The sequence below is a fragment of the Ochrobactrum sp. S1502_03 genome (genome assembly GCF_044435015.1).
GTDB classification, from domain to species: domain Bacteria; phylum Pseudomonadota; class Alphaproteobacteria; order Rhizobiales; family Rhizobiaceae; genus Brucella; species Brucella chromiisoli.
The window spans coordinates 1-82,481 of the sequence record NZ_JAYEXN010000015.1 but is presented as its reverse complement, the minus strand read 5'-3'; the positions used below and the strand labels follow the sequence as shown (position 1 = coordinate 82,481).

Below are 82,481 nucleotides of genomic sequence, written 5' to 3'. Positions count from 1 at the left end.
TGCTGCTGCCGCCCTTATCGCTGGCGGTAGTTATGTCGCCGGAAAGCTATCAGGCAGGGCCAGCATCGAAACCAAGATCGAAAGGCAGAACAATGAAGCCACAGGCAAAGCTCTGGACGCTGCTCATTCTTATGATGAGTGCATTGACGCTGGCGGGGTGTGGACATTCAGGACCGGCAAATGTGAGTGGCGTCCGTAGCGTTCTTGGAACTGATTTGCTCGGCGCGCGCGGCGCAACTGACGCGGATCAGCGAAAGATCGATCGCACTATCGTTCGAGGCTGCGCCGGTGGCGTCTGGTCAAAAGACGAATGCGCGAAGCATGATGAGAAATAAGAGGGGCAACGGTCAGTGATGAATGATCCGTTTACTGAATACGGCCTGAAAACTTCGGTGCTTATCGCTGGCTTTGCAGGGGGCATACTTCGCGCATTATCCCGTAAGAAGGCATCTATGCGGGAAACGATAGCTTCGCCTATCTGTGGTGCATTGGCGGCGGGTTATCTCACCGGCCCGATTGTGCATTATCTCAGAGCTATGAACTTTCCACTGCCACCGGATGACGGTTCCAATGTCGGGCTTCATGCAGCTGCATTTGTTGTTGGTGTCTGCGGCATGTGGATCAGTGATGCTCTGTTCGAGATCATCACCGAGCGGTTTAAGAGGAACGAATGAGCAGGACAGAAGAATGGGAGTTGATGCCCAAAGACAGAACAAAGTCTGTAAACTAATTGTAAACTGGAAGTTTTCTGTTCAGCGGAATTTAGCGTATCTTATTGAAAAGATTGGTGGGTGATGTAGGGATCGAACCTACGACCCGCTGATTAAGAGTCAGCTGCTCTACCAACTGAGCTAATCACCCACTCGCTTCTCCGAGGCAGCGGCCCCGGTGAGGTGAGCGGTTCTATAAAGGCCGCTTTTGTCTGTGTCTAGCCTTCAATCGAAAAAAATCGAAAAAAAATTGGTTTGGTTTTAGAAAGCCCGGAAATGCGCGGTTTTGTGATCGGTTAGGCTTACACGCATTTCGCGTATAGATGATAAACAATCGCCTTGATTGCTGAAAGCGGACTTTTATGCGGAATCAATTTGGTTATGATTCTGTTTTGAAACATTTTTTTGATCGGGCGTTGTAACGTCGCTGCGGAGTTTCCATATCCACAAGGCTCAATCTGGCTATTCAAAAGCAGAACAGGCATGATTTTCGCTGCAAATGTCGCACGTATGTCATCAATTTTTGATGCTTGTCTGGATGCTTAAGGATATAAAAGACTTGATTGACTGATATGATTTTTATCATTGAGCAAAATGCCGAAAGCGTTTGTGACGCGCAGGCAGGCGAGGGGTTCATGCACCGGGTTATCCTCGTTTCAGAAAACTCGAAGTGCCCCCAAGATCGGGGCGTGCTTCAAAATCCGGTTCGCGGCATTTTGAGGACGGAATGGAAAGCATAATTAGCGATCTCGGACAGTTCATTTCCGATCATCGGGTATGGGCGGGTCCGATCGTGGGCGTGATAGCCTTCGGCGAGTCTCTCGCTATTATTGGAATGTTCATTCCGGCCACGCCAATCATGCTCGCAATTGGCGGTCTGGTTGGCGCTGGTATCGTCGAACCCTGGCCAATCATCATCGGTGCAATCATCGGTGCCGTAATTGGTGATATTGTTTCCTATTTTCTTGGCTGGTGGCTTGGTCGCAGTGTTATTCATAAGTGGCCATTGAATAAACACCGCAGCGGTGTTGCGCGTGCGCGTTTGCTGTTCCGCCGCTATGGTTTCTCTGCCGTGTTCCTTGGGCGCTTCTTTGGCCCCGTGCGTTGTACCGTTCCGATGGTGGCGGGCATGATGTCGATGGATCAGAAACGTTTTCAGACGGCGAATGTGCTTTCTGCGATGGTTTGGGCTCCGCTCATGTTTCTGCCGGGCTGGCTGGCTGGTCGTGGAATGGGTATTTTTGCCAAAATGGACCGTGACCATATGTTCTGGTTCGTTATTGGCATCACCGCCGTTACGATTGTCGCGACGGTGATCGGGATGCGATTCTTCAAGGCGCGTCCACGCCGTGAACGTAAGCGTGGCGTGCAGGTTTCTCCTGCTGAATAGATATGGTCTTGCGTGCGCGCTTTGTGTCTGCATAATACAGCGCTCATACGTTCAAATGACAACATGGCATTGAGGGGCACGCAACGTGTCCGGTTCATGTCTTTTTAAAAGGTTCATCGCGCTTTATGCCCGGCGACAGTCCTGACGATTCGTCTTCACGAAGTCCCGCTCCCATTCCGGGAGCATCGGACCTAAAAGGCTTTGAACTTATTCACGCCGTTTGCAATTTCCTCATACCGTTCTGCGTTTCAGCGGTTCGGAAGGGAAATGCATGCGGCGTTTTTTCTCTTTTTTCTTTTCGTTGATTTTATAGGAGCCGACACATCATGGACTGGTCCATGGACTGGATTGCCGACCCCAATGCCTGGATAGGTCTGGTGACATTGGTGGTGCTTGAAATTGTTCTTGGCATCGACAATCTCGTCTTTATCGCAATTCTGGCCGATAAACTTCCGCCGCATCAGCGCAATCGTGCGCGTATTGTCGGCCTCACGCTGGCGCTTGTGATGCGCCTTGTGCTGCTTGCATCCATTTCCTGGATCGTGACGCTGCGCGAGCCATTGATTACCGTAATGGAGCTTTCTTTCTCCGGTCGCGATATTATCATGCTTATTGGTGGTCTTTTCCTGCTCGCCAAGGGCACAATGGAACTGCATGAGCGGCTTGAGGGCGCGCATGGTCCGAAGAATACGCGTGTTGTGCATGCGATCTTCTGGCAGGTTATCGTTCAGATCGTCGTGCTTGATGCCGTCTTCTCGCTTGATAGCGTGATCACCGCTGTTGGTATGGTGCAGCATTTGCCGGTGATGATGATTGCCGTTGTTATCGCTATTGGTGTGATGATGCTGGCTTCGCGTCCGCTTATGGATTTCGTTAACAAGCATCCGACCGTTGTCATCCTCTGTCTCGGCTTTTTGATGATGATCGGTTTCAGCCTCGTTGTCGAAGGTTTCGGCTTCCATATTCCAAAGGGCTATCTCTATGCCGCTATTGGCTTCTCGGTGCTGATTGAGGCCGCCAACCAGATGGCACGCAAGAACCGCGAGAAGCTGGTGACAACCAACGACTTGCGTGAGAGAACCGCTGGTGCTGTGCTTCGTCTGCTCGGGGGTCAGCGCGATGACAATCCGCTCTCGGATACGGTCGATGTCATCGCCCAGCAAACGGCTGCCAGTGACGTTTTCCTGCCCGAAGAGAAGGAAATGATCCGTGGTGTTCTCGATCTTGCTGATCGTTCCGTGCGCTCGATCATGTCGCCGCGCAATGAAGTCGAATGGCTTGATCTGGATGAAGACGAAAATGAACTGCATCAGGCGATCCGTGGACTTTCGCATTCGCGTGTTGTGGTGGCGCGCCGACAGGTCGATGAATTTGTTGGTGTGGTGCTGGTGAAAGATTTGCTGCTCGACATGAGCGATCGCAAGCCAATCAATTGGGACAATGTGGTCAAGCAGCCGCTTGTTGTGCATGAAAATGCCAATGTGCTTCGGGTTATGGAGCAGCTTCGTGTTTCGCCGGTCCAGTTGGCCGTGGTGGTCGACGAGCACGGTTCGTTCGAAGGCGTGGTGACACCGACCGATGTGCTGGAAGCCATTGCGGGTGAATTCCCTGATGAGGACGAGGAAGCCGCGGTGGCGGAATCGGACGGAATGGGCGGCTATCTTGTTGATGGCTTTACCGATATTCGCCGCCTTAGCAGCATACTTCAGCGTGATCTCGTTGATGACAGCGATCGTTACACCACGCTTGCCGGCTATATTCTCTGGCACCTTGGTCATTTGCCGCTTGGCGGTGAACATTTTGTGGCAGATGGATATGAGTTCTCTATTGAAGCCATGACGGGGCGGCACATCGAGAAAGTACGGATCAGGCCGGTTGACGATTATACGCTGTAAGCCGGAATAATTTTGCGGGCATCCTCGCGATGCTTGCAAAATATTTCGTTCTGTAAACTCCGATAAAATCAGTATGATATTGACTTTAATGCGCAAGCCTTCAAAATTAACACATTGTTCATTGTTGCGGCTTGAGCGCGATTTGATCTGATTGAATCAGATCTTCGCTTCGTTCGGATAGGACGTAAGTTCCAAGTCGCTGCTTTGAATAGCTGCTCGCGAAATGGGCGCGAACTGGAGGATTTATGAAGCGCAAATTAAACTTGCTGGCTCAAAGCTTAGAAAATGCTGTGCTGGGCGTGGCGGCCGGTCTCGCACAGCCCTGGGGTAAGATGAAGTTGAATGCTGAGGAAATTGCTGAACGCCGTCGCCATCGCCTTGACCGCGGGGAGCAAAGTTTTCTGTGGTGCTGGCAGCATCGCGGTTTTTGGTGAGATTGAGAGCAGATCCCGAAAAGTGTGAAACAGTCCTTGGCTCAGATGCGCTCTCAACCAAGAAAAAATTTCGAAGGCCGGAGGCGAAAGCTTCCGGCTTCTCTATTTCTGTTTCGCCTCTTGTTGCTTTCATGGAAAATTTTTCTCATGCGTTTTTTGCATAGAGGCAAGATTTCCAAGAATGGTTTTAAAAGTAGTTTATATATTTAAATCAATGATTTAGGTTGCTTATTGCTCTTCTCCATGTAGATTTATTTCCCAATAAAGACCGAGTTATGGGTCCTTTGTGTACGCAAAGGGAGAAGGGTGCGGATTATGAAGAAAATTATTCTATATGCGGCGGTTGCGCTTGGTTTGGGTGCTGCCCCGGTTCAGGCACAAGAGCAGCCTCATGATATTCTCAATGTTTCTTATGACATTGCGCGCGAGCTTTATGAGCAGGTGAACAAGGCCTTTGTGGCTGACTGGAAAACCAAGACGGGGGAAGATCTCACCGTTAATCAGTCTCATGCCGGTTCATCCAAGCAGGCACGCTCCATTCTGGAAGGCCTTGAAGCGGACGTTGCGACCTTTAATCAGGTAACCGATGTGCAGGTTCTCCATGACAAGGGTGGTTTGATCCCCGCTGACTGGCAGAAGCGTTTGCCGAATAATTCCTCGCCTTATTATTCATTCCCGGCGTTTCTGGTGCGTGAAGGCAATCCAAAGGGCATCAAGAACTGGGACGATCTGGCTCGCGACGATGTGAAGGTAGTCTTCCCTAACCCTAAGACCTCCGGCAATGCGCGCTACACTTATCTCGCAGCCACCGCCTATGCCAATGAAGCGTTCAAGGGTGATCAGGAAAAGGTTCACGCATTCATCGGTAAAATCTTCAAGAATGTTCCAGTGTTTGATACGGGCGGTCGTGGTGCAACGACGACCTTTGCCGAACGCGGCATTGGCGATGTTTTGGTGACGTTTGAAGCGGAAACCCGCGGCACTGAGAAGGTTCTGGGTGCAGATAAATATGATGTGGTTGTGCCAGAAGTCAGCCTGCTTGCTGAGTTTCCGGTGACAGTGATTGATAAGGTCGTCGATAAGCGCGGTTCACGCAAGATTGCCGAAGCGTATCTGAATTACCTTTACTCGCCGGAAGGGCAGGAAATTCTTGCGCAGAACTTTAATCGTGTGCATGACAAGGACGTGATTGCAAAGCACAAGGATATTTATCCAGATGTGCGTCTTGTAACGGTTGAAGATGCTTTTGGCGGTTGGGAGAAGGTTCAGAAAGATCATTTCGCCGAAGGCGGTGTGCTCGATAAGCTCTTTACTGCCAAGTAAAAACAATTATCCGGCGAGAGCAGTCAGCGCTCGCCTTTCATTTGGAAAATCCAGTGTCGCTTCTGAGCATGAAACGCAATTCGGTGTTGCCGGGGTTCGGGCTGACCCTCGGCTGCGCTTTGCTGTATCTGGCGGTCATTGTCGCTTTGCCGCTTCTGGCTATGATTCTGAAAACTGCCAGCCTCGGCTGGAGCGATTTCTGGAGAATTGTTACCTCCGATCGTGCGCTGGCGACGTTTCGCATCACAATCAGTGCCGCAGCGGTGGCCACCGTGTTGAATGGTCTTTTCGGCTTGCTGCTGGCGTGGGTTTTGTCGCGTTATCAGTTTCCGGGTAAGCGGTTGATTGATGCGGCAGTTGATTTGCCTTTTGCGCTGCCAACGGCGATTGCCGGTCTGGCACTGGTGACATTGTTTGCCCCAAATGGCTGGTTTGGACGTTTTCTCGAACCCATCGGTATTAAAGTTGCTTACGCGCCGCTTGGTATCATGATTGCCATGTTTTTCACTAGTATTCCGTTTGTCATTCGTACGGTGCAGCCGGTGCTTGAGGACATGAGTGCGGATGTGGAGGAGGCGGCGCGCAGTCTTGGCGCTACACCCTGGCAGATTTTTTCGCTTATTATCTGGCCGACGATCTTTCCCGCTTTTCTGGCCGGCGCATCATTGTCCTTTGCACGTAGTCTTGGAGAATTTGGCTCTATCGTCTTCATTTCCGGCAACCTGCCTTTTGAAACGGAAGTGACGTCGCTTCTCGTTTTTATCAGGCTGGATGAATATGACTATCCGGCAGCCGCCGCACTTGCTTTTGTTATGCTGGTGATGGCGTTTTTCATGCTGCTCATAACCAACCTCATTCAGGCAAGGCAGCTTCGTTATGCAGAGCGGTAGTGCGAGTTTACAGGCGCGCAATGCGCCGGGTCCTGTGCGCAGCCTGTTGATCGGGCTTGCTGCAATTCTGTCGGCAATTTGCATTGGCGCGCCGCTGGCCGTCATCTTCTCCTATGCTTTCAGCAAGGGCGTGGATGTCTTCTTTGGAGAAATCCTCAAGCCTGATACGCTGCATGCAGTGTGGTTGACGGTCTTGACCGCAATTGTCGTTGTGCCGATCAATATGGCATTCGGCATTTGTGTTGCATGGCTGGTCACGAAATTCCGCTTTCCCGGGCGCAGGCTGCTGATTACCTTCGTCGAGATCCCGTTTTCCGTGTCGCCTATCGTTGCGGGTGTGACCTATCTGTTTTTGTATGGCTCGCAAGGGCTGCTCGGGCCGCTGCTTGAAACGTATGACATCAAGATCATGTTCACCGTTCCAGCCATCTTTCTGGTGAGCCTGTTTGTGACATCGCCCTTTGTGGCGCGCGAACTCATTCCATTGATGCAAGTGCAGGGCAGTGATGAGGAAGAAGCGGCTCTGACGCTTGGAGCCAATGCGTGGCAGACATTTTTTTATGTCACGCTTCCCAATATCAAATGGGCGCTGCTTTATGGCGCAGTCCTTTGCAATGCACGCGTGATGGGTGAATTCGGCGCTGTGTCCGTTGTATCGGGTGCCATTCGCGGTAAGACGAATACGCTGCCTTTGCAGGTTGAACTTCTGTTCAACGATTATAATGTTGCCGGGGCTTTTGCTGCGGCTTCGACATTGGCGGGCATTGCGTTGTTGACGCTCGTTCTTAAAGTCTGGCTGGAACGCAGACAGCATAGTTAAAAGAAACCGCCCGACTTATAAAAAAGCGGGCGGTTTGCGGTCACGCTGCTTGGGAGAGCGTGTGTGTTATGGGTTCACGATGCAGGGACGAGGCGAGGATCGCGCCTTCCGGCCAGCGGCTGAAGCCGCTTTCCACATTGATATGTCCGGCGTCACCCATGTCGACAAAGCCTGCACCCCAGACATTGGCGATGGCTTCCGCCTTGGCAAAGCTCATATAGTCGTCAGTGCGGCTGGCAACGACGATGGACGGGAAAGTCAGTTCATGACGCGGCAGCGGCGCAAAGCTTTCAAAGCGGCTGTCGCGGCGGGACATGGTTTCAACGTCTGCCGGGGCGACTAAAAGTGCGCCAGCAACGTGAGCTGCAGCCGGACGGCTTGCGAGATGCGAAACAAGAATGCAACCTAAACTATGGGCAACCAGAACCGCACCGGGATTCTCGGCGAGTTTGGCTTCGAGCGCGTGCATCCAGTCGGATAGCACCGGATAGTGCCAGTCGTCCTGTTCGACAAGCACTGCTGACGGATCGTCATGCAACCATTGGCGCTGCCAGTGGCCTGCTTCCGATCCCTTGTAACCGGGGATGATCAATGTCGCAGGCATGCGTAAGTTCCTCTTGGAAGTGCCTTGGGATAAGGCTGTTTCTGCTTTTGCATTGGGAGGTTATGCGAAGCAATTTCCAAGATAGGGGTGATTATGCCTATTTTTAAGAAAAATGAATTCAATTTGAGGCGGATATGTAAAAATTATACCCGCCTCGCTGTCTCACTTCTTTTGCTTTTCGTTCCACCGCAATACGAATTGTGATTTTTCGAAAATCAGAACCACAAAGAGCGAGATGGCAAAAGGGATCAGCAGATAGAGGAGACGGAAAACAATCAGTGCGGCGAGAACATCAGCCTGATTCATGTCCGGCAAGCCGGTGAGAAACACCAGTTCCAGCACACCAAGCCCACCGGGTGCATGCGAAATAAGCGCCGCCGAGAACGATACCAGAAAGATGCCAAGGATGATCAGAAAGCCGGGATTGCCCGCTTCTGGGAGTGCAAAATAGATGATGCCTGCAGCGCCGATGAGTTCGAGTGGCGCCACTATAAGCTGCTGTGTGACCACGGGAAGGCGCGGATATTCCAGACGGAATTTACCGATCTGCAATGGGCGAAGCTGGAGCCAGCTACCAAAAATATAGAGCAACACGAATGCCAGCATCAGCAAAGCAATGATGGTGGAAACGGTCGGCGTCAGGTCTTCGTTGAAACGCATGAGAATATGCGGTTCGAGCAGAAGCACGATGCTTGATGTGATGATGACGCCCAGCACGAATGTGAAAGAGCAGAAAGCGATGAGGACGGCGATTTCACTGCCGGGCATGCCCTGCGAGGAATAGGCGCGGTAGCGCACGACAGCGCCAGACACAACGGAGGCTCCGATATTGTGCGATAAGGCGTAAGTTGTGAACGAGCACAGCGCGATGAAGAGCCAGGATATTTTTCTGCGCAGATGAAGAAGTGCGATGCGGTCATAGCCAGCGAGCGAGCTATAGGCGAGGAGTGCTGCGGCGGTTGCAAGAAGCCAATGATGAGCGCGGATCGCGTAAAGGCTGTCCAGAACGTCATCAAGCGAGATACTGCGCAATTCACGATAGAGAAGCCATGCTGAAATAGCGACTGCACAAATGCCTATTATTGGCCAGATATAATCCTTAAACTTCATTAACTGGCCACCGCACCTTTATTTCGCATGTCATCCCCTTTTGGCGCATCGGTTGTACCTTTCAGGACAGTTCCGGTGCATTCCCATTCAAATCTGTCGTGGCGTCGGACTGTGTCCTAACCGATTGCTTCCGCGTGGCGCTGGCCTCGCTGCTTATCGCGCGTTCCATGGCGCTGGCAATTTCTGCAGCCCCTAGAATAACCTCATCTGCACCCAGGTCCTCCAGATATTTCGCTTCTGCTGGTGAGCAGACGTGCACAATGATACGGATGCCGGGATTCGCGGATCGGGCAAGACTTGTTATGCGTCCTGCCTCAAAGGCATTGGCTATTGCAATGACAATATGTTGAGCGAATTCCGGATTCGTCGTTTCCCATATTTCAGCATCCGAGGCATTTCCCGCAATAGCTTCAATGCCGATTTCTTTCAATTTGTAATAAATCTTGGGCGAATTTTCGACAACGAGGAAAGGTAACTGCCTTTCCTGTAAACTTGAAGCGATGTGTTTGCCGATCTGGCCATAGCCGACGATGATCGTATGCCCTTTGAGGGGGCTTATTGGCCGGGGTTCGGAGCGATCCGTATCGCCGCTGGATGGGACGCTTTCGTCATGAGCTATTTCTCCACCCAGCCGCTTTTCAAGCCATGGCCGCATACGCTCCGCAGCAATGAACATCAATGGGTTGAGAAAGATCGACAGCATTGCACCGGCAAGGATCAGGTCACGGGCATCGGGCGGCAGCAGATTGAGGCTGACACCCAATCCGGCCAGAATGAAAGAAAATTCACCGATTTGGGCCAGGCTTGCAGAAATGGTCAAGGCGGTTCCGATTGGCCTGCGAAACGCGCGTACGATAAAGAAAGCTGCAACCGATTTACCCACCAGAATGATGGCAAGAGTCGCGATCAGGGGCAGGGGATCGCGAATGAGGCTCATTGGATCAAACAGCATACCCACTGAAATGAAGAACAGAACGGCGAACGCATCGCGCAAAGGCAGGGATTCTTCGGCAGCGCGATGGCTGAGTTCGGATTCGCTCATCACCATGCCAGCGAAAAATGCGCCAAGTGCAAAAGACACACCGAACAGATGTGCCGCACCAAAAGCAACGCCGAGGGCTATTGCAAGAACACCAAGGCGAAATAATTCGCGTGATCCGGTCTGCACAATGACATTCAGCAGCCATGGAATGACCTTGCGGCCAACCACCAGCATGAGAGCGACAAACACCGCGACCTTGGCAATGGTGAAGACAATGATGCCGGTGATGCCGAGCCCCAGCCATTGGGCGATGGGATCGCTGGCGACTGCGTGACCTTGTTCACTGCTTAAGCTGGCAAGTGCTGGCAGCAGCACCAGCGCCAGAACCATGGCGAGGTCTTCAACAATCAGCCAGCCGACTGCGATGCGGCCCCGGTCTGTATCGATGAGACGCATGTCCTGCATGGCGCGTAAAAGCACCACAGTGCTGGCAGTGGAAAGGGCCAGGCCAAAAACCAGTCCGGCTTTTACATCCCAGCCAAGTGCTAAACCAAGAGCGGTCCCAAGGGCTGCGGCTGTCGCGATTTGTGCCAGCGCACCGGGCACCGCTATGGCCTTTATCGAAAGCAGATCTTTGAGGGAAAAATGCAGGCCCACGCCGAACATCAGCAGAATAACGCCGATTTCGGCCAGTTGAAGAATGAGATCCTGATCGACGACGAAGCCGGGCGTATGGGGTCCGGCAATAATACCGGCCAGCAGATAACCGACGAGAGGAGAAATTTTAAGACGCGTGGCAATCGTGCCGAAAAGAAATGCCAGACATAACCCGATGACAATTGCTGCAATCAAAGGCGTGTCATGGGGCATAGGAATGTCTTTGCGGTTTCAGTTTGATTAAGCTTTGCAAGATGCCGGGCATGATTGAGACCATGCCCGGCACGTTGTTTATTTCTGCGCTGTGGCGCTGTCTTCAATCGCCTGATGGGCGTGCTGACGATGCTGCCACCAGTTGCCGAGCAACAGCAGGATTGGTGCTGCGATGAAGATCGACGATGAAGTCGCAATAAAGATACCGAACAGCATAGGCACGGCAAAATTATGAACGGCGCTGCCGCCCCAGATTGCCATCGGGAGCATACACAGGAATGTTGTCATCGAGGTATAAACACAGCGCACCAGCACCTGATTGATACTCATGTCAACGATTTCGCGCAGAGGCTTTGACTTATAAAGACGCATGTTTTCACGCATGCGGTCATAAACCACGACCTTATCGTTTACCGAGTAACCGATCGCTGTCAGAAGCGCTGCAATGGCCGTCAGGTTGAAATCGAGCTGGAACAGCGCGAAGAAACCGACCATTTTTGTGGTGTCGAGGATAAGCGTGATGATCGCACCCATCGCAAAGAACCACTCGAAGCGCCACCAAAGATAGACGAGCATTCCAAGCGCTGACAAGATCACGGCAATAAAGCCGGAACGTGCCAGTTCACCGGAGACTTTCGGTCCGACAACCTCACTGCGTTCGATCTTTGTGCCAGGGTCCAGTTCCATCACAGCATCGCGCATTTTGTTGACTGCAACGGTTTGCGCTTCTTCGCCACCATCCTGACGCTGGATGCGGATCAGGACATCATTCGGAGTTCCCGCAGACTGAAGGGCAACTTCGCCCAGTCCGAGTGCGCTGAGCTTTTCACGCAACTGTGCCAGATTGGCTGGCTGAGAGGTTACGATTTCAGCCTGAATACCGCCCTTGAAGTCGATGCCGTAATTGAGCCCCGGCTTGAAAAACAGGCCAATGGAAGCAATCGAAAGCACGATAGAGACTGCGATGCCGATAAAACGCGCATTCATGAAGCTGATATTCGTCTTTTCAGGAACGAATTTCAGGAATGGTTCGATGACAAGGGTCTTGAGCTTACGTTTGCGAACGTACCAGGCCATCGCCATGCGAACGAGCGTCACATCGGTGAACATGGAAATCGCAATACCCAGCATCATGGTAACCGCGAAACCGCGTACCGGACCTGTGCCGAATGTAAAGAGAAGCACGGTAGAGATCAGCGAGGTGACATTCGCGTCCACAATGGTTGAGAAAGCCGCATGGAAGCCCTTGTCGAGGGCCGCCATAGCGCCAAGACCTCTGCGTGTTTCTTCTCGTATGCGTTCGTTAATCAGAATGTTCGCGTCGACCGCTATACCGATACCCAGAATGATACCTGCGATACCCGGCAGTGTCAGCGTCGCTCCGATCAGGCTCAATGCCGAGAACGTCAACAAGGTATGGAGCAGCAGTGCTACGTTGGCGATGGTGCCCCAGACGCCATAGAGGAGCTGGATGAAGACGGCTACGAGGACGAAGCCGATGATGCCCGTAACAAGCCCCATCTTGATGGCGTCGCCGCCAAGGTCAGGACCAACGGTGCGTTCTTCAATCACGGTCAGCGGAGCAGGCAAAGCACCTGCACGCAGCAGCGCCGACAGAACGACACTGTCCTGAACCGTGAAATTGCCGGTAATCTGGCCTGAACCGCCGGTGATCGGCTCATTGATACGCGGTGCGGTCAGGACCTTGTCGTCAAGAACGATGGCGAATGGACGGCCCACATTCTTGGTCGTGATGTCCGCAAACTGACGCGCGCCAAGGCTGTCGAAGCGGAACGACACGATTGGCTCATTGGTGCGCGGATCAAAGCCTGCACGCGCATCGGTCAGGCGTTCGCCAGAAAGTGCGATCTGATCTTCGATCGGGTATTTGATGTTCGGGTCTTTGGAATCCGGCAGAATGGTGACACCGGGTGGTGGCGGATCATTCGGATTGACGTCCGCGACCATATGGAAGCTCATCTTCGCAGTGCTTCCAAGAAGCTGACGAAGATGGGCCGGGTCCTGCAGGCCCGGAAGCTGAACAACGATACGGTCAGAGCCAACGCGCTGGATTGAAGGTTCGGCAACACCGACCTGATCCACACGCTGACGAATGATTTCAAGGCTCTGCTGCAATGCCGCATCAAGACGATAGGTGAAGCCGGCCTCTGTCAGCGTCAGGCGGATTTGATTGTCACTGGTGGTAACATCAATATCGTTGATCGCAGTTCCGAAGCCTGTGGTGTTGACCTGTGAAATCAGTGTTTTAAGCGCTGTATCGGCTTTTGCACGCTGATCGGCATCAGGGATTGTGACAATAACCGCATCACCAACGGCACGGATCGATTGTGGTTGAATGCGTTCAGCGCGCAGCTTGCTGCGTGCATCGTCGAGCAGCGCCCGCATACGATCTTTTTTGAGGCTGGCCGCATCCACTTCAAGGACGAGATAGGAGCCACCACTCAGATCGAGACCAAGCGTCACCTGCCGCTTTGGGAACCACGACGGCAACGCCTCAAGTTGTGGCTTTGTGAAGAAATTGGGCAAGGCGATGATGACGCCGATCAAAACGATCAGGCCATAAAGCACAGCGACCCATTTAGAAGTACGCATGAGTTGAAATTCCAGATATTGAGCACGTGTAAATTTCGTATAGAATACAAAAGCCTAGCGCGCATTTCTTCGTAAATGATTCAGGATTGGATATTGCCAATCGCCATGATGGTTTTCAGGCGCTTTGTGGTGGCGCGCGCACTTGGGAATATGTGCTTCGTGAAAGTCTTAAAAACTTGGAGGCGCTTGCAGCTTCGACGGGTTTTGCGTCAAAAAAGGCCAGCTGGTTTGGCTGAGCCGCTAGCGCTGCGCTTTTGCCGCTGGAATGGGCTGCTTTAATTTTTGCCGCGGCTGCTTGAGCAAGGACAGCGCGCATCGGCTGCGGCGCCGGCGTCGATTGCTGGCGCGTGGGTATGGCAGGTGCGTCTGCAACCTGCTGTGCTGCCATGCTTTTTGGCGTATTCTGCCCCGCGTCATCGGCGAGCGCTGAGAGGTCCACAGCAAAAATAAAGGCAGTAAATGACAGGACACACGTTACAAATAGCATGAAGCCATGCTGCTTGTAACGATCAATATGCTCAATCCTGTTCTTCATGCCCTTTATCAAAATGCCTGGACTTTCCCTTTAAGTCTTTCCGCAAAAATGACCTGGTGCCGGAGCGGCTTTACCGTAAATCTCAACCCTGAAAAGTCTGCCGACTTTTGGGGACTTCGCCCAGACAACTACAGCATCGTTTCACAAATTGGAATCCTTTTCTGTTTCTGCCCAATGCCATACTCTTTATAAGGCCCAATCCGCGCCGTATTTTATGGTGATAAGATGACACGGTTTGGCTTTTGTTTTTTGCATATCTTTGTTCCAAAACGGTTCTCACTTTGGGCATGCATGCTTGAGAGCGCGTTTGGTCGATTGAATCAAATCGGCGCTCTAAACCCTTTTATTTGATGCATAATCTTATCGATCCTTGTTTCACTTCGGTCGGATTATGCATTAGTATCGCTTCCACGATCGCACGCTTTTTGTTCCCCCGTGTTTGTAAAACAGCAGAGTTCTAAATTGGCATATTTATCGACGTTCCGTGCTTTTGCCTTTGCCGTGACTGGTGTTGCCTTTCTGCTTGGGGCGTTCGATAACGCTCTTGCTCAGGATAGCAAGCTGCAACAGCCGCAAGCGGAGCAGGCCGAAACGGCACCATCGTCCGCACCCGCATCCGCCCCTACGGTGGATAGTGGTGCACCTGTATCCAGTGTCGTTCAGCAGCAAAAGCCTGTTATCAATGATCTGAAACAGCAGACGAAGACGATCAGTGATCAGTTGCAGAAATCTGCAACCAACGATGAATCGCTTGCGAATTTTAAGCTTCAGCTCGATGCGCTTTCGAAGAAGTTGCTTGATGCCGGTGTCGCTTTTCGTCCTCGCCTGACGGAAATCAACACACGTCTTGAGCAACTGGGTGCCGCACCTTCCGGCGATCAACCGGCAGAGCCTGCAATCGTTGCTGAAGAGCGGGCGCGACTGGTTGCAGAAAAGGCCGAAATCAACGCGGTTATCGGTGAAACCGAAGATGCATCGCTGGCCGTCAATCAGATGTCGGCAAAAATCAGCAATATGCGGCGTGATCTTTTCACGCAAACATTGTCCCAGCGTGTCAACCTTGATCTTACACTCGGCTCCGAAGTGTCTTCCGCTGCCGGGAATCAGATGATTTCGCTGTGGAGCATCGTGAAATCATGGTGGCGTTTCGTTTTTACCTTCAAGCTGAATTCATTTCTGGCTGCCGCGTTCTTTGCGCTCATCGCGGCGTTGATTATTCAGCTTGGCGCGCGGCGGGCTCTGGGTTCGCTTTATGAACGTGACGTCAACAATGAAGCCCCTTCTTATCTGAGCCGCTTATCGGTTGCCTTCTGGTCCACCGCTATCCCTTCGGGGGCGGTCGCTGTTTTTCTTGCAACGACCTATTTTTGTCTCGATTATTTTAATGTGCTCAGACCTGATATTGGTGCACTCCTGCAATCGCTGTTTATCGTCTTGGGCATTGTCTTCTTTATCAGCCGGTTGGCATTTGCGTGTATCAGTCCTTATACGCCTGCATGGCGTTTGGTGCCTATCGCTCCGCGTCCGGGCCGGGCATTGGTCTGGCTGATTACCGGCATAGCACTGATCAATGGGCTGGATTCGTTTTTCAGCAAAGTTAATCAGGTGCTGTCGTCACCCTTGTCACTGACGATGGCGAAAAGCCTGCTTTCGACTGTTGTTATTGGCGTATTGATACTGGTTATTGCGTTTCTCAAGCCGATTGAGAAGATCCCCGGAGAAGCTGTTCGTCCCTGGCCTAAAGCATTCAGGATATTTCTGTTGCTTCTTGGTCTTGTACCAATTGTTGCGGCCGGACTTGGCTTTATCGGCCTGGCCCGGTTTATGGCGCAACAGATTGTGGTTACCGGCGCATTTCTTGTGACGATGTATCTTGGTTTTCTCACGGGGCGCGCCATTTCCGAAGAGCAGGCTTTCGCATCCAGCCCCATTGGGCGGATTTTGCGCGAACGGTTTCATTTTGATGAGGCAAAGCTTGACCAACTCGGTCTTGTTGTTGGTATCCTCATCAATCTCGCGGTGGCGCTGATTGGCATTCCGCTGGTGTTGATGCAGTTCGGATTCCAGTGGTCCGAGCTTAAGAACACGTTCTATCATTGGATGACGGGTTTCCAGATCGGCAGCATTTCCATATCACTTATGGGGATTTTGACCGGGATTTCCTTGTTCTTCATCGTCTATCTATTGACCCACTGGTTTCAGAACTGGCTGGATAGCAAAGTTCTCGCGCGTGGACGTGTTGACTCGGGTGTCCGTAACTCGATCCGTACTGTTGTCGGATATGTCGGGTTGGTGTTGGCGGCGCTGATTGCAGTGTCGGCTGCGGGTTTTAATCTTTCAAGCCTTGCCCTGATCGCCGGCGGTCTCTCGCTTGGTATCGGTTTTGGCCTTCAGAACATCGTGCAGAATTTTGTTTCCGGCCTTATTCTTCTTGCAGAGCGCCCTTTTAAGGTTGGTGACTGGGTCGAGGCGGGTACCGTCAGCGGTATTGTCAAGAAAATCAGCGTTCGCGCAACGGAAGTGGAAACTTTCCAGAAGCAGTCGATTGTTGTTCCAAACTCTACGCTCATCAACGGTAATGTCGGTAACTGGACGCTACGCAACAAGCTTGGTCGCATTGATATCAATGTGCAGGCCGCTTACACTGACGATCCTCGCCGTGTTCACGCACTTCTGTCTGAAATTATTCGCGGTCATCCGTCCATTTTGAAAAATCCGGAGCCGTTTGTGGCCTTTCAGAGTGTGACGGATTCATTAATGATTTTCGACGTTTATGCGCATGTCGCAGATATTACGTCTACGGGTTCCATCAAGAACGAGTTGCGATTCCAGATTGTCGAACGTTTTCATGCTGAAGGAATTCCATTTTCGTCGTCTGCAACCAATCTGGTGCTTGGCGTTTCTGAAATCGAAAGAGTTTCCGAGATTATCGAGAAGGACAGATCACGCGGCGCAAAACTGCGCAAGGACAAGCCGGGCGAGGGTGATAAGCCGCAGCATGACGACAAGGTATGAAGGTGCGTTCAGTTGCAGTTCAGCTTTGAAGTCTTATAAGTGGTCGTGAAAAGAGGCAGTTGAACTGTCTCAGAGCAAGGGGGCCGAATTTTCGGCTTATAGCGGGAGCAGCGGAAGCGCTGAAACGATATGAACAGAACTCAGGTCAATTATGCTGGCAAGGTTGCGCTTGGTGCGGTGTTCGCACTTTCGTTTTCCATGCCAGGCCTTTATGCTGCAACCGTATCGAACAATGATAGCGCCGCTCAGACCATCGTCGTCACTGAAGGCGCGTCAAAGCGTGAAATGCTGATAGCACCAGCCGAAACAGTCGATTTTTGCGATGGTGGTTGCTTTGTGACCTTCCCGAACGGTGACCGTGAGGCGCTGAAGGGCGATGAAAAGATCGTTATTTCTGGCGGCAAGGCATCGTTTCAATAAGTTCAGATTACGTTGATAAAAAGCCGGGGTTTGCCCCGGCTTTTTGCACCTTTTAAATGATTATATCAGCTTCGCGGCTTGAGATTTTCTGGATCGTAGAGTGGCTTATAGCCAATCGATACAACCTCCACCGGATACGTTTCGCCGAAATATTCGACATTCAGCTTTCGCCCTTGCTGACAATAGGACCAAGGCAGATAAGCAAGCGCGATGTTCTTGCCGATGCTCGGGCCGTAGGCGATGGACGAGGTGAAGGACCGGCGACCGAGTTCATCGATCAGCGTTTCTCCCGTTTCAGGATCAAGGACCGGTAGAATGCCGACCGGATAGCGTTTGACGCCTTTGGAATCGACATTTTCTGTCATAACCAGCGTGCAGAGCATGGCTGGTTGATGATCGCGGGCCTTATACTCCAGATGCTTTGCCTTGCCGCGGAAGTCTGCCTCCTTGACCTTTGGGCGAGCGAGATCCGCTTCAAGAAGATTATATTCGGTGAGCAGATCCGCATTTTGGAGACGCAGGCTTTTTTCCATCCGGCGGCTATTGGCATAGGTTTCAACACCAACCGCAATTGCGCCGGTTGAACGCAGCGCATCCCATATGGCGAGGCCGTCTTCATAGCGCATGTGCAATTCCCAACCCTGTTCACCGACATAGGAAATGCGGAAGGCGGTTACATCCTTGCCCGCAATACGGATCGGCTTGATGGCGGCAAAGGCAAAGTTGTCAATATCAAGACCTTCCGGATTTTCGACAACCTTCTTGAGATTATCGCGGGCGTTTGGTCCCCAGATGCCGATGGTGGCGTATTTTTCTGTAACATCGGTGATGGTGACATCAAAACCCTTATCTTCAGCAACGCGGCGCATGTAATGGAAGTCGCGGGGACCGGCATCGGCGCCGTTGATCATACGCATACTGTCAGCCATGCGCATTACGGTGAAATCGGCGCGCACCATGCCTTCATCATCGAGAAAGTGGGTGTAAATGCCCTTTCCGATATTGGCGTCACCGCCGATTTTTGCAGCACACAGCCACTCCATCAGCGCGACATGATCCGGGCCTTCTATGTCGTACATCGCAAAATGCGAGAGATTGATGATGCCGCAATCTTCACTCAATGCCAGGTGCTCGGCATTGGAAACGCGCCAGAAATGGCGGTTGTCCCACTCATTTTCCCGCACCGGAATACGGTCGCCATATTTTTCCAGCAGATGCTCATTGGCTGCATAGCCGTGCGCACGCTCCCAGCCACCCAGTTCCATGAAGTGGCCACCCAGTTCCTTTTCCCGTTCATAGAACGGTGAACGGCGAATATTGCGGCCTTTGGAAAAGGGCTCACGCGGATGCACCGCCGGATTGTAAACCTTCATTGCGGTTTCGGTGCAGCGATCCCAGATGAATTGCTCGGTCATCTGGTGCGGATAGAAGCGCGAATAGTCGATGGCGTGATGATCGATTTTTGTACGACCATCGGTCATCCAGTCGGCAATGAGTTTACCCATGCCGGGGCCGTCCTTGACCCAGATTGCAACCGCATACCAGAGGCCACGGACTTTCTGGCTTTCGCCGATTGAAGGTCCGCCATCGGTTGTTACCTGTAGGAAACCATTGAAGGAATGGCTTTCATTATAGCCCAGCTCGCCGAGAATGGGGGTTAGTTCGATGGCGCGTTCGAGTGGTTCAAGAACCTGCTCCATGTCGAGATCACGCTGTGATGGCGACAAACGGGCTTCATGTTTTTCAAGAAGGTCACGCGGGTGGCAGAGGCGCGGATTGGTTTCCTCGTAGTAGCCCCACTCAATTTGACCACCTTCGGCGGTCTTTGGGTCGCCGGTGTCACGCATATAGGCCGAATTGCCCTGATCGCGCAAAAGTGGCCAGCCAATTTCCTTGCCGGTTCCGGCAAACGCATTATAGGGGCCGAAGAAGGTCAGCGGATGATCAATGGGCATGACGGGCAGGTCTTCGCCAACCATTTCGGCAATCAGCCGGCCCCAGAGACCGGCGCAAACCACCACATAGTCGGCTTCGATTGTACCACGATGGGTGACAACGCCCTTGATGCGTCCATTTTCAACGATGAGCGACTGAGCGGGTGTGTTTGCAAAGCTTTTAAGCTTTCCCGCATTTTCCGCCTGATCAATCAATCTGCCTGCAACTGTTTGCGAGCGTGGAATAACAAGGCCTGCATCCGGGTCCCACAAACCGCCTTGAACAAGGCTTTCTTCGATCAGTGGAAATTTTTCTTTGACTTCGGATGGCTCCATCAGGCGAGCCCGCGTACCAAAGGCTTTGCCGGATGCGACCTTGCGCTTGAGCTCTTCCATTCGGGCATCGTCGCCGACGCGGGCAACTTCAATACCGCCGACGCGGGCGTAATGGCCCATTTTTTCATAGAAATCGATGGAATAGAGCGTCGTCCAGCATGACAGGAAATCATGGCTTGTCGCATAGCAGAAATCAGATGCGTGTGCGGTGGAACCAATGTCCGTGGGGATGCCGGATTTGTCGATGCCGACAATGTCGTCCCATCCCCGTTCGATCAGGTGGTGGACGACGGATGCTCCGACAATTCCACCAAGCCCGACAATGACCACTTTTGCCTTTTTAGGAAACTCTGCCATTTCATGCGATCCCATTTTGTATTTGATGGAATCATAGTGGCTGCGCCCGGCCCACAATTGTCATTCTACGACATAATCACGGCACGAGACGACCGAAACATCTTCGTTGCAAAATGGCGCTGGTGCGTGAAGGGTAGATCGTGGCTCCATGTTGATGATTTGATTCATCACGCAGGGCTATCACTATGATTTAAAAGAAAAACCCGCGTTCTGAGTGCGCGGGTTTTGTTATGATCCTCGGGATTATGCCGCAATCAGCATTTTCCGGTCAGCCCGTTCCTGCTGGGGTGAGCGACCATAAAGCTCGCGATAACACTTGGAAAAATGCGACGCGGAAACGAACCCGCAGGCGACGGCAACTTCAACCACCGGCAAGGAGGATTGCAACAGCAAATGCCGGGCCCGGTCGAGGCGTATTTCCAGATAATATCGTGCCGGAGAACGGCCCATTTCCTGACGGAACAGGCGTTCGACCTGACGGCGCGAAAGCCCGATATTATGGGCTACGTTAATGAGTGCTTCCGGTTCGGAAAGGTTGGCTTCCATCATTTCGATGATGGTCAGAATCTTTGAATTCTGGATGCCAAGGCGGGCGCGAAGTGGCAGGCGTTGGCGGTCGTGCGGGTTGCGTACCCGGTCGGTGAGGGCTTGTTCGCAAATGCGGTTGATCAGATTATCATCGAAGTCATCGCCGATGAGCTTCAGCATCATGTCGAGCGAAGCGGTTCCGCCTGCGCATGTAAAGATATTGCTATCCACTTCAAAAAGATCGGCATAGACTTCAGCTTTCGGAAAAGCTTCCGAAAAGCCTGGCAGGTTTTCCCAATGAATGGCGCAGCGTTTGCCCGAGAGAAGGCCCGCAGCCGCCAGAATATGCGCACCGGTGCAGAGCCCGCCAACCGCAACGCCGCGGTTATATTCTTCACGCAGCCAGGCAAAGACAGATTTGTTGCGGAAATCCTCGACATAGACGCCTGAGCAGACAAAGACCATGGATGGGCGTTGTTCGCTTTGAAGATAGCGGCGTTCATCCTCCAGTGACGCATTGACCGCGCATTCCACGCCATTTGAAGCCTTGACCGGCTTGCCATCGGTGGACGTCAAACGCCAGTGATAGGCTTCATAACCCAGCATTCGATTGGCAATGCGCAGTGGCTCTATCGCTGTCGCAAATGCGATCATCGAGAAGTCAGGGACAAGAAAAAAAACAATAGACCGCTTAATCGATGAAGCTGGATTCATAGCCTGATCGTTCCCATTCTCAAAAGCCCGAACTGCGGTTCCCGACGCAGTTTCCGGCTTTGTGCCTCCGTCATGACACCGGGACTATAGAAGGCCCAGTCATCCGGTCGCTTTTTGACCGGTAGTCCCATTGCTCCTGCCCTATTTTACAGGGGATAGGTCATGGCGCAAACAGGATAGGCGTATTGAGACATAGAACTTTCGGGTTGAATAGTGCGGCTAAATGCCTGCCGTATATTGGTCCCTATATGTCGCTAAATTGAAGGCGGAAAATTCCAACTCGCAATTCGAATATGCCTTACTGCATTTGGCCTCTCCTCGCGGGGGCGGGAAGGCGGTCATCCACGCAAGGCCAGCCGATGTCGTGCCGAATGTGCTCGGGCAGGCTTTCGAGAATTCTGCGGCTCTTCTTTATGCGCCGCTGATATGTCCAGTTGGTGTAAAATGCGCTGACCGATGCCATGCTCGCTTGCAGCCAGTGCGTGATGATGAATGGGCGCGCGATACATTCTCTTTGCAGGGGTTCACACTGAATGCTCATTTTTGTTCTCCAGGCAGAATTGAGATCAAGTGTTTTCTGACGTGTCTTGACCTCTATGCTTGAAGCTTGCCGCGATCTTGACGTTCAATCAAACGAAATATAGAAAGGTATAAAGTCAGAAAAATTGAACTAACTTCATGTGGAGCCCACGATGACAGCGCCCGTACAGCATCCTCTGCCAATGCTTGATATAGATGTGCTGCGGACATTTGCAGCCATTGCCGATACGGGTAGTTTTTCGGCGGCTGCCAATGTGGTGTTTCGCACACCTTCTGCTGTTTCCATGCAGATCAAGAAGCTTGAAGAGCAACTGGGCGCTGCGGTCTTTGAACGGGATGCGCGTTCGGTGAGGCTGACCAGCGATGGCGAAGTGCTGCTTGGTTATGCGCGGCGACTGCTGGCGCTCAATCGTGAGGCTGTGGCGAAATTTGTCGCGCCGACAGTGACTGGTGTTGTTCGGCTCGGATCGCCTGATGACATTGGTGAATGTGTGTTGCCGCTCGTTTTGAAGCGTTTTGCAGAAACGCATCCGGGTGTTACGGTCGATGTCGTGATCGATCAGAGCGCTAATCTGCGCAAGCGTCTTGATGAAAGACGGCTTGATGTTACGCTGGTCAATCTCTCACACACAGTCCCAAGCAAAGGTGATGTTGAGATATTGCTCGATGAGGAGCTGGTTTGGGCGGGTGCCAGATGCGGCACTGCTTATCGCCGTGATCCCTTGCCGCTTTCCATATGGGAAGAGGGCTGCGCTTGGCGCGGAAATGCACTTGAGGCGCTTGAGAAATCGGGGCGGGCCTACCGCATTGCCTATATGAGTTCGCATTCTACGGGCCAGCGCGCCGCGATACAGGCGGATCTTGCGATCGCTCCTTTTGGCAAAACCTTATTGGGGGAAGGTATCGTGCCTCTTGGCCCTGAACATAATTTGCCGCAGCTTGGCCGTTATCAGCTTGGCATGATCATTAAACCCGATGCAAGGCAACATATTCAGGTGGTTGCTGATCATCTGCGTAACGTCTTTGAATCGTATCGCCGTAGCGGCCGGTTTGAGACGTTGCGTTCGGGGTGGGGCAGTGTTGTTGCGTGCGGCTAAATCGCTGCTCTTGCCGGGAGGAAAAGCTACGCTAAATGACCAATGTGAGAGCCAAAATATGGCCTCGCCATCAGGACGTTGGCCAAGGCGGGACTATTGTTTGGGGGCATCTTGTTAGAACTGCATCTAAATGGAGAGACACCTATGAAGCTATCTCGTATTGTTCCAGTTGCTATCGTTCTTTGTGCTTTCACACTTGCATCCTGCGCCAATACGGTTCGCGGCGTGGGGCGCGATGTTAAGAGCACGGCTCACGCTGTTCAGGAAACCGTTGAGTGATAAAAAAGGTTCGGGTTCTCCCGAACCTTTTTACTTCTGCAAGAAGTAGCTCACCGTCATATGCTGATCGGGACGCGTTAGGTAGATGATGTTTGCAGTCTTGATGCCAGTATCGGGTGCCATGATATTTGCTTCACGCATAAGCGTGGATACACGTGCATTTGGGGCAGTATCACCAAACCACATCACCAGTACAGGTTTTGAGGCGCGTGATGCACCATAAGGTGTTTCGGGGTGGATCACTTCGATTGATGGATCGAAGAGCCTGAAATTCCCGCCAATCTGCGCGTTGTCTGTCAGGATTGTTTTAAAATCACCATCTTTGCGTATCTCTTGATAAAGGCTTTGATAATCCAGTTGACCATAGGGCGGAGTGCTAGAGCCATAGGTCAGATAATAGCCAAGAACAGGCGGTACAACGAGCGATAGCGCAATGCTAATGGCCGCGAATTCGGTAAGCGCGCGCGTGTTCCGGCGATATTGTTCAAAAAGACATGCCATGACCGCTGGCGTAAGGAAGAGCACCGGTTGCAGCCAGCGATCCTTTATGTTGCTGACGCCAGCAACGACCACGCCCACCAAAACGATCAGCATTCCCACTACGAGAAGACGCCGCATGAACGCTTCACCATTGGTGAATGGTCTGCTTGGCGCGGTGCGTTTGGAGCGATGAACAAGAGATATGATGCCCGCGATTGCAAGTACCACGACAGCGAAGAGAAAAGCTGCTTCGATGAAGCTTCCCACACCATTCAGGCGATCGAAGATCAGACTGCCGGATGCACCGATCTGAAGCTTTTCGGAACGCGCAATCACACTCGACTTGTGTGCAAGCATCCAGTTCGCTGTTGGCGTGAAGCAAATTGCAAATGCAGTGATCGTTATAAAAGAGAGCCTTGAAAGCAGGACCTTGCGATAGTCTGCAACCGATAATCCGGTGACGATCAGCATAATCACAAACAGCGATGCGTTGAACTTGCCGAGAATGGCCGCTGCCATTGCAATGCCGAGTGCTGCTGCGGAAACGGCATGTCGGTCACGCATATGCCATGCAAAAGCCAGAAATGCCCAGCCGCATCCCGCAGTGCCTGCAATGGAATGGGTCAGCGCGCGCTGTGATTCCCAGCCGATTTGCGGAATGAGGAACAGTCCCAGCATGGATGCTGAAGCGACCATACGGGAGAAGCCCAAAAGTCGCATTCCGCCAAAGACGCTCAGAAACAGGCTGGCAAGCATGCTGAATTTGACGATTTGCAGCGTGAGCATCGATGTGCCAAGCACGGAGGCTGCAATATTGGTTATCCATGTGTAGAGAGGCGGCTGCGATCCGCCATATCCCCAGTCCAGATAGCCGATATTGGCCAGCTGTTCGGCATCATCAAGGCCAGCGCCATTGGAAACAAGAGTTACAAGAATTGCCTGAAAAGCAAAATAGCAAAGCACAAAGACCACTGCCAAAGGCAGGCCAAAGAGTGACTTATTTGCAGTGTGCGCTGTGGTTGCTTTGAGGGTGGTCAAAATGCTGTTGCCCAAAATCTGAATCGCATTTCAAGAAATACGATGCTTAAATTCGATAGATCTTGGAGTCTAGCTGGCAAAATAGACCGAACGGTACTCCAATTGAAATACCTCTCACAGGATTATGGCCTGATTTCAATCACGGAAGTAAAAACTTACAATATCATCACGTATAATTTATGAATTATCAGCAACGGCAGAAAACCGCGCTGCCTCGTCAGGTGCACGGTCTTGCCAAATACGCATGGCGCTTCCACCAAACAATACACAGGCGGAAGAGACTGAAGCTCCGGTACGCAGTACCAGATCCGGAGCGTCGAGAAGGTGTAAACCGTCTCTTGCTCCTTTCTAGCGCAACATTGTTACCGGACCGTTATCAGACACTTAAGCAAATCTAAACAAGTGAAGTTTTTTCAACTTTCTTCAGAGAAAATGCATCAGGCTTTGTTTTCATCAACCGTCTTTGTTGCGCGAAGGAAGTTGATGATGCTTGAAAAATCTTCCCCTCCATGGCCTTCATTGTCGAAACGGCTGTAAAGCGCTTCTGCATGTGCGCCCAATGGTGTTGCAGCACCCGAACTTTTTGCCGCTTCCTGTGAAAGCTTGAGGTCCTTGAGCATCAGGGCTGCTGCAAATCCGGGTTTATATTCGCGATTGGCGGGCGATGCCGGGACCGGTCCCGGTACAGGACAGTAAGTTGTCAGTGACCAGCACTGGCCTGATGAGGTTGAAGCCACATCAAACAGCGCCTGATGCGAGAGCCCCAGCTTTTCAGCCAGTACGAAGGCTTCACTGACGCCGATCATCGAAATGCCGAGGATCATATTGTTGCAGATCTTTGCAGCCTGTCCTGCACCATCACCGCCGCAATGAACGATTTTACCGGCCATAGGCTGAAGCAGCAGTTCGGCCTTGCCAAAGGCATCGTCGCTGCCGCCTGCCATGAAGGTCAGCGTGCCGGCAGAAGCGCCGCCTGTGCCGCCTGATACAGGCGCATCAACAGAAAGCTGGCCGTTTCTTGCTGCAATCTCGTGGGCCTTGCGTGCAGAATCGACATCAATTGTCGAGCAGTCGATAAAAACGGAATCTTTTCGGGCATAAGGCATGATGTCTTCATAAACCGAAAGAACATGTTTGCCTGCGGGCAGCATGGTGATCACTGCATCTGCGGTTTGAACGGCGCCCGCAGCACTGGTTGCGATCTCAAGGCCATTGGCTTTCGCTTCTTCAAGATGAGCAGGCAGCAGATCAAAACCAATGACCTTATGCCCGGCTTTCACCAGATTGGCGGCCATCGGTCCGCCCATGTTGCCAAGGCCGATAAAAGCGATAGTGGCCATGATTTTCTCCCATATAGATATGTATCAGCGTCCGATCATATGGCGTGCAACAATGACGCGCATGATCTCGTTTGTGCCTTCAAGAATCTGGTGAACGCGCAGATCGCGGACAAGTTTTTCGATGCCGTAATCATGAAGGTAGCCATAGCCGCCCAGAATTTGCAGCGCGTCATTGGCCACATCAAAACCAGTGTCAGTAACAAAGCGTTTGGCCATGGCTGACCATTTGCCGGCATCATGGGTTTTGCGATCAAGCTTGCTTGCAGCCGAGTAAAGAAGCTGTCGTGCTGCCGAGAGCTCGGTCTCCATATCCGCCAGGCGGAACTGCAATGCCTGAAAGCGATCAATTGTCTGGCCGAAAGCCTTGCGCTGGCTTGAGTATTCCAGTGCCTTGTTCAGTGCCGATTGTGCGCCGCCCAGCGAGCATGCGGCGATGTTCAAGCGTCCGCCATCAAGGCCTGCCATAGCGATCTTAAAACCGGTGCCCTCGTCACCCAGACGATTTGCAACTGGCACGCAGCAATTGTCGAAAATCACCGTTCGGGTGGGTTGCATGTTCCAGCCCATCTTGTGCTCATTGGCACCAAATGACAGGCCGGGCGCATCTTTCGGCACAACAATGGCAGAAATGCCCTTCGGGCCGTCCTCGCCGGTACGCACCATTGTGACATACAGGTCAGTGGCGCCTGCACCGGAAATAAACTGCTTGGTGCCATTAAGCACATAATGATCGCCATCGCGCTGCGCGCGGGTGGAAAGTGCGGCTGCGTCGGAACCGGATCCGGGTTCTGTCAGGCAATAGCTCGCAAGCCAGTCCATTGATGTGAGCTTGGGCAGGAATGTCTGGCGCTGGCTTTCATCGCCAAACGTATCGATCATCCATGCAGCCATGTTGTGGATGGAGATAAAGGCTGAAAAAGCGGGGCAGGCCTCGGCGATTGCCTCGAAAATAAGGACCGCGTCTGAGCGCTTGAGTGCTGATCCGCCCACGTCTTCGCGAACGTAGATGCCGCCCATGCCGAGTGGGCCGGTTTCTTTTATGACGTCAATCGGGAAATGTCTCTCGCGATCCCATTGCAGTGCATAAGGCGCAACGCAATCGGATGCAAAGCCGCGGGCCATATCCTGAATGGCGCGCTGATCCTCGTTGAGTTCAAACTGGTTCTGGTCGGCAGTATCCATGGTTTCCTCCCTATGAGCACCGCATCCTCCTGAAGCGACTAGATCACAATGGCGCGCGGCTGCCAACGCTGCTTTGGAATAATGTTGCTCACTTTTGTAATAAACTGATGCGCATTTTTGCATATAAGCTTGCCGCAATCGCTGGTGATTGCCAGTGGCATAAACTTGGGATAGGCAAGCTCGCATGACACGCGCAATCATGTTTCAGGGAACGGGTTCGGATGTCGGCAAAAGCGTGCTTGTTGCCGGTCTTTGCCGTGTGGCACGCAATCGGGGGCTGAAAGTCCGGCCATTCAAGCCGCAAAATATGTCAAACAATGCAGCCGTTAGCGAGGATGGCGGTGAGATTGGTCGCGCGCAATGGCTTCAGGCTCTGGCGTGCGGTGTGCCGTCATCGGTGCATATGAACCCGGTTCTGCTGAAACCACAGACCGATATGGGCAGTCAGGTCGTCGTGCAGGGAAAAGTGCGTGGCGAGGCGCGCGGGCGTTATTATCAACAATTGAAGCCGCAGCTGATGGCCGCGGTGATGGAATCCTTTGATCTTATCAGTGAAGGTGCTGATCTGGTGTTGATTGAAGGGGCGGGGTCGCCTGCCGAAATTAATCTTCGCGCCGGTGATATTGCCAATATGGGCTTTGCCACACGTGCAAATGTGCCGGTGGTGCTGGTGGGAGATATTGATCGGGGCGGAGTGATTGCATCGCTGGTCGGAACGCATACAATTCTGGCCGAAGAAGACCGTGCCATGGTGCGTGGCTTTCTGATCAACAAGTTTCGTGGCGATGTTTCGCTGTTTGATGATGGTCTTGAGGCAATTACCCGTTTTACGGGCTGGCGATCGTTTGGTGTCGTGCCGTGGCTTAAAGCCGTGTCGCGTTTGCCTGCGGAGGATTCGGTGGTGCTGGAACGCGCAACGCGGGGTGATGCCAAGGCGTTGAAAGTGGCAGTTCCCATGTTGCCGCGCATTGCGAATTTCGATGATCTTGATCCGCTGAAAGCGGAGTGTGAGGTTGAAGTTGTGATGGTTCCGCCCGGCCAGCCACTGCCGCATGATGCAGGGCTTGTGGTTTTGCCGGGGACGAAATCGACGATTGCCGATCTGATTGCCTTTCGTGAAAACGGCTGGGAGCGCGATTTGCAGCTTCACGTGCGGCGCGGCGGGCACGTGCTTGGCATTTGTGGCGGGTTTCAGATGCTCGGCAAACGGATCAGCGACCCGGACGGTATCGAGGGACAGGTGCGCAACATCGACGGGTTGGGACTGCTGGACGTCGAAACCATGATGGAGCCTGAGAAAGTCGTGCGCAATGTTGTCGCGCACTCACAGCTTTATGATGCTAAGCTTGATGGCTATGAGATTCATATCGGGCGTACCACTGGCCCTGATGTGATCCGGCCATTTTCGCGGATCGGTGATCATGATGATGGCGCCGTTTCTGCGAGCGGACGTATCATGGGGACTTATCTGCATGGTGCTTTCAGTGCAGATGCGTTCCGGCATAGATTTCTGGCGGGGCTCGGGGTGTGCGGTTCAGGTGGGAACTATCGCGAAAGTATTGAAACCGCGCTTGATGAACTGGCTGATGGCCTTGAGTCCTGCCTTGATATTGACGGGTTGTTTGCACTCGATTGACGCCGCAACAGTGAACGCCTAATGTCACTTTATGCAATAGGTCTTTGCCGGAACGAATCCCGGCGATACCAAAAAGGGAATGCGACGGACGGACCCAATCCGGGCGTCTTTATCGCAGCCGACCCCGCGACTGTAGAGCGGAGAGGGATGAGGCAAGCCGGGCAACCGGCAACCACTGGAAACATCAGCGTTTCTGGGAAGGTGCATCACTCCCCACGACCCGTGAGCCAGGAGACCTGCCTGTTGCGTGAAGGACATTCTGTCCGCACCCCTTGGGAGGTTTTCCCTGCTGCCTGCACGGAGGTTGTCATGGCTGCGCGTAACGAAAATTCACTTTCCAATACACTCCCTCTCTCCCTTGCTGCTCGTCTTGGAACGGCAGTGGTGTCGCTCATGCTCGGCGCATTTCTGATTTACGGCGTTGGGATAGCCCATTCTGATATGCTGCATGATTCGGCGCATGACACGCGTCATTCATACGGTTTTCCCTGCCACTAAGCCTTTAGCTTTTAAAACAGGAAATAAGCAGCGCTCGATGGGGGACAATCATCGAAGCGGGATTGCTGTTGAGGGAATGAAATGTTGATCCGTTATCTTCTGGCCACGCTTGTTGCTGGCCTTCTGGCAGGGCTTCTCGTGACGCCTGCCATGTATTTGAAAACCGTTCCGTTGATCATTCAGGCGGAAACTTATGAAGACGCCGGTGGCGGTCATAGCCATGGTGACGCCGAAGCGGCTGCGCCACACGACCATGCTGCTGTGGCTGCCAGTGATGGCGGAGAAGAAGAGGGCGCTGAACTGCTGTTTGGTCGTCTTGGCAACACATTGCTTGCCAATCTCGTGGCCGGTGCAGGTTTTGCCCTGCTTCTGGGTGGGGTTGCGCTTCTTCTCGGTCGCCGTATTACACCGCAGAATGGTATCCTCTGGGGGATAGCCGGCTTTTTTGCGGTCGCTTTCTTGCCAGCTTTAGGGCTTTCGCCGGAATTGCCTGCGATGCCTGCCGCCGATCTGGCGCAGCGTCAGCTCTGGTGGATCTTGACCGTGGTGTTGAGTGGTGTCGGCATCTATCTGCTGGTTTTGCGTGCTGAGATTGTTTCTAAAATCCTTGGACTGGTGCTGATTATCGCCCCACATCTTTATGGTGCACCGCATCCGCACGATATTGCATCACCAATTCCAGCGCTGCTTGCTTCGCAATATGCCGTCGCATCGCTTGCAACAAACCTGTTCATGTGGGCAGTGATTGGTCTTGCGCTGGGCTGGTTTATTCAGACCTATGCAAAGTCGGATATTGAAGGCTGATAGGCATGGCTCTGCCCCGAAATGAAAATGCAAAAATCACGTTCGTTCTTGGCGGAGCCCGATCCGGTAAGTCGTCTTATGCGGAGAAACTGGTTGAAGGCTCAGGTCTTCAACCCGTCTATCTTGCGACAGGGCGCGCATTCGACAAAGAAATGGAAAGCCGCATCTCCATTCACCGCGATCGTCGCGGGCGTGAATGGCAGACGGTGGAGGAGCCGCTCGACCTTGTGGGCGCGCTTGAAAAATGCGTGCGGCATGACCGCTTTGTGCTGGTCGATTGCTTGACGCTCTGGGTCACCAATCTGATGATGGCAGAGCAGAATATCGCTGCTGAAACTGAGACGCTGATAGCGGCATTGCCTGAGCTTTCAGGGCCGGTTGTTTTCGTTTCCAACGAAGTTGGTTTAGGCATTGTGCCGGAAAATCGGATGGCGCGCGCGTTTCGCGATTCAGCCGGGTTTTTGCATCAGGCTGTGGCATCAGTGGCAGATGAAGTTTATTTCATGGCGGCAGGTCTGTCGCTCAAAATGAAGGGTTAATTTGATGCAGGGACAGAAAATTCCAGCAACGGTGATCACCGGATTCTTAGGTTCCGGCAAGACGACACTGATCCGTAATCTGCTGGAAAATGCCAATGGCAAGCGTATTGCGCTTATCATCAATGAGTTTGGCGATCTGGGCGTCGATGGTGGAATTCTCAAAGGCTGCGGCATTGAAAGCTGCCGTGAGGAAGACGTGATCGAACTCAACAATGGTTGCATCTGTTGCACCGTTGCTGATGATTTCATTCCGACTATGACCAAACTTCTCGACCGTGCAGACCGCCCAGATCATATCGTTATCGAAACCTCCGGTCTGGCGCTGCCACAGCCGCTGGTCGCAGCTTTCAACTGGCCTGAAATCAAGACGCAGGTCACGGTTGATGGCGTGGTGACGGTTATCGATGCCGCTGCCGTTGCCGAAGGTCGTTTTGCGGATGACCACGATAAGGTGGATGCGCAGCGCGCAGCGGACGAATCTCTTGATCATGAAAGCCCTTTAGAGGAACTTTTTGAGGATCAGATTCATGCAGCTGACCTGATTGTTCTCAATAAGGCCGATCTCGTTGATCCGTCGAAACTCGATAGCGTGAAGGCCGATGTGGCTGAACGCTCAAAGCGTCGCGTCAACATGGTGCCAGCAAGCTTTGGCAAGCTTGGTGCAGACGTATTGCTCGGCCTTGGAGTGGGGACGGAAGACGATATTGCCAACCGCAAGTCGCATCATGAAATCCATCATGCCGACGGCCATGAGCATGATCACGATGAGTTTGAAAGCTTTGTCGTTGAAGCAGGCTCGGTTACCGATCCGAAGGCATTTACCGAGAAGCTCAAGGCGGTGATTGCTGCGCACGATGTTCTGCGTCTCAAAGGCTTTGTCGATGTGCCGGGCAAGCCGATGCGTCTGGTTGTGCAGGCCGTTGGCCCGCGTATTGAGCATTATTTCGACCGCCCATGGGGTAAGGATGAAGTGCGCAATACGCGTCTTGTCGTCATTGGTCTGCATGAGATCGATGAACAGGCGATCATCAAAGCCGTGAAAGATGCGACCTCGTAATGCATCTCTTACTTGCCCAGAAGGGAACGATCAGCGACGGCAATGAGGCCGTCGACCTCGGTCAGACGCCGGGCGATATCTTGTTCCTTTCCGCCGCCGATACGGAATTGGCCAGTCTTTCTCACGCCTACAAGCTTGTGAAAGAAGGGCCAAGTCTCCGGCTCGCCAATTTCCTGAGCCTGACACATCCCATGTCGGTCGATGCTTATATTGAGCGCACGGCACAACATGCGAAGCTTATTGTTGTGCGGATTATTGGTGGCGAGACCTATTGGCCTTATGGGCTTGAGGCGCTTCATGCCTGTGCTGTTTCGCTCGGCATTAAAATTGCGGTGTTGCCAGGTGATGATAAGCCTGATTATGGGCTTGAACGGTTCTCCACCATTTCCGCACCGGAGCGCGATGCGCTCTGGCAATATTTAATTGAGGGCGGGGCTGCCAATACATCCCGCTTTCTCAATTATTGCACAGCATTGATTGATGAGAGCGAGAAACCGGAAGAGGCGGCACCGCTTCTCAAAGCCGGGCTGTGGTGGCCAAATATGGCAACGCCATCGCTTGCTCTCATCCGTAAGCAATGGCAGGACGCTGATGCACCTGCTGCGGCGATCATTTTTTATCGGGCGCTTGTGCAAAGCGGACAGACGCAGCCGGTTGAAGCACTGATCAGTGCATTGCAGGCTAAGGGACTTAATCCGGTTCCGATCTTTGTTTCCAGCCTCAAGGACAGGCTTTCAGCAGCAGTGGTTGATGGCCTGTTTGACGATTGCCAGCCGGATATTGTGCTCAATGCAACCGGCTTTGCGATTTCGTCACCGGGTGCGGAGCGTAAACCGACCGTGCTGGATAAGCGCGGCAATATGGTTTTGCAGGTGATTTTTTCCGGTACGCCAAAAGCCACATGGGAAGCATCGCAGCAGGGTTTGCTGGCGCGCGATCTTGCGATGAATGTCGCACTGCCCGAAATTGATGGCCGCGTGCTGTCGCGTGCAGTGTCTTTCAAATCGGCAAAGCAATTCGATAGCACTGTTGAAGCCAATATCGTCACCCACGAGCCGGATTTGGGTCGCGTGGCTTTCGTCGCCGAATTGGCTGCAAACTGGGTGCGCCTTAAGCGTAAAAAGCCAGAAGAGCGCCGTGTGGCGCTGATCCTTGCCAATTATCCGAACCGTGATGGCAGGCTGGGCAATGGCGTCGGGCTTGATACGCCTGCCGGAACAGTGGAAGTGCTGCGCGCCATGGCGGGCGAGGGGTATCCGGTTGGTGACGTTCCTGCCGATGGCGATGCTTTCATTCGGCTTTTGATGGCTGGCCCAACCAATGCGGCGCGTGATGGGCGTGTCATCCGTGAAGTCATTTCTTTGAATCAATACAAGGCTTTCTTTGCAAAGCTTCCGAATGTGATTCAGGAGGAAATTGAAACCCGTTGGGGTGGGCCGGAAAATGATCCGTTCTTTGATAAGAGGCTTGAAGGTTTTGCGCTGCCGCTGATGCGCTTTGGCGAAACAATAGCCGGTATTCAGCCTGCACGTGGTTATAATATCGATCCGAAAGAGACCTATCACTCGCCTGATTTGGTGCCGCCGCATGGGTATATCGCGTTCTATGCTTATCTGCGCGATGTGGCGAAGATCGATGCTATCGTGCATATGGGCAAGCATGGCAATCTGGAATGGCTGCCGGGTAAAGCCTTAGCGCTGTCGGAAAACTGTTATCCTGAAGCTGTTTTCGGCCCAACGCCGCATGTCTATCCGTTCATCGTCAATGATCCAGGTGAAGGCACGCAGGCAAAGCGCCGTGCGGGTGCTGTGATCATCGATCACCTGACACCGCCGTTAACGCGCGCTGAAAGCTACGGTCCGCTCAAGGATCTCGAAGCATTGGTCGATGAATATTACGAGGCTTCGGGCGTTGATCCGCGTCGCCTGTTGCGGTTGAAAGTGCAGATCCTTGATCTGGTACGCGATATTGGTCTCGACCGCGATGCGGGTATTCATGACCATGATGATGAAGATATGGCGTTGCAAAAGCTTGATGCCTATCTTTGTGATCTCAAGGAAATGCAGATCCGCGATGGGTTGCATATTTTTGGTCTGGCCCCTCAAGGGCGCTTGCTCACCGATTTGCTGGTGGCACTGGCGCGTGTTCCACGCGGTATTCCCGTTGCGCTGGGTGGCTTGCCGGGCGAGCAGAGCCTGCAGCGCGCTATCGCCAGAGACGCAGGCCTTGGCGAAGAGTTTGATCCGCTCGATTGTGCAATGGCCGACCCCTGGACTGGGGCGAAGCCTGAATTGCTGGTAGGTGCAAGTCCTGCAAGTTGGCGTATTGCTGGTGATACGGTCGAGCGTATCGAATTGCTGGCTGCGCAGTTTGTGGAGGGCGAAGTCGAGTGTCCGGCAGATTGGACACAGACCAATGCCGTGCTGCAGTCGATTAAGGATCATTTGCGCCCCATGGTGACATCCTGTGGACCTTCGGAGATTGAAGGTTTCTTATCCGCTATTTCCGGGCGCTTTGTGCCGCCGGGCCCATCGGGTGCGCCAACGCGTGGACGGCCAGATGTTTTGCCGACCGGGCGCAATTTCTTTTCGACCGATAGCCGTGCCGTGCCAACACCAGCGGCGTGGGAGCTGGGCCGCAAATCAGCGGAACTGCTGATCACCCGTTACACGCAGGATCATGGCGAGTGGCCGACCTCATTTGGTCTGACCGCATGGGGCACATCCAACATGCGCACTGGCGGTGATGATATTGCGCAGGCGTTGGCGCTGATCGGTGTAAAACCCTTATGGGATATGGCTTCGCGTCGAGTCACCGGGTACGAGATCGTGCCGATTGCCAAGCTTGGCCGTCCGCGTGTGGATGTGACGCTGCGTATCTCCGGATTCTTTCGTGATGCTTTCCCGGAACAGATTGCACTGTTTGACAAGGCCGTGCGAGCTGTCGGCGCGCTTGATGAAGAGGCGGAGGACAATCCGATTGCTAGCCGCATAAAGACCGAACAAGCACGGCTTATCGCAACGGGTGCGGATGAAAAGACCGCCGAACGTCGCGCGGGCTATCGCGTCTTCGGTTCAAAACCGGGTGCTTATGGCGCTGGCTTGCAGGCACTGATGGATGAGAATGGTTGGGCTGGGCGCAATGATCTGGCGGAAGCCTGGCTTGTCTGGGGCGGCTATGCCTATGGTGCGGGCGAAGAGGGCCAAGCGGAGCGCGGGCTTCTTGAAGAGCGGCTGCGTTCTGTGCAGGCGGTGGTGCAAAATCAGGATAACCGCGAGCACGATCTGCTCGACAGCGATGATTATTATCAGTTTGAAGGTGGCATGGCTGCAACGGTTGAAAAACTGACGGGCGCGATGCCGACCGTCTATCACAACGATCATTCGAAGCCTGAAAAGCCGGTGATCCGCACACTTGAAGAAGAGCTTGCGCGCGTTGTGCGTGGTCGTGCGGCCAATCCCAAGTGGATCGCGGGCGTGATGCGCCACGGCTACAAGGGCGCTGCGGAAATTGCAGCCACGGTTGATTATCTTTTCGCTTTCGCGGCGACCACCGGCAAAGTCGGTAACCATCACTTCGAAGCAGTCTATCAGGCCTATATTGCCGATAGAGCAGTGCATGATTTCATGCTTGATAAAAATCCGGCGGCACTCGCCGAAACAGCGTCCAAACTCAACGATGCGATTGAACGCGGCTTCTGGGTGCCGCGTTCCAATTCAGCGCGGTTTGAGCTCGAAAATCTTATGAAAATGATTCCGGAAAGGGCATTAAATGGCTGAGAAATCTGCAAAACTTCTTTCAATGACGGAAGAGGAATTGAATGCCCGCCATGCAGATAAGATGCGCAAGAAGAAAGCGGCGCGCGACAAGATTCAAGCCACCAAGACCGACGAAAAAGGCCTTGTGATTGTTCATACAGGCAAGGGCAAAGGCAAATCAACGGCTGGTTTCGGCATGGTTTTCCGCGCCCTTGGTCACGGCATGAAGGTTGGCGTCGTGCAGTTCGTTAAAGGCTCATGGGATACTGGCGAGCGGTGGGTGCTGGAGAAATTCCCTGAACAGGTGACGATTTCCGCACTTGGCGAGGGCTTTACGTGGGAAACACAGGATCGCGCCCGCGATATTGCCATGGCCCGTGACGCTTGGGAGCAAGCCAAAGCCATGATCCTTGATGAAAGCTACGATATGGTGCTCTGCGACGAACTCAACATCGTGCTGCGCTATGATTACCTGCCTGTTGAAGAGGTAATCGAAGTGCTTGCCGCTAAACCTGAGATGAAGCATGTCATCATCACGGGCCGCAATGCCAAGGACGAGCTGATTGACGCTGCCGATCTCGTTACCGAGATGGAATTGATCAAGCATCCTTTCCGTTCAGGTGTGAAGGCACAGAAGGGAATTGAATTCTGACATTATCGCTTCGCGCATTCAGAAGCCCAGCCATTGCCGGAGTGGATTGCTTGGTTCCATCAGAAGCCGCACGGCGAGTGCTAGGCTCACCACGATGAGCAGTGGCTTGATAATGCGCGAGCCGATCTTCATAGCGAGGCTCGCGCCAATCTGTGCGCCAATGAACTGCGCAATGCCCATGCAGATGCCAATTTTCCAGTTGATTGTGCCAACAAGCGCGAAGGTGGCAAAGCCGCCGATATTGGATGCGCAGTTAAGCAGCTTGGTATGAGCGGTGGCTTTCAGCACGCCATAGCCTGCAAGGGCTACGAACGCTAACATGAAGAATGAGCCGGTGCCGGGTCCGAACAGTCCGTCGTAGAAGCCGATCAGTGGCACCAGCGTAACGCCAAACAGGAATGGTCCCATACGGCGTGCGCGATCCACGTCGCCAAGGCTTGGTTTCACTGCAAAATAAATGGCAATCGCGATCAGCAGAATTGGCAATGCTGCCCGCATGATATCGACGGGCAGGACGGTTGCTAAAAGCGCGCCCAGAACAGAACCGACCAGTGATGCAATGGCTTCCGGCCATTGTTCCTTGATGTTCACATGCCCTTTGCGCGCGTAGGCGATGGTTGCAGAGGAAGAGCCGAACAGGCCTTGCAGCTTGTTTGTGCCGAGTGCTTCGACAGGTGGGATGCCAGCGAGCAGCAGCGCGGGTATCGTGATCATGCCGCCTCCGCCTGCAATAGAATCGATGATGCCCGCAATGAAAGCGGCCATGGTCAAAAGGAGCGTCAAGGTATCGAAAAATTCAAGCATGGAGAGGATCCGCCAAAAGTTGAGGCAACATAGTGCAGACGGTCTCATTGCGCCAGACAGCTATTTTAGGGAACCAATGAAGGCCAGCGTTGTTTTTCGGTTCGCGCAGCATTATCAATGCAAGTCTATTTGATATCAGGAGACGATCATCCATGAGCGAAAGCATTTTCGAACGTATTACTGCGTTTCTCAGCAAAAAAAGTGCTGTGCAGCGTGTTGCCGAAGATCCGGCACTCGCTTCGGAACTGCTTCTTCTGCTTCATGTGGTTTTTGCCGATGGTGATCGTCACCCGGCAGAAATTGCGGCTTTCAGGCAGATTGTCTCCGAGAACTTTGGCATTTCAGCAGAAGAACTGCCGGAAGTGACAGAATATCTCAAAGACTTTGGCTATGAGACGACTACAAAGCAGGCGGCTTCGATGTTGGCTGAAATGGCGCCTGAGCGCCGTTCGTCACTGCTTCGTGACCTGGTGCGGATTGCGCGTGCGGATGATCATGTTGATCAGTCGGAAACAGCAATGATCAAGCGCATTGCTGATATTCTCGGCATTACAGCTGAAGATATCAGAGAAGCGCATAATCCGGCCCCTCGTGCGGTCTAAGGAAAAACGCGCCGCTCTTGGGATGGGCTGTTCGTCAGGCGTGCGCTTGGAAGAACTCGTTTCGTTGGCAGACAGGGTTCTGAGCAAAGCAGGTTTGAATCGACCGACAGTCATTGCAACGCTTGCCACCAAGCAGGGTGATCCGGTCTGGCTGGAGCTTGCTGCGCATTATGGCTGTGAGCTGCGATTTTTTGATGCCGGGCAACTTGAGCAAGAAACACCAAGGTTGAAAAATCCGTCGGACGTGGTTTTTGCGTCGGTGGGGTGCCATGGCGTTGCGGAATCTGCAGCACTTGCTGCCGCAGGGACGAATGCCGCCCTAATTATCGAGAAGACGGTTGAAGGTCGTGCCACCGCCGCGCTGGCGATGGCACTTCCTAATCAGAGCAATTTGCGGCGTTGCGCGATGTAAGTTGCAACGGTTGCAACGATCAGCAAAGCAGCGGTTGTCATAATGACGGCCACATAGGCATTTTCGAATGCCTGCGATGCAAGCGCAATCAAGTTATCTGCATCGGTAGCAGGCATTGATTGTGCGGCGATAAGCGCTTCATCAAGGCTATCGCGTGCAACAGACGGAATATCCGCGCCGACCGGCAAAATAAGGCTGGCGGTATAGAAGGCCGACAGAATGCTACCGAAAATTGTCACGCCCAGCGCATTGCCAAGTTCAAACGACACTTCCTCGACAGAGGCCGCCATACCAGCCTTCTCGGCCGGAGCGTTACTCATGATTGATGACGATGCGCCTGTCATTGCACAGCCAACGCCAAAACCTAAGACTGCAAGCCCTGCCAGATAGAAATGCGCTGAGAGCTTGTAGGTGAGGATATAGATCACTACGCCAAGAGCAGTGATGCCGAGCGACGCCCAGAGCACCTTGCCTGCACCAAGACGTGGCAACATCATGCCAGCTAGCGGCCCTGCGACGAAAGCTGCAAGCGGAATTGGCAGGATCATCAGACCAGCCTGCAACGGCGTCATGCCTTCGATCAACTGCATACGCTGGCTGAAAACCAGCTCCATGCCGGTCATCGAACCCGATGCAACAAGCGCCGCAAACACACCTGTAGCGAAAAGCCGGTTTTTGAACAGCGAGAAGTCAATCAACGGTTCGCTGCTTGAAAACTGACGGCGCACAAAAATGGTCGTTGCGATGAGCCCGATAATCAAAGCGCTCGCAAAGACAGCCATTGATGCGTCGCGCTTGGCGAGCTCCTTGATGGAGTAGGTCAGCGCGATCAGGCCGATCATGATCTGGATCGAGCCGATGAGATCCCATTTGCGCTGGGAGCCAAGTGGGCGATTTTCGAGGTTGAAGGCCGAAAGAGCAAGCGCCACCAGAACAACGGGCACGTTGATCAGAAATACGGAACCCCACCAGAAATATTCGAGCAGGATACCGCCTGCGACAGGACCGATGGCAGCGCCACCCGAAGCAATTGCCGCCCAGATACCAATGGCAAGCGAGCGTTCTTTTTCATCGGTGAAGGTCAGCCGGATAATCGACAGTGTGGCAGGCATCATCATCGCCGCACCACAGGCAAGGAATGCGCGGGCTGCAATCAGCACTTCCGGGTTTGGAGAATAAGCCGCGCAAAGCGATGCAAGGCCAAACACGGCCAGACCATTCATGAACATGCGCTTATGGCCGAGCTTGTCGCCCAGTGTGCCAAGGCCCGGCAACAGTCCTGCCACCACCAGCGGGTAGATATTCATGATCCAGAGCTTTTCGGAAGTACTTGCCGCGAGATCATGGGTGAGGCGTGGCAATGCTGTGTAAAGCACTGTCATATCCACAACGATGAGGAAAAGTGCGCTGGAAACTATTGCGAGAACGAGCCAGCGATTTTGCGGCAACATTGGATTACACCTTTTCAATACGAACGTATTCAAACTTGTCAGGGTGGCTGACATAATATAAATCCACCTGTATGGAAAGTAAGAAATTGCAAAAAACTGGCCGTCCGCGCTCAATCGACCGTGATCATGTGCTTGATATGGCCGAGAAGCTGGTTGCCGAAGGTGGCATCGTTGCTCTGACCATGGATGCGGTGGCGCAAGCTTCCGGCGTCACAAAAGGCGGCGTGCAATATTGCTTTGGTAACAAAGACGGGTTGATGAAAGCCATGATCGAGCGCTGGGGCGACCGGTTCGACGATCTGGTGACAGCGCGCAAGCAGCATAAGCAAGACGCGATTTCGCACATCGCAGCCCATATCGCGGTGACACGCGAAAGCGATGCTGAGGACGATTCTCGGTTTGCCGCTATGATCGCGAGCCTTATTCCCAACTCCCAGTATCTTGATGAAACCCGGACATGGTATCGCAAACAGTGGGATGGTCTTGATGTTTCAACGCCAGAAGGCAGGCGCGCGCGACTGGCGTTTATTGCCAATGAGGGTGCATTTCTGCTCAGAAGCTTCAACTTCTTCGAGTTGACGCCGGAAGAGTGGCAGTCGATCTTTAATGATATTCAAGGGCTTTTGCCTGAAAAAGATTGACTTTTCTGCTGCCTGCCAGGCATTCGGAATGCCTGAACAGAGGAAGAAAACTTGACAGTTCATTTCATTGGAGCCGGTCCCGGTGCCGCAGATCTCATCACCGTGCGTGGTCTGCGACTGATAGAAAACTGTCCGGTCTGCATCTATGCAGGCTCGCTGGTGCCCAAAGAGGTTGTTGCATCTGCACCAGAAGACGCGTTGCTGATTGATAGTTCCTCGCTGACGCTGGATGAAATCATTGCAGCAATTGAGGCCGCTCATGCCAAAGGGCATGATGTTGCACGCGTCCATTCAGGCGATCCGTCGATTTACGGCGCGATGGCTGAACAGATGCGCCGGCTTGATGCGCTGGGCATTCCTTATGATGTGACGCCGGGCGTCCCGGCTTTTGTTGCGGCTGCGGCTGCCATGAAGCAGGAACTGACGATTCCCGAAGTCAATCAGAGCATTATCCTCACGCGCACTTCGGTAAAATCATCCGCCATGCCGGAAGGTGAAGATCTCGCCACATTGGGCAAATCCGGTGCGACTTTGGTGATTCATCTGTCGATCCGCAATCTTGCGAAGATTGAGGCGGAGCTGGCGCCACTTTATGGGGCAGATTGCCCGGTGGTCGTTGCTTATCGCGTGGGTTGGCCAGATGAGCAGATCTTGCGCGGAACACTGTCGGATATTGTTGAGAAAGTTGCAGTTTCAGGCGTGAAAAGAACGGCAATGGTGTTTGTCGGGCGCGGACTTGATCCCCAAAATTTCCGTGATTCAGCGCTTTATCATGAAGCCCACAGCCATATTGCGCGCTCAAAATCTTAAAGCTGAACGCGCAAATTCAATTGCTTCTTCTACGGTAGCGACAACGGTTTTGGCTTCCACGGGGGGGCGAGCGATCATCATGACGGGTATGGCAAGATCACGCGCTGCTTTGATTTTTGCGTAAGAAATGCTGCCGCCGGAATTCCGGCTGACAATCAGGCCGATTTTTCGGTCGCTCAGGAATTGTTTCTCGGGTTCATAGTTTTCGGGCTTTGCCAGAACGATTTCACAATCGCGAGGCAATGTTACTTCCGGCGGGTCGATCATCCGCATGATGAAGTGAACATCGCTTCGCTCTGCAAAGGGCGCAATATGTTGTCGGCCCAGTGCGAGCAGAACACGTTCGCCAGTGGGGATTATCGTTGCGGCCTGCGCTTCATTTGCGACGTCAATCCAGTTATCGCCGTTTTCCTTTTCCCATGCCGGGCGTTCGAGCCGCAATAGCGGAGTTTTTGCCATACTGGACGCCACAACAGCATTGTGTGAAATGCGGGTTGCATAGGGATGGGTTGCGTCGATCAGAAGATTGATTTTCTCTGTTGCCAGATAAGTGGCCAGACCGTCTGCGCCGCCAAAGCCGCCTGTGCGCACTTTGCCGTTGATTGCAGCTGGATTGGCTGTTCGGCCTGCAAGGGACGTGATGGCTTCGACGGGCAGGACATTGAGTGCGGAAGCAAGCTTTGCTGCTTCCGCTGTGCCGCCAAGAATGAGTATTTTAGAGGCGGGCAAGGATATTGCCTTTGCGATCCGTCACGATGATTTCGACTTCAACAGGCGCGCCGCGCAGGGTTTTAAGCGCGACTTGCTTCGCTTTTTCGGCGATCGGCGTCGCCATGTCGATGCCAATGCCTTGAGTCATTTCAAGCACTTCCAGTGCAGTGTTGGCAAAAAGAATCCGGTCCTTCATGTCGTTTGGCGCACCGGCCTTTTCGGCAATGGTCCAGAGAAAGTTTTTATCGACTTGTGAGCGCGAGGAGTGAAGATCAAGTTCGCCCTGAGCAAGCTTTGTCAGCTTCGCAAAGCCGCCTGCAATGGTGAGCTTGTCGATGGGGTGTTCGCGCAAATACTTGAGCACACCACCCGCAAAGTCGCCCATATCGAGAATGGCAAAATCCGGCAAATCATAGATGGCTTGTGCTGCGTCTTCGGACGTTGAGCCTGTCGCAGCCAGCACATGCTTTTGCTTTTCAGCACGCGCCACATCGATGCCGCGATGGATCGAATGAATCCAAGCCGAGCAGGAAAAGGGATGCACAACACCTGTTGTGCCCAGGATCGAAATACCGCCAACAATACCAAGGCGCGGGTTCCACGTTTTTTGCGCGATTTCCTCGCCGCCCGGAACAGAGATCGTAATCACCAGATCGGCAGGCAGACCATATTCAGCGCAAATCTGTTCACAAATTTCGGTCATCATACGGCGCGGAACTGGATTGATCGCTGCTTCACCGGGCGGGATTTGCAGACCGGGACGCGTGACTGTGCCGACGCCTTCGCCTGCCTGAAACACAATGCCAGTGCCGGGAGGGGCAGGGAAAACCGTTGAGATGATTGTCGCGCCGTGTGTGACGTCCGGGTCGTCGCCTGCATCCTTGACGATACCTGCCATGGCATAGCCTTCGCCCAGCCCTTCATATTCAAGCTGGAAATAGGGGACCTCGCCTTTTGGCAGTATGATGCCGACAGGATCTGGGAATTCGCCGGTAATCAGCGCAGTTAGTGCGGCCTTTGTTGCGGCTGTGGCGCAGGCGCCCGTCGTCCAGCCGCGACGCAGCTCTGTTTTTTCCGGGCTTTTATTCGAAGGGGCGGTTTCATCGTTCATGGACGCCTTATAATGTATCTGATAGCTGTGCCGCCAGATAGAATTATGGTTGATGACGATGAATAAGCCCGAACATACGCCGGAATGTATTGTTGCGAAGAGCAAAGTGCGCTTGCCTTCGATGCAGCCGGGGCATGTCTGGCTTGTTGGTGCCGGGCCGGGTGATCCGGGTTTGCTGACACTGCACGCAGTCAATGCGCTGCGGGAGGCGGATGTGATCGTCTATGATGCGCTGGTCGATGAAGCCTGCCTTTCCTTGAAGCGGGATGAGGCATGTGTTGAATATGCAGGCAAACGCGGCGGCAAGCCTTCGCCAAAACAGCGCGATATTTCGTTGCGATTGGTTGAGTTGGCTAAACAAGGCAAGAAGGTTCTGCGCTTGAAAGGTGGTGATCCGTTTGTTTTTGGGCGCGGTGCCGAGGAAGCGCTGACGCTTGTTGAACACGGCGTGCCATTTCGCATCGTGCCGGGCATTACTGCGGGTATTGGTGGTCTTGCCTATGCGGGAATTGCGGCCACGCATCGCGACATCAACCAGTCGGTGACGTTTCTCACCGGCCATGATGCAACGGGACTGATGCCGGATCGTATCAATTGGGAAGGTGTCGCGCAGTCTTCTCCGGTTATCGTGATGTATATGGCGATGAAGCATATCGACCTTATCACCGGCCGATTGATGGCAGCAGGGCGCTCACCGGATGAGCCGGTGGCCTTCGTCTGTAATGCCAGCTTGCCTGAGCAGGTTGTTCTGGAGACAACATTGTCGCGTGCGGTTGCAGATGTGGAAAAGTCAGGTCTTAAGCCTCCGGCAATCGTGGTTGTGGGCGAGGTTGTAAAACTTCGTTCCGGACTTGACTGGCTTGGTGCGTCTCAGGGACGAAAGCTGACCAATGATCCGCTTCATCTTAACGAGGAGGAGAGCGCATGAAAGGTTTTCTGATTGCAGCCCCTGCTTCTGGATCAGGCAAAACCACTTTGACGCTTGGATTGTTGCGTGCGCTCAAGCGGCGCGGCGAGGCGTTGGCACCGGCAAAAGCCGGTCCTGATTACATTGATCCTGCCTACCATAAGGCTGCGAGCGGTGTGGATTGCTTTAATCTTGACCCATGGGCCATGCGGCCAGAGCTGATCAGTGCGCTCTCGTCGCGCATGACCGAGGGCAACAAGCTGCTTGTTGTCGAAGGTATGATGGGGCTTTTCGACGGGGCGCTTGACGGGAAGGGTTCATCGGCCGATCTGGCGCGAACGCTTGATTTGGCGGTGGTGCTGGTGGTCGATTGCGCGCGCCAATCTCATTCGATTGCGGCACTCATTTCGGGTTTCAGTCAGTTTCGCAAAGATGTGCTGATTGCGGGTGTAATCCTTAACCGGGTTGGCAGCGGCAGGCATGAGGCTATGCTGCGCGAAGCCATCAAGCCGCTTGGTATTAGCGTTCTTGGTGCAATCCCGCGCGATGAAGCGCTGGTTCTGCCATCGCGTCATCTTGGTCTTGTTCAGGCGGGTGAGCATGGTGATCTGGAACGTTTCCTTGAGCATGCAGCGGATGTGGTTGATGCGCGTATTGATTTTTCGGCGTTAGAGCATATCTGGTCTGGGCCGATGCAGCATGCCGCAATGGCCAATGTTCTGCGCCTCACGCCGCTTGGAAGCCGCATTGCAGTGGCACGCGACGATGCTTTTGCCTTTGCCTATGCGCATCTTTTTGAAGGTTGGCGCAGGCGCGGTGCAGAGCTTTCTTTCTTTTCACCACTTGGCGATGAAGCGCCCGATGAGAGCGCTGACGCTATCTATCTGCCCGGTGGCTATCCTGAGCTTTATGCCGGAAAACTGAGCCAGGCGAAGCGTTTTCAGCAGTGCATGAGAGATGCTGCGGATCGTCGCGTGCGCATTTATGGCGAATGTGGTGGCTATATGGTGCTGGGTGAGACGCTGGAAGATTCCTCTCGCGTGAGGCATCCGATGCTTGGACTGCTGCCGCTTGAAACAAGCTTTGCCAAACGCAAAATGCACCTCGGTTATCGCAAGCTGGAGCCTCTGGCGGGTTCGCCATGGCAGGTGCCACTTTCGGCGCATGAGTTTCACTATGCAAGCATCGTGCGAGAAGGTGAGGCTGAACGGCTGTTCCGCGTGCGCGATGCGTTGGGGGAAGAGCTGGGAGAGGCGGGGTTGCGCGTAGGGTCAGTTGCGGGGTCCTTCATGCATGTGATTGATTTTTCTGGAGACAATGCCTGAAGATGACTATTGAGCATGGTGGAGCGCTAGATAGGGCTATTGCGCGTTTTGGCGGCGCGGCGAAAGACTGGCTTGATCTTTCAACGGGCATCAATCCCGAACATTTTCCGTTGCCGGAATTGACAGCCCCCTTGTGGAACCGCTTGCCGGATGAGGGGCTTTTAGAGCGGGTTCTTAATGCGGCGCGTGTCTATTACGAAGCAGATCAGAATGCGCCAATCGTTGCCAGCCCCGGAACGCAGGCGCTCATTCAGCTTATTCCAACATTGTGCGCGCCTTCAACGGTCGCTATTTTGGGACCGACCTATCAGGAACATGCAGCAGCTTTTTCAGCGGCTGACTGGAATGTGGTCGAATGTGCGACCCTTGACGACATTCCAGAAGATGCTCGGGTGGTCACAATCGTCAACCCGAATAACCCGGATGGGCGGATTGTTGCGCGGCCTGATTTGCTGGGGCTTGCGCGAAAGCTTGGTGAGCGTGGTGGTTTTCTGGTTGTGGATGAGGCTTTTGCCGATCCACATCCGGAGGTGAGTATTGCGCGACATGCGGCGCATGCGCCGCTGGTCGTGCTCAAATCCTTTGGCAAGTTCTTTGGCCTTGCAGGCGTTCGACTTGGGTTCCTGCTGGCAAATGATGACCTTGTGAAGCGCGTTGCAGACAGGCTCGGTCCATGGGCCGTGGCAGGGCCGACGCTTGCCATTGCGCTCAACGCTTTTGAGGGTGGTGTTGAGCTTGAGGCATTTCACCAACGCATTGATAAAAGACGAGCTGAGTTGGCTACAACGCTCGCTCATTGTCAGCTCATAGAAGTCGGTGGCACGGCGCTTTTTGCGCTCGTTGCCCATGAAAATGCGCATGGAATTTACGATGCGCTTTGTGAGCGGCATATTCTTGTCCGAAAGTTTGCCTATGCACCTGACTGGTTGCGCATCGGACTGGCGCCTGATCAGGCTGGTCTTATGCGATTGGAACAGGCATTGCGGGATATTCTCCGCATAAGAAAATGATTCAGGAAAGCGCATCAAGTCCATGGAAATAAAGCTGATTATTCTTGCTTTAGCGCTTGTTCTGGATCGGGTTGTGGGCGATCCCCCGCAACTCTGGCAGAGAATTCCGCATCCGGTGGTTCTGTTCGGCAAGGCAATCAGTTGGGGCGAAAAACGTCTCAATGATCACAGTCTTTCCGTTAATGCACTGCGCAGCAATGGTATGTGGCTGATCATTGGTCTGGTGATTTCCTGTATCCTTGTGGGGCTGGCGCTGGGCTACCTGCTGCCTTTTCTCGGCACCGCAGGCGCGCTGGTCGAGATCGTCATCGTCGCGGTGTTTCTGGCACAGAAAAGCCTTGCTGATCACGTGAAAGCGGTGGCCGCTGGCTTGCGTGAAAATGGCATCGAGGGGGGTCGCAAAGCTGTTTCGATGATTGTTGGGCGCAACCCGGAACAGCTGGATGAAGGGGGCGTCAGTCGCGCGGCGATTGAAAGCCTTTCGGAAAATGCGTCGGATGGCATCGTTGCCCCTGCTTTCTGGTTTCTGGTGGGCGGATTGCCGGGGCTGTTTGCCTATAAACTCATCAATACAGCCGATTCGATGATTGGTCATCGCAGTGACCGTTATCGTCATTTTGGGCGCTTCGCTGCCCGTTTGGATGATGTCGCAAACTATATTCCGGCACGTTTGACGGGATTGCTGGCCGCAGTGGCTGCTGCATTTACTGTCGATAAAGAAGCCGGAAAAAGAACACTTGCCATTATGTGGCGCGATGCGCGACTGCATCGTTCACCCAATGCAGGATGGCCGGAATCGGCTTTTGCCGGTGCGCTTCAACTGGCACTTGCCGGACCGCGCCAATATGGATCGGAAAAGGTTGAAGCGCCGCTGTTTTACGGTGAGGGTAAGCGCGACGCTGATGCAGCCGATATAGACGCAGCAATTTCGCTGTATTGGTCCATGATGAGCATCATGACCGGGCTTATTATCGCCGCCAGTCTGATAGGGCTTATTGGTCGGATAGTATAAAATGCTGACCATTGTATCGCTGCAGGCGATTGGGATTATCGCTGCGCATACCGTTGCCATCGAATTTGATTGTGCCAAGTGCGGTTTCAAATGAACTGTCGCGCAAGATATCCATGAGCGGTTGCTTTTGTTCTGCGGCTTTGTTGAGCGCGGAAGCTGCAAGTTCAATGGTGGCAAAGCCCGTGACGGAATAAGCTTCTGCCAGCTTGCCTGCCTGAGTGATTGCATCGACGGCCGATTTTGCTGTCGCGAGATCCTGCGGCTTTAAAGGTGCAATCATCAGCGTTTCAGTGCTCAGTGGTTGAGCGCCGGGCGCCGCATTGAGCACGCTGCCGCCTGCGATGACCAGTGGATATTTGAGCGCTGCAGCGCTTTTGCCGATGGCTGCAATGTCATCGCGCTCGCCCCCAACATAGACATGTGTTGCGCCTGCGCGACGCAGTCGCGCGACAAGCGCGTTCTGATTTTCGAGGCCAGGTCGGTAGGTATCCGTGAAAACAGGCTGGAGTTGCTGGTCTTTCAGGTGTGCCAGAACCTGTCCGGCACGTTCACGACCCTCGATGGTGCCATCGTCGATCACGGCAAAGGGTTGTGCGCGCCAGAGGCTTCCCAGAAAACTGCCGGTTGCACGCGTTTCCTTATCCAGCCCCGTTGTAAGCCGAAAAACAGCAAACGGGATTGAGGCACGTTTTTCAGTCAGCGTTGGATCGCTTATACCAGAGGTGATAACGGGAATATCTCGCTCTTGCAAAATGGGAAGGGCTGCCTCCAGCGCCTCAGAACAAAGAAAGCCCGTCGCAATCGTCACCTTTTCCTTGAGAAAAGTTTCTGCTGCTGCCTTGCCACCTTCCGCATCGCACCGGTCATCTGCAACAACAAGCTCGGCGTGTTTTGCAGCTGCTGCTACGCGCGCGCCCTCCACGAGTTGGTTTCCGAGCGGGGTAAAGCTACCGCTTAAAGGGGCTGCAATGCCAATGCGCATGTCAGTTGCATTTTCTTGCGCTGAGACTGGCAAGCAAAACAGTGTAAAAGCCAATAGAGACAGAGTGACGATTTTTTTCCGGCTGAGCATACGCAATTGCAGGCGGAAAACCGCTGTTATTTTTTCCGGCAATGGCTTTAACTTCATCACGCGCTTTATCTTCTTTAAATATTTCATGGATAATTCAACGAAAAGTGGGTAGCGGTTTCCTCGCCTTTGTGCAATGCCCGTATAGGTATACAGGCAAAGAGACAATAATTTCAGGAAGCCTGACAGATAATACGGATGCTTGCTGACGTGCAAACGGATAAAGACACTACCTCAACTATTGTATCGGTCGAACCAAAGACTTATCGCGATGCGATGAGCCATTATGCTGGAGCTGTTCAGCTTGTTACGACTGCTGGCTCGGCTGGCCGTCGTGGGCTTACACTGACCGCTGCCTGCTCGGTTTCGGATAATCCACCCACGGTTCTGGTTTGCTTGCAAAAATCCCATCCAGAAAACCAGATTTTCATGGAAAATGGTGTTTTTGCGGTCAATACGCTGGCGGGAACACACCAGCAGCTTGCTGACGCATTTTCAGGCCGTATCGGTCTTACGCAGGATGAACGCTTTCAGCTTGCCGAGTGGGACGTGATTGCAACAGGCGCGCCGACGCTGAAAGGCGCATTGGCGGTTTTCGATTGCCGGGTTTTGAGCGTGCAGGATCATTCGACACACCATGTGCTATTCGGCGAAGTGGTGGGATTGCGCTCCAATGGTGATGAAGAAGCGCTAATCTATCTCAATCGCCGTTATCACAGGCTGGAACTTTGAACGGTTCTTTGGGAGGTACAATGCGCAAACGCGTTGGATTATGTGCAGGGCTTCTGCTGGCCTTCAACACGTCTGCCTTCGCGCAAGGGCCGCTTCCGCCGTTTAAAGATAATTATTTTGCCTACCCTTCTGTGCTTAGCAGTGCGGATAATGGCAATTACAAAGTCATTGATTACAATGAAATGCGCGACATCAACGGTCGTGATGCCGTGCCTGAAAAACGCGTGAAAGATGCCTATGTTTCGCTAAAGGCGCGTGCCTATCAAAAGGACGTCACATTTCAAACGGCCGCAGGTCCGGTTAAGGCCATGGCTGTGGGGAAGCGCGAAGGCGCATCCTTTATCGTCATCTATCTGCACGGGCGTGGCGGAAATCGTTTGCAGGGCGTGAATGATTTTACCTTTGGCGGCAATTTCAACCGCATTAAAAATCTGGCAGCTCTGAATGGTGGGCTTTATCTGACGCCAGACTTCAAGGACTTTGGGGCAATGGGGGAGGCACAGATTGCTGGGCTTATCGAAGCCGCGAAAGCGACTTCGCCATCTGCGCCACTCGTTTTGGCTTGCGGATCGCAGGGCGGGGCGCTTTGCTGGCGCATAGCGTCTAACGAAAAAGCCGGCAATCAGCTCTCAGGCCTTATCCTGTTGGGATCGCTGTGGGACGATGGCTTTTTCAAGTCGCCAGCTTTCAAAAAGCGGGTGCCGGTGTTTTTCGGCCATGGCAGTCGCGATCCGGTTTTCGCCATCGATAAGCAGGAAGCATTTTACCGGGATATCGGCAAACGCTCACCGGGTTATCCGGTACAGTTCCGTCGCTTTGAGAGTGGCAATCATGGCACGCCCATCCGCATGAGCGACTGGCGCGAGATGCTGAACTGGATATTCACGACACAATGATGAGGTCGTTGGGGATGCTCAACGAAAAACCGGCATTGTGGCCTTCCTGCCACTCGACAATTGGCTAAAAGCGAATAGTTATCAAAATTAAATTTTTAACCAATCAGCAGACCATAAGAGGTTGATCATGTACGGATGCACCCGCAACGGAGCCCGTTTGTTTTTTATTGCGATGCTGGCTCCATTGGCTGCCGCTTGTACAACAACGACGCAGAACGCAACGGTTCCCGGCAAGTCTGAAGCGCCGGTAACAGCTTCCAGCATTTCCCTGCCGCGTTTTATTCCGACATCGACAGTTGATTCTTCGCTGGCACAGCCTTGCATTACCGCTGCTGCGAACAAGTATTTCCTGCCTGAGCGCGTTATCAGCGCTGTTAACTCACGTCCGGCAGCTGGTGGTGGTACAATCGTTGACCTTAAGGTTGATCTGCGCACGGCGGTTTGTCAGGTCTCTGCGAATGGTTCCGTTCGCTCTGTTGTTGATACGTCGCCAAAGAGCGCTGATCAGGTGGCTGCGGAAGCTGCTGCTGCTAAGGCCGCATCGGCTGCGCCAGCACCGAAAAAATCGAAGAAGAATTGATTCAATAAATCATTGTAAGTTGCGAAAAAGGTAGGGATTTCCCTGCCTTTTTGTTTTTCATTTGTCCGGTTTTTCGCCGTACCAGCGTGGCGTGTAAACCCACTCTCCGCCTTCCGCGCGGGGAAAACGCACCGTGTGTGATGAGCCGATAATCACCACTGTGCGCATGTCAACATCATCGGGTGTGAGTTCGCCCAAAGTGACCACACGGGTTGTTTCTGCGGGTCTGCCAATATCACGACCAAGCACGACCGGCGTTTCTGCGTCGCGATATTGGCGCAGAATCTCCAGTGCGCGGCCCAGCTGATGCGGGCGAGCTTTGGAAATCGGATTGTAGAACGCCATGGCAAGATCGGCTTGCGCTGCCAGCGCCAGACGCTTCTCAATCACATCCCAAGGCTTGAGATTGTCCGAAAGCGAAATGATGCAGAAATCGTGTCCGAGCGGTGCACCAATGCGGGACGCTGCGGCCATTGCTGCGGAAATACCCGGCTGAATGACCAATTCAACACCATGCCATGCCGGATCGTTTGATTCATGCAATGCCTCGACAACCGCTGCTGCCATGGCAAATACGCCCGGATCGCCGGAAGATACCATAACCACATTGCGACCAGAAACTGCGAGCTCAAATGCATGGCGTGCACGCTGCATTTCTTCGCGATTGTCGGTCATATGGATGAGTTGATCGTCGCGGAAAGGGCCCGCCATGCGGACATAGGTTTCATAACCGAGCACGTCTTCGGCTTGTTCCAGATCACGCTGGACCGCTGGTGTCATCAGATCACGGGAGCCGGGTCCAAGACCAATAACAGTAAGCTTGCCGCGCTTACGCCCGATAAACAGAACATCGGCAGGAGTAGATGCAACGGCCATCGTCAGGGTTTCAGTCACTGTGTGGTGAACAGGGTTTTCGATAGAGGCCGTCACGAGATCGGCATCGCTTGCAACAAAGCGCAATGGCGCTTTCAGTGTTTTTGCTGCCTGATGAATATGTAACGATGCGCAATCTTTCTCGTGAGCGAGAAGCAAAGCCAGTGAGTCTATAGACAAGTCAGAATTGTCGAAGGCTTGCTTGATGAGGCTCGTCAGGTCTTCGGTCGGCTTTTCGATAGCGATCGCAACCGTTCGTGGATGATAGATCAGCTCATTGGCCTGTGGCGTGCGGATTTCAGGCGTGATGCTGATTATCAGTTGCCCATCGCCAGCAAGCGGCAGCTTTGATGCCGCAAGCCAGCGGGATTTGCCATTGATTTGTAGCTTTTGCCCTGCCAGCAGGTCGGACATGAACGTCTTGGCATTGTCCGGATTGGCGAGTGTTAGTTCTGCCGGAGGATGAAGCAGGTTGATGCCGAAGCGCAACTCGCCCGTCGTTGTTATGGCGGGGGCGACCTTCAGCGCATCAGCGATAGTGCGTGCCAGATCGTTGACGCCTGACAGCCCGCCAAGCAATGGCACGACCGCGCTGCCATCTTCTGCAACGGCCAGAACCGGAGGCTCTATGCGCTTGTTTTGCAGAAGGGATGCAAGCGCGCGAATAATGATGCCGGAAGCGCACAAAGCGATAACAGGTCGGCCTTCTTCATAAAGTGCGCGGATTGTATCGCCAAAATGCGTGAAATGCTTGTCTGCGCTCGTAACGCGGTTTTCAAGTCCCAGGACTTCCGCATTTTCAAGTGCTGACTGCACGTTGCGTGCTGTGGCGATTGCTGCTTCGCTCAAGATCAAAATTGCAGGCTTCATGCACCGTTCCATTTGCTGCCCGGAACGAGAATGATCGAAAAATATGGGCAATCGCTGCCGCTGACCTCGGTTAAAGGGGCAATCCGCTGGTTCTGCATGGTTGCGCGCTCGATATAAAGCGCACGATCCATCAACCCAAGTTCGGTCAGCACAGCGCGTACCTTGTCGAGATTTTTGCCGAGTTTCATGATGGCTGCGGCCTCTGTAGCTGCGAGGCGGTTTTTCAGCTCTTCCGCACTCATAACGCCCGAAAGGATCGACAAGGTCTGGTTGCGATAGACCAAAGGCGCGCCGAGCACGGCAGCAGCGCCCAAAACAGAGCAAACGCCAGGTACGACTTCCGTTTCGTATTTTTCGGCCAATCGGTCATGGATATACATGAACGATCCATAGAAGAACGGATCGCCTTCCGCGATCACGGCCACGTCACGGCCTGCATCAAGATGGCTTGCAATCGTCGTTGTGATCTCGATATAGAAATCGCTCACGATCTGCTCATAATCCATGTGCGCCGGCAGTTTTTCGGTCGTCACCGGATAGATGAGCGGAACCAAAGTCTGCTCGGATGACAGATAGGTTTCGACAATCGTCAGTGCATTGCCCTTTTTGCCCTTGGCTGCGTGATAGGCGACGACAGGAGCGGATTTGAGCAGTCGCAGCGCTTTGAGCGTGATGAGTTCAGGATCGCCGGGGCCGACGCCCAGACCATAGAGCTTGCCTTTTGGGGCCATTATTCGTGCTCCGAAGCAAGTGCATTAACGGCGGCTGCGGTCATGGCGCTGCCGCCGCGCCGTCCGCGTACGATCACGAAAGGGACACCACGGCTGTTTTCAGCCAGTTCGTCTTTGGATTCAGCTGCACCGACAAAGCCAACCGGCATGCCGATGATAAGAGCGGGCTTGGGCGCACCACTATCCAGCATTTCAAACAGGCGGAAGAGGGCGGTTGGCGCGTTGCCGATAGCAACAACGCTGCCCTCAAGGTGCGGGAGCCAGAGATCAAGGGCTGCGGCAGAGCGTGTGTTGCCGATCCCTTTCGCCAGCTCAGGGACCGACGGGTCGTTCAGCGTGCAGATCACTTCATTATTGGCTGGCAGACGTGAACGGGTGATCCCTTCTGCAACCATGCGCGCATCGCAGAGGATCGGCGCACCTTTCGCTAGAGCTTCGCGTCCGGCCTGTCCTGCACCTTCTGAGAAGACGATGTCTTCAACGATATCGACCATGCCAGATGCGTGTGCCACGCGCACGGCAAGCTTTTCGAGATCCGCAGGTATGCGGCTCAAATCGGCTTCAGCGCGGATGATGGCGAAGGAGCGGTCATAAATGGCTTGCCCGTCGCGGATATAAACTGTCATGGCGCCCGCTTTTTTATTTGTTCAGCAGCTTTGCTGTTTCATCAATGGTGATGTTTGACGCCAATAGCCGCCCGAAGCGTGCTGGTCCAGCCTTGTCTTGCAAAAATAGGTCGTAATGCGTTGGGGAGAGCGCAAGAAGTGTGTGAGGCAAGGGTGAAAGCGCGGCACAGGATTTGGCACAGCCGGTGATGTGAATCTGCGCGGTATCGCTTTTTAATTGGCGTGCAAGCGCTTCACCGTCTGCCTGGGTATCTGCGAGCGCAGAAGCGCAGCCTTTGGAGCCGGAACAAGCGCGAAGGCGGGCCGCTGGCGAGGTAGGCTCGGTCGCGAGGCCCAGCGCGTGAAGTTTGCCTAGGATGCTCTGCCCTTCCGCTTCCGCAATATGCGGTATCAGAATGCCTTGCCAAGGCGTGAGGTGCAGCGCGTGTTTTGTAAGCCGGGCCAATCCTCGTAGTTGCTGCGGTGTCAGGCGACCAAGCAGTGGCATCGCACCAATATAAAACTTGCCGCCGATCTGTTGATGCAAACCAAGATGCGCGTGCGCGGTGGGGGCTTTGCGCTGCCAATTTGGCGGTGCATCAAATTCAAATGGAAGTGTTCGAAGAAATTCTTCAACCGGCATTATGTCGAAGAGGTGTTTCATCCGTGCGATGCCTTTTTGGCGAGCCGCAAGGAAATGTTGTAACAGCGCTTCGATGAAGGGCAGGGCATTTTGGCTTGAAACTGCCCCATGCGCCTGTTTGTCTGGCGAGGACGCCAGTCCAAACACATAGGCTTTGCCGCAATCAATTGCTGACAGCCAGATGTCGCCGGGATGCGAAACCATCGCGCAATCTTCGCCGCCATCGATCTGGATCGAGAATTTGGACGACAGCGCATGATAGGTTTTGTTTTCCTGCACGACGGAGAGCAGATTTGTAGCAAGGCCGGTCACATCGCAGATCTGGCCGCGATCAATGCCGGTAGTCGGGCTGACCATGACATTGCGAACATCATCGGCTGCCGCATTTTTGGCACCCAGCCCCGCCTCATGAAGTGCGGTAATCACATCGGGCCAGACATCGGGATGAATGCCACGAAGCTGGATATTGGAGCGAATCGACAATTCAATTGCACCCGTTTCAAAGCGTTCGGCGATGTCTGCGATGGCTTGAGCCTGTGCCACACTGAGCCGTCCGAGTTTCAGCTTGATGCGGGCAATCGCGCCGTCCTTGCTCATCACCATGCGCGAAAGCCCCGGACAGGCATTGCGCCGGTCGGGTCTGGTAGCAATAGTCTGGCTGTTTTGCTGGCTCAACATATTGGTCTTATACGCCTTCGTGCTTGCACTTGCTACAGCGTCGCCATACGAACAAGGAAAAGGAGCAAGGCTTATGAGGCGCTGGCTGACAATTATTGGTATTGGTGAAGATGGGCTTGCGGGTCTTGGACAGAATGCCTGCAACGCGCTTATCAATGCTGATGTGATTTTTGGCGGCAAGCGGCATCTGGCGTTTCTCAATGAGGGTATTAACGCCGAGCAGATTGCATGGCCGTCGCCTTTTGAAAATGCATTTCCGATGATCGAGGCACAGCGCGGGCGGCAGGTTGTGGTGTTGGCGAGCGGTGATCCTATGTTTTATGGCATGGGCGCATCGCTGAGCCGTCATTTCTCGAAACAGGATATGCAGATCATTCCTTTTCCTTCGTCCTTGTCGCTTGCCGCAAGCCGTATGGCATGGCCGTTGCAAGAGGTGCGCGTGGTTAGTGTTCACGGGCGCCCGTTTGAACTGTTGGCAGCGCACGTCTTGCCCGGCGAGAAAATTCTCGTGCTGAGCAATGATGGCACGACGCCTGCAAAAGCCGCATCGCTGCTCAAAGAAAAAGGTTTTGGCCAAAGCCACTTGACGGTGCTTGAGCGTCTCGGCGGACCGAAGGAAAAATCTATCAGCTGTAATGCTGATGATTGGTCACATGAAACCTGCGCCGATCTCAATGTGCTGGCAATTGAATGTATCGCTTCACGCGGTGCCGTCGTTTTTTCACCCGTCAGCGGTTTGCCGGATCAGGCATTTGAGAATGACGGCCAGCTGACAAAACGCGATATCCGCGCCGTGACGCTGTCGCGGTTGCAGCCGCTGCCGCATGAGCTTTTATGGGATGTGGGTGCGGGTTGTGGTTCGATTGGTATTGAATGGATGCGCGTGCATGCATCATGCCGGGCGATTGCTATTGAGGCTGATGAAACACGGCAGGGCATCATTGAGCGCAATGCACGCACGCTTGGCGTACCTGGTTTACAGCTGGTGAACGGCAATGCGCCTGAAGCGCTGCGGGGTCTTGAACCGCCAGATGCAATTTTCATCGGTGGAGGCGTGACAGACAAAGGTGTGATTGAAACCTGCTGGGCAGCGTTAAAACCCGGTGGGCGTCTTGTTGCCAATGCAGTTACATTACAAAGTGAAATGCAGCTTTTCAATTGGCGTCAACAGCATGGTGGTGAGTTGACGCGGTTGCAAGTCGCCCATGCGGGCGCACTTGGTTCTTTTGATGCATGGCGTCAGGCACTGCCCGTCACAATTTATTGCGGTATCAAAGATAAATGATGACTTGAATCGTCATGTTATATTCGGTTACTGCTTGGTCGTTATTTCTGATGAGGAGACAGGCATGTCCGAATTGAGCCTGAACGCCAACGCTCGTATCGCACTCGACAACCCCGATCGTATCGTCAAGCAGTTGCTGGATCATTTTGACGAACATGGTGATGTGGAGCGTAACGAAAGCAGCGCTAAGCTCGTTTTGACATTTGGACAGGCAAATGTGCGCTGGAATGACGAAGCGGTTGATGTTGATGTGCGCAGCGACGATGATACCGGCCTTGCCTATATGAAGCTGTCGATTGCTTCGCATATTTTGGAATTTCTCGATAAGAACGATACTCTGCCGAAGATCCGCTGGGTGGGTGATGGCGCTGCCGGAGAGTTGCTGCCTTATTTCCGCGAAATGAAGGTTGTTTCGGTTTCCAATGTAACGCCGCATATGCGCCGTGTGCGTTTGCAGGGTGAAAATCTGAAACGTTTTTCGCAACATGGCCTTCATATCCGTCTACTTTTCCCGCAAAAAGCATTGGCTCAGCCGCAATGGCCACTCATGGGGGAGGACGGCCGTCCGGTCTGGCCGGAAGGTGAAGCGCAGATCGTGGCGCGTGTTTATACAATTCGCCGGATCGATGTGGATGCCGGTTGGGTTGATATCGATATGGTTGTCCATGGCGATGATTGTGATGCGCCGGGGTCCGGTTGGGCAATGAGCGTCAAGCCGGGTGATATTGTCGGCATGACCGGCCCCGGTGGCGGTGATGCAGCTCACGATGCACAGTGGTACTTGTTGGCCGGTGACGAAACAGCGCTGCCAGCAATCGGGCGCATTCTGGAACGCCTTCCAGAAGGCGTTAAGGCCGTTGTCCGTGTTGAGATTGATAGTGCTGCGGAAGAGCAGAGCATTCCGTCAAAGGCTGATGTTGATCTGCAATGGCTGCATCGCAACGGCCAGGAAGCCGGAACGACAACGCTTTTGCAGGACGCTGTTCGTGCGGTTGAATTGCCTGAAGGTGAAGAAAATATCTATGTTTGGGCAGGCTGCGAATTTAACGCTTTTCGCGCAATCCGAACCTATATGCGCAAAGAGCGTCATATTCCGAAAGATAAGCAGTTGATCGTTGCTTACTGGCGGCGCGGCTATGATGGCGATAATGCCCGCCGCGGCCCCGAAGACTAGAGCATTTCCAGCAAAAGTGTGAAGCGGTTTTGCGTGGGATAATGCGTAAAAAAAAACGGCCAGAGCATTTCCGAAGGTTCAATCAAAACAGGAAATGCTCTGGCTGTGTGGACAATTATATTATGGTTCGCAGTGGGAATAGAAATCAGCCCGGCGGACTGATTTCCACGCGAAGGCAGTTCCCACTTTTCCGCGACATGCTTTAGAAGCGGTAGTTTACACCGGCCTTGATCGAATGGTTCTTAAGATTGTTATATTGCGTAACGCCGTTTACCTTTGACTTCACGTCGTTAAAACGCTGGAAGTCATATTCAGCCTTGACCGAGATAGGGCCGGAGATAGCCTGCTCAACACCTGCGCCGATCAATGCGCCGCCCTGCCAGCCGGGTGCCGAGGTGGTTGCGTCTTTTGCCTTGAACTTCGTGACGCCATAGCCGGCGGTGCCATAAATAAGCGTCTTGTCAATTGCATAGCCGACCTTGCCTTTGGCGTTGCCGTTCCACGACTGCTGAAGGCTGCCACCGTTGCCGATACGATGTTCGGCTTCCGCAAAATTGCCTTCCAGCTCGCCGCCGAAAACAAGATTGCCGCTCTGCATGTTTTTACCAATCACGGCACCGCCGAGCAAACCTGTGCGGTTGGTGAATGGACCCGGAACCCGCGACGAGGAGGCGCCGATCTGTGCGCCGATATAGTTGCCTGACCAGTCGTGTGATCCCGATGCTGCGGGCTCGTTATAGGTATAGTCGTTGTTGTCCATTATGTCGGCCGCAAATGACGGCCCAGAAAAAGCAACAAGTGCGACACCGAAAGCAGCGGCGGTATAGAAACGCTTCAACATTTTTTACTCCAGTTTTCCCGTCAAAACGCTGCCGGGAAATATGCTTGAACTCTTTTCGGGGCGGGGCGGAAACCCGGATCCCGGACTGCCTCTCTCGTCGCCTGTGATTGTGTCTAAATTTAAGAAAATTCGAACGGGTCGGTCGATGTAAGCATGCGTTTTCGTTCACATGCTTAATGAAAGGTAACCATACCCAAAGCATTTCTTTTTGTTTTCAAGCCTAACCTGTTCCGAAAGCTGGTTCCCATTTTTCGGGTTCGCTTTAGATCAGCTTCAGACCACGCATGCTGATATGACCGTGCTTGCCGATGATTATGTGGTCGTGCAGCGCAATGCCGATTGGTTTTGCGGCGTCAATCAGAATCCTGGTCATTTCGATGTCGGCACGCGATGGCGTGGGATCGCCGGACGGATGATTGTGAACAACGATAATTGCTGACGCAGACAACTCAAGTGCGCGCCTTACGACCTCGCGCGGATAGACGGGTGTGTGATCGATGGTGCCCTGCTGTTGAACTTCATCGGCAATGAGGCGGTTCTTTTTGTCGAGAAATAATACCCGGAATTGCTCACGCGTTTCATAGGCCATGGCCGTTGTGCAATATTGAATAACCTGGCTCCACGAGCCAAGCACTTCACGCTCCATCACGGTGCTACGGGCTGAGCGTTTGGCCATAGCTTCAACGATTTTAAGCTCAAGGGCGATTGAAGGGCCGATTCCCGGCGTTTCCGCGAGAAGCTTTTCCGGTGCGCCCAGAACCTCTGCAAGAGAGCCAAAACGGATGAGCAAAGACTTCGCGAGTGGCTTTGTGTCTGCGCGCGGGATAACACGGAAAAGCAGCAATTCAAGCAGTTCGTAATCGGCCAGTGCATCGGGCGCTGCTTTAAAGCGTTGCCGCAGCCGCTCGCGATGCCCCATATGATGCGGCTTTTCAACCTGAGCCGTTAAATGAATACCTTCATTAAAGCCGGGAAGGTCAAAACTTCCCGGTTTCTTATTTTTGGGTGCCATTCTGTTTGAACCCCCGCAGAAACAGAATTCATTCTCTTTTTACCGCATGGATGGCGGCCCGAATATATTCTTCGGCGACAGTGTGAAAATTTCACAACCATCGTTGGTGACGCCGACAGTATGTTCATATTGTGCGGTCAGCGAACGGTCGCGTGTAACCGCAGTCCAGCCATCTGCCAGAACTTTGACACCCTGCTTGCCGAGATTGATCATCGGCTCAATCGTAAAGATCATGCCTTCCTTGATCTCGACGCCTTCATTAGGGGTGCCATAATGCAGAATATTGGGCGCATCATGAAAAAGCTGACCGACGCCGTGGCCGCAGAAATCCCGAACGACTGAGCAGCGTTCACCTTCTGCATATGTTTGGATTGCGGCACCAATCGCGCCGGTCTTCGCACCGGGCTTGACCGCAGCAATACCGCGCAAGAGGCTTTCATAGGTTACTTCCAGAAGGCGTTCAGCGGCTCGCTTGATTTCACCCACCGCATACATGCGGCTTGAGTCGCCGTGCCAGCCATCAAGCAGATAGGTAACGTCGATATTGACAATTTCACCTTCCCGCAGTGGCTTGTCGTCAGGGATGCCGTGGCAAACCACATGATTGATGGATGTGCAGGTCGATTTTGTATAACCGCGATAATTCAGTGTCGCCGGAAAAGCGCCATGGTCCATGCCGAACTCAAACACAAAACGATCTATCTGATTGGTTGTCACACCTGGCTTGACGATGTCGTTGAGCGCGTCGAGGCAACGGGCGGTCAGGTTGCAGACCTTGCGCATACCTTCAAAGGCTTCGGGGCCGTAAAGCCTGATTTGCCCCGTGTATTTCATCGGTGCGCTCGTCGCCTCAATATAAGTCACCATCTCAACTCGTCTTTCTCATATACTATTGGCACCAAAGTCTCAGCATGGATGCCTTTATCTGATATTTGGCATCGAATCGCCCAGGCCTCAACCCCTGCCGCGCGTGCGCGTTCAAATGCGCGTGCATAAGCCGGATCAAGATCGCCGGAGATGCTGAATCTGTTGCAATCGCTCCGCTGGATAATAAACACCATCACGCCTCGATGGCCAGCGGATACAACATCAATGAGTTCATCAAGATGTTTTGCACCGCGCGCAGTGACGGTGTCGGGAAATTCGGCCAGGGAAGGGGTGCGAATGAAGTGCACATTTTTTACTTCCACATAGGCGCGGGGGCGGTCCCCTTCATCAAGAAGAATATCGATGCGTGAGTTGCGGCCATATTTCTGTTCGCGCTTGAGAAGCCCGTAATTTTTCAAATCGGGAATCATGCCTGCCAAGATGGCTTCTTCGGCAATTTTATTTGGCAGGCCAGTATTGACGCCAACAAGGGTATTGTCGGCTGCAACGATCTGGAGTGTATGCGGATATTTGCGATGCGGAGCGTCTGAGACACTGAGCCAAACGCGGGAGCCGGGCGCGGTCAGGCCAAGCATCGAACCGGTATTGGGAACAGAAGCGGTGATGAAACGCCCATCATCAAGCGTAACATCGGCCAGAAATCTTTTATAGCGTCGCTCAAGGCGACCCGTCACAAGGGGCGTTGGAAAAAGCATGCACCGATTTAGGTTTATGGGGGCGCCGTTGCAAGTTATTCCCGCATCCAATTGAAGATCAGCTCCTCGCGGAACGCAAAGCGCGCAATATGGCTCGAAACGACGTTTTCCATCTGTTCGAGAGTTGCTTCCGGAGCCTCTATGGTCGCAGTGAGATTCTGTTCGCTGGCATTGAGCATGACAACGCGATTCTCGCCCAAATCGATTCGACCGCTTTCCGGCGTAAATTCGACTGTGAACTTATGCGCCCAATGTTTGCATAGTTGCTGCAAATAGCGGCTTGCATGCGTGGTGGACACGGTTGCTGTTGTTTTGGCCATGATGTCTGTCCGGTTTTCTGTTTGAACGGACCACGCGTAACATCATGCCAGAGGCAGTACCACTTATATTCATACCAATTTTTAGGGTAATAAAAAACCAGCAAGTGGTACGCCCAAGGGGAATCGAACCCCTGTCTGCGCCGTGAAAGGGCGCTGTCCTAACCGCTAGACGATGGGCGCCTGTTGCTGGTGTGGGTCGGCTTATAGGCAGGAAAATTCTGCCACGCAAGTCCTTTTTGAGAAAATATTCAAGAAAAATTCAGTGGCTGCGCTTGTCAAAGGAAACATGCGAAAACAAAGGGATAGAGGGGGCATGCCAAGAAGAGCGGAGATACACCGCATCAGACGAAATCGTCGCTCGAGGTTTTTTGGCAATCATGATTTTGGAAAGAAAAACCAGCAAGTGGTACGCCCAAGGGGAATCGAACCCCTGTCTGCGCCGTGAAAGGGCGCTGTCCTAACCGCTAGACGATGGGCGCCTGTAGCTGGTGTGAGTGGGCTTATATTCAGGAAGAACCTGACTCGCAAGCCCTTAATATAACTTTTCTAAAAAAAACTCGCCGGGGGCCGGTTTTGTCGTCTGCCATATGGCTGATGACGTAGCTATCACTATGAAAATTAAAGAAAAAGCCGGGAACTGATCCCGGCTTTAAACATTTGGATTATTTCTTGCAGCTCCAGTTCCAGTCACGTTCAGGGCCGACGTCCACGTGAACTGCGGTGGTATGGCAATAGGTGCCGACGCCGCCGCGTCCTGGCATGTTGCGTGCAAAGCGTGCAATCTCGTGTTTTGAAACACCGGAAATCTGAATGTCGGCAGCAGCGCAGATCATGTGCAGTGATTTGCGTGCACCATTGACCTTGCGATTATAGGACGGGCTGCGATAGCCGGATGTGATCATGACGGGGCGACGGAAGTGACGTTCCATCGTCTTGAGCATTGTCACAAGCTGCGGCTTGAGGCAGGCCACATCGACCGTTTCACGCTGGACTTTCAAGCCGTTGGGCGCAAGGCGCGCCAATCCGGGTGCCGAGGCAAGTTGCACGGATGCATAATCATCATATTCATTGGCATCAATGTCGCTATCATCATAGATGCTTTTGCGATGCTTGATTTCAAAGCCGCCATTGGGGCGCACGCCAGGAAGCGAATAATTATAGTCCCGCGTTGATTTTGTGTTAGGTCTTACAACGGCAAGTTTCTTATTTTTTGAGTTGCCCGCATCCTCGTCGTTGAACAGGCGCGCGATGCTGCCTTGGCCGGCCGTCGCCGGGCTTTGGGGCGCGACATAGGCATTGGCGTTCTTTGCTGAGCCAAAGAGCGACGCCACCTGAACTGGTTTTTCCGGCTCTGCGGGTTTGGGTGTCTCTGGCTGTTTTGCTTCTGCCGCCTCAGCTTTTGCCTCCGGCTTGGCTTCGGGCGTGGCTGCAGTTTGCTCTTCAGCTTTCTGATCAGGCTTTTTCGCTTCTGTTGCAGCGGCGGTTTCAGCGGGGGATTCGGTTGGCTTTTTGCCGAATATGCTGAACAGAGAAGAGGGTTTGCTTTCTGTCGCAAGAGCCGCAACCTGAACAGAGCTGTCCGGTGCCTGTGAAGCCGTCCCGGTTGTCGAGGTTGCTGAAGCTACAGCCTTTGTGCTGTTTTCAACCGGTTTTGCTTCGGCAACAGCAGTCGGCTTTTGTGTTTGAGTTGCTGCGCCTGTTTGGGCTGCTTCGGCAGCGATTGTCTGATCGGCGGCACTCTGAAGCGTATCCGCAATAATGGAACCATCGGCGCTGTTTGTCATTTGTAATGGTGAATTGCCGTTACCCGTAGAGGTGCAGGATGTCAGAACAAGCGCAATCAGGGCTACACTGCCGCAAAGCAGTTTTCTTGTCGTTTTTTGCGATGGCTCTGCAAGTTTCAATGTCTGCTCCAGCTCTTCCATGTGAGTTTCGCTAATCAATAGAAAGCAGATTTACTCACTGAAACCAGTCACCAAGACCGGGGTAGATAACGAGAGCGGTTTCCATCAAGACGGATTTTCAAACCGCTCTATCACTTTGTTTTAAGCGCTTCCTATGCAAGGCCCTGTCGAACCCATTCTGGAAATGCTTGAATATTTTCAGCGCCTTATCGCGAAAAGATCAGTTTTGTCATCGCTTTAAAGCGCTAAGATACAAATCAACGAGTGATAAACTGTAACCAATTTTTAGGATTTTTAACTGCCAAAGGCAACTACTGAAAAGCACTCAATGTTTTAGAATGGAGCAAATGACCTTCAAATTGCATTGAAATAACGCAATATTACTATTCGTAATTTTTGTTTATACTTGCTACTGAGGGTGTCGCTCGAGTGCTTCCAGTCTTATCATTTTCAACTCACATGTTGACATGACGTATTGAGATGGTGCTATCCATTTCGCATTATATTATCTGTGTCGCATCAGGCATATTGCCAGATGCAGGCAGAATATCAGAATTGGGACCGGACATATGACCAAGAACACGCGGAAGATTGCCAATTTCATGCTGGCAGCAACAGCCGTGGCGTTTCTTGCGGGCTGTGCCGGTGGGGCGGAATTTCGGGGCACGCCGCAGGAAGGTGCCAAGCGCACCGATACCTATCCGACCTTTGGTCGTATGCCGAAAGCTGCAACCACGCAGATTACGCCGGAAGAAAAAGCGCAGATCACGTCAGGGCTTGATTCTGACCGGACGCGCCTTGCGGTTTCGCGTTCTTCCTCTGCGACACTGACACCAGCGCAGGCTGCCGCGTTGCGTAAGCAGGCGCAGGAAGAAACAGACGCGACCCTCAAGCAGATCGAATCCGGGGAATAATTGGCTTTTATTGACATTTAAAAGCTTCGTCGCTGAGGCGTAACAAGTCTCGACCCGATTCGATAACAGGTGTATAGCTCCTAACCCGGTGCATACGCGCCGTTTCATTCAACCCCTTTCTGGAACAGGATCATGTCGGAAGAATTTCATAAAGTCCGTCGCTTGCCACCTTATGTCTTTGAACAGGTTAACCGCCTGAAGGCATCGGCGCGAGCGGCCGGTGCCGATATTATCGATCTTGGAATGGGTAATCCCGATCTGCCGACGCCTAAGAACATTGTCGATAAGCTTTGTGAGGCTGTTCAGGATCCGCGCGCGCATCGGTACTCTTCATCGAAGGGTATTCCGGGTCTTCGCCGTGCGCAGGCGCAATATTATGCGCGTCGTTTTGGTGTAAAGCTTAACCCGGATACACAGGTTGTTGCGACGCTTGGTTCCAAGGAAGGCTTCGCCAACATGGCACAGGCAATCACAGCGCCTGGCGATGTGGTGCTTTGTCCGGACCCAACCTATCCGATTCACTCGTTTGGCTTTATCATGTCGGGTGGTGTGATCCGTTCGATTCCTGCTAAGCCGGATGAAGAGTTTATTCGTGCGCTGGATCGCGCGGTAAAGCACTCCATTCCAAAGCCGCTGGCGCTGATCCTCAACTTTCCTTCGAATCCGACGGCTTATACTGCGACGTTGGATTTCTATAAGGACGTGGTCGATTTTGCCCGCAAGAATGATCTCATTATTTTGTCCGATCTCGCTTATTCGGAAATCTATTTCGACGAAAACAACCCGCCGCCATCGGTTCTTGAAGTGCCGGGCGCAATGGATGTGGCTGTCGAATTTACCTCGATGTCGAAGACATTCTCGATGCCGGGCTGGCGCATGGGCTTCGCAGTGGGTAACGAGCGTCTGATTGCAGCCTTGACCCGCGTAAAATCCTATCTGGATTATGGCGCGTTCACACCTATTCAGGTTGCGGCAACCGCAGCGCTGAATGGTGATGGCTCTGACATTGCATATGTCCGCAATGTCTATAAGCAGCGTCGTGACGTGCTGGTTGAAAGCTTTGGCCGTGCTGGCTGGGATGTGCCGCCGCCGGCTGCAACCATGTTTGCATGGGTTCCGATTCCAGAGCGCTTTCGTGCGCTGGGCTCGCTCGAATTCTCCAAGCTGTTGGTTGAGATGGCCGATGTTGCCGTGGCACCGGGCGTAGGCTTTGGCGAACATGGTGATGAATATGTTCGTATTGCTCTTGTCGAGAACGAACATCGCATCCGTCAGGCTGCGCGTAACATCAAGCGCTTCCTGTCCACAAAGGATGAGAATCTACATAATGTTATTCCGCTTGAAGGTCGCCGCTAAGCGATTTTAACCGAACATAACAAGGGGCGTCTTCTGGTCGGCCCTTGTTTCCCTCCCATACAAAATCAACAATTCAGAAGGTCGAGATAATGAGTGATGCATTGCGGATCGGCGTTGCCGGATTGGGCACCGTTGGTGCTTCGGTGTTGCGTATTCTGCGTGACAAGGCCGAAATGCTCACTCGTCAATGCGGCAAACAGGTTATCGTTACCGCTGTCAGTGCACGCGACCGCACACGGGATCGTGGCGTCGATCTTGGTGGGATTGAATGGTTTGACGATCCGGTTGAACTTTCCAAAAGCGCTGGCATTGATGTTTTCGTCGAGTTGATCGGTGGCGATGAAGGCCCGGCTAAGGCATCTGTTGAAGCTGCATTGCGTGCTGGCCATCACGTTGTGACCGCCAACAAAGCGCTTCTTGCAAAGCATGGCGTGGCGCTTGCCGAGATTGCCGAAGAGAAGGGCGTGCTTCTTAATTTTGAAGCGGCTGTTGCTGGCGGTATCCCTGTCATCAAGGCGATGCGTGAATCACTGACCGGCAATACGGTTTCGCGCGTTTATGGCATCATGAACGGTACTTGTAACTACATCCTCACCCGGATGTGGGAAGAGGGAATCTCGTTTGAAGATTGCCTCGCTGATGCCCAGCGTCTTGGCTATGCGGAAGCTGACCCCACCTTCGACATCGAGGGCAATGATACCGCGCACAAGCTTGCGCTGCTCACAAGCCTTGCATTTGGCACGCGCATTGCCGCTGACGATATTTATCTTGAAGGCATCAGCAACATATCGCTGGCCGACATTCGTGCTGCCGACGAGCTTGGCTATCGAATCAAGTTGCTTGGCGTTGCGCAGAAAACCGACACCGGCGTTGAGCAGCGGGTGCATCCGACCATGGTTCCCACCTCATCGGTTATTGCGCAGGTGCATGGCGTGACCAATGCCGTGGCAATCGAAACCGACCTTCTGGGTGAACTGTTGCTTTCCGGTCCGGGTGCGGGCGGCAACGCCACGGCTTCGGCTGTGATCGGTGATCTCGCGGATATTGCCAAGAGCCGTCCCGGATTCCAGCATGGCCCGGTTTTCGGCACGCCTGCAAAAGCCTTGCAGCCTTATAAGCGCGCAAAAATGCGCAAACATGCCGGCGGTTATTTCATTCGCTTGACGGTTTATGATCGCATTGGTGCATTTGCCGCGATTGCCAAGCGCATGGCGGAAAATGACATTTCGCTTGAATCCATCGTTCAGCGTCCTTTGATGGACAGTGACGTGAGTGATGGCATCAAGACGGTCATTCTTGTAACCCACGAGACAACGGAAGCCGCTGTTAAAAAGGCGCTTGATGCCATTCTCAAGGATGATCACCTTGTCAACAAGCCGCAGATGATCCGTATCGAGCGCGCAGGCTGAGAAACGTCGGTCACGTTGCCGCTCTTGAAGGGCGGCAACGATTTTGTTAAGAAACCCCGGTCGGAATTGTCCGGCTGAGAGACAAACACGGAAAAGGAGGGCTGTAATATGGATGTGACACGTCACGACCATCATCGTCAGTACGGCCCTGATTTTGCCCTGCAACAGTAAATTGTGCAGGGCCGATTAAGACTGAAACAAAAGTCTTTTTCTGCCTTTTCCGAAGGCGCAGCTTCAAATGCTGTTGCCGGACATTTGCAAGTACATCGATAAAGCGCTTTGGACGCTGCTCACTTGTGCTTGGCAAAATTGGGCTCATTGCCATGTCTCTTATTTCTGTTCAGAATCTATCGCTTACGCTTCATGAAACACTCTTTGCAAACCTCGATTTCATCGTTGGTGAAGGCGAGCGGTTAGGAATTGTTGCCGCCAATGGTCGTGGAAAGACCAGTCTTTTACGATTAATCGTGGGAGAGGGGGAGCCGACCAGCGGTGTCATTACCCGCTCGCGTGGACTCAAAATCGGCTATGTCAGCCAGTATGTTGCCGATGACCTGATGGACATGTCCTTTTATGACGTTGTGCTTGGAGGATTGGATGAAGACGCACGCGATTATGAAAGCTGGCGCGCCGACATTGTGCTCGACGATCTCAATGTTCCGGCAGAACTGCGTGAACTCTCCATTCGGCAATTGAGCGGTGGCTGGCAGCGACTTGCGCTTCTGGCGCACACATGGGTGTCCGAGCCTGATGTCCTTTTGTTGGACGAGCCGACCAACCATCTTGATCTTGAGAAAGTGCACTTGCTGGAAAACTGGCTTGCTGCACTTCCGCGTTCGGTGGCGGTCATTGTGTGCAGCCATGATCGCGCTTTTCTTGATGAGGTGACGAAGCGCACGCTTTTTCTGCGCGCGGAGAAGTCGTTTGTTTTTGCTTTGCCCTATAGTCAGGCGCGTGTGGCGCTTGATGAAATAGATGCTGCGGATGCGCGTCAGTTTGAAAAGGACATGAAAATTGTCCAGCAATTGCGAAGACAGGCGGCGAAGCTTAACAATATTGGCATCAATTCGGGCAGCGATTTGCTGGTGGTGAAAACCAAGCAACTGCGCGCGCGAGCCGAGAAAATCGAGGAAAGCGCAAAAGCAGCGCATATCGAGCGTTCTGCTGGCACGATCAAGCTCGACGGAAGGGGCAGCCATGCCAAGGCGCTGATCATGATTGATCGGGCCGAGATTGCGACGCCCGATGGCCGCTCTCTTTATAAAACCGATCAGCTTTGGATCAACCCCGGAGATAGAGTCGTGCTGCTGGGTGCCAATGGCACGGGCAAAACGCGGTTATCGACACTGGTTCGCGAAGCAATCATTCAGCCGGAACACTCGCTTACAGGCATCAAGGCGACGCCGTCGCTGGTGCTGGGTTATAGCGATCAGGCTTTATCCGAGCTTAAGGATAACTCAACGCCTTTTGAAACGATCATGAAGCGTTTCGATATTGGCGACCAGCGCGCCCGATCCTTGCTTGCCGGCGCTGGCATGACGCTGGAATTACAGGCCAAGCCGTTGTCGCGGCTTTCAGGAGGGCAGAAGGCGCGTCTTGCCATGTTGGTTTTGCGCCTGACCAAGCCGAATTTCTATATTCTGGATGAACCAACCAATCATCTGGATATTGATGGCCAGGAAGCACTGGAAGCGGAATTGTTAAGTGATGAAACAGCGAGCCTGATTGTCTCGCATGACCGCAGTTTCGTGCGTAACGTTGGCAATCGTTTTTGGGTAATTGACAGAAAAAGGCTGATTGAGGTGGATAGTCCAGAGATTTTCTTTGAAGCCGCTCAAGGTCGATAAGCGCATACTCTTGCTGGTCCTTGCCCCGCTCCGATAGGACTCAAGCTCTAAATCGATTAAGAGCTTGAGTGCTAAATCTTTTTAGCGTTCTTTCCGTTGCTCGTGCCGCTTTCACTTGCGGAGAGCGAGGGACTTTGACAAAAGATTGGCATAATGGCGCTATCGGCAGCGACACTAGGAAGCGACACTGGCGTTATACGAACGCAGCAACGTAATTCAAATTCGGGACTTTGTTCACATGGCTAAGAATGCAGAACAGCAACCTCATGGATTGGCTCATGGACTTGATCGTATTCTGACGCTGGAACTGGTCCGCGTGGCTGAGCGCGCAGCCGTAGCCGCAGCGCGCCTGCGTGGACGTGGCGATGAAATGGCTGCCGATCAGGCAGCGGTTGATGCCATGCGTCAGGAACTCAACCGCCTGCCGATTGCTGGTACGGTTGTGATCGGTGAAGGCGAACGCGATGAAGCGCCCATGCTTTATATCGGTGAGGAAGTTGGCACCAAACAGGGGCCTGATGTCGATATCGCGCTTGATCCGCTGGAAGGCACAACGATTTGCGCCAAGAACCTGCCGAATTCGCTGGCAGTTATTGCCATCGCTGAAAAGGGCAATCTGCTCTATGCGCCAGATGTTTACATGGAAAAGATTGCTGTTGGTCCGGGCTATTCAAAGGGCGTTGTCGATCTTGATGCGACGCCGACGGATAACATCATGGCGCTTGCCAAGGCCAAGGGTGTGCAGCCGCACGAAATCACGGCCTGTATCATGGATCGCCCGCGCCATGCTCGATTGATTGAAGAAGTGCGTGCAACGGGCGCTTCTATTCGTCTGATCGGTGACGGTGACGTTGCTGGTGTGATGCATACGACAAACCCCGATGAAACCGGGATCGATATTTACATCGGTATTGGCGGTGCGCCGGAAGGTGTGCTGGCTGCGGCCGCTTTGCGCTGTATGGGTGGTCAGATGCAGGGGCGTCTTCAGCTCAACTCCGATGAAAAGATTGCGCGCGCGGCGAAGATGGGCATTTCCGACCCGAAGAAAATCTATACGATGGAAGAAATGGCAAAGGGTGACGTGTTGTTTGCTGCAACTGGCGTCACCGATGGCAATATGCTGTCAGGCGTTAGATTTGCGCGAGATTATATTCAGACACATACAATCGTTATGCGCTCAAGCTCTCAAACGGTTCGTGAAATCAAGGCGAGGCATCAGGATCTTTCAAAGTTTTAAGATCACACAAGGCGGAATGAACAAAGGCGGCATTGCAAAAATGCCGCCTTTTGTGTCTTTAAGAACGCATGACAACAGAACGCTATTTTCTTGGTATCCGCAAATCAGTCACTGGCCAGAAATGGATGGACCGGCTTGGTCCGCGTGAGGCCAACATAGCGCTTGCCATAGCGCAGCATCATGGCATCTCCGATCTGGTATCACGGGTGCTTGCAGGCCGCGGAGTTACGGTGGAAGGTGCGCCGGAATTTATCGATCCGAGCTTGCGCAATTTGATGCCGGATCCTGCTACGCTGACCGATATGGATAAGGCCGCCAACCGGATTGCCGACGCCATTATGCGACGCGAAACCGTTGCAATTTTTGGCGATTATGATGTCGATGGCGCGTGTTCATCTGCATTGATGGCGCGGTTTCTGAAACATTATGGCATTGCGCATTCGATCTATATTCCAGATCGTATTTTTGAAGGCTATGGTCCGAACCCTGATGCCATGCGCGAATTGGTTGGCAAAGGCGCATCACTGATTGTGACGGTGGATTGCGGCACCAACAGCGCACCGTCCATCACTGCCGCGAAAGAAGCGGGTGCCGACGTTGTGGTTCTCGATCACCATCAGGTTGGTGGCGATTTGCCGGACGACGCGGTGGCGATTGTCAATCCGAACCGGGAAGACGATATTTCGCGGCAAGAGCATCTTTGCGCCGCTGGTGTGGTGTTTCTGACACTTGTTCAGGTGACAAAAATCCTGCGTGAGCGCGGCAAAGGAGCCGGGCCGGATCTTCTCTCGCTGCTGGATCTTGTGGCACTTGCTACTGTTTGTGACGTCGTGCCGTTAAAGGGCGTTAATCGTGCTTTTGTTGTGAAAGGTCTATTGGTTGCGCGCAGCCAGAGCAATGCCGGGCTTGCAGCACTTGGCCGTGTTTCGCGCATTGGCGAACCGCTCAATGTCTTTCATTTAGGCTATCTGATTGGCCCACGTATCAATGCGGGTGGCCGTATTGGCGATGCGGGACTGGGCGCGCGTCTGTTGACATTGGATGATCCTGTTGCAGCCGATCCGATTGCGGTTGAGCTCGACAGGCTCAATCAGGAACGGCAGGCGATGGAGGCCGAAATGCTGATTGAGGCGGAGGCGGAGGCCGCGCTTGAACTTTCCGGTGGTGCTGGCGCCTCGGTGATTGTGACGGCGAGTGATCGCTGGCATCCGGGTATTGTCGGGCTTCTCGCGTCACGTCTTAAAGAGAAAGCGCGTCGCCCGGCATTTGCCATTTCATTTAATGTGAATGGTGTTGGTTCCGGGTCTGGACGCTCCATTTCCGGGCTTGATCTTGGTAAACTCGTTCGCGGCGCTGTGGAGCGGGGATTGCTGGTTAAGGGCGGTGGACATGCCATGGCCGCTGGCATCACCATTGAACGCAGCAAACTTGGTGCGCTTCGCGCATATTTTGAGGAGGAATCGGCTGATATTGTCGCGCGTCTGCGGGAAAATCAGAGCCTTTCCATTGATGGTGCGGTGGCTGCATCAGGCGCGACCGTCTCGCTTTATGAATCTTTACAAAAGGCGGGACCATTCGGTTCGGCGCATCCGCAGCCGGTTCTGGCTCTCCCACATCACATTCTTGCCGATGTTCGCGGTGTGGGACGGGACCATGTGCGCGTTGCCTTGCGCGGTGCAGACGGCAAACGCGTCAATGCTATCGCATTCCGCGCTGCCGAAGGCGATCTGGGGCGGTTTTTGTTCAATAATATCGGTCAAAGCGTCCATATTGTTGGCAATCTGTCGCTCAATCACTGGAATGGTTCAGTCACTCCTCAGATACAGATTCTGGATGCGGCTGTGCCTATTTGAATTTTCTCAACTTTTTTGCCTTCACGCTCTTGTGAAAACGGGGGATGAATTCCCATATAATCACGGACTAAAATATTCTGTGATGTTTCACTTGGGAGATACTTATGCCGGGTTCCGGAAACCGCCTGACCAAACTGACCGCTGCAATGGTCCTTGGGCTGATCGCCTCTTTTGCCGCTGTCGATTTCGCCGAGGCTCGCCGTGCAGGCGGGGGCGGTTTTGGTAGTCGCGGTGCGCGCACCTATCAGGCACCGGCGCCGACACGCACTGCGCCAAACAATGCAGCACCGGTTGAGCGTTCGATGACGCCCAACACGGGTGCACAACAGACCAATCGTCCGGGCGCTGCAGCGGGCACGCAGAACGCAGCGGCAGCACGTTCAGGCGGTATGTTCGGCAATTTTGGCCGTTCGATGCTCGGTGGCCTTCTTGTCGGTGGTCTGATTGGCATGTTGCTCGGTAACGGCCTTGGCGGTCTTGCCGGTATGTTTGGCCTGTTGTTGCAGGTTGCCGTCATTGCGCTCATTGCCATGTTTGTGATGCGTATGTTTGCCAATCGTCGTCAGACGGCGGCAGCGGGTGCTGGCAATGCAGGCGCGCAGCCGTTCGGTGCTGCCAAGAGTGCTGCGCCGCAGGCAGGCTTTGGTGCACGCACACCATCGGTCAATCCTTTTCAAGTCAAGCAGGCCGAAACACCTGCGGCGAACGCTGTTGAGGAGTCGCCTTTGGAAATTGGTCAGGAAGAGCTTGATCGTTTTGAGCAGATGCTGGCCGAAATCCAGACCGCCTATGGTCGCGAGGATTATGCGGCGCTGCGCAAGCTCGCAACGCCGGAAGCCATGTCTTATCTGGCTGAGGAACTCGGCGAGATCGCCTCAAGCGGTATGCGTAATGAAGTCAAAGATGTGAAGCTGCTTCAGGGTGACGTTTCCGAAGCATGGCGCGAAGGCAATGTCGATTATGCGACGGTTGCTATGCGCTATTCCGCAATCGACGTCATGCTGGATCGCAATACGGGCGCGGTTGTTGAAGGCAATCCTGATGAGCCGGTTGAAAGCGTAGAAGTCTGGACGTTCACGCGTGTCGATGGTGGGAATTGGCTGCTGTCGGCCATTCAAGGCACCGGATAAACATAAAAAGCCCGGTCGCGAGACCGGGCTTTTTGCTTACCAGCTGCCGATATTTTCGGCGGAAGCCCATGGCTCCTGCGGGGCAAGGCGTTCGCCCTTCTGAATCAACTCAATAGAAATACCATCGGGTGATTTGATGAAGGCCATGTGCCCGTCGCGTGGCGGACGGTTGATGGTGACACCTGCATCTTTCAACGTCTGGCAGGTTTCGTAGATATTATCGACCTCATAGGCGAGATGGCCGAAATTGCGGCCGCCCGTATAGGTTTCAGGGTCCCAGTTATAGGTCAGTTCAAGCTCCGGTGCGCGTTCTGCTTGGGCTTTGTCTTTATCCGACGGCGCGGCAAGAAAGATCAGCGTGAATCGGCCTTTCTCATTTTCTGTGCGGCGTGTTTCTTCAAGGCCAAACTTGTTCACATAAAAGTCGAGCGATTCATCGATGTCTTTAATTCTGACCATCGTGTGCAGATAGCGCATAGTCTTCTCCTGTTTCGCATGTTGGAGCAATCATAAAGCAATTTATGGATAGGTGGCGCGTGAAAATGACAAGTCAACAAGTTGTCGAACGCCCATGCCGCCATATGTTTTTGGCAGGTAAGGTTTCTATTTTGGAAATTTAGGAATTAACGATGAATATACAAAGCCTGTGGTCATCTTCAAAACTGTAAAAGTTTAGACTTGCCGCCTATGGTTAAGGAAGTGTTATTCTTTGGGCAAGAATCAGGTGAGAGTCGCAACGGAACACAAAGAGGAGGGGCGAGCGCATGGCAGATAAATCTGTGTCGAATGACCAGTTTCGCAGTCAGGCCTCCTCAGAAGAGCTAGGCGATCTTGTTGAAGTGTCGGGCCGCATTAAATGGTTTGATGTGGCAAAGGGTTACGGTTTTATCGTGCCCGACCAGCCCGGTGTTTCCGATATTCTCTTGCATGTGACCACGCTTCGCCGTGATGGTTTCCAAACTGCGCTGGAAGGGGCGCGCATAGTTTGCGAAGTTCGTAACGGTGATCGGGGGATGCAATGTTTCCGTGTTCTTTCCATGGATACAACCACCGCAATTCATCCTGCGGAGATGCCGCCGCAGCGTACACATGTGACGGTTACGCCATCAAGCGGTCTTGAGCGCGTCATTGTGAAGTGGTTCAACCGTACCAAAGGCTTCGGTTTTCTTACGCGCGGCGAGGGCACAGAAGACATTTTCATTCATATGGAGACGCTCCGTCGTTTTGGTATGATGGAACTGCGCCCCGGACAGGTCGTCCTCATTCGTTTCGGCAATGGCGATAAAGGGTTGATGGCGGCCGAAATTCATCCGGATATTGGTACGGTTATACCCGTTTCGCACTGATTTCATCCGTTTCATGCTCTTTCACAAGCCCGTGACTGCGCTTGTCGCGCTGGCAGCGCGTTGATAATGTTCGACGCTCAATCTTAGCGTCAGGTCGTCAGCACGACCTTTTGATGCCTGTTAGCGGGCATGAATATGAGCAATCAGGATAAATCGACATATGGGCCGCATACTTTTTGTTTTCGCATTTATCTTCTTTGCGGTTTCCGCCCATGCGCAGGAAACCAAGCCGATGCTTTTGCCACTGGATAAAGAGCCGCTGACTTTCATTACGGCGCAGGGCAAGGCGTCATTCAGGCTGGAAATTGCTGATACCGATGAGGCGCGGATGCGCGGATTGATGTGGCGTACCGATTTTCCTAAAGATCGTGCAATGCTGTTTGTTTTTGGTGAAATGCGCGATGTGATGATGTGGATGCAGAATACGCCGTCACCCCTGGACATGGTTTTCCTGGACGATAGCGGCCATGTGTCGGCTATCCATGAAAACGCAGTGCCGTTTTCCGAAGACATTATTTCTTCGCATGGTCCGGCCGCATATGTGGTTGAACTTCTGGCCGGTACTGTTAAACGAACCGGTATAAAGCTTGGTGACAGGGCGATCCACAGAGTGATTTGTGGTGAATGTCGCGGTTAAATCCGCCGGCAACCAAGCTGTCTGAGAAATCAAAGGGAATGCATAATTGAGCGCGCTCGATATTGAATATTTCGAACATGATGGCTTGCGTCTTGCTTATCGTCAGGACGGAGAGGGCGATCCCATCCTGCTTATTCATGGTTTTGCGTCCTCAAGCCTCGTCAACTGGGTGTCACCGGGTTGGTTTCGCACTTTGACAGAAGCTGGCTATCGCGTGATTGCCATTGACAATCGCGGGCATGGTTTTTCGGACAAAAGCCATGATGCTGCGGACTATACGCCAAGCGTTATGGCAGGCGATGCGGCCGCATTGCTTGATCATCTTGGCATCGAAAAGGCCCATGTGATGGGTTATTCCATGGGCGCGCGCATCAGCGCATTTCTGGCAATTGAGCATCCCGAACGGGTTCACAGCGTTGTTTTTGGCGGACTTGGCATTGGTATGGTGACGGGTGCGGGCGACTGGGAGCCGATTGGCGAAGCGCTGCTTGCAGACGATCCATCGACAATCACGCATCCGCGGGGGCTGATGTTCCGCAAATTTGCGGATCAGACCAAAAGCGATCGTATTGCGCTGGCAGCCTGTGTCATTACCTCCAAGGAACTGGTTTCTGCCGAGGCAATTGCACGCATCATGCAGCCGGTCCTTGTTGCCGTCGGCACGACAGATGACATTGCCGGAAGTGCTCAGGAATTGGCCGATATGCTGCCAAACGGTCAGGCGCTCGACATTCCTGACCGTGATCATATGTTGGCGGTGGGGGACAAAGTCTATAAGAAAGGCGTGTTGACCTTTCTGGAGGATCATCCTCTTTGAGTTTTGACCAACGGTATCAACCAGATTTACGCGGTGTCAAGGCGAAGCGTTTTGAGATATGTTAACAGCCGAATGCGCATTGCAGGACAGGCATAGGGCAAAGACAGTGGTCTGCTATCTGCGATCAGCAAAATTGGAGTATGCATGATGTCCGTTCGCTCGAACGCAAAATTGTCACCTTCGCTGGGGCAAGTTGATCCGATCTGGCATTCCATTCGCGCTGAAGCGGAGGAAGCGGCAAAGAACGACCCGGTGCTTGGAACGTTTCTCTACGCGACGATTCTCAATCAGCCGACGCTGGAAGATGCCGTCATGCATCGCATCGCCGAACGCCTTGGTCATGCGGATTTGAGCGCTGATATTCTGCGCCAGACTTTTGACGCGATGCTGGAGGCCAATCCGCAGTGGTCGCACATTGTGCGCGTCGATATTCAGGCGGTTTATGATCGCGATCCGGCTTACAGCCGCTTCATGGACCCTATTCTTTATCTCAAAGGGTTTCATGCCATTCAGACACACCGTTTGGCGCATTGGCTCTATAAAGAAGGCCGCAAGGACTTTGCTTATTATCTGCAAAGCCGCTCGTCTTCGATTTTCCAGACCGATATTCATCCAGCCGCCCAATTTGGCAGCGGGTTGTTCCTTGATCATGCGACCGGGCTTGTGGTGGGTGAAACAGCCGTTATTGAAGATAACGTGTCCATCCTGCATGGCGTGACGCTTGGCGGCACGGGCAAGGCGAGTGGAGACAGACACCCAAAGATTCGTCACGGTGTTCTGATTGGTGCCGGGGCAAAAATTCTTGGCAATATCGAAGTGGGGCATTGCTCAAAGATTGCGGCGGGTTCGGTCGTGCTGAAGCCTGTTCCGCATAATGCGACGGTTGCCGGTGTTCCGGCAAAAGTGGTGGGCGAAAGCGGTTGCTCCGAGCCATCCCGCGTTATGGACCAGATGCTGGGTGAGGCGGCATTCGGAGAACATATGTTTGGCGAAGGTATCTGACCGCTTCATGGATCAAAAATACCGCCTTCTGGCTTTTTAGCAGAGGTGGCCTATATCATGCTTACATAATCATAACTATGCGTGCATGCGTTTCGTGACGCGTGCGTTAATGCTTTACATTGGATAATGGCGGGTGCATTAAACCGGCCTTAAATCAGTAGCAGGAGAAGCCGGTTGAAACCCGAAGAACTCAAGAAACTCGACGCCTATTTCAAGCGGACTTTCAATAATCCCGGCCTTCAGGTTAAGGCGCGCCCACGTAAGGATGATTCCGCTGAGGTCTATCTGGATGACGAGTTCCTGGGGCTTGTCTACAAGGATGAGGACGAAGGCGAACTGTCCTATAATTTCTCAATGGCTATTCTCGACGTCGATCTCTGAGATTTGTAGCCGTTGAATGAGACGCCCTTTCTGCTTGGCAGAGAGGGCTTTTTTTATTCTACGCACGCATTCCGTTCTCAGGATAAATAGCGCATTCTGCCGGGAGATTTCGTGATGGAGGGAAGCCGATGCCAATTTATGTTTATAACGGACATAAGCCAGAATTTGCAGACCGTGCCAGCAACTGGATCGCGCCGGATGCAACGCTGATCGGCAAAGTCGTGGTCGGCGAGAATGCAGGTTTCTGGTTCGGGGCTGTTTTGCGCGGGGATAATGAAACAATTACGGTGGGTGCCGGTACCAATGTGCAGGAACACACCATCATGCATACCGATATTGGTTTTCCGCTGACGATTGGGCAAGGTTGCACGATCGGGCATCGTGCTATCCTGCATGGCTGCACGATCGGTGACAATACGCTGATTGGCATGGGGGCGATTATCCTCAACGGTGCGAAGATTGGCAATAATTGTCTTATTGGCGCTGGTACGCTTGTCACGGAAGGCAAAGAGTTTCCCGATAATTCGCTGATTGTCGGCTCACCAGCACGGGCTATTCGGGAACTTGATTTCGTTGCCGTTGAAAAACTGAAAGCTTCGGCCCAGCACTATGTCGAAAAAGGTCAGTCTTTCATGCGCGGGCTGGAGCCGGCGTAAAAAAGAATCAATCCCATGCAAAGAGGGACGGGGAATGACACCTGTCCCTCTCACACAGCTTTGTTCGGTCATTTAGTTGCGGATGCCGCTGACGAGCAGATCACTGCCAGCCTTGATCGACACCCATGTGCCGGTGTTTGCCGTCGACTGGCGCTTGAGGAATGTGTAGTCGGTATCGTTCCAGGCAAGCACACGTTGATCAAGATTGTCGAGAATGAAATCGCCGCGGTCGGTTCTAACCGTCAGAACAGCGTGGCCTTCACCATTGGGCTGACGCACAACGGTCATCAGCAATGTGTTGGCTGGAATGCCAAGAGCCATCAACTCGCGCCGCTTAAGAAGCATATAGTCGTCACAATCGCCAGCCGTGGTTGGATATTCCCAATATTCCTCCTGGCCCCAGACTTCCATATCGGTGCGCGGCGCGATTTTCTCGTTCACGCTCGCATTCACAGCGACGATTTCCTGCCACAGCTTTTGATTGAGCGTGAGTGGCGCGCTGTTGGAACTGGTGATTTTGCATTCCGATTCGTGGCGCTGACAAAATTCATAATGGCCGATTGGCTGCGATGTGCGTTCGCCGGTCGGCATCCAGTGTGATTTTGATGCGGGGCTTGCGGCTTGCGCAAAAGCCGTTCCCAGAAGGATCAGCAATGCTGCGATGATTGTTTGCTTCGTCATTCTTTTTGTCTCCCTGTTGGAAACAAGAATGCTTGCAAGACTTTGAGAGTGGGAAAATTCAGAGGCGAAAATGCGAATCTAATTTGAATAAAACTGCGCAGGGTTTGGCAAGGTTTTGTTCAGAAACAGCTCATTTGAGCCTATAATAGCATGATTTATGGCGTTTTGATGCCTGAACTGGCCAAAAATAGGGTTTGCCAATCCGTAACCTTAGTGCGCGTTTACCTTTTAGACTTTGCCGCCGGGGATAACCCGCAATCGAGGGATATCGCGCGGTTGTGGCAGGGGTGCCCATCCGCGGCTGCCGTCTGCACCATTCATTGTCATGACGGAGGGTTTACGAATTTCCGGCTTCACGATGAGATCAGGTGCCAGCGGCTCCACGCTGTTGAGATTTCCAAGAACAAGCGGATCAGCACCTGCCCAGGTGACATCATCAAGAATGGCAATACTACCCAGCAGATTGCATTTTCCGCCCTCACTTGGCGAGAGGGGAGCGAGCAGCATCTCAAAAGACAGGCTGCGTCCTGAGAGACTGATACCGTCGTTCTGGCTTAAAGCGGGAATCAACAGTGCATTGACGTTTCGCGCAAGTTCATTGAGGGCAGGGCGATTTCGTTCTGGCCAAAGCGTAAGAAAGCGTGTCGCTTTGAGCTCGCGCCCAAACAGAGCGCAGAGGCGGGTACCGGCAAGACGGAATATCAACTCGCCGGTTTGGTCTTCTTCAAGAAAAAACAGGTCTGACAGATGACGTCCCAGCTTGCGTGGCTCAATTGATTCGCGCAGTGGCGCATGAAGGCTGCCGCTCTGACGTAAGGCCAGTCGCTGCCATTCACTGAAAATTGCCATCGTGCTGCGGTTTTTCATTATGCGCTGCTGCTTACTCTCTGGCCGTTTAACTGGTTTTGGACAGTGCCCGTCGGTCCGCGCATTAAAATAGTATTAACAGCAAGGATGCCAGCTTAACGCTTTGTTCATCCACTGTGCTTGCTCGTTAAGGTTAACAAGAAGTAATTGTTGCAAAAACTCGCTTGTAGCGGTTCTATGAGTTGTCAGAAGAAGTCATTGTCTTGGTTGGCTTTTTCCTGATCTCCAGATTTTGTCTCGTAAATGTCAGACATTTGCGACAAGGCCGTACGGGACCCTCCGGCGGCCTTTATTTTTAACCAATTGTCACTTATCTAGAATGCTTGTTTTGAAAATAGGCAGCGAGCTGGAAAGCGGCGGTTAATGAGTATTCCTCAGCCTGAAATGCGCGAACATACGAATGATTCGAGACGATCGGGCGGTGGTGAGCCGATATTCAACATACCGGGCGTGATTCTCGCGCTGATGGGTATGTGTGCCGCTGTCTATATCTATCAGAATTATCTTATAAGCGAGCAGCGCAACTACGCATTCATGTTGCAGTTTGCTTTGATTCCGGCACGGTTTTCTCTGGCGGGTGGCTTCACCGATCCTGCGGCGCTATTCACGCTTATCAGTTATTCGTTCATGCATGGCGGATTTGCCCATATTGCGGTGAATATGATCTGGCTTGCGGCTTTCGGATCACCGCTTGCTGGTCGTATCGGCACCGGACGTATGCTTGCTTTCTGGGTTCTCACATCGGTCGTCGCCGGATTGACGCATTATGCGATCTATCCCGAAAGCGTTACGCCGCTTGTCGGCGCTTCGGGTGCGATTTCCGGTATGATGGGCGCTGCAGCGCGTTATGGTTTCCGCAGGGTCGGGCATGGGCGCCGTTCGGAGTTTGCCGGACCCGTTTTGCCAGTGGGTTTGACGTTGACCTTAAAGCCGGTGCTGGTTTTCGTGGGTTTCTGGTTTCTTATCAATCTTGCCACAGGTCTTTATTCGACAGGTGGAGCCGGTTTGTCGGGGATTGCGTGGGAAGCACATATTGGTGGCTTCATCGCCGGCTTTTTTGGAATCGCGCTGCTTGATAAGCCGCGAAACTATGATGCCGTTTTAAGGCGCTGAGCTGATTCCTCCCCATTTAGTTCGCTTGCAAAGCAGTCAATCAAAGCGCACCATTGCTGGAACGCAACTGGAGGAGCTGCGTTACAATCATGAGACGTGTTCTCGTGATTGATTGCTGAACCTTGGGAGGGATTTTGGCATGACTGTTAGATCGATTCTCGAAAACAAAGGCAGGGATGTTGTCGTCATCAGACCGGACGACACGCTTTCGCACGCCATTGCTATTCTGGCCCAACATAAAATCGGTGCAATTGTTGCCTGCGATGAAGCCGGACACATCAAAGGCATTCTTTCGGAACGAGATGTGGTTCGCGCAATTGCTTCACAGCAGGAGCAGGTTGGAGCGCGACCTGTTTCTGAATTCATGACGTCGAAAGTACAGGTATGCCGGGAACATCACACGATCAATCAGGTGATGGAGATCATGACGCATAACCGCTTTCGCCATATGCCGGTGGAAGAAGATGGCAAACTTGCGGGAATCATCTCAATCGGTGACGTTGTGAAGCGGCGCATTGAGGATGTGGAACGCGAAGCGGAAGAGATTCGCAGCTATATTGCGACAGCTTAAGGGCAAAGGGCTGATCCGAATCTGGAGCGTATAAAACGCTCAAGATTCGGAATATCAGACAATTATAGGGTTTGCTTTAAGAGCTTTTGTGCGTGCGCAGGTAACGCTCCGCTGCATAAAGCGAAATAGCGGCTGCGTTAGAAACGTTGAGCGACTTGATTTCACCGGGCATGTCCAGTCGCGCTAACGCATTGACTGTTTCGCGCGTCTTCTGGCGCAGGCCTTTGCCTTCAGCACCCAGCACGAGAGCGATGCGATCCCCGGTCAGTGTTGATTCCATCTCCTGTGGGCCTTCCGAATCAAGGCCGATGGTCATGAAACCGAGCGAATGCAGCTCTTCGATTGCATCTGCGAGATTGCGCACTTCGATATGGGGAATCAATTCAAGCGCACCGGAAGCCGCTTTGGCCAGAACGCCACTTTCCTGCGGACTGTGCCGGCTTGTGGTGATGAGCGCACCTGCACCAAAAGCAACTGCCGAGCGAATGATTGCGCCGACATTGTGAGGGTCAGTCACTTGATCAAGCACCAGCAAAAGCGGGCTTTCTTTCAGTTCTGAAAGCTTTTTGTGCCGAAGCGGTTCCGCTTCGATCATAACGCCCTGATGCACAGCATCTGACCCGGTCTCTTTGTCGATGTCTTTTGGCTCGACGATTTCAACAGGGAAGGGCAGGCCCTCCGCTTCACCTATTTCAAGGCGAGCGAAGCCATTGCGTGTGGCGCGCATGCGCAAAATCTTGCGCGCGGGATTCTCTACTGCTGCGCGTACGGTGTGCAGGCCGTAAAGACGGACTGTTCCTTCTGCAACGCGACCTGCAGGAATCGGCGCACGCTGCGGCTTGTGCGGCGCCTTGCCTTCATGAGCCGCTTTTTGGTCGCGATGCTCGCGACGCAGGCGCGCATAATGAGAATCTTTTGGGGTACGGGAAGAATTTTGATCGTTCATGGGCTGCTTATATCCTGTCCACAGCGGCGAAGATAGCTTGATCAGAACTAAATGAAGTCAGATTTTTTCTTGTCCAAGTGCCGATAAGCGCGCATTTCCGGGAATTCTGCCGTACACTCAGCCACTGGCACCTGCAACTATTGGAAGGATATGCATTCTTTTCAATTTTATCCTGTTGACAGGAGCGGTTCATATCGGCATAAGCGCCCTCGCAGAACGACGGAACGCTTCCACAGCACACCAGACATTCTGCAGAAAATGCCTAGTTACTCGACTCTGCTGATAGTGATATTAGGAGGAATGCCCGAGCGGTTAAAGGGGACGGACTGTAAATCCGTTGGCTAAGCCTACGTTGGTTCAAATCCAACTTCCTCCACCACTTTCGGATCAGAGTTTAGAGTATGCGGGTATAGCTCAATGGTAGAGCAGCAGCCTTCCAAGCTGAATACACGGGTTCGATTCCCGTTACCCGCTCCAGTTTTTCAAGAGCGGATAGGCGTGTAAGGAATCATCGACGGGCGGTTCGCCGTTCCGTTTTGGCATAAATGTCGGCCTGAAAATCAGATTGATTTTTGTGCTGGCGCTCGAGCGGTTCTAGAACAAAGAGAACAACGGCGATGGCAAAAAGCAAGTTTGAACGTAACAAACCACACGTAAACATCGGCACGATTGGTCACGTTGACCATGGTAAAACGTCGCTGACCGCAGCAATCACCAAGTACTTCGGCGATTTCAAAGCGTATGAC

The 82,481-nt window shown here is 53.1% G+C and carries 78 protein-coding genes, 5 tRNA genes and 1 riboswitch; of the genes, 50 read left to right on the top strand and 33 right to left on the bottom strand.

Annotation, left to right across the window (positions count from 1 at the left end; all coding sequences use genetic code 11):
• Window positions 1-92 precede the first annotated feature (92 nt).
• The gene (locus VBH83_RS11790; protein ID WP_396997800.1) at window positions 93-335 is read left to right on the top strand and encodes a hypothetical protein; all 243 of its coding nucleotides are present in this window, start codon (window positions 93-95) and stop codon (window positions 333-335) included.
• Window positions 336-353: 18 nt separating this feature from the next.
• A complete protein-coding gene (locus VBH83_RS11785) occupies window positions 354-674 on the top strand; it encodes a hypothetical protein (RefSeq protein ID WP_396997788.1) in 321 nt (106 codons plus the stop codon).
• Window positions 675-785: 111 nt separating this feature from the next.
• On the opposite strand, the gene VBH83_RS11780 is transcribed toward VBH83_RS11785, so the two are convergent.
• Window positions 786-861 (bottom strand) — tRNA-Lys (locus VBH83_RS11780).
• A gap of 576 nt (window positions 862-1,437) precedes the next feature.
• On the opposite strand from VBH83_RS11780, the gene VBH83_RS11775 reads away from it, so the two are divergent.
• The 6 genes from VBH83_RS11775 (at window position 1,438) to cysW (ending at window position 7,462) form a co-directional block, all read left to right on the top strand.
• Window positions 1,438-2,100, top strand: coding sequence for a DedA family protein (locus VBH83_RS11775; protein WP_265985352.1), 663 nt, complete (start codon window positions 1,438-1,440; stop codon window positions 2,098-2,100).
• A 326-nt stretch (window positions 2,101-2,426) separates the two neighbouring features.
• Window positions 2,427-3,995 (top strand): TerC family protein, encoded by a 1,569-nt coding sequence (locus VBH83_RS11770; protein ID WP_396997786.1) that lies wholly within the window; start codon window positions 2,427-2,429, stop codon window positions 3,993-3,995.
• 245 nt (window positions 3,996-4,240) lie between these two features.
• Window positions 4,241-4,429 (top strand): hypothetical protein, encoded by a 189-nt coding sequence (locus tag VBH83_RS11765; RefSeq protein WP_265985350.1) that lies wholly within the window; start codon window positions 4,241-4,243, stop codon window positions 4,427-4,429.
• Between the two features lie 315 nt (window positions 4,430-4,744).
• Window positions 4,745-5,752 carry a thiosulfate ABC transporter substrate-binding protein CysP gene (cysP, locus tag VBH83_RS11760; protein WP_265985348.1) on the top strand — a complete coding sequence of 336 codons (1,008 nt, stop codon included), beginning with the start codon at window positions 4,745-4,747 and terminating at the stop codon, window positions 5,750-5,752.
• A gap of 68 nt (window positions 5,753-5,820) precedes the next feature.
• Window positions 5,821-6,642: a sulfate ABC transporter permease subunit CysT gene (gene cysT, locus VBH83_RS11755; protein WP_265985481.1), complete on the top strand. Its 822-nt coding sequence runs from the start codon at window positions 5,821-5,823 to the stop codon at window positions 6,640-6,642.
• Window positions 6,629-7,462, top strand: coding sequence for a sulfate ABC transporter permease subunit CysW (gene cysW, locus VBH83_RS11750; RefSeq protein WP_265985346.1), 834 nt, complete (start codon window positions 6,629-6,631; stop codon window positions 7,460-7,462). The genes cysT and cysW overlap by 14 nt, the downstream gene beginning before the upstream one ends.
• A 40-nt stretch (window positions 7,463-7,502) precedes the next feature.
• Here cysW and VBH83_RS11745 read toward each other — a convergent pair whose 3' ends face one another.
• The 5 genes from VBH83_RS11745 to VBH83_RS11725 all read right to left on the bottom strand — a co-directional run bounded on the left by VBH83_RS11745 (window position 7,503) and on the right by VBH83_RS11725 (window position 14,176).
• Window positions 7,503-8,066 carry an alpha/beta hydrolase gene (locus tag VBH83_RS11745; RefSeq protein WP_265985344.1) on the bottom strand — a complete coding sequence of 188 codons (564 nt, stop codon included), beginning with the start codon at window positions 8,064-8,066 and terminating at the stop codon, window positions 7,503-7,505.
• 162 nt (window positions 8,067-8,228) lie between these two features.
• Window positions 8,229-9,176 (bottom strand): lysylphosphatidylglycerol synthase domain-containing protein, encoded by a 948-nt coding sequence (locus VBH83_RS11740; protein WP_265985343.1) that lies wholly within the window; start codon window positions 9,174-9,176, stop codon window positions 8,229-8,231.
• A gap of 61 nt (window positions 9,177-9,237) precedes the next feature.
• A complete protein-coding gene (gene ybaL / locus VBH83_RS11735) occupies window positions 9,238-11,028 on the bottom strand; it encodes a YbaL family putative K(+) efflux transporter (protein WP_265985342.1) in 1,791 nt (596 codons plus the stop codon).
• A 78-nt stretch (window positions 11,029-11,106) separates the two neighbouring features.
• Window positions 11,107-13,641 carry a protein translocase subunit SecD gene (gene secD / locus VBH83_RS11730; protein WP_265985341.1) on the bottom strand — a complete coding sequence of 845 codons (2,535 nt, stop codon included), beginning with the start codon at window positions 13,639-13,641 and terminating at the stop codon, window positions 11,107-11,109.
• Between the two features lie 115 nt (window positions 13,642-13,756).
• Window positions 13,757-14,176 carry a hypothetical protein gene (locus VBH83_RS11725; RefSeq protein WP_265985340.1) on the bottom strand — a complete coding sequence of 140 codons (420 nt, stop codon included), beginning with the start codon at window positions 14,174-14,176 and terminating at the stop codon, window positions 13,757-13,759.
• A 462-nt stretch (window positions 14,177-14,638) separates the two neighbouring features.
• On the opposite strand from VBH83_RS11725, the gene VBH83_RS11720 reads away from it, so the two are divergent.
• Both VBH83_RS11720 and VBH83_RS11715 read left to right on the top strand, forming a co-directional pair.
• Window positions 14,639-17,191 carry a mechanosensitive ion channel family protein gene (locus VBH83_RS11720; RefSeq protein WP_265985339.1) on the top strand — a complete coding sequence of 851 codons (2,553 nt, stop codon included), beginning with the start codon at window positions 14,639-14,641 and terminating at the stop codon, window positions 17,189-17,191.
• Between the two features lie 129 nt (window positions 17,192-17,320).
• Window positions 17,321-17,611 carry a hypothetical protein gene (locus tag VBH83_RS11715; RefSeq protein WP_396997781.1) on the top strand — a complete coding sequence of 97 codons (291 nt, stop codon included), beginning with the start codon at window positions 17,321-17,323 and terminating at the stop codon, window positions 17,609-17,611.
• 65 nt (window positions 17,612-17,676) lie between these two features.
• Here the strand turns inward: VBH83_RS11715 and VBH83_RS11710 are convergent, their stop codons facing one another.
• Entirely contained in the window at window positions 17,677-20,238 is a 2,562-nt protein-coding gene (locus VBH83_RS11710; protein WP_265985337.1) for an FAD-dependent oxidoreductase, read from the bottom strand.
• Between the two features lie 243 nt (window positions 20,239-20,481).
• Entirely contained in the window at window positions 20,482-21,480 is a 999-nt protein-coding gene (locus tag VBH83_RS11705; RefSeq protein WP_396997779.1) for a GlxA family transcriptional regulator, read from the bottom strand.
• Between the two features lie 692 nt (window positions 21,481-22,172).
• Here VBH83_RS11705 and VBH83_RS11700 point away from each other — a divergent pair.
• Window positions 22,173-23,117, top strand: a complete 945-nt coding sequence (locus VBH83_RS11700; RefSeq protein ID WP_265985335.1) for a LysR family transcriptional regulator — start codon at window positions 22,173-22,175, stop codon at window positions 23,115-23,117.
• A 144-nt stretch (window positions 23,118-23,261) separates the two neighbouring features.
• Window positions 23,262-23,396, top strand: a complete 135-nt coding sequence (locus VBH83_RS11695; protein ID WP_094539832.1) for an entericidin A/B family lipoprotein — start codon at window positions 23,262-23,264, stop codon at window positions 23,394-23,396.
• 30 nt (window positions 23,397-23,426) lie between these two features.
• On the opposite strand, the gene VBH83_RS11690 is transcribed toward VBH83_RS11695, so the two are convergent.
• The 3 genes from VBH83_RS11690 to VBH83_RS11680 all read right to left on the bottom strand — a co-directional run bounded on the left by VBH83_RS11690 (window position 23,427) and on the right by VBH83_RS11680 (window position 27,436).
• A complete protein-coding gene (locus tag VBH83_RS11690; protein ID WP_265985334.1) occupies window positions 23,427-24,914 on the bottom strand; it encodes a glycosyltransferase family 39 protein in 1,488 nt (495 codons plus the stop codon).
• 437 nt (window positions 24,915-25,351) lie between these two features.
• The gene (gene mmsB / locus VBH83_RS11685) at window positions 25,352-26,254 is read right to left on the bottom strand and encodes a 3-hydroxyisobutyrate dehydrogenase (RefSeq protein WP_396997776.1); all 903 of its coding nucleotides are present in this window, start codon (window positions 26,252-26,254) and stop codon (window positions 25,352-25,354) included.
• A gap of 24 nt (window positions 26,255-26,278) precedes the next feature.
• The gene (locus VBH83_RS11680; RefSeq protein ID WP_265985331.1) at window positions 26,279-27,436 is read right to left on the bottom strand and encodes an isobutyryl-CoA dehydrogenase; all 1,158 of its coding nucleotides are present in this window, start codon (window positions 27,434-27,436) and stop codon (window positions 26,279-26,281) included.
• Window positions 27,437-27,620: 184 nt separating this feature from the next.
• On the opposite strand from VBH83_RS11680, the gene VBH83_RS11675 reads away from it, so the two are divergent.
• The 7 genes from VBH83_RS11675 to cobO all read left to right on the top strand — a co-directional run bounded on the left by VBH83_RS11675 (window position 27,621) and on the right by cobO (window position 36,380).
• Window positions 27,621-29,072 carry a cobyric acid synthase gene (locus tag VBH83_RS11675; protein ID WP_265985330.1) on the top strand — a complete coding sequence of 484 codons (1,452 nt, stop codon included), beginning with the start codon at window positions 27,621-27,623 and terminating at the stop codon, window positions 29,070-29,072.
• 21 nt (window positions 29,073-29,093) lie between these two features.
• Window positions 29,094-29,331, top strand: a riboswitch (cobalamin riboswitch).
• Window positions 29,332-29,381: 50 nt separating this feature from the next.
• Entirely contained in the window at window positions 29,382-29,570 is a 189-nt protein-coding gene (locus VBH83_RS11670) for a CbtB domain-containing protein (RefSeq protein ID WP_265985329.1), read from the top strand.
• Window positions 29,571-29,651: 81 nt separating this feature from the next.
• Window positions 29,652-30,374 carry a CbtA family protein gene (locus VBH83_RS11665; RefSeq protein ID WP_265985328.1) on the top strand — a complete coding sequence of 241 codons (723 nt, stop codon included), beginning with the start codon at window positions 29,652-29,654 and terminating at the stop codon, window positions 30,372-30,374.
• Between the two features lie 5 nt (window positions 30,375-30,379).
• Entirely contained in the window at window positions 30,380-30,913 is a 534-nt protein-coding gene (gene cobU, locus VBH83_RS11660; RefSeq protein ID WP_265985327.1) for a bifunctional adenosylcobinamide kinase/adenosylcobinamide-phosphate guanylyltransferase, read from the top strand.
• Window positions 30,914-30,917: 4 nt separating this feature from the next.
• On the top strand, window positions 30,918-31,970 hold the full coding sequence (cobW, locus tag VBH83_RS11655; protein ID WP_265985326.1) for a cobalamin biosynthesis protein CobW: 1,053 nt from the start codon (window positions 30,918-30,920) through the stop codon (window positions 31,968-31,970).
• Window positions 31,970-35,749 (top strand): cobaltochelatase subunit CobN, encoded by a 3,780-nt coding sequence (cobN, locus tag VBH83_RS11650; RefSeq protein WP_396997772.1) that lies wholly within the window; start codon window positions 31,970-31,972, stop codon window positions 35,747-35,749. The genes cobW and cobN overlap by 1 nt, the downstream gene beginning before the upstream one ends.
• Window positions 35,742-36,380: a cob(I)yrinic acid a,c-diamide adenosyltransferase gene (gene cobO, locus VBH83_RS11645; RefSeq protein ID WP_265985324.1), complete on the top strand. Its 639-nt coding sequence runs from the start codon at window positions 35,742-35,744 to the stop codon at window positions 36,378-36,380. The genes cobN and cobO overlap by 8 nt, the downstream gene beginning before the upstream one ends.
• Before the next feature lie 18 nt (window positions 36,381-36,398).
• On the opposite strand, the gene VBH83_RS11640 is transcribed toward cobO, so the two are convergent.
• Window positions 36,399-37,184, bottom strand: a complete 786-nt coding sequence (locus tag VBH83_RS11640; protein ID WP_265985322.1) for a TSUP family transporter — start codon at window positions 37,182-37,184, stop codon at window positions 36,399-36,401.
• 152 nt (window positions 37,185-37,336) lie between these two features.
• Here VBH83_RS11640 and VBH83_RS11635 point away from each other — a divergent pair, with 152 nt between their 5' ends.
• Both VBH83_RS11635 and VBH83_RS11630 read left to right on the top strand, forming a co-directional pair.
• On the top strand, window positions 37,337-37,786 hold the full coding sequence (locus tag VBH83_RS11635) for a TerB family tellurite resistance protein (protein ID WP_265985320.1): 450 nt from the start codon (window positions 37,337-37,339) through the stop codon (window positions 37,784-37,786).
• A 22-nt stretch (window positions 37,787-37,808) separates the two neighbouring features.
• Window positions 37,809-38,198 carry a cobalamin biosynthesis protein gene (locus tag VBH83_RS11630; RefSeq protein ID WP_265985480.1) on the top strand — a complete coding sequence of 130 codons (390 nt, stop codon included), beginning with the start codon at window positions 37,809-37,811 and terminating at the stop codon, window positions 38,196-38,198.
• Here VBH83_RS11630 and VBH83_RS11625 read toward each other — a convergent pair.
• Entirely contained in the window at window positions 38,168-39,649 is a 1,482-nt protein-coding gene (locus VBH83_RS11625; protein ID WP_396997769.1) for an MFS transporter, read from the bottom strand. The genes VBH83_RS11630 and VBH83_RS11625 overlap by 31 nt on opposite strands.
• Window positions 39,650-39,735: 86 nt before the next feature.
• Here VBH83_RS11625 and VBH83_RS11620 point away from each other — a divergent pair, with 86 nt between their 5' ends.
• Entirely contained in the window at window positions 39,736-40,290 is a 555-nt protein-coding gene (locus tag VBH83_RS11620) for a TetR/AcrR family transcriptional regulator (protein ID WP_396997767.1), read from the top strand.
• Window positions 40,291-40,341: 51 nt separating this feature from the next.
• Window positions 40,342-41,100 carry a precorrin-4 C(11)-methyltransferase gene (gene cobM, locus VBH83_RS11615; protein ID WP_396997766.1) on the top strand — a complete coding sequence of 253 codons (759 nt, stop codon included), beginning with the start codon at window positions 40,342-40,344 and terminating at the stop codon, window positions 41,098-41,100.
• Here cobM and VBH83_RS11610 read toward each other — a convergent pair.
• The gene (locus tag VBH83_RS11610; RefSeq protein WP_396997764.1) at window positions 41,089-41,829 is read right to left on the bottom strand and encodes a cobalt-precorrin-6A reductase; all 741 of its coding nucleotides are present in this window, start codon (window positions 41,827-41,829) and stop codon (window positions 41,089-41,091) included. The genes cobM and VBH83_RS11610 overlap by 12 nt on opposite strands.
• Window positions 41,816-42,922 carry a cobalt-precorrin-5B (C(1))-methyltransferase gene (locus VBH83_RS11605; protein WP_396997762.1) on the bottom strand — a complete coding sequence of 369 codons (1,107 nt, stop codon included), beginning with the start codon at window positions 42,920-42,922 and terminating at the stop codon, window positions 41,816-41,818. Before VBH83_RS11605 ends, VBH83_RS11610 begins: the two co-directional genes overlap by 14 nt.
• 58 nt (window positions 42,923-42,980) lie before the next feature.
• Between VBH83_RS11605 and cobA the strand changes: the two genes are divergently transcribed.
• From cobA to cbiB, 4 genes are read left to right on the top strand one after another with little or no spacing between them, the layout of a single operon-like run.
• Window positions 42,981-43,850 (top strand): uroporphyrinogen-III C-methyltransferase, encoded by an 870-nt coding sequence (gene cobA, locus VBH83_RS11600; RefSeq protein ID WP_396997797.1) that lies wholly within the window; start codon window positions 42,981-42,983, stop codon window positions 43,848-43,850.
• Window positions 43,847-45,154, top strand: coding sequence for a cobyrinate a,c-diamide synthase (locus VBH83_RS11595; RefSeq protein WP_396997760.1), 1,308 nt, complete (start codon window positions 43,847-43,849; stop codon window positions 45,152-45,154). The genes cobA and VBH83_RS11595 overlap by 4 nt, the downstream gene beginning before the upstream one ends.
• Entirely contained in the window at window positions 45,151-46,164 is a 1,014-nt protein-coding gene (gene cobD / locus VBH83_RS11590) for a threonine-phosphate decarboxylase CobD (protein ID WP_265985479.1), read from the top strand. Before VBH83_RS11595 ends, cobD begins: the two co-directional genes overlap by 4 nt.
• Before the next feature lie 22 nt (window positions 46,165-46,186).
• Window positions 46,187-47,176: an adenosylcobinamide-phosphate synthase CbiB gene (gene cbiB / locus VBH83_RS11585; RefSeq protein WP_265985304.1), complete on the top strand. Its 990-nt coding sequence runs from the start codon at window positions 46,187-46,189 to the stop codon at window positions 47,174-47,176.
• On the opposite strand, the gene VBH83_RS11580 is transcribed toward cbiB, so the two are convergent.
• A complete protein-coding gene (locus VBH83_RS11580; protein WP_396997795.1) occupies window positions 47,157-48,248 on the bottom strand; it encodes a branched-chain amino acid ABC transporter substrate-binding protein in 1,092 nt (363 codons plus the stop codon). The two genes, cbiB and VBH83_RS11580, sit on opposite strands and share 20 nt — an antisense overlap.
• 195 nt (window positions 48,249-48,443) lie before the next feature.
• Here VBH83_RS11580 and VBH83_RS11575 point away from each other — a divergent pair, with 195 nt between their 5' ends.
• From VBH83_RS11575 to VBH83_RS11565, 3 genes are all read left to right on the top strand, one after another.
• The gene (locus VBH83_RS11575) at window positions 48,444-48,977 is read left to right on the top strand and encodes a flavin reductase (protein WP_265985299.1); all 534 of its coding nucleotides are present in this window, start codon (window positions 48,444-48,446) and stop codon (window positions 48,975-48,977) included.
• A 20-nt stretch (window positions 48,978-48,997) separates the two neighbouring features.
• Window positions 48,998-49,873: an alpha/beta hydrolase gene (locus tag VBH83_RS11570; RefSeq protein WP_396997757.1), complete on the top strand. Its 876-nt coding sequence runs from the start codon at window positions 48,998-49,000 to the stop codon at window positions 49,871-49,873.
• A gap of 127 nt (window positions 49,874-50,000) precedes the next feature.
• A complete protein-coding gene (locus tag VBH83_RS11565) occupies window positions 50,001-50,453 on the top strand; it encodes a hypothetical protein (RefSeq protein ID WP_265985296.1) in 453 nt (150 codons plus the stop codon).
• Window positions 50,454-50,510: 57 nt separating this feature from the next.
• On the opposite strand, the gene cobJ is transcribed toward VBH83_RS11565, so the two are convergent.
• The 4 genes from cobJ to cobG are packed head-to-tail and all read right to left on the bottom strand — an operon-like array spanning window position 50,511 to window position 54,853.
• The gene (gene cobJ / locus VBH83_RS11560; protein WP_265985294.1) at window positions 50,511-52,196 is read right to left on the bottom strand and encodes a precorrin-3B C(17)-methyltransferase; all 1,686 of its coding nucleotides are present in this window, start codon (window positions 52,194-52,196) and stop codon (window positions 50,511-50,513) included.
• A complete protein-coding gene (locus VBH83_RS11555) occupies window positions 52,193-52,927 on the bottom strand; it encodes a precorrin-2 C(20)-methyltransferase (RefSeq protein WP_396997754.1) in 735 nt (244 codons plus the stop codon). Before VBH83_RS11555 ends, cobJ begins: the two co-directional genes overlap by 4 nt.
• Complete coding sequence (locus VBH83_RS11550) at window positions 52,927-53,553, bottom strand: precorrin-8X methylmutase (protein ID WP_265985290.1); 627 nt, start codon at window positions 53,551-53,553, stop codon at window positions 52,927-52,929. Before VBH83_RS11550 ends, VBH83_RS11555 begins: the two co-directional genes overlap by 1 nt.
• Window positions 53,554-53,566: 13 nt before the next feature.
• Entirely contained in the window at window positions 53,567-54,853 is a 1,287-nt protein-coding gene (cobG, locus tag VBH83_RS11545; protein ID WP_265985287.1) for a precorrin-3B synthase, read from the bottom strand.
• A gap of 73 nt (window positions 54,854-54,926) precedes the next feature.
• Between cobG and cbiE the strand changes: the two genes are divergently transcribed.
• Both cbiE and VBH83_RS11535 read left to right on the top strand, forming a co-directional pair.
• Window positions 54,927-56,138, top strand: coding sequence for a precorrin-6y C5,15-methyltransferase (decarboxylating) subunit CbiE (cbiE, locus tag VBH83_RS11540; protein ID WP_265985285.1), 1,212 nt, complete (start codon window positions 54,927-54,929; stop codon window positions 56,136-56,138).
• Between the two features lie 64 nt (window positions 56,139-56,202).
• Window positions 56,203-57,312, top strand: coding sequence for a siderophore-interacting protein (locus VBH83_RS11535; RefSeq protein WP_265985283.1), 1,110 nt, complete (start codon window positions 56,203-56,205; stop codon window positions 57,310-57,312).
• A 202-nt stretch (window positions 57,313-57,514) separates the two neighbouring features.
• Here VBH83_RS11535 and VBH83_RS11530 read toward each other — a convergent pair whose 3' ends face one another.
• From VBH83_RS11530 to VBH83_RS11495, 8 genes are all read right to left on the bottom strand, one after another.
• Entirely contained in the window at window positions 57,515-58,153 is a 639-nt protein-coding gene (locus tag VBH83_RS11530; RefSeq protein WP_265985281.1) for an outer membrane protein, read from the bottom strand.
• Between the two features lie 262 nt (window positions 58,154-58,415).
• Entirely contained in the window at window positions 58,416-59,165 is a 750-nt protein-coding gene (gene radC, locus VBH83_RS11525; protein ID WP_265985279.1) for a DNA repair protein RadC, read from the bottom strand.
• Window positions 59,166-59,204: 39 nt separating this feature from the next.
• Complete coding sequence (gene map / locus VBH83_RS11520) at window positions 59,205-60,032, bottom strand: type I methionyl aminopeptidase (protein WP_265985277.1); 828 nt, start codon at window positions 60,030-60,032, stop codon at window positions 59,205-59,207.
• Entirely contained in the window at window positions 60,026-60,748 is a 723-nt protein-coding gene (sfsA, locus tag VBH83_RS11515) for a DNA/RNA nuclease SfsA (protein ID WP_396997750.1), read from the bottom strand. Before sfsA ends, map begins: the two co-directional genes overlap by 7 nt.
• Window positions 60,749-60,783: 35 nt before the next feature.
• The gene (locus VBH83_RS11510; protein WP_396997748.1) at window positions 60,784-61,068 is read right to left on the bottom strand and encodes a DUF2218 domain-containing protein; all 285 of its coding nucleotides are present in this window, start codon (window positions 61,066-61,068) and stop codon (window positions 60,784-60,786) included.
• Between the two features lie 105 nt (window positions 61,069-61,173).
• Window positions 61,174-61,248, bottom strand: a tRNA-Glu gene (locus VBH83_RS11505).
• Window positions 61,249-61,472: 224 nt separating this feature from the next.
• Window positions 61,473-61,547: transfer RNA gene (locus tag VBH83_RS11500), tRNA-Glu, on the bottom strand.
• A 183-nt stretch (window positions 61,548-61,730) separates the two neighbouring features.
• Window positions 61,731-62,972, bottom strand: a complete 1,242-nt coding sequence (locus VBH83_RS11495) for a D-Ala-D-Ala carboxypeptidase family metallohydrolase (protein ID WP_396997793.1) — start codon at window positions 62,970-62,972, stop codon at window positions 61,731-61,733.
• Window positions 62,973-63,541: 569 nt separating this feature from the next.
• On the opposite strand from VBH83_RS11495, the gene VBH83_RS11490 reads away from it, so the two are divergent.
• The 3 genes from VBH83_RS11490 (at window position 63,542) to VBH83_RS11480 (ending at window position 66,651) form a co-directional block, all read left to right on the top strand.
• A complete protein-coding gene (locus VBH83_RS11490) occupies window positions 63,542-63,886 on the top strand; it encodes a hypothetical protein (RefSeq protein WP_265985269.1) in 345 nt (114 codons plus the stop codon).
• 132 nt (window positions 63,887-64,018) lie between these two features.
• Window positions 64,019-65,242 (top strand): LL-diaminopimelate aminotransferase, encoded by a 1,224-nt coding sequence (locus tag VBH83_RS11485; RefSeq protein WP_396997746.1) that lies wholly within the window; start codon window positions 64,019-64,021, stop codon window positions 65,240-65,242.
• Window positions 65,243-65,331: 89 nt separating this feature from the next.
• The gene (locus tag VBH83_RS11480) at window positions 65,332-66,651 is read left to right on the top strand and encodes a homoserine dehydrogenase (protein ID WP_265985265.1); all 1,320 of its coding nucleotides are present in this window, start codon (window positions 65,332-65,334) and stop codon (window positions 66,649-66,651) included.
• Window positions 66,652-66,697: 46 nt separating this feature from the next.
• On the opposite strand, the gene VBH83_RS11475 is transcribed toward VBH83_RS11480, so the two are convergent.
• Window positions 66,698-66,970 (bottom strand): hypothetical protein, encoded by a 273-nt coding sequence (locus VBH83_RS11475; RefSeq protein WP_265985263.1) that lies wholly within the window; start codon window positions 66,968-66,970, stop codon window positions 66,698-66,700.
• 4 nt (window positions 66,971-66,974) lie between these two features.
• On the opposite strand from VBH83_RS11475, the gene VBH83_RS11470 reads away from it, so the two are divergent.
• The 4 genes from VBH83_RS11470 to VBH83_RS11455 all read left to right on the top strand — a co-directional run bounded on the left by VBH83_RS11470 (window position 66,975) and on the right by VBH83_RS11455 (window position 72,718).
• Window positions 66,975-68,498 carry an ABC-F family ATP-binding cassette domain-containing protein gene (locus VBH83_RS11470; RefSeq protein WP_265985261.1) on the top strand — a complete coding sequence of 508 codons (1,524 nt, stop codon included), beginning with the start codon at window positions 66,975-66,977 and terminating at the stop codon, window positions 68,496-68,498.
• Window positions 68,499-68,736: 238 nt separating this feature from the next.
• The gene (gene glpX / locus VBH83_RS11465) at window positions 68,737-69,735 is read left to right on the top strand and encodes a class II fructose-bisphosphatase (RefSeq protein ID WP_265985259.1); all 999 of its coding nucleotides are present in this window, start codon (window positions 68,737-68,739) and stop codon (window positions 69,733-69,735) included.
• A 68-nt stretch (window positions 69,736-69,803) separates the two neighbouring features.
• On the top strand, window positions 69,804-71,588 hold the full coding sequence (gene recJ / locus VBH83_RS11460) for a single-stranded-DNA-specific exonuclease RecJ (protein ID WP_265985257.1): 1,785 nt from the start codon (window positions 69,804-69,806) through the stop codon (window positions 71,586-71,588).
• A gap of 104 nt (window positions 71,589-71,692) precedes the next feature.
• On the top strand, window positions 71,693-72,718 hold the full coding sequence (locus VBH83_RS11455) for a Tim44 domain-containing protein (protein ID WP_265985255.1): 1,026 nt from the start codon (window positions 71,693-71,695) through the stop codon (window positions 72,716-72,718).
• A 36-nt stretch (window positions 72,719-72,754) separates the two neighbouring features.
• Here VBH83_RS11455 and gloA read toward each other — a convergent pair whose 3' ends face one another.
• Window positions 72,755-73,195, bottom strand: coding sequence for a lactoylglutathione lyase (gloA, locus tag VBH83_RS11450; protein ID WP_265985254.1), 441 nt, complete (start codon window positions 73,193-73,195; stop codon window positions 72,755-72,757).
• Window positions 73,196-73,482: 287 nt separating this feature from the next.
• Between gloA and VBH83_RS11445 the strand changes: the two genes are divergently transcribed.
• From VBH83_RS11445 to VBH83_RS11420, 6 genes are all read left to right on the top strand, one after another.
• Window positions 73,483-74,064: a cold-shock protein gene (locus tag VBH83_RS11445; protein WP_265985252.1), complete on the top strand. Its 582-nt coding sequence runs from the start codon at window positions 73,483-73,485 to the stop codon at window positions 74,062-74,064.
• A 160-nt stretch (window positions 74,065-74,224) separates the two neighbouring features.
• On the top strand, window positions 74,225-74,701 hold the full coding sequence (locus tag VBH83_RS11440) for a DUF192 domain-containing protein (RefSeq protein WP_265985249.1): 477 nt from the start codon (window positions 74,225-74,227) through the stop codon (window positions 74,699-74,701).
• A gap of 46 nt (window positions 74,702-74,747) precedes the next feature.
• Window positions 74,748-75,518, top strand: coding sequence for an alpha/beta fold hydrolase (locus VBH83_RS11435; RefSeq protein WP_265985247.1), 771 nt, complete (start codon window positions 74,748-74,750; stop codon window positions 75,516-75,518).
• Between the two features lie 147 nt (window positions 75,519-75,665).
• A complete protein-coding gene (cysE, locus tag VBH83_RS11430; RefSeq protein ID WP_265985478.1) occupies window positions 75,666-76,520 on the top strand; it encodes a serine O-acetyltransferase in 855 nt (284 codons plus the stop codon).
• Window positions 76,521-76,694: 174 nt separating this feature from the next.
• Window positions 76,695-76,901, top strand: a complete 207-nt coding sequence (locus VBH83_RS11425; RefSeq protein ID WP_007875463.1) for a DUF3126 family protein — start codon at window positions 76,695-76,697, stop codon at window positions 76,899-76,901.
• A gap of 128 nt (window positions 76,902-77,029) precedes the next feature.
• Entirely contained in the window at window positions 77,030-77,557 is a 528-nt protein-coding gene (locus VBH83_RS11420) for a gamma carbonic anhydrase family protein (protein ID WP_265985244.1), read from the top strand.
• Window positions 77,558-77,629: 72 nt separating this feature from the next.
• Here VBH83_RS11420 and VBH83_RS11415 read toward each other — a convergent pair whose 3' ends face one another.
• Both VBH83_RS11415 and VBH83_RS11410 read right to left on the bottom strand, forming a co-directional pair.
• Window positions 77,630-78,238 carry a transglutaminase-like cysteine peptidase gene (locus VBH83_RS11415; protein ID WP_265985242.1) on the bottom strand — a complete coding sequence of 203 codons (609 nt, stop codon included), beginning with the start codon at window positions 78,236-78,238 and terminating at the stop codon, window positions 77,630-77,632.
• Between the two features lie 228 nt (window positions 78,239-78,466).
• Window positions 78,467-79,105, bottom strand: coding sequence for a PAS domain-containing protein (locus VBH83_RS11410; RefSeq protein ID WP_265985240.1), 639 nt, complete (start codon window positions 79,103-79,105; stop codon window positions 78,467-78,469).
• A 363-nt stretch (window positions 79,106-79,468) separates the two neighbouring features.
• On the opposite strand from VBH83_RS11410, the gene VBH83_RS11405 reads away from it, so the two are divergent.
• Window positions 79,469-80,218 carry a rhomboid family intramembrane serine protease gene (locus VBH83_RS11405; protein WP_265985238.1) on the top strand — a complete coding sequence of 250 codons (750 nt, stop codon included), beginning with the start codon at window positions 79,469-79,471 and terminating at the stop codon, window positions 80,216-80,218.
• 139 nt (window positions 80,219-80,357) lie between these two features.
• On the top strand, window positions 80,358-80,789 hold the full coding sequence (locus tag VBH83_RS11400; RefSeq protein ID WP_265985236.1) for a CBS domain-containing protein: 432 nt from the start codon (window positions 80,358-80,360) through the stop codon (window positions 80,787-80,789).
• A 76-nt stretch (window positions 80,790-80,865) separates the two neighbouring features.
• Here VBH83_RS11400 and rlmB read toward each other — a convergent pair whose 3' ends face one another.
• Window positions 80,866-81,735 carry a 23S rRNA (guanosine(2251)-2'-O)-methyltransferase RlmB gene (gene rlmB / locus VBH83_RS11395; protein WP_265985234.1) on the bottom strand — a complete coding sequence of 290 codons (870 nt, stop codon included), beginning with the start codon at window positions 81,733-81,735 and terminating at the stop codon, window positions 80,866-80,868.
• A 294-nt stretch (window positions 81,736-82,029) separates the two neighbouring features.
• On the opposite strand from rlmB, the gene VBH83_RS11390 reads away from it, so the two are divergent.
• The 3 genes from VBH83_RS11390 to VBH83_RS11380 form a co-directional block, all read left to right on the top strand.
• Window positions 82,030-82,114, top strand: a tRNA-Tyr gene (locus tag VBH83_RS11390).
• Between the two features lie 24 nt (window positions 82,115-82,138).
• Window positions 82,139-82,212: transfer RNA gene (locus VBH83_RS11385), tRNA-Gly, on the top strand.
• A 140-nt stretch (window positions 82,213-82,352) separates the two neighbouring features.
• Window positions 82,353-82,481: GTP-binding protein (locus tag VBH83_RS11380; protein ID WP_396997790.1), on the top strand; the 129-nt coding region annotated here is incomplete at its 3' end.

Excerpts from the sequence above, each read along its gene's own strand:
- VBH83_RS11770 (WP_396997786.1), top strand. The coding sequence starts at position 2,427 with ATGGACTGGTCCATGGACTGGATTGCCGACCCCAATGCCTGGATAGGT.
- VBH83_RS11530 (WP_265985281.1), bottom strand. The coding sequence starts at position 58,153 with ATGTTGAAGCGTTTCTATACCGCCGCTGCTTTCGGTGTCGCACTTGTT.
- VBH83_RS11675 (WP_265985330.1), top strand. The coding sequence starts at position 27,621 with ATGACACGCGCAATCATGTTTCAGGGAACGGGTTCGGATGTCGGCAAA.
- cysE (WP_265985478.1), top strand. The coding sequence starts at position 75,666 with ATGTCCGTTCGCTCGAACGCAAAATTGTCACCTTCGCTGGGGCAAGTT.
- VBH83_RS11470 (WP_265985261.1), top strand. The coding sequence starts at position 66,975 with ATGTCTCTTATTTCTGTTCAGAATCTATCGCTTACGCTTCATGAAACA.
- VBH83_RS11670 (WP_265985329.1), top strand. The coding sequence starts at position 29,382 with ATGGCTGCGCGTAACGAAAATTCACTTTCCAATACACTCCCTCTCTCC.
- cobA (WP_396997797.1), top strand. The coding sequence starts at position 42,981 with ATGAATAAGCCCGAACATACGCCGGAATGTATTGTTGCGAAGAGCAAA.
- VBH83_RS11535 (WP_265985283.1), top strand. The coding sequence starts at position 56,203 with ATGTCCGAATTGAGCCTGAACGCCAACGCTCGTATCGCACTCGACAAC.
- sfsA (WP_396997750.1), bottom strand. The coding sequence starts at position 60,748 with ATGCTTTTTCCAACGCCCCTTGTGACGGGTCGCCTTGAGCGACGCTAT.
- VBH83_RS11485 (WP_396997746.1), top strand. The coding sequence starts at position 64,019 with ATGTCGGAAGAATTTCATAAAGTCCGTCGCTTGCCACCTTATGTCTTT.
- VBH83_RS11415 (WP_265985242.1), bottom strand. The coding sequence starts at position 78,238 with ATGACGAAGCAAACAATCATCGCAGCATTGCTGATCCTTCTGGGAACG.
- VBH83_RS11570 (WP_396997757.1), top strand. The coding sequence starts at position 48,998 with ATGCGCAAACGCGTTGGATTATGTGCAGGGCTTCTGCTGGCCTTCAAC.
- VBH83_RS11790 (WP_396997800.1), top strand. The coding sequence starts at position 93 with ATGAAGCCACAGGCAAAGCTCTGGACGCTGCTCATTCTTATGATGAGT.
- ybaL (WP_265985342.1), bottom strand. The coding sequence starts at position 11,028 with ATGCCCCATGACACGCCTTTGATTGCAGCAATTGTCATCGGGTTATGT.
- glpX (WP_265985259.1), top strand. The coding sequence starts at position 68,737 with ATGGCTAAGAATGCAGAACAGCAACCTCATGGATTGGCTCATGGACTT.
- VBH83_RS11700 (WP_265985335.1), top strand. The coding sequence starts at position 22,173 with ATGACAGCGCCCGTACAGCATCCTCTGCCAATGCTTGATATAGATGTG.
- VBH83_RS11705 (WP_396997779.1), bottom strand. The coding sequence starts at position 21,480 with ATGAATCCAGCTTCATCGATTAAGCGGTCTATTGTTTTTTTTCTTGTC.
- cobU (WP_265985327.1), top strand. The coding sequence starts at position 30,380 with ATGGCTCTGCCCCGAAATGAAAATGCAAAAATCACGTTCGTTCTTGGC.
- rlmB (WP_265985234.1), bottom strand. The coding sequence starts at position 81,735 with ATGAACGATCAAAATTCTTCCCGTACCCCAAAAGATTCTCATTATGCG.
- VBH83_RS11785 (WP_396997788.1), top strand. The coding sequence starts at position 354 with ATGAATGATCCGTTTACTGAATACGGCCTGAAAACTTCGGTGCTTATC.
- VBH83_RS11475 (WP_265985263.1), bottom strand. The coding sequence starts at position 66,970 with ATGAGCCCAATTTTGCCAAGCACAAGTGAGCAGCGTCCAAAGCGCTTT.
- cobG (WP_265985287.1), bottom strand. The coding sequence starts at position 54,853 with ATGTTGAGCCAGCAAAACAGCCAGACTATTGCTACCAGACCCGACCGG.
- VBH83_RS11490 (WP_265985269.1), top strand. The coding sequence starts at position 63,542 with ATGACCAAGAACACGCGGAAGATTGCCAATTTCATGCTGGCAGCAACA.
- cbiE (WP_265985285.1), top strand. The coding sequence starts at position 54,927 with ATGAGGCGCTGGCTGACAATTATTGGTATTGGTGAAGATGGGCTTGCG.
- VBH83_RS11440 (WP_265985249.1), top strand. The coding sequence starts at position 74,225 with ATGGGCCGCATACTTTTTGTTTTCGCATTTATCTTCTTTGCGGTTTCC.
- VBH83_RS11510 (WP_396997748.1), bottom strand. The coding sequence starts at position 61,068 with ATGGCCAAAACAACAGCAACCGTGTCCACCACGCATGCAAGCCGCTAT.
- radC (WP_265985279.1), bottom strand. The coding sequence starts at position 59,165 with ATGGCACCCAAAAATAAGAAACCGGGAAGTTTTGACCTTCCCGGCTTT.
- cbiB (WP_265985304.1), top strand. The coding sequence starts at position 46,187 with ATGGAAATAAAGCTGATTATTCTTGCTTTAGCGCTTGTTCTGGATCGG.
- VBH83_RS11480 (WP_265985265.1), top strand. The coding sequence starts at position 65,332 with ATGAGTGATGCATTGCGGATCGGCGTTGCCGGATTGGGCACCGTTGGT.
- VBH83_RS11555 (WP_396997754.1), bottom strand. The coding sequence starts at position 52,927 with ATGGCCCCAAAAGGCAAGCTCTATGGTCTGGGCGTCGGCCCCGGCGAT.
- VBH83_RS11680 (WP_265985331.1), bottom strand. The coding sequence starts at position 27,436 with ATGGATACTGCCGACCAGAACCAGTTTGAACTCAACGAGGATCAGCGC.
- VBH83_RS11710 (WP_265985337.1), bottom strand. The coding sequence starts at position 20,238 with ATGGCAGAGTTTCCTAAAAAGGCAAAAGTGGTCATTGTCGGGCTTGGT.
- VBH83_RS11665 (WP_265985328.1), top strand. The coding sequence starts at position 29,652 with ATGTTGATCCGTTATCTTCTGGCCACGCTTGTTGCTGGCCTTCTGGCA.
- cobO (WP_265985324.1), top strand. The coding sequence starts at position 35,742 with ATGGCTGAGAAATCTGCAAAACTTCTTTCAATGACGGAAGAGGAATTG.
- VBH83_RS11580 (WP_396997795.1), bottom strand. The coding sequence starts at position 48,248 with ATGCTCAGCCGGAAAAAAATCGTCACTCTGTCTCTATTGGCTTTTACA.
- cysW (WP_265985346.1), top strand. The coding sequence starts at position 6,629 with ATGCAGAGCGGTAGTGCGAGTTTACAGGCGCGCAATGCGCCGGGTCCT.
- VBH83_RS11565 (WP_265985296.1), top strand. The coding sequence starts at position 50,001 with ATGTACGGATGCACCCGCAACGGAGCCCGTTTGTTTTTTATTGCGATG.
- cobW (WP_265985326.1), top strand. The coding sequence starts at position 30,918 with ATGCAGGGACAGAAAATTCCAGCAACGGTGATCACCGGATTCTTAGGT.
- VBH83_RS11715 (WP_396997781.1), top strand. The coding sequence starts at position 17,321 with ATGAACAGAACTCAGGTCAATTATGCTGGCAAGGTTGCGCTTGGTGCG.
- recJ (WP_265985257.1), top strand. The coding sequence starts at position 69,804 with ATGACAACAGAACGCTATTTTCTTGGTATCCGCAAATCAGTCACTGGC.
- cobN (WP_396997772.1), top strand. The coding sequence starts at position 31,970 with ATGCATCTCTTACTTGCCCAGAAGGGAACGATCAGCGACGGCAATGAG.
- VBH83_RS11765 (WP_265985350.1), top strand. The coding sequence starts at position 4,241 with ATGAAGCGCAAATTAAACTTGCTGGCTCAAAGCTTAGAAAATGCTGTG.
- cobJ (WP_265985294.1), bottom strand. The coding sequence starts at position 52,196 with ATGAAGCCTGCAATTTTGATCTTGAGCGAAGCAGCAATCGCCACAGCA.
- VBH83_RS11575 (WP_265985299.1), top strand. The coding sequence starts at position 48,444 with ATGCTTGCTGACGTGCAAACGGATAAAGACACTACCTCAACTATTGTA.
- cysT (WP_265985481.1), top strand. The coding sequence starts at position 5,821 with ATGAAACGCAATTCGGTGTTGCCGGGGTTCGGGCTGACCCTCGGCTGC.
- VBH83_RS11635 (WP_265985320.1), top strand. The coding sequence starts at position 37,337 with ATGAGCGAAAGCATTTTCGAACGTATTACTGCGTTTCTCAGCAAAAAA.
- VBH83_RS11740 (WP_265985343.1), bottom strand. The coding sequence starts at position 9,176 with ATGAAGTTTAAGGATTATATCTGGCCAATAATAGGCATTTGTGCAGTC.
- VBH83_RS11745 (WP_265985344.1), bottom strand. The coding sequence starts at position 8,066 with ATGCCTGCGACATTGATCATCCCCGGTTACAAGGGATCGGAAGCAGGC.
- secD (WP_265985341.1), bottom strand. The coding sequence starts at position 13,641 with ATGCGTACTTCTAAATGGGTCGCTGTGCTTTATGGCCTGATCGTTTTG.
- VBH83_RS11455 (WP_265985255.1), top strand. The coding sequence starts at position 71,693 with ATGCCGGGTTCCGGAAACCGCCTGACCAAACTGACCGCTGCAATGGTC.
- VBH83_RS11405 (WP_265985238.1), top strand. The coding sequence starts at position 79,469 with ATGAGTATTCCTCAGCCTGAAATGCGCGAACATACGAATGATTCGAGA.
- VBH83_RS11725 (WP_265985340.1), bottom strand. The coding sequence starts at position 14,176 with ATGAAGAACAGGATTGAGCATATTGATCGTTACAAGCAGCATGGCTTC.
- VBH83_RS11595 (WP_396997760.1), top strand. The coding sequence starts at position 43,847 with ATGAAAGGTTTTCTGATTGCAGCCCCTGCTTCTGGATCAGGCAAAACC.
- cysP (WP_265985348.1), top strand. The coding sequence starts at position 4,745 with ATGAAGAAAATTATTCTATATGCGGCGGTTGCGCTTGGTTTGGGTGCT.
- VBH83_RS11400 (WP_265985236.1), top strand. The coding sequence starts at position 80,358 with ATGACTGTTAGATCGATTCTCGAAAACAAAGGCAGGGATGTTGTCGTC.
- VBH83_RS11695 (WP_094539832.1), top strand. The coding sequence starts at position 23,262 with ATGAAGCTATCTCGTATTGTTCCAGTTGCTATCGTTCTTTGTGCTTTC.
- VBH83_RS11410 (WP_265985240.1), bottom strand. The coding sequence starts at position 79,105 with ATGAAAAACCGCAGCACGATGGCAATTTTCAGTGAATGGCAGCGACTG.
- VBH83_RS11630 (WP_265985480.1), top strand. The coding sequence starts at position 37,809 with ATGGGCTGTTCGTCAGGCGTGCGCTTGGAAGAACTCGTTTCGTTGGCA.
- mmsB (WP_396997776.1), bottom strand. The coding sequence starts at position 26,254 with ATGGCCACTATCGCTTTTATCGGCCTTGGCAACATGGGCGGACCGATG.
- VBH83_RS11775 (WP_265985352.1), top strand. The coding sequence starts at position 1,438 with ATGGAAAGCATAATTAGCGATCTCGGACAGTTCATTTCCGATCATCGG.
- map (WP_265985277.1), bottom strand. The coding sequence starts at position 60,032 with ATGGTGACTTATATTGAGGCGACGAGCGCACCGATGAAATACACGGGG.
- VBH83_RS11420 (WP_265985244.1), top strand. The coding sequence starts at position 77,030 with ATGCCAATTTATGTTTATAACGGACATAAGCCAGAATTTGCAGACCGT.
- VBH83_RS11605 (WP_396997762.1), bottom strand. The coding sequence starts at position 42,922 with ATGAACGATGAAACCGCCCCTTCGAATAAAAGCCCGGAAAAAACAGAG.
- gloA (WP_265985254.1), bottom strand. The coding sequence starts at position 73,195 with ATGCGCTATCTGCACACGATGGTCAGAATTAAAGACATCGATGAATCG.
- VBH83_RS11445 (WP_265985252.1), top strand. The coding sequence starts at position 73,483 with ATGGCAGATAAATCTGTGTCGAATGACCAGTTTCGCAGTCAGGCCTCC.
- VBH83_RS11550 (WP_265985290.1), bottom strand. The coding sequence starts at position 53,553 with ATGACAGTTTATATCCGCGACGGGCAAGCCATTTATGACCGCTCCTTC.
- VBH83_RS11640 (WP_265985322.1), bottom strand. The coding sequence starts at position 37,184 with ATGCTTGAATTTTTCGATACCTTGACGCTCCTTTTGACCATGGCCGCT.
- VBH83_RS11625 (WP_396997769.1), bottom strand. The coding sequence starts at position 39,649 with ATGTTGCCGCAAAATCGCTGGCTCGTTCTCGCAATAGTTTCCAGCGCA.